This window comes from Streptomyces boetiae, from assembly GCF_031845405.1.
GTDB lineage: Bacteria > Actinomycetota > Actinomycetes > Streptomycetales > Streptomycetaceae > Streptomyces > Streptomyces boetiae.
The window spans coordinates 1-101,353 of the sequence record NZ_JAVREN010000020.1; the positions used below are offsets into that span (position 1 = coordinate 1).

General features: G+C 75.9%; 88 protein-coding genes and 3 pseudogenes. 47 read left to right on the plus strand and 44 right to left on the minus strand.

All coding sequences use genetic code 11. The annotated features are described in order from the left end of the window. The 4 genes and pseudogenes from RM780_RS15040 to RM780_RS15050 all read left to right on the plus strand — a co-directional run. Positions 1-415 (plus strand): arsenate-mycothiol transferase ArsC (locus RM780_RS15040; RefSeq protein ID WP_394812977.1); only part of this gene is annotated, 415 nt, incomplete at its 5' end. Beyond that, positions 412-831, plus strand: coding sequence for an arsenate reductase ArsC (locus tag RM780_RS15045; protein ID WP_311631219.1), 420 nt, complete (start codon positions 412-414; stop codon positions 829-831). The genes RM780_RS15040 and RM780_RS15045, both read left to right, overlap by 4 nt. Positions 832-836: 5 nt before the next feature. Further along, positions 837-944, plus strand: a complete 108-nt coding sequence (locus RM780_RS27845) for an FAD-binding protein (RefSeq protein WP_394812978.1) — start codon at positions 837-839, stop codon at positions 942-944. After that, positions 914-1,141, plus strand: a pseudogene (locus RM780_RS15050) (hypothetical protein); the annotation flags it as partial. The gene RM780_RS27845 and the pseudogene RM780_RS15050, both read left to right, overlap by 31 nt. Positions 1,142-1,213: 72 nt before the next feature. Here the strand turns inward: RM780_RS15050 and RM780_RS15055 are convergent. Beyond that, entirely contained in the window at positions 1,214-2,137 is a 924-nt protein-coding gene (locus RM780_RS15055; RefSeq protein WP_311631220.1) for an SDR family oxidoreductase, read from the minus strand. A 107-nt stretch (positions 2,138-2,244) separates the two neighbouring features. Here RM780_RS15055 and RM780_RS15060 point away from each other — a divergent pair, with 107 nt between their 5' ends. After that, positions 2,245-2,883: a TetR/AcrR family transcriptional regulator gene (locus tag RM780_RS15060; RefSeq protein WP_311631221.1), complete on the plus strand. Its 639-nt coding sequence runs from the start codon at positions 2,245-2,247 to the stop codon at positions 2,881-2,883. On the opposite strand, the gene RM780_RS15065 is transcribed toward RM780_RS15060, so the two are convergent. After that, positions 2,840-3,541 (minus strand): FadR/GntR family transcriptional regulator, encoded by a 702-nt coding sequence (locus RM780_RS15065; RefSeq protein WP_311631222.1) that lies wholly within the window; start codon positions 3,539-3,541, stop codon positions 2,840-2,842. The two genes, RM780_RS15060 and RM780_RS15065, sit on opposite strands and share 44 nt — an antisense overlap. A 173-nt stretch (positions 3,542-3,714) precedes the next feature. Here RM780_RS15065 and RM780_RS15070 point away from each other — a divergent pair, with 173 nt between their 5' ends. Beyond that, a complete protein-coding gene (locus RM780_RS15070) occupies positions 3,715-4,221 on the plus strand; it encodes a gluconokinase (RefSeq protein WP_311631223.1) in 507 nt (168 codons plus the stop codon). A 90-nt stretch (positions 4,222-4,311) separates the two neighbouring features. Continuing rightward, a complete protein-coding gene (locus RM780_RS15075; protein WP_394812979.1) occupies positions 4,312-5,742 on the plus strand; it encodes a GntP family permease in 1,431 nt (476 codons plus the stop codon). Here RM780_RS15075 and RM780_RS15080 read toward each other — a convergent pair. From RM780_RS15080 to RM780_RS15100, 5 genes are all read right to left on the minus strand, one after another. Beyond that, a complete protein-coding gene (locus RM780_RS15080; protein WP_311631224.1) occupies positions 5,739-5,960 on the minus strand; it encodes a hypothetical protein in 222 nt (73 codons plus the stop codon). The two genes, RM780_RS15075 and RM780_RS15080, sit on opposite strands and share 4 nt — an antisense overlap. Next, the gene (locus tag RM780_RS15085) at positions 5,957-6,484 is read right to left on the minus strand and encodes a hypothetical protein (RefSeq protein ID WP_311631225.1); all 528 of its coding nucleotides are present in this window, start codon (positions 6,482-6,484) and stop codon (positions 5,957-5,959) included. The genes RM780_RS15080 and RM780_RS15085 overlap by 4 nt, the downstream gene beginning before the upstream one ends. Positions 6,485-6,588: 104 nt before the next feature. Continuing rightward, positions 6,589-7,788 (minus strand): helix-turn-helix domain-containing protein, encoded by a 1,200-nt coding sequence (locus RM780_RS15090; protein ID WP_311631226.1) that lies wholly within the window; start codon positions 7,786-7,788, stop codon positions 6,589-6,591. Between the two features lie 57 nt (positions 7,789-7,845). Beyond that, positions 7,846-9,861 (minus strand): P-loop ATPase, Sll1717 family, encoded by a 2,016-nt coding sequence (locus RM780_RS15095; RefSeq protein WP_311631227.1) that lies wholly within the window; start codon positions 9,859-9,861, stop codon positions 7,846-7,848. 23 nt (positions 9,862-9,884) lie between these two features. Then, the gene (locus RM780_RS15100) at positions 9,885-10,559 is read right to left on the minus strand and encodes an HAD-IA family hydrolase (protein WP_311631228.1); all 675 of its coding nucleotides are present in this window, start codon (positions 10,557-10,559) and stop codon (positions 9,885-9,887) included. Positions 10,560-10,813: 254 nt separating this feature from the next. Between RM780_RS15100 and RM780_RS15105 the strand changes: the two genes are divergently transcribed. From RM780_RS15105 to RM780_RS15145, 9 genes are all read left to right on the plus strand, one after another. Beyond that, the gene (locus tag RM780_RS15105; protein ID WP_311631229.1) at positions 10,814-12,064 is read left to right on the plus strand and encodes a PucR family transcriptional regulator; all 1,251 of its coding nucleotides are present in this window, start codon (positions 10,814-10,816) and stop codon (positions 12,062-12,064) included. A gap of 318 nt (positions 12,065-12,382) precedes the next feature. Further along, positions 12,383-12,535, plus strand: coding sequence for a hypothetical protein (locus RM780_RS15110; RefSeq protein WP_311631230.1), 153 nt, complete (start codon positions 12,383-12,385; stop codon positions 12,533-12,535). A gap of 81 nt (positions 12,536-12,616) precedes the next feature. Then, on the plus strand, positions 12,617-13,594 hold the full coding sequence (locus RM780_RS15115) for a DUF3068 domain-containing protein (RefSeq protein ID WP_311631231.1): 978 nt from the start codon (positions 12,617-12,619) through the stop codon (positions 13,592-13,594). Next, positions 13,591-14,775, plus strand: coding sequence for a glycosyltransferase family 4 protein (locus RM780_RS15120; RefSeq protein WP_311631232.1), 1,185 nt, complete (start codon positions 13,591-13,593; stop codon positions 14,773-14,775). The genes RM780_RS15115 and RM780_RS15120 overlap by 4 nt, the downstream gene beginning before the upstream one ends. Positions 14,776-14,780: 5 nt before the next feature. After that, positions 14,781-15,563 (plus strand): class I SAM-dependent methyltransferase, encoded by a 783-nt coding sequence (locus tag RM780_RS15125; protein ID WP_394812986.1) that lies wholly within the window; start codon positions 14,781-14,783, stop codon positions 15,561-15,563. Next, the gene (locus tag RM780_RS15130) at positions 15,560-19,846 is read left to right on the plus strand and encodes an alpha-(1->3)-arabinofuranosyltransferase domain-containing protein (protein ID WP_311631233.1); all 4,287 of its coding nucleotides are present in this window, start codon (positions 15,560-15,562) and stop codon (positions 19,844-19,846) included. The genes RM780_RS15125 and RM780_RS15130 overlap by 4 nt, the downstream gene beginning before the upstream one ends. Further along, positions 19,843-21,297 carry a condensation protein gene (locus RM780_RS15135; protein WP_311631234.1) on the plus strand — a complete coding sequence of 485 codons (1,455 nt, stop codon included), beginning with the start codon at positions 19,843-19,845 and terminating at the stop codon, positions 21,295-21,297. The genes RM780_RS15130 and RM780_RS15135 overlap by 4 nt, the downstream gene beginning before the upstream one ends. An 86-nt stretch (positions 21,298-21,383) precedes the next feature. Next, positions 21,384-22,340, plus strand: a complete 957-nt coding sequence (locus tag RM780_RS15140) for a hypothetical protein (RefSeq protein WP_311631235.1) — start codon at positions 21,384-21,386, stop codon at positions 22,338-22,340. Continuing rightward, positions 22,330-22,569: a Trm112 family protein gene (locus RM780_RS15145; RefSeq protein ID WP_311631295.1), complete on the plus strand. Its 240-nt coding sequence runs from the start codon at positions 22,330-22,332 to the stop codon at positions 22,567-22,569. The genes RM780_RS15140 and RM780_RS15145 overlap by 11 nt, the downstream gene beginning before the upstream one ends. A gap of 105 nt (positions 22,570-22,674) precedes the next feature. On the opposite strand, the gene RM780_RS15150 is transcribed toward RM780_RS15145, so the two are convergent. Next, a complete protein-coding gene (locus tag RM780_RS15150; RefSeq protein WP_311631236.1) occupies positions 22,675-24,279 on the minus strand; it encodes a carboxylesterase/lipase family protein in 1,605 nt (534 codons plus the stop codon). 127 nt (positions 24,280-24,406) lie between these two features. Between RM780_RS15150 and RM780_RS15155 the strand changes: the two genes are divergently transcribed. Continuing rightward, positions 24,407-24,958 (plus strand): PadR family transcriptional regulator, encoded by a 552-nt coding sequence (locus tag RM780_RS15155; protein ID WP_311631237.1) that lies wholly within the window; start codon positions 24,407-24,409, stop codon positions 24,956-24,958. Positions 24,959-25,144: 186 nt separating this feature from the next. On the opposite strand, the gene sodN is transcribed toward RM780_RS15155, so the two are convergent. After that, positions 25,145-25,540: a superoxide dismutase, Ni gene (gene sodN, locus RM780_RS15160; protein ID WP_311631238.1), complete on the minus strand. Its 396-nt coding sequence runs from the start codon at positions 25,538-25,540 to the stop codon at positions 25,145-25,147. 135 nt (positions 25,541-25,675) lie between these two features. On the opposite strand from sodN, the gene sodX reads away from it, so the two are divergent. Further along, the gene (gene sodX / locus RM780_RS15165; protein WP_394812980.1) at positions 25,676-26,149 is read left to right on the plus strand and encodes a nickel-type superoxide dismutase maturation protease; all 474 of its coding nucleotides are present in this window, start codon (positions 25,676-25,678) and stop codon (positions 26,147-26,149) included. Here sodX and RM780_RS15170 read toward each other — a convergent pair. Beyond that, positions 26,032-26,682: a CGNR zinc finger domain-containing protein gene (locus RM780_RS15170; RefSeq protein WP_311631240.1), complete on the minus strand. Its 651-nt coding sequence runs from the start codon at positions 26,680-26,682 to the stop codon at positions 26,032-26,034. The genes sodX and RM780_RS15170 overlap by 118 nt on opposite strands. 157 nt (positions 26,683-26,839) lie before the next feature. Between RM780_RS15170 and RM780_RS15175 the strand changes: the two genes are divergently transcribed. Beyond that, positions 26,840-27,547, plus strand: coding sequence for a class I SAM-dependent methyltransferase (locus tag RM780_RS15175; RefSeq protein WP_311631296.1), 708 nt, complete (start codon positions 26,840-26,842; stop codon positions 27,545-27,547). Between the two features lie 543 nt (positions 27,548-28,090). Here the strand turns inward: RM780_RS15175 and RM780_RS15180 are convergent. Continuing rightward, positions 28,091-29,287 (minus strand): NAD(P)-dependent malic enzyme, encoded by a 1,197-nt coding sequence (locus RM780_RS15180; RefSeq protein WP_311631241.1) that lies wholly within the window; start codon positions 29,285-29,287, stop codon positions 28,091-28,093. 587 nt (positions 29,288-29,874) lie between these two features. On the opposite strand from RM780_RS15180, the gene RM780_RS15185 reads away from it, so the two are divergent. The 3 genes from RM780_RS15185 to RM780_RS15195 are packed head-to-tail and all read left to right on the plus strand — an operon-like array spanning position 29,875 to position 32,576. After that, a complete protein-coding gene (locus RM780_RS15185) occupies positions 29,875-30,828 on the plus strand; it encodes an ABC transporter substrate-binding protein (RefSeq protein ID WP_311631242.1) in 954 nt (317 codons plus the stop codon). A gap of 6 nt (positions 30,829-30,834) precedes the next feature. Further along, positions 30,835-31,812 carry an amino acid ABC transporter permease gene (locus tag RM780_RS15190; protein ID WP_394812981.1) on the plus strand — a complete coding sequence of 326 codons (978 nt, stop codon included), beginning with the start codon at positions 30,835-30,837 and terminating at the stop codon, positions 31,810-31,812. Continuing rightward, positions 31,809-32,576, plus strand: coding sequence for an amino acid ABC transporter ATP-binding protein (locus tag RM780_RS15195; protein ID WP_311631243.1), 768 nt, complete (start codon positions 31,809-31,811; stop codon positions 32,574-32,576). Before RM780_RS15190 ends, RM780_RS15195 begins: the two co-directional genes overlap by 4 nt. 28 nt (positions 32,577-32,604) lie before the next feature. Here RM780_RS15195 and RM780_RS15200 read toward each other — a convergent pair whose 3' ends face one another. Beyond that, on the minus strand, positions 32,605-33,384 hold the full coding sequence (locus tag RM780_RS15200) for an AraC family transcriptional regulator (RefSeq protein ID WP_311631298.1): 780 nt from the start codon (positions 33,382-33,384) through the stop codon (positions 32,605-32,607). A 171-nt stretch (positions 33,385-33,555) separates the two neighbouring features. Here RM780_RS15200 and RM780_RS15205 point away from each other — a divergent pair, with 171 nt between their 5' ends. Beyond that, positions 33,556-33,966 (plus strand): DUF2000 domain-containing protein, encoded by a 411-nt coding sequence (locus RM780_RS15205; protein WP_311631244.1) that lies wholly within the window; start codon positions 33,556-33,558, stop codon positions 33,964-33,966. Between the two features lie 40 nt (positions 33,967-34,006). Here RM780_RS15205 and RM780_RS15210 read toward each other — a convergent pair whose 3' ends face one another. Then, on the minus strand, positions 34,007-34,540 hold the full coding sequence (locus tag RM780_RS15210; RefSeq protein WP_311631245.1) for a GNAT family N-acetyltransferase: 534 nt from the start codon (positions 34,538-34,540) through the stop codon (positions 34,007-34,009). Positions 34,541-34,624: 84 nt separating this feature from the next. On the opposite strand from RM780_RS15210, the gene RM780_RS15215 reads away from it, so the two are divergent. Then, the gene (locus tag RM780_RS15215) at positions 34,625-35,587 is read left to right on the plus strand and encodes a zinc-binding dehydrogenase (RefSeq protein WP_311631246.1); all 963 of its coding nucleotides are present in this window, start codon (positions 34,625-34,627) and stop codon (positions 35,585-35,587) included. Positions 35,588-35,681: 94 nt separating this feature from the next. Here the strand turns inward: RM780_RS15215 and RM780_RS15220 are convergent, their stop codons facing one another. The 3 genes from RM780_RS15220 to RM780_RS15230 all read right to left on the minus strand — a co-directional run bounded on the left by RM780_RS15220 (position 35,682) and on the right by RM780_RS15230 (position 37,768). Further along, complete coding sequence (locus RM780_RS15220; protein WP_311631247.1) at positions 35,682-36,545, minus strand: PadR family transcriptional regulator; 864 nt, start codon at positions 36,543-36,545, stop codon at positions 35,682-35,684. Between the two features lies 1 nt (position 36,546). Further along, entirely contained in the window at positions 36,547-37,425 is an 879-nt protein-coding gene (locus tag RM780_RS15225) for a DUF4097 family beta strand repeat-containing protein (protein WP_311631248.1), read from the minus strand. A 148-nt stretch (positions 37,426-37,573) separates the two neighbouring features. Further along, on the minus strand, positions 37,574-37,768 hold the full coding sequence (locus RM780_RS15230; protein ID WP_311631249.1) for a DUF6104 family protein: 195 nt from the start codon (positions 37,766-37,768) through the stop codon (positions 37,574-37,576). Positions 37,769-37,889: 121 nt separating this feature from the next. On the opposite strand from RM780_RS15230, the gene RM780_RS15235 reads away from it, so the two are divergent. From RM780_RS15235 to fxsT, 8 genes are all read left to right on the plus strand, one after another. Continuing rightward, positions 37,890-38,288: a CU044_2847 family protein gene (locus tag RM780_RS15235; RefSeq protein WP_394812982.1), complete on the plus strand. Its 399-nt coding sequence runs from the start codon at positions 37,890-37,892 to the stop codon at positions 38,286-38,288. Then, complete coding sequence (locus tag RM780_RS15240) at positions 38,285-40,447, plus strand: VMAP-C domain-containing protein (protein ID WP_311631250.1); 2,163 nt, start codon at positions 38,285-38,287, stop codon at positions 40,445-40,447. Before RM780_RS15235 ends, RM780_RS15240 begins: the two co-directional genes overlap by 4 nt. An 83-nt stretch (positions 40,448-40,530) precedes the next feature. Next, complete coding sequence (locus RM780_RS15245) at positions 40,531-41,556, plus strand: AAA family ATPase (protein ID WP_394812983.1); 1,026 nt, start codon at positions 40,531-40,533, stop codon at positions 41,554-41,556. 7 nt (positions 41,557-41,563) lie between these two features. Beyond that, positions 41,564-44,836, plus strand: a complete 3,273-nt coding sequence (locus tag RM780_RS15250; RefSeq protein ID WP_311631252.1) for an SAV_2336 N-terminal domain-related protein — start codon at positions 41,564-41,566, stop codon at positions 44,834-44,836. A 179-nt stretch (positions 44,837-45,015) separates the two neighbouring features. Next, positions 45,016-45,240, plus strand: coding sequence for a hypothetical protein (locus RM780_RS15255; protein ID WP_311631253.1), 225 nt, complete (start codon positions 45,016-45,018; stop codon positions 45,238-45,240). A gap of 87 nt (positions 45,241-45,327) precedes the next feature. Continuing rightward, positions 45,328-46,491, plus strand: a complete 1,164-nt coding sequence (locus RM780_RS15260) for an FxsB family cyclophane-forming radical SAM/SPASM peptide maturase (protein WP_311631254.1) — start codon at positions 45,328-45,330, stop codon at positions 46,489-46,491. Next, entirely contained in the window at positions 46,488-47,816 is a 1,329-nt protein-coding gene (locus RM780_RS15265) for an aKG-HExxH-type peptide beta-hydroxylase (RefSeq protein ID WP_311631255.1), read from the plus strand. Before RM780_RS15260 ends, RM780_RS15265 begins: the two co-directional genes overlap by 4 nt. 125 nt (positions 47,817-47,941) lie before the next feature. Beyond that, positions 47,942-50,938 (plus strand): FxSxx-COOH system tetratricopeptide repeat protein, encoded by a 2,997-nt coding sequence (fxsT, locus tag RM780_RS15270; protein WP_311631256.1) that lies wholly within the window; start codon positions 47,942-47,944, stop codon positions 50,936-50,938. A gap of 130 nt (positions 50,939-51,068) precedes the next feature. Here fxsT and RM780_RS15275 read toward each other — a convergent pair whose 3' ends face one another. From RM780_RS15275 to RM780_RS15300, 6 genes are all read right to left on the minus strand, one after another. Then, positions 51,069-54,842, minus strand: a complete 3,774-nt coding sequence (locus tag RM780_RS15275) for a multifunctional oxoglutarate decarboxylase/oxoglutarate dehydrogenase thiamine pyrophosphate-binding subunit/dihydrolipoyllysine-residue succinyltransferase subunit (protein ID WP_311631257.1) — start codon at positions 54,840-54,842, stop codon at positions 51,069-51,071. A gap of 364 nt (positions 54,843-55,206) precedes the next feature. Next, positions 55,207-56,301, minus strand: coding sequence for a HAMP domain-containing sensor histidine kinase (locus RM780_RS15280; protein ID WP_311631258.1), 1,095 nt, complete (start codon positions 56,299-56,301; stop codon positions 55,207-55,209). Between the two features lie 5 nt (positions 56,302-56,306). Next, positions 56,307-57,158 (minus strand): response regulator transcription factor, encoded by an 852-nt coding sequence (locus tag RM780_RS15285; RefSeq protein ID WP_311631259.1) that lies wholly within the window; start codon positions 57,156-57,158, stop codon positions 56,307-56,309. Positions 57,159-57,293: 135 nt separating this feature from the next. Continuing rightward, entirely contained in the window at positions 57,294-58,025 is a 732-nt protein-coding gene (locus tag RM780_RS15290; protein WP_311631260.1) for a spermidine synthase family protein, read from the minus strand. Positions 58,026-58,110: 85 nt separating this feature from the next. Next, entirely contained in the window at positions 58,111-59,022 is a 912-nt protein-coding gene (locus RM780_RS15295; protein WP_311631261.1) for a lysozyme, read from the minus strand. 261 nt (positions 59,023-59,283) lie between these two features. Further along, a complete protein-coding gene (locus tag RM780_RS15300) occupies positions 59,284-60,081 on the minus strand; it encodes a protein phosphatase 2C domain-containing protein (RefSeq protein ID WP_311631262.1) in 798 nt (265 codons plus the stop codon). 285 nt (positions 60,082-60,366) lie between these two features. Here RM780_RS15300 and RM780_RS15305 point away from each other — a divergent pair, with 285 nt between their 5' ends. Together RM780_RS15305 and RM780_RS15310 are read left to right on the plus strand one after the other, a co-directional pair. Further along, positions 60,367-62,757 carry a sensor histidine kinase gene (locus RM780_RS15305; RefSeq protein WP_311631263.1) on the plus strand — a complete coding sequence of 797 codons (2,391 nt, stop codon included), beginning with the start codon at positions 60,367-60,369 and terminating at the stop codon, positions 62,755-62,757. Then, positions 62,754-63,260 (plus strand): roadblock/LC7 domain-containing protein, encoded by a 507-nt coding sequence (locus RM780_RS15310; protein ID WP_311631264.1) that lies wholly within the window; start codon positions 62,754-62,756, stop codon positions 63,258-63,260. Before RM780_RS15305 ends, RM780_RS15310 begins: the two co-directional genes overlap by 4 nt. Before the next feature lie 271 nt (positions 63,261-63,531). On the opposite strand, the gene RM780_RS15315 is transcribed toward RM780_RS15310, so the two are convergent. The 4 genes from RM780_RS15315 to RM780_RS15330 all read right to left on the minus strand — a co-directional run bounded on the left by RM780_RS15315 (position 63,532) and on the right by RM780_RS15330 (position 66,192). Continuing rightward, complete coding sequence (locus tag RM780_RS15315; protein ID WP_311631265.1) at positions 63,532-63,885, minus strand: hypothetical protein; 354 nt, start codon at positions 63,883-63,885, stop codon at positions 63,532-63,534. Between the two features lie 216 nt (positions 63,886-64,101). Next, positions 64,102-64,335: a hypothetical protein gene (locus tag RM780_RS15320; protein WP_311631266.1), complete on the minus strand. Its 234-nt coding sequence runs from the start codon at positions 64,333-64,335 to the stop codon at positions 64,102-64,104. A gap of 17 nt (positions 64,336-64,352) precedes the next feature. Next, the gene (locus RM780_RS15325) at positions 64,353-65,090 is read right to left on the minus strand and encodes a TetR/AcrR family transcriptional regulator (protein ID WP_311631267.1); all 738 of its coding nucleotides are present in this window, start codon (positions 65,088-65,090) and stop codon (positions 64,353-64,355) included. 124 nt (positions 65,091-65,214) lie between these two features. Continuing rightward, complete coding sequence (locus tag RM780_RS15330; protein ID WP_311631268.1) at positions 65,215-66,192, minus strand: AurF N-oxygenase family protein; 978 nt, start codon at positions 66,190-66,192, stop codon at positions 65,215-65,217. A 176-nt stretch (positions 66,193-66,368) separates the two neighbouring features. Here RM780_RS15330 and RM780_RS15335 point away from each other — a divergent pair, with 176 nt between their 5' ends. Continuing rightward, positions 66,369-68,342 (plus strand): sensor histidine kinase, encoded by a 1,974-nt coding sequence (locus RM780_RS15335; protein WP_311631269.1) that lies wholly within the window; start codon positions 66,369-66,371, stop codon positions 68,340-68,342. An 86-nt stretch (positions 68,343-68,428) separates the two neighbouring features. On the opposite strand, the gene RM780_RS15340 is transcribed toward RM780_RS15335, so the two are convergent. From RM780_RS15340 to RM780_RS15350, 3 genes are all read right to left on the minus strand, one after another. Next, positions 68,429-69,481, minus strand: a complete 1,053-nt coding sequence (locus RM780_RS15340; protein ID WP_311631270.1) for a protein-L-isoaspartate O-methyltransferase family protein — start codon at positions 69,479-69,481, stop codon at positions 68,429-68,431. A 154-nt stretch (positions 69,482-69,635) separates the two neighbouring features. Next, positions 69,636-70,001, minus strand: a complete 366-nt coding sequence (locus RM780_RS15345; protein ID WP_311631271.1) for an SH3 domain-containing protein — start codon at positions 69,999-70,001, stop codon at positions 69,636-69,638. Positions 70,002-70,138: 137 nt separating this feature from the next. Next, positions 70,139-71,344 carry a site-2 protease family protein gene (locus tag RM780_RS15350; protein WP_311631272.1) on the minus strand — a complete coding sequence of 402 codons (1,206 nt, stop codon included), beginning with the start codon at positions 71,342-71,344 and terminating at the stop codon, positions 70,139-70,141. Between the two features lie 151 nt (positions 71,345-71,495). Here RM780_RS15350 and polX point away from each other — a divergent pair, with 151 nt between their 5' ends. From polX to RM780_RS15365, 3 genes are all read left to right on the plus strand, one after another. Then, positions 71,496-73,220 carry a DNA polymerase/3'-5' exonuclease PolX gene (gene polX, locus RM780_RS15355; RefSeq protein WP_311631273.1) on the plus strand — a complete coding sequence of 575 codons (1,725 nt, stop codon included), beginning with the start codon at positions 71,496-71,498 and terminating at the stop codon, positions 73,218-73,220. Positions 73,221-73,399: 179 nt separating this feature from the next. Continuing rightward, positions 73,400-73,843, plus strand: a complete 444-nt coding sequence (locus tag RM780_RS15360) for a hypothetical protein (RefSeq protein WP_311631274.1) — start codon at positions 73,400-73,402, stop codon at positions 73,841-73,843. A 61-nt stretch (positions 73,844-73,904) separates the two neighbouring features. Further along, positions 73,905-74,489: a hypothetical protein gene (locus RM780_RS15365; RefSeq protein ID WP_311631275.1), complete on the plus strand. Its 585-nt coding sequence runs from the start codon at positions 73,905-73,907 to the stop codon at positions 74,487-74,489. An 8-nt stretch (positions 74,490-74,497) separates the two neighbouring features. On the opposite strand, the gene RM780_RS15370 is transcribed toward RM780_RS15365, so the two are convergent. From RM780_RS15370 to RM780_RS15390, 5 genes are all read right to left on the minus strand, one after another. Continuing rightward, the gene (locus tag RM780_RS15370; RefSeq protein WP_311631276.1) at positions 74,498-75,778 is read right to left on the minus strand and encodes a phosphoribosyltransferase family protein; all 1,281 of its coding nucleotides are present in this window, start codon (positions 75,776-75,778) and stop codon (positions 74,498-74,500) included. 55 nt (positions 75,779-75,833) lie between these two features. After that, positions 75,834-76,697 carry a hypothetical protein gene (locus RM780_RS15375; protein WP_311631277.1) on the minus strand — a complete coding sequence of 288 codons (864 nt, stop codon included), beginning with the start codon at positions 76,695-76,697 and terminating at the stop codon, positions 75,834-75,836. Further along, positions 76,694-77,965: a glycosyltransferase family 4 protein gene (locus RM780_RS15380; RefSeq protein ID WP_311631278.1), complete on the minus strand. Its 1,272-nt coding sequence runs from the start codon at positions 77,963-77,965 to the stop codon at positions 76,694-76,696. The genes RM780_RS15375 and RM780_RS15380 overlap by 4 nt, the downstream gene beginning before the upstream one ends. A 139-nt stretch (positions 77,966-78,104) precedes the next feature. Next, the gene (locus tag RM780_RS15385; protein WP_311631279.1) at positions 78,105-80,564 is read right to left on the minus strand and encodes a phosphoketolase family protein; all 2,460 of its coding nucleotides are present in this window, start codon (positions 80,562-80,564) and stop codon (positions 78,105-78,107) included. A 259-nt stretch (positions 80,565-80,823) separates the two neighbouring features. Next, positions 80,824-81,318: a ChaB family protein gene (locus tag RM780_RS15390; RefSeq protein WP_311631280.1), complete on the minus strand. Its 495-nt coding sequence runs from the start codon at positions 81,316-81,318 to the stop codon at positions 80,824-80,826. Between the two features lie 302 nt (positions 81,319-81,620). Between RM780_RS15390 and RM780_RS15395 the strand changes: the two genes are divergently transcribed. Beyond that, a complete protein-coding gene (locus tag RM780_RS15395) occupies positions 81,621-82,214 on the plus strand; it encodes a DedA family protein (RefSeq protein WP_311631299.1) in 594 nt (197 codons plus the stop codon). A 111-nt stretch (positions 82,215-82,325) separates the two neighbouring features. Here RM780_RS15395 and RM780_RS15400 read toward each other — a convergent pair whose 3' ends face one another. Then, positions 82,326-83,891: an alkaline phosphatase D family protein gene (locus RM780_RS15400; protein ID WP_311631281.1), complete on the minus strand. Its 1,566-nt coding sequence runs from the start codon at positions 83,889-83,891 to the stop codon at positions 82,326-82,328. A 337-nt stretch (positions 83,892-84,228) separates the two neighbouring features. Here RM780_RS15400 and RM780_RS15405 point away from each other — a divergent pair, with 337 nt between their 5' ends. Beyond that, positions 84,229-85,170 carry a dienelactone hydrolase family protein gene (locus tag RM780_RS15405; RefSeq protein WP_311631282.1) on the plus strand — a complete coding sequence of 314 codons (942 nt, stop codon included), beginning with the start codon at positions 84,229-84,231 and terminating at the stop codon, positions 85,168-85,170. A 185-nt stretch (positions 85,171-85,355) separates the two neighbouring features. On the opposite strand, the gene thpR is transcribed toward RM780_RS15405, so the two are convergent. After that, entirely contained in the window at positions 85,356-85,988 is a 633-nt protein-coding gene (gene thpR / locus RM780_RS15410) for an RNA 2',3'-cyclic phosphodiesterase (protein ID WP_311631300.1), read from the minus strand. A 580-nt stretch (positions 85,989-86,568) separates the two neighbouring features. On the opposite strand from thpR, the gene RM780_RS15415 reads away from it, so the two are divergent. The 3 genes from RM780_RS15415 (at position 86,569) to RM780_RS15425 (ending at position 89,904) form a co-directional block, all read left to right on the plus strand. Then, complete coding sequence (locus RM780_RS15415; RefSeq protein ID WP_311631301.1) at positions 86,569-87,396, plus strand: DNA-formamidopyrimidine glycosylase family protein; 828 nt, start codon at positions 86,569-86,571, stop codon at positions 87,394-87,396. Positions 87,397-87,475: 79 nt separating this feature from the next. Continuing rightward, complete coding sequence (locus tag RM780_RS15420) at positions 87,476-88,411, plus strand: AAA family ATPase (protein ID WP_311631283.1); 936 nt, start codon at positions 87,476-87,478, stop codon at positions 88,409-88,411. Further along, positions 88,408-89,904 carry a VWA domain-containing protein gene (locus tag RM780_RS15425; protein ID WP_311631284.1) on the plus strand — a complete coding sequence of 499 codons (1,497 nt, stop codon included), beginning with the start codon at positions 88,408-88,410 and terminating at the stop codon, positions 89,902-89,904. Before RM780_RS15420 ends, RM780_RS15425 begins: the two co-directional genes overlap by 4 nt. Before the next feature lie 112 nt (positions 89,905-90,016). Here RM780_RS15425 and RM780_RS15430 read toward each other — a convergent pair whose 3' ends face one another. After that, complete coding sequence (locus RM780_RS15430; RefSeq protein ID WP_311631285.1) at positions 90,017-91,207, minus strand: heparan-alpha-glucosaminide N-acetyltransferase domain-containing protein; 1,191 nt, start codon at positions 91,205-91,207, stop codon at positions 90,017-90,019. A gap of 171 nt (positions 91,208-91,378) precedes the next feature. Here RM780_RS15430 and RM780_RS15435 point away from each other — a divergent pair, with 171 nt between their 5' ends. After that, complete coding sequence (locus RM780_RS15435) at positions 91,379-91,897, plus strand: DUF4396 domain-containing protein (protein WP_311631286.1); 519 nt, start codon at positions 91,379-91,381, stop codon at positions 91,895-91,897. A gap of 63 nt (positions 91,898-91,960) precedes the next feature. On the opposite strand, the gene RM780_RS15440 is transcribed toward RM780_RS15435, so the two are convergent. The 4 genes from RM780_RS15440 to RM780_RS15455 all read right to left on the minus strand — a co-directional run bounded on the left by RM780_RS15440 (position 91,961) and on the right by RM780_RS15455 (position 94,842). Further along, complete coding sequence (locus tag RM780_RS15440; RefSeq protein ID WP_311631287.1) at positions 91,961-92,623, minus strand: DUF305 domain-containing protein; 663 nt, start codon at positions 92,621-92,623, stop codon at positions 91,961-91,963. Positions 92,624-92,684: 61 nt separating this feature from the next. Next, positions 92,685-93,173, minus strand: coding sequence for a DUF6153 family protein (locus RM780_RS15445; protein ID WP_311631288.1), 489 nt, complete (start codon positions 93,171-93,173; stop codon positions 92,685-92,687). A gap of 72 nt (positions 93,174-93,245) precedes the next feature. Next, entirely contained in the window at positions 93,246-94,226 is a 981-nt protein-coding gene (locus RM780_RS15450) for a pirin family protein (protein WP_394812984.1), read from the minus strand. A 163-nt stretch (positions 94,227-94,389) separates the two neighbouring features. Beyond that, positions 94,390-94,842, minus strand: a complete 453-nt coding sequence (locus RM780_RS15455) for an OsmC family protein (protein WP_311631289.1) — start codon at positions 94,840-94,842, stop codon at positions 94,390-94,392. A 548-nt stretch (positions 94,843-95,390) separates the two neighbouring features. Here RM780_RS15455 and RM780_RS15460 point away from each other — a divergent pair. Then, complete coding sequence (locus tag RM780_RS15460) at positions 95,391-95,645, plus strand: hypothetical protein (protein ID WP_311631290.1); 255 nt, start codon at positions 95,391-95,393, stop codon at positions 95,643-95,645. A gap of 99 nt (positions 95,646-95,744) precedes the next feature. Here RM780_RS15460 and RM780_RS15465 read toward each other — a convergent pair whose 3' ends face one another. Beyond that, positions 95,745-97,850 carry an ATP-binding SpoIIE family protein phosphatase gene (locus RM780_RS15465; RefSeq protein ID WP_311631291.1) on the minus strand — a complete coding sequence of 702 codons (2,106 nt, stop codon included), beginning with the start codon at positions 97,848-97,850 and terminating at the stop codon, positions 95,745-95,747. Between the two features lie 208 nt (positions 97,851-98,058). Here RM780_RS15465 and RM780_RS15470 point away from each other — a divergent pair. Then, positions 98,059-98,661, plus strand: a pseudogene (locus tag RM780_RS15470) (peptidoglycan recognition protein family protein); the annotation flags it as partial. Positions 98,662-98,778: 117 nt separating this feature from the next. On the opposite strand, the gene RM780_RS15475 reads toward RM780_RS15470, so the two are convergent. Together RM780_RS15475 and RM780_RS15480 are read right to left on the minus strand one after the other, a co-directional pair. Next, on the minus strand, positions 98,779-99,873 hold the full coding sequence (locus tag RM780_RS15475) for a phosphotransferase family protein (protein WP_311631292.1): 1,095 nt from the start codon (positions 99,871-99,873) through the stop codon (positions 98,779-98,781). A 255-nt stretch (positions 99,874-100,128) separates the two neighbouring features. Beyond that, a complete protein-coding gene (locus tag RM780_RS15480; RefSeq protein ID WP_394812985.1) occupies positions 100,129-100,575 on the minus strand; it encodes a TerD family protein in 447 nt (148 codons plus the stop codon). Between the two features lie 73 nt (positions 100,576-100,648). On the opposite strand from RM780_RS15480, the pseudogene RM780_RS15485 reads away from it, so the two are divergent. Next, positions 100,649-101,353, plus strand: a pseudogene (locus RM780_RS15485) (lipid II flippase MurJ); the annotation flags it as partial.

A 101,353-nucleotide genomic window follows, 5' to 3' on the forward strand; every position in this document is an offset into this window, starting at 1 on the left:
CGCCGCCGCCCTGCTGACCGTGCGGGCGGGCGGGCGGGTCGCCGTCTCCTCCGACGGCACCCACCCAGCCGCCGACGTCGAACCCGAGGTGGCGTGCCTGCTCGCCGAGGCCGGTCTCGTGCCCGGCGAGGCCTACCCCAAGCCGCTGACGGACGAGGTCCTGCACGCTGCCGACGTCGTGGTGACGATGGGCTGCGGCGACGCCTGCCCCGTCATCCCCGGCCCGCGCTATCTCGACTGGCCCGTGGCCGACCCCGAGGGCGCCTCCCCCGAGGCCGTCCGCGCCATCCGCGACGGGATCGACGCCCACATCACCGACCTGCTCGCCACCCTTCCCCCGGCCCCCGGCACACAGCCCGCCGGGTGGGCGGCGAGCGCCGCCACCGCACACCACACCGAGGACGATCTCCGATGACCTCCAGCCCTGTCGCATCCGTGCTGTTCGTCTGCGTCCACAACGCGGGCCGCTCCCAGATGGCCGCCGGCTTCCTCACCCACCTCGCCGGGGACCGCGTCGAGGTCCGCTCCGCCGGCTCCCTGCCCGCCGACCAGGTCAACCCCGCGGCCGTGGAGGCCATGCGCGAGGCCGGGATCGACATCTCCGCCGCCCAGCCCAAGGTGCTCACCACCGAGGCCGTCCAGGCGTCCGACTACGTCATCACCATGGGCTGCGGCGACGCCTGCCCCGTCTTCCCCGGCAAGACCTACCTCGACTGGGCCCTGGAGGACCCCGCCGGCCAGGGCCTGGCGGCCGTCCGCCCCATCCGCGACGAGATCAGGAAGCGCGTCGAGGCCCTGATCGCCGAGATCGACGCCAGGCAGGGGGCCTGACCCCCATGACCGGCAACGACGTGCGCGAGGTCGTCGTCATCGGCTCCGGCCCCGCCGGATACACCGCCGCCCTCTCCACCGCCGGCTCGACCTCGACGACGACGGCTGTGTGAGAGTCGACGCCCCCGCCACGCGCACCAGTCTCCCCGGCGTCTTCGCCGCCGGGGACGTCGTCGACCACACCTACCGCCAGGCCGTCACCGCCGCCGCCCTGGACGCCGAGCGGTGCCTCGCCACCGCGGCCGGACGTTCCCCCGCCGTGCCGCCCCGGGCCCGCGCCGCCGAACCGGCGGGCGTCCGGCCGCTCTGACACGGGTCGGGGGCCCCGACGGGCCCCGCTCCACGGGGGCCGGGCCCGTCGGGCAACGTCCGCGGCGGCGCGTCAGGCCAGGGAGTGTCCGCCGTCCAGGGTGAGGACGGAGCCGGTGGCGAAGGGGTTGCTCATCAGGAAGAGGGCCGCGGCGGCGGCCTCGTCCGCCGTGCCGAAGCGGCCCAGGGGGAGGGCGGCGCCGGCGCGGGCCAGGGCCGCCTCGGCCTCCTCGCCCGTCGCGGAGCGGTCGCCCAGCGCGATCTGCCGCAGCAGCGGGGTGTCCGTCGGTCCGGAGCGCAGGACGTTGACCCGGATGCGGCGCGGGGCCAGCTCCACCGCCAGCGACCGGCTCAGCACCTCGACCGCGCCCGCGCCGGCCAGGGAGGCCGCGGCGCCCGGCATGGGGCGCGTCACCAGCGTCCCGGACAGGTAGGTGATCGAGCCGCCCGGCGCGAGCCGCGCGCCCGCCACGCGCGCCGCGGCGTACGCCCCCCACAGGCGGACGGCCATCGCCTTCTCCGCCGCCTCCCGGCCGGTCGTGGCGAGCGGGGAGGGCCCGAAGAAGTCCGTGGCCGTGACCAGCACGTGGTCCACCTCACCGACCGCGTCCCACACCTCGGCCAGCCGCTCCTCGTCGGTGACGTCGGCGGCGAACGTCCGCACCGGCTCGCCCAGGCCCTCCGCCGCCGCCCGCAGGCGGCCCTCGTCCCGGGAGACGAGCACCGGGCGGGCGCCCACCCCCAGCAGGAGCCGCGCGGCGGCCAGGCCGATGCCCGAACTCCCGCCCAGGATCAGGGCCGTGCGGCCGGCGAGCCCGTCGGGCAGCGGCGAGCGGACGGGAATCGGCTCGGCGGACGGGGCGGTATCGGAGGCGGATTCGGAGGCGGTATCGGAGGCGGTATCGGAGGCGGTATCGGAGGCGTCGGCGTCCGAGGCGGCGTCGGCCTCAGTGGCAAAGGCGGAGGCGGCAAAGGCGGGGGCGGCGGGGCTGGCCATGGGCGTTCCCTCTTCGTCCGGGCGATAAATAAACCGTTTGGTTTATTGAGGGAACCCTCGCACGCCCCCGGCCGCGAAGTCAACCGCCTGGTTTAAAATCCGGCCCCATGAGTTACGACGCGGAGGCGACCCGGCGGCGGATCCTGGAGGCGGCGACCGCCGAGTTCGCCGAGTACGGCCTGGCCGGGGCCCGGGTCGACCGGATCGCCACCGCCGCGCGGGCCAATAAGCAGGCCATCTACCTCTACTACGGCGGCAAGGAGAAGCTGTTCGGCGCGGTGGTCCAGGGCACCATCGACGAGCTGTGCCACGCCGTGGACATGGACCCCTCCGACGCCCGCGTCACCGCCGAGCGGATCTTCGACGCCTACCTCACCCGCCCCCGCGCCGTCCGCCTGATGCTGTGGGAGGCGCTGGAGGTGCGCGGCGGCCGGGTCGCGGACGAGGAGGCTCGCCGCGCCCGGTACCAGGAGCTGGTCCGGGAGCTGGCCCCGGACCCGGAGGGCCGCCGGGCCGTTCAGGACTGGCTGTTCACCCTCGTCGGCCTGGTCGCGTGGAACTTCGCCGCCCCCCAGCTGGCCCGCATGATCCTGGACGAGCCGGACGACGCCGCCGCGCTGCGCCGCCGCCGCGCCCGCGTCGCGGAGGCGGCGGCCCGCATGGCCCCGGCCCCCCTCGCCGCCGGCGATCCGCAGAGCCCGGTCAGGGAGCCAGCACGTCCAGCTCCCGCAGCGCGCCCACGGTGATGTCCCGGGTCAGCCGCTCCGCCGCCGCCGCGTCCCGCTCCCGGATCGCCTCCGCGACCCGCACGTGCAGCGTCACCGCCGCCGGGTCCGGGTCCTCGAACATCACCCCGTGCCGCGTCCGCCCCGTCAGGGTCGCCGCCACCACCTCGCCCAGCGGCGCGAACATCTCGTTGCCCGAGGCCGCGAGCACCACCCGGTGGAAGGCCGTGTCGTGCACGAGGTACGCCTCGAGCTGCCGGCCGCGCGAGGTGGCCACCATCCCCAGCGCGTGCTCGGTCAGGGCCGCGCACTGCTCGGGCGTGGCGTTGAGCGCCGCGAGCCGGGCCGCCACCGGCTCGACGGCCGAGCGCAGCACCGTGAGGGAACGGAGCTGCCGCGGGCGGTCGGTCCCCGACAGGCGCCAGCGGATGACCCGCGGGTCGTAGACGTTCCAGCGGTCGGCCGGGAGCACCGTCACGCCGACCCGGCGGCGGGACTCCACCAGCCGCATCGACTCCAGCACGCGCACGGCCTCGCGGACCACCGAGCGGGAGACGCCGTGGGTTTGCGCGATCTCGTCGGCGCGCAGGACACGCCCCGGCGGGTACTCGCCCGCGGTGATCGCGGGGCCGAGGGCGTCCAGCACCCGGGCGTGCAGCCCGCCCTCCTCCGTGGTCATGCGCACAGCTTACGAGGGTCCAAAAAAGATGACCTATAGGTCACAGGCTCTTGAATAAGTCATACATAATGCGGTTCAGTGGCGGGGACGCCGGGAATCGATCGGACACAACGGACAGCAGTCGACGGACAGCGGACAACAGTCAGCGGACACGGACAACAGCGAGGTGGCTCATGCCGGATCTCCCGATCGTCGTCGTCATGGGCGTCTCCGGCACCGGGAAGACGACCATCGGCCGACGGCTCGCGGCCGAGCTCCGGGTCCCCTTCGCCGAGGGCGACGACTTCCACCCCCCGGCCAACGTCGCCAAGATGTCGGCCGGTACCCCCCTGGACGACGCGGACCGCCTCCCCTGGCTCGATGCCCTCGGCGCCTGGGCCCGCGCCCGCGCCGGGTTCGGCGGCGTGATCAGCGCCTCGGCGCTCAAGCGCGCCTACCGCGACCGGCTGCGCGCCGCCGCCCCGCGCTGCGTCTTCCTCCACCTCGACGGCGACCGCGGCCTCATCCAGCGGCGGATGGCCGAGCGCAAGGGCCACTTCATGCCGCCCGCGCTCCTCGACTCCCAGTGCGCGGCGCTGGAACCGCTGGAGCCGGACGAGAAGGGCGCCCCGATCGACATCGCCGGCAGCCCCAAGGAAACGACCGCCCTGGCCCTGGAGGCCCTGCAGCGGATCACCTGAGCCTCCGGCGAACGCCCGGACCGCGGCCGTTGCCCCGTTCCCGCAGTCCCCCGAAGCCCCCACCCGCCCCCGCACGAGAGCACCGCCGCCATGAACCGTCTCAGCGCCGAGACCCTGACCTCCCTGACCCAGCCGCCCCTGTCCCCCCTGGCCGCCGACGCCGCCGAGCCGATCACCTCGGCCGGCGACCTCCGCCTGGGCCTCGCCGTCCTGGCCGGGATCGCCGTGATCGTCCTGCTGATCACCCGCCTGCGCACCCACGCGTTCCTCGCCCTGACCATCGGCTCCCTCGCGCTCGGGGCCTTCGCCGGCGCGCCCCTGGACAAGGTCATCGCCAGCTTCACCACCGGCCTGGGCTCCACGGTCGCCGGGGTCGGCGTGCTGATCGCGCTGGGCGCGATCCTCGGCAAGCTGCTCGCCGACTCCGGCGGCGCCGACCAGATCGTGGACACGATCCTGGCCAGGGCCGGCGGGCGCGCCATGCCCTGGGCGATGGTGCTGATCGCGGGCATCATCGGGCTGCCGCTGTTCTTCGAGGTCGGCATCGTCCTGCTGATTCCCGTCGTGCTGATGGTCGCCCGGCGCGGCGGCTACTCGCTCACCCGCATCGGCATCCCGGCCCTGGCCGGCCTGTCCGTCATGCACGGCCTGGTCCCGCCGCACCCCGGCCCGCTGGCCGCCATCGACGCCCTCGACGCCAACCTCGGCGTCACCCTCGCCCTCGGCGTCCTCGTCGCCGTCCCCACCGCCGTCATCGCGGGGCCGGTCTTCGCCCGGTACGCCGCGCGCTGGGCCGACGTGCCCGTGCCCGAGGGCATGCTGCCCGCCCGCCCCTCCGAGGACCTGGCCCGCCGCCCCGGCTTCGCCGCCACCGTGGCCACGGTGCTGCTGCCGGTCGTTCTCATGCTCAGCCACGCGCTGGTGGAGATCGTCGTGGACGACCCCGCCTCCCGCGTGCAGCGCGTCACCGCCGTGATCGGCGCGCCCGTGATCGCGCTGCTCGCGGCCGTGGTCGTCGGCATGTTCACGCTCGGCCGCGCGGCCGGGTTCACCCGCGAACGCCTCTCCCGGACCGTGGACACGGGCCTGGCCCCCATCGCCGGAATCCTGCTGATCGTGGGCGCGGGCGGCGGGTTCAAGCAGACGCTGATCGACGCGGGCGTGGGCCGCATGATCCTGGACATCTCCGAGGACTGGTCCATCCCCACCCTGCTGCTGGCCTGGCTGATCGCCGTCGCCATCCGCCTGGCCACCGGCTCCGCGACCGTCGCCACGATCTCGGCCGCCGGCCTGGTCGCCCCCCTCGCCGCCGACCTCTCCACGGCCGACAGCGCCCTCCTGGTCCTGGCCATCGGCGCCGGCTCGCTCTTCTTCAGCCACGTCAACGACGCGGGCTTCTGGCTGGTCAAGGAGTACTTCGGCATGTCCGTCGGCCAGACCATCCGCACCTGGTCCCTGATGGAAACGATCGTCTCGGTGACGGCGGGCGGCCTGGTCCTGCTGCTGTCGCTGCTGCTCTAGGCCCGGCGGGGGCGGGGGTTGTGGGTGCGGAGGGCGTAGAGGACGGTGTGGGGCTGGATGACGAGCTGGACGCCGTTGCCGAGGTCCAGGCGTTTGCCGCCGCGTGGCTGGCCGAGGATGTCGATGACGGTGAACGCCTGTCCTCCGACGAGGAGTTGGTCGCCGCGCCGTACGCTCTTGGCGTCCACGGTCACGGCCACGGACACTCCGGGGCTCACCGGGCCGCCTCGGCGTGGCACCAGCAGTCGCACCCCTGGTAGATCACCGGCACGCCGGGTTCGTGCGGCGGGGCAACGCCCTTGGTGCAGGCCGCGTGACGGTTCACGTGGCACTCGCCGCTGCGGAAGCTGTCGAGGGGACGCGGCAGTTCGGACGTCACCTCCGCCAGAGTGACGTGCAACGCCCACGCGTCCCCCGGCCCCGCCGCCGGGTCCACGGCCCAGCGCAGTTTCGCGCCCTCCGGCGTGCGCCGGGGCGGAACGTCCACGGCCCGCCCCGCGCCCAGCAGTTCGACTCCCGGCACGCGCCACCAGTCGGCTGCGCCGGGCTTGACCGGCCACCACACGCGGCGCGCCGCCCTGTCCTCGACGGCCGGCCCACCCCGCTCCCCGAGCCGCGTCAGGGCGCGTTCCCCGTCCCGGATGTGCACGCGCACGACGTCGAAGTGCGCCCCGCAGGCGACGCGCAGCGGCGCGGCGCCGTCCGGCGGAAGGGAGGAGAGAAGCGTTTCGAGGGAGGCCATGTGCCGCTCCGGGTGATGAGGTCGGTACTGAGGGTCATCACCTTCGTGGCGGGCGCGGAACGGCAGTTGCACCGCGCTGTGCAACGCGCGGCGCTCGCGTGGGGCTAGGGCAGGCCGATCCACCCGGCGAGGTCCGCGAGCGGACCGCTGCGCACGCGTTCCTGCTTGCGCAGGTGGACCACGGTCTCGCGGGTGGTGGGGTGGTAGCGCATCAGCTGAGGGGCGGCACGGCGGGCGCGGGCCAGGCAGTCCAGGGCGGCGGCGGCGTCGCCCGCCCAGGCGTGGGCCTTCGCCAGGTCCATCCAGTGGTGCCCGGCCCGCGACTTGGTCCAGCCGCGCGGGATCCGCACGTCCTGCGCCCGGTCCACGGCCTGGCCGAACTCGTACAGATCGACCGCGATGGCCACGCCGTGCACGCCCACGTTGGTGGGCCCGAAGGTCATGCCCCAGTCGGGGACTTCGCCGGTCTGCCGGGCGATGCCCCCGGCCTCGGCGAGGCGGACTTCGGCCAGGTCCGGGTCCGCTGCCCGGCCCGCGATCTCGGCGGCGCGCAGATGCAGCATGCCGCGCATGGCCTGAAGTCCCACCGGGCGGCGGGAATCCACCCGATCGAGGTCACGCAGCGCCCGGTCGACGACGCGCATCCCCAGGTCGTAGCGCCCGGAGCCCATGTTGGTCTGCGAGCGGATGTAGGCGTGGAGGGCCGCGAAGGCGGGTTCGTCGGCCAGCGGAGCGGCCCAGGCCAGGCGGCCGACGGCCACCGTGGCCAGGTCGAGGTATCCGAGCGCCCACGCCAGCGTGAAGACGCAGCGGTAGGTTCCGGCGAGGCACTCGTACGCGATGCGCCGCTCCTCGCCGGTAGTGGTGTGCACGGCGTGCACGCACTCGTCCATGAGGCCGGGCAGACTCTGCGCCATCTCCAGATACTTGGCCTGGCGGCGCTGCTCAAGCGCCTGATCCACGTCCGACCGGATCAGCGCGACCGGTCGCGGCCTCGTCTCCCAGTCCAGCGGAACGTCCCAGTTCTCCATGGCGATGCGGAGGGGCTGTATCACGACTTCCAGCCCCGCCCGGTTCAGCTCGTCCGCGTACGGCTGCCCGAGGAGATCGGCGGGCGTGACGTTCAACGCCCGCGCGCAGGCGGCGATGAGCGCCTTCGAGGCGGGGCGCTGGCCGCACTCGACCTTCGACAGCAGCGACTTGGAGACGTTCGCGCGCATGGCGAGCCCCTGTTGCAGGAGCCCGCGCCGCTTCCGGTAGTAGGCGATGCGCGCCCCGACGTGGGCGCCGTCGTTGTCCGTCATGCTCGTACTCCGTCCTCGGAGGGGGCACTTACGACGGTACCGCCGCGAAGCGGCCTCTCAGCCGCCCGAGTTGCCGCCCGGGCCGCCGCCCAGTTCGCGGCGCAGGGCGCGGGCCTCCGTGCGGAGGGCGCGGGCGAAGGCGCGGGTCGCCTCGTCGGGCTCGGCGTCCGGCTCGGAGGCGGCCGGGTCAGGGCCGCCGTCGGTGAGGCGGCGCGGGCGGCCCCGGGGGCGGTGCCGTTCGCCGTCCGGCAGGGCGGCGGCGAGGGCGTCGAGGAAGTTGGCGACGGTGGCGACCTTTGCGGCGGCGCCGCGGCTCCGCCCCCCGTAGACATCGAGCAGCAGGCTGTCGGCCATGGCCATCGCCTGGCTGAGCTCATCGTCGACGTGTGCGGCCAACTCCGGTGGGAACGAGCCGCGTTCGAGCTGAGCGGTGAGGCGGCGGACGGCGGCGGCCAGGGAGCGGGCCAGGCCGACCTCGCGGCTCGGGCCGAACGAGATGTCCCCGGAGATGGTCCCGGCCTGCACCACCGTGCCGACGTTGCTGTAGCCGGCGATGAGGTTGTGGACCGTGGGGATGACCACCTCGGTCGCGACGGCCGGAGTCGTCGCGTTCAACGCGGGCCGGAAGCACGGGTGGATGTGGAACTCCTGCTCGTGCGGCTGGGCCGGGACCTGCGCGTCCGCCGCGTAGAGGACAGACGCGCCCCGGCGCACGCCCAGGAAGTGGACACCAAAGAGCAGGTCCACGATCCGCTCCGGCGTCAGGGCGTCCGTATACGCGGGGAAGCGCTCGTGCAGCGCCTCGCGGTACGTGCCGAAGCGCTCGGCCACCTCCGCGCGCGTGACGACGTAGCCGCTGCCCTGGAACATCGCCAGCACGCGGGCCAGGTATGGGAAGCTGACGGCGTATTCCCGGGCGATGTCCTGGAGCTTCCACTCGGAGAACTGCCGCGTGGCCTCCAGGATGTGCGCCGGGCCGATCCGGGCCGCGCCGCACTCGGCGGCGCGGTCGCGGCAGAGGTTGAGGAACTGGATGGCGTCGCGCGGGCGCGGCAGGCACTGGGCGAAGAGGTAGTCGGCCGTGGGGCCGACGGGGTAGTCGGCCGTGGGGCCGACGGGCAGCGCGGCCGGGAAGATCTCGCCCCACAGGCGGTCCTCGGTCAGCTCCTCGCCGAGCGAGACCGAGGCCCGCGTCAGCGCCAGCCGCCGAAGCTGCTCCGCCGACCAGGCGATGCGGATCTCGTCGCCCCGGTACTTGTCGCCGTCCGAGAACTCCAGCGCGTCGTAGATGTCCGCGCGCAGGAACAGCACGCAGCGCACCACCCCGCCGTACGCCCCCGGCAGGTGCTTGCCCGCCAGCAGCAGGCCGGTGACCATCGCCATGCTGTCGGGGTCGTCGGACCAGACCTGCTCAAGCTGGTCGACCAGGATCAGCAGCGGCCCGTGCGCCTTCGCCCAGTCCAGGTCCCGAAGCGCCGCGGCCACGCCCGCCTCCAGCACCTCCAACTGGCCCGCCGCGCGGGCGCCTTCGGAGGTCCCGGCCAGGTCGAGCCCGGCGCGGACGCCGAACGCCTCCAGCGACAGGGAGGTCTGGAGGCTGCGCGCGCCCCCGGCCAGGCGGTCGTACAGGCGGGCCTCGCCCTCCTCGCCGTTCTGCCGCAGGAACGTCCGCAGCGCCCGCACCGAGGCCGGGAGCCGCCCGAGCATGCCGCGCCGGGCGTGCGCGATGACGTGCCGGGCGGCGTGCACGGCGAAGACGTAACGCCAGATCAGCGCCTTGGCGCTCTCGCCGGTGAGGCCCTGGAGCTCGAAGCGGCGGATCTCCTCGCCGGCCGCGTCGTCCGGGGTGATCAAGGCCGTTCCGCCGGGCAGGTCCGCGTCGATCGTCAGGCGCATGCAGATGGCGCTCTTCCCGGTCCCCTTCCGGCCGATCACCAGCATCTTGCGGCCCGACATGACCGCGTCCCAGGCCGCCGTGGGCAGGAAGCCGTCGCGCAGCAGGCCCTCGGCGAGGTCGCTCTCCGCGTCGTCGCGCCCGAAGTACAGCCTCCGCACGATCTCGTCGGCGCCCACGGTCAAGTCTCCCAGACGTACAGTTACTTCGGCGGGACCACCGTACCGGCCGCAGGACAGGACGGAAGCGGGACGCCCAGGAGCGCGGCCAGGGCGGCGGGGGTCGCGGCCGGGCCGCCGTCGGCCAGAACCGTGGTGAGGCCCAGCGCGCGGGCCGGGAGCAGGTTGCGGGGGTAGTCGTCCACGAAGACGCAGGCGGAGGCCGGGAGGCCCAGCCGCTCCAGCACCCGGCGGTAGATCTCCGGGTCCGGCTTGGCGATGCCCTCGCGCTCGGAGATGACCGCCACGTCGAACAGGTCCCACACCCCGGCGTGTCCGTAGGGGTCGTACGGGTCGAGCCCGAAGCTGTTCGACAGCATCGCCACGCGGTACCCGGCGGCGCGGGCGGCGCGGGCCAGCGCGATCATGCCGGGGGCCGGCCGGACCTGTGCCCAGGCCCGGCCCATCAGGTTCTCGGGGGGAACGCCGAGCAGCTCGGCCGTTGCCGCGTTCCACTCGGCCTGGGTCATGAGCCCGGCCTCCAGGTCCCGGTACAGCGCCCGCCCGCGCGGGTGGTCCTCCAGCGTCGCGCGCCAGGCGTCCTCGGGAAGGCCCGAGGCCCGGCACCAGGCGCGCAGCGGCTCCCGCACGCCCTGCGTCAGCACCCCCACGAAGTCCAGGATCAGGCCGCGGAACGGCGGCGTGCGCCTCGTCGTCATGGTCGGATGCTGCCCCGCCGCGCGGCCGGACAGCCGCGGCGGGACGGCTGCGACGGGAGGGGCATCGGCGGAACGGCCGCGGCGGGGCCGGTGCGCGCGTCCGCGGAGGGGGCCGGCGGGCGCGCGGTGGCGGAGGCCGGGGCATTCGGCCCTTCCCGCTGGCAGCTACCGCCGGGTAACGTGCGCTGCGCCCGCCTCCGGGCCGTGGGCACCGCCGGTGAGCAGACGGCCCCGGACCTTGGAGAGACGGACGTATGACGAGTGAGCCCCGCACGCCCGCGCGCACCGGGGGGATGGCCGTTCAGCAGTGGCTGGCGTCGAGCCTGCCCCACCTCGCCGAGGAGGTGACCGCGCGCCTGATCGCCTCCATCCCGGTGTACTCCCGGCTCCCCGTGGAGCAGCTGCGCAGCGAGGTCAAGCGGACGGTCGACATCGGCATCCGCGGGTTCGCCGAGGTGCTCAGGACCGGGCAGCTCCCCTCTCCCGAGCGCCTGGAGTACCTGCGGGCCACGGCGGCCAGCCGCGCCGAGGACGGCATCCCGATCAACGCGGTGATCCACGCCCACCACATGGCCGCCCGGATGTGCGTGGACATGCTCGTGCCCCGCGCGGAGGAGCTGGACCTTCCCGACGTGCTGACCACCCAGGGGCTGCTGCTCGACTACCTGGGCCTGATCACCTCCTCGATCTCCGCCGGCTACCTCGACGAGCACACCGCCGAGCAGAACGAGAGCAGCGCCGCGCGGCACGCGCTGCTGACCGCCCTGCTGGCCGGGCACGACCCGGCCGCCGACGCCGCGCGCGCCGAGCTGGCCGTGCCGGCCGGCTACTTCGTGGTGGCCCTGACCGTCGGCCCGCACGCGGACGAGCTGTCGCCCGGCGTCGACGGCCGGATCGCGGCCAGGCGCAAGGTCCGCCGGCTGCGCACCGAGATCGACCGCCGCCTGGGCCAGACGGCGCTGCTGAGGCTGAACGGGGACGAGGGGCTGGTGCTCCTGCCGCACCGCACCGCGCCCGACGCGCTCGGCGCCGAGGACTGGGACTGGCTGGAGCACCTGATCGCCTCGCTGTCCGAGGCCTGCGGCGCCGTCATCGTGGCGGGCGTCCAGCCGGCCGCGCCCGCCGACGTGCCCGAGGCCGCGCGCCTCGCGGAGGAGCTGCGCGAGCTGGCCGTCTCCAGCGGGCGGCCGGGCGGCACCTACCGCCTGGAGGACCTGTCCCTGGAGTACCAGCTCAGCCGCCCCGGCCGGGCCCTGGACCACCTCGCCGGCCTGCTGGCGCCGGTGCGGGAGCGGCCCGACCTGCTGCTGACCCTGCGCACCTTCCTGAACACCGGCTTCAACCGCCGCCGCACCGCCTCGCTGCTGCGGGTGCACCACAACACCGTCGACTACCGGCTGGGGCGGATCGCCGCGCTGACCGGTCTGGACATCGGCAACGCAGCGGACCTCATCACCCTGTACGCCGCACTGCTCGCCGCGGGGGACGAGTCCCGGGCGGCGTGACCGCGTGACCGCGTGACCGCGTGACCGCGTGACCGCGTGACCGACTGCCCGGGCGTCGGCCCGCCCTGCCGAGCGTGCGGCGCCGTGAGCACGCCTTGGACATCTGCACAAGGGTCCGCCCCGGATTTCGGGGAACGACCAGTCCGCAATCCGGCGGAGCGGCGGCAGCATGGCACGTGCAGAGCAGGCGGGCCGCACCGGCTGTCCGGGGGTGACAAGAAACCCCCCTGTGTCTTGCCCCCGGCGCGACCGGCCGGGTCGCGCGGCCCGCCCGCTCCGCTCCCGCCAGACGACCCGTCCGAAGGGCTGGAACGCCGGATGAACCGTTTCCTCGCAGCCGCGTGCACCGTCGCCGTGGCCGCCGCCCTCGCCGTGGCGACGGCGCTGGGAGCCGTGGCGCTGCTCAACCGGACGCCCGACCAGCCCAACACGCCGCTGGTGAGCTACGACACCGCCGACGGGGAGCGCTGAGCGGCGGCCCGCCCCGGCCGTTCGCCCGTACCCCGCGCCTCCCGCCCCCCTTCCCCCCGCCCCCCTACCAGGAGCAACCGGATGCGTCGCACGGCCTCCCCCCTGTCGCTGATTCTGCTCGGCTCGGGGGTGTTCCTGCTGGTCCTGGCCCCGCTGCTCGCCTGGCACGTCGAGCCCCAGGCCCGCCGGACCCCGCTGGACCAGGACACGGAGACGGTGTTCACCGGCACCGGCAGCTACTTCGACACCGGGGCGGTGGAGACCGTCGAGGACGTGCCGCTGACCATCACCCGCCGGGTGCGCGGCGACGTCTCCGAGGGCGAGGAGAGCGGCCACGCCGTGTGGGACGTCTCCACCACGGTGGACACCGAGGAGACGCTGCCCGCCGACGACCCGCGCGACGCCCTCCAGTGGACGACGGAGCGCTGGGTCACCGACCGGGAGACCAACCTCCCGGTGCACTGCTGCGGGGAGACGCCCCGCTTCGGCGGCGAGGCGTACCTGAAGTTCCCCTTCGGCGTGGAACGGCGCGCCTACCGCTGGTGGGACAGCACGCTCGGGGACACGGTCCTCCTGGAGTACAGCGGGACCCGCGAGGTGCGGGGGCACGAGGGACTGCGGTTCACCGCGACCGTCGAGCCGACGCGGTCCGGCACCCGCCAGGTCCCCGGCGTTCTGGTCGGGCTGCCCGAGCAGAGCCAGGTGCTGGCCGAGGAGTACTACGCCAACCACGGCATCGAGCTGATCGTCGACGAGGAGACCGGCCGGATTATCGACGCGGCCACCGGCCCCCGGACGACCCTGCGCGCGCCCGGCTCGGACGAGGACGCGGTCGTGCTGCTGGACAGCGAGCGGCTGGCGTTCACGCCCGAGACCCAGCGGGAGCAGGTGGAACGCGCGGTCTCCGACAACGACCGGCTGCGGCTGGTGGGGCGGACCCTCCCCGCCGGCGGGGCGGGCGCGGGCGCGGCGCTCGCGCTGGCCGGGGGCGTTCTCGTCGTCCGCGGGCGCTCCCCGAAGCCCGGGCGTTCCCCGCAGACGGAGGAGCAGGCCCGATGACCGCGTCCCGCCCTTCCGGACCCCGGCCCTTCGCCCCGCAGCCCTCCGTCCCCCGGCTCCCGGCCGCCCCCGTCCCCGCGGCGCCCCGCCCGCGCCGCGTCGTCTTCCTCGCCCACCGCGACCTCGCCCACCCGGCCGCGGGCGGCTCCGAGGTGCTCATCGACCGGCTGGCCACGGGGCTGGTCCGCCACGGCCACACGGTGACGCTGATCTGCGGCGGCCCGGTGGCGCCGCGGCCCTACCGGGTGATTCCCGCCGGCCGCGGACTGGCCCACTTCGTCCGCGCGCAGGGCGCGTTCGCCCGCGAGGTGGGGGAGTGCGACCTGCTGGTCGAGGTGTGCAACGGCATGCCCTACCTGGCCCCCCTGTGGCACCGGGGGCCGACCCTCTGCCTGGTCAACCACGTGCACTCCGAGCTGTGGACGATGCGCTACGGAGGCCCGCTGGCCCCTGCCGGGCGGCTCGGCCGGCGGCTGGAGCACTGGGCGCTCGGCGCCGCCCAGCGCGGGAACCTGATGGTCGCCGTCTCGGAGTCCACCCGGCAGGCGCTGATCGGCGTCGGGGCGGCGCCCGACCGCATCCGGGTGGTGCACAACGGCGTGGCCGCCGCCGAGCCGGCCGCGCCGAAGTCGCCCGAGCCGCTGTTCCTGGCCGTCGGCCGGCTGGTGGAATACAAGCGCATCGACCTGCTGCTGCGGCTGTGGGAGCGGGTGCGGCCCATCACCGGCGGCCGGCTGGTCGTCGTGGGGGACGGCCCGGAGCGGGCCCGGCTCACGCAACTGGCGGGCCCCGGCGTGGAGTTCACCGGCCATGTGCCGGAGGCGGAGAAGGAGCGGCTGCTCTCCTCCGCCTGGCTGCTGCTGCACCCCTCCGCGGTGGAGGGCTGGGGGCTGGTGGTCACCGAGGCGGCAGTCCGCGGAACGCCCGCGATCGGCTTCGATGTCCCCGGGCTGCGGGACTCCATCACCGACGGGGTCACCGGCGTGCTGGCCCGGGGGGAGAGCTCCTTCGCCGCCGCCTGGTGCGCGCTGGCGCTGAGCGAGTCCCGGCGCGCGGCCATGGGCCGTGCGGCCCGCGCCCGCACCGCGGAGTACAGCTGGGACCGCACCGTCGAGGCCTTCCGCGCGGTGGCCGCCGAGGCGGCCCAGGCCGCCGCCGGGCCGGCCGGAGCCGGGCGGTGAGCGCCGTGGACCGCACCCCGCGCCGGCCGGCCGCCGGCCCCACGCCCCCGCCCGGGCGCCCCCGCTTCCGGGACCCCTCCCCGCGCCGCTCGCTCGCGCTCTTCCGCGCCTTCCTGCGCGAGCAGCAGGACCCCGAGAGCTGCTACCGGCTCCTCGCGCGGGACGCCGCCGACCAACTGGAGGCGTACGGCGGCCCGCTGGCCGGCCGGGTCGTCGTGGACATCGGCGGCGGACCCGGCTGGTTCACCCGGGAGTTCCGCGCCCGGGGCGCCGAGGCCTACCTCTTCGAGCCCGACGCGGCCGAGCTGGGGAACGCCCCCGGGCCGGGGGCCGTGCTCGCCGACGGGTACCTGCTGCCGCTGGCCGACGGCTGCGCCGACATCAGCTTCTCCTCCAACGTCCTGGAGCACGTGGCGGACCCGGCGACCTTCCTCAGCGAGCAGGTCCGGGTCACCCGGCCCGGCGGGCTGATCTACGTGTCGTTCACCAACTGGTACTCCCCCTGGGGCGGGCACGAGTGGGCCCCCTGGCACTACCTCGGGGCGGACCGCGCCCGCGCCCGCTACCAGCGGCGCACCGGCCGCCCGGCCAAGCACCGGCTCGGCGAGAACCTCTTCGCGGTGCACGTCGGCGCGACGCTGCGGCAGGTCCGCGCCCGCGACGACGTCGAGATCCTCGCCGCGCGCTCCCGCTACGCCCCCTTTCTCGCCGGAGCGATCCCCCGGATCCCGCTGCTGCGCGAGGTCATCACCTGGAACCTCCTCCTCATCCTCAGGCGGTGCGCATGACCACCAGCACAGTGCAGGCCCCACCACCGGCCCCGGCCGTACCCGCGACGGGCGCCCCGGAGCCGTCCCGGGCCCCGCGGCCGGTGCGGTGGGTCCTGGGCTTCTGGGCGGCGGCGTTCACCGCCTTCGTCGCGGCCTCGCCAGGACGCCAGACCTTCGACTCCAAGCTGGGCGTGACCACCGACCCCTGGGGGTTCCTGGCCGGCCTCGGCTCGCTGTGGCAGGACGAGGGCGGCTTCGGCGGGCTGACCAACCAGTACACCGGCTACGCCTTCCCGATGCTGCCCTTCCACGCCCTCGCGCACGCCGCGCAGCTCCCGGTGTGGCTGGCCGAACGCCTGTGGCTCTCGCTCGTGGTGACCGCCGCGTTCTGGGGGGCGCTGCGCCTGGCCGAGCGGCTGGGCGTGGGCAGCCCGGCGAGCCGGCTGCTGGGCTCGGCCGCCTACGCCCTGTGGCCCGTCCTCACCATCGTGGTGGGGTCCACCTCGGCCGCCGCGCTGCCCGGCGCGGTGCTGCCCTGGGTGCTGCTGCCGCTGGCCCGCGCCGACCTCGCCCCGCGCACCGCGGCGCTGCGCTCGGCCCTGGTGATCCCGTTCATGGGCGGCGTCAACGCCGTCTCCACGCTGGCCGCCCTGCTGCCCGTCGGCCTGTACGTCCTCTCCCGCCCGGCCGGCCCGCGGCGCCGGGGCCTGATCACCTGGTGGTTCCCCGGCGCGCTGCTGGCCACCCTGTGGTGGATCCTGCCGCTGCTGCTGCTCGGCGCCTACGGCGAGAACTTCCTGGCCTACGTCGAGTCCTCGGACACCACCACCGGGACGATGTCGGCCACCGAGGCGCTGCGCGGCGCCGGGAACTGGGTGGCCTACCTCAACTTCGGCGAGGCGTGGCTGCCCGCCGGCTGGACGGTGGCCTCCGCCTGGCTCGCCGTGCTCGGCTCGGCGCTGGCCGCCGCGCTCGGCCTCGGCGGGCTGGCGCGGCGCGACCTGCCGGAACGCCGCTGGCTGGTGCTGACCGCGCTGACCGTCGCGCTGGTCACGCTGGCGGGTTACGACGGCTCGCTGGGCGGGCCGTTCCACTCGCCCGTGCGGGAATGGCTGGACGGGCCGCTGGCGCCCTTCCGCAACGTCTACAAGTTCCAGCCGGGCCTGGCGCTGGCGCTGGCCCTCGGGCTGGCGCACCTCGTCGCCCGGGCGGCGGCCGGCCGGGCCCCGCGGACCGAAGCCGCGTTCCACGCCGGCGCCACCCCGCACCCCGGCGCCGGACGCGGCCGGGCGGCCCGGCGGTGGCTGCCCGTGGCCGCGGCCCTGCTGGTGCTGCCCGGCCTCGCGCTGCCCTACCTCAACGGCAACGTCCTCCAGCCCGGCTCGTTCTCCTCGCTGCCGCAGTACTGGCGCGCGACGGCCGACTGGCTGGAGGAGAACTCGCCGGAGTCCCGCGCGCTGGTCGTACCGGCCACCTCCCACGGCCTCTACACCTGGGGCTCGCCGATCGACCAGCCGCTGGACGTGCTCGCCGAATCGCCGTGGGCCCAGCGGGACTTCGTCCCCTTCGGCCAGCCCGGCAACCGGCGGGCCATGGACGCCGTCGAGCAGGCGCTCCAGACCGGCAGCCAGGTCCCGGGCCTGCGGGACTACCTGGCCCGCGCGGGCCTGCACTACGTCGTCGTCCGCAACGACCTGGACCCCGACCAGATCGGCCACGTGCCCGCCACCACCGTCACGCGCACCCTGGAGGAGTCCGGCTACGAGCGCGTCACCGGCTTCGGCCCGCTGCTGACGGCGGGGCGCATCGCCGACGACAACCCGCTCCAGGTCGAGGGCCTCTACCCCCGGCAGCGTTCCGTGGAGATCTACGCCCCCGAGGGCGTGCCCCAGCCGGGCCGCGCCCGGCTGCTGCCCGTGGCCGAGACCATGGCCGTCTCCGGCGGTCCCGAGGCCCTGCTGCCGCTGTCCGCGGACCCGGAGCTGGGCGACCGCCCGGCTGTGCTCACCGGCGACGCACACCCCGGCCTCGACACGCCCGCCCTCCAGGTCCTCGGCGACGGCCTGCGCCGCGCCGACACCCGCTTCGGGCTGGTCAACTCGAACACCTCGCACACCTACACGCCCGAGGAGCGCAACGCCCCCGAGGCGGCCCAGGACCCGGGCGAGGAGCCGCACCAGATCCTGCCCACGGACGGCGTCGAGCACCAGACCGTGGCCCGGCTGACCGGGGCCGACTCCGTCACCGCCTCGACCAGCGGCAACTGGCTCTTCCACCTGCCCCAGTACGACCCCGTCAACGCCTTCGACGGCGACCCGGCCACCGCCTGGGCCGAGGGCTCGGCCGCCTCGCCCGCCGGCGAGTGGCTGCGGATCGGCTTCGAGGGGAGGACGGACGTTCCCGGGACCCTCTCCGTCACGCCGCTGCCCGGCGACGCGGCCCGCCCGGCGCCGGTCCGGGTCCGCGTCGAGACGGAGAACGGCGCGGTCACCAGCCACCTGCGGCCCGACGGCAGCACCCAGCAGATCAGGGCCGAGGCCGGCCCGAGCCGCTGGCTGCGGATCACCATCCTGGAGGTGGAGGGCGCCCACGCCGGGGTCGGCGGGGCCGGCTTCGCCGAGGTCGGCATCCCGGGCGTGCGCGTCTCCCGCGTGCTGACGCTGCCGGAGGACGCTGCCGGCTCCGGGGCGGAGAGCGAGACCGTCTCGCTGCACCGCACCTCCACCGCCGGCGGCCTGGCCCCGGCCGACGCCGAGGCGGACCTGTCCCGCGCCTTCACCACCCCGAACGCCGGCCCGCGGACCGTCAGCGCCCAGGCCGTTCCGGTGCCCGGCGAGGAGCTGGACGAACTCCTCTACGCCGTCGCCCCCGACCAGCGGCGCCGCCTCGTGGCGACCGCCGACTCCACCTCGCGGACCGGCGACGTCAGCCCGCGCAACGTCACCGACGGGGACCTGACCACGGCCTGGATCGCGGGCGACCGCCCCGTCATCCACCTGAGCTGGCCCGGCGAGACGGAGATCTCCGAGATCGTGTTCGCCGCGGCCGGCGGGCTGTCGGCCCGGCCCACCGCGGTGGAGGTCAGCTCCCCGGACGGCGCCGCCGTCGCCCAGGTCGACGACAACGGCCTGGCGCGGTTCAACCCGATCACCACCGACCGGCTCGACATCACCATCACCGAGACCGAGCAGCTCACCGTGCACAACCCGCTCGCCGACGAGCGGCTCCAGCTCCCCGCGGGCGTGGCGGAGGTCTACCTCCCCGCCCTGGAGGACCTGCGCACCCCCCAGCCGGAGCCGGACCGCTTCTTCGGCCTGCCCTGCGGCCAGGGCCCCGCCCTCACCGTGGACGGCACCGCCCACCCCACCAGCGTGCGCGGCACCGTCGCCGACCTCATCGAGCGGCGGCCCGTCGAGGTGACCCTCTGCCAGGGCGGCGAGGAGAACCCGGAACTCGCGCTGGCCGCCGGCGAGCACCGCGTCGAGGCCGCCGGAGCCGGACCCCTGGCCCTCACCGACGTTCGCCTCACCCTGGGCAACCCGGACGCGGAGGCCGCCCCGGCCCCCGCCCGCACGGTCGAGGTGACGGACGGCGAGGGCGAGAGCCGCCGCCTCGACGTCGGCGCGGGCGAGGCGTCCTACCTGACCATCTTCGAGAACGCCAACGACGGCTGGCGCGCCGAGCTCGACGGCGAGCCGCTCACCGCGCTGCGGCTGGACGGCTGGCAGCAGGCGTGGCTGATTCCCGAGGGCCAGGGAGGTACGGTCTCCCTCACCTACGAACCCGGCGGCACCTACCGCGCCGGGCTCGCCGCCGGGGCGCTGGCCCTCCTGGTCCTGGCCGCGCTCGCGCTGTGGCGGCCCCGGGCGGGCTCGTCGCAGCCGGAGCAGCCGGAGCCACCGGCGCCGGGCGCGGTCCTCGGCACCCTCGCGCTCACCCTCGTCGGCGTGGCCGTGGCCGGGCCGCTCGCCCTCCTCGTCCCCGCGCTGGCCCTGGTCGCCCGCTGGCGCCCGGCGGTCCTGGCGCCCCTGGCCCTCCTGGCCATGGCCGCCGCCGGGGCGATCGCCCTCACCGGGGCCGGCGACCCGGTGGGCGCCGGCCGGGGCGCCTTCGGCCCGGCCGCCCAACTTCTCGCCTTGACCGCCCTGTTCGCCGCGCTGGTCTCCGTCGGCGGGCGCGGCGGGCCGCGTGGCCGCCGGGCCCGGGGATCGGGGCCGGGGCAGGCGCCGCCGCCCCCGGGGAGCCGGCCGGCGGACACCGCGCCGCTGCCCCGGTACGCCCCCGGCCGGGAGGCGCGATGACCACGGCGCGCCCCGCCTCGTCCCCGGCCGCCGCGCCCGCGGCGGCCGGGGGGCGGCGGCCCTTCCCGCTGGTGGACGAGATCTCCCGGCACGTCCGGGACGAGCGGGAGCCGGAGACGGTGCACATCGAGGTGCACCTGCCCGGCACGCTCGACCCGGAGCGGCTGCGCGCGGCGTTCCACGAGGCGCTGCGGCGGCACCCGGGGGTCCTGGTACGGGAGGCGCCCGGGCCCTGGTACCGGCTGCGGTACGAGTGGGAGCCGGCCGGCGGACCCGACGCCGACCCCCTGGAGTTCCCCGCCTCCCGGGACCTGGCTGAGGCCAGGGCCCGGGCCGTCGCGGAGATTCCGCCGCTGAGCGCCGCGCCGCCCGTGCGGATGGCGGTCGTGCGGCCGGGCGGCGCGGAGCCCGGCACCTCGGAGCCCGGCGCCGTCCTGTTCCTCACGGTGAACCACACCGCCCTGGACGGCCCCGCGTGCCTGCGGATCCTCCAGACCGCCGCGGACCTCTACCGCGGCGGCGACGCGGCGCCGCAGGACGTTGCTTCCTCCGCCCCGGCCGCCCCGGCCGTCCGGGAGTTCGCGCCCGAGCCCCGTCCCCGTCAGGCCGGGCAGGCGGGGAACGCCGGGCCGACCGGGAACACCGGGAATGCCGCCGCCCGTCCGCGCCCGCCCGCCGTCCCGGCCTGGCGGCGGCCGGCCCGCGTCGCCCGCGGCACCCCCGACCCCGCTCCCGGCAGGCCTCGCGGCAACGGCATCCGGATCGCCGAGGTCCCGGTGCCCGGCCGCCCCCCGGGCGCCCCCTGGACGGTCAACGACCAGCTCCTCGTCGCCGCCGCGCGCGCGATCGCGGAGTGGAACGCGGCGCGCGGCGCCCGGCCCCGGCCGTTGCGCGTCACCATGCCGATCGACGACCGCGACCCCGGCCCCGCCATGCCCATCGGCAACGGCACCCGCCTGGTGGAGGTCCCCTTCCGCCCGGAGGAGCTGACGGCCTGGGACACCCCGCGCCTGCTGCGGGCCACGGCCGCCCGCACCCGGGCGCTGAAGGCCCTGGGCCGCCCCCAGCTCGGCCCGGGGACCGCGCTGCTGACGGCCCCCTACGCCCCTGTCGCCTGGCGGGCGGCGCTCACCCGCGGGCTGCGCCGGGCCGCCGCGCCGTGGATCTCCACGGTCCTGGTCAGCAACCTCGGCCGCATTCCCCACCCGCTCGACTTCGGCCCGGCGGGCAGGCCGGGGGCGATCTGGTTCTCCGCCCCCGCCCGCATGCCCCGGGGCCTGGCCCTCACCGCCTCCTCGGTCCGCGGCCGTCTGCACCTGGTCCTGCGCTGGTCGACGGCGCTGCTCGGGGCCCGCGACGGCGCCGAGCTGCTGGACGCGGTCGTCGCGCACCTGGCCGCCCTCGACGCGGCGGCCCTGAACGCCGCCGCCCTGGGCCGGGGGAAGCCGTGAGCGCCGGCCACCGGTCCGGCGCGCCCGGCACCCCCCGCGCGCCGCGTTCCGCCCAGGGCCCGCCGCGCGCCGCGAGGACCTGAGCGGTGTGGTGGGGAGTCGCCGCCGCGCTGCTGGCCAACGCCCTCTACAGCGCCGGCTTCGTCCTGGAGAAGCGGGCGCTGGCCGCCCTGCCCCCGGTGAGCGTCCGCCGCCCGCTGCTCCTGATCCGCCACCTCCTGCGCAGCCCCCAGTGGTGCTGGGGCGCGCTCGCCCTCGGCGCGGGCTTCGCCGCCCAGCTCGTGGTCTACCGCACGCTGCCCGTCGCGGCTGCCCAGGCCGTGCTGGTCTCCGGCCTGGTGCTGCTCCTGCTGGTGTCGCCGGTGCTGCTGGGCGAGCGCGTCAGCGGCCGGGAGCTGCGCGCGACCGGCGGCATCCTGCTCGCCCTGCTGCTGGTCGTCCTCTCCCTGCGCGAGGACGGCACGGAACCCGGCACCACCGCCCCGGCGTCCCTGATCCTGCTGATCTGCGTCCCCTCCCTGGCGGCGGGGCTGTGGACGTTCGGCTCGGCCGAGCGGCGCACCCGCCGCCGCCACCGCCCGCCGACCGAGGGGGTGGGCTTCGCGGCGGGGATCGGCCTGATCTACGGGGTCAGCTCCCTGGCGATCAAGGGCATCTCCGGCCTGCTGCCCGAGCTCGCGGCCGGCCCGGCCGCCGCCCCCGCGCGGCTGCTGACCACCCCGTATCCCTATCTGCTGCTGTGCACCGGCGCGTGCGGGCTCGTCCTGTCGCAGGCCGCGCTGCAACGCTGCCGCGCCACGCTGATCGTCCCCGTCTGCACCACCGTCTCCTCCGTCTTCACGGCCCTCCTCGGCACCCTCGCCTTCCGCGAGTCGCTGCCGGCCCAACCCCTCGCCCTGACCTGCCGGCTGGGCGGCGCGGCCCTCGCCGTGCTCGTCCTGCTCTCCCTGGCCACCCAGGAGCGCCGCCCGGCGGACGCGTCCCCGACCCGACAGGAGCCGACCGCTCGTGAACCCCTCCGACGCCCCGTCCCTGAGCCCTGACGACCCGCGGCTCGGCCTGCTGGTCTGCCCCCTCGACAAGGGCCCGCTGCACCTGGTGACCGAGAACGCCCCCGGTGGCGGCCCCGCAGCCCCCCGGCAGGTCCTCTACAACCCGCGCCTGCGCCGCCGTTACCCCGTGCGCGGCGGCGTTCCCCACCTGCTGCCGTCCGCGGGCGACCAGGTCGGCGCGGGCGAACACGCCGCCCTGCTAAGCCAGTTGACCGGCTGACCGGCTGACCGGCTGACCGGCCCACGCCCGGCAGACGACCGCACCCGCCCCGCGGGACCCCCGGGGCGGGTGAACGGAACGCGGAGCGGCGTCCGGGCGCCCGCGTCAGCCGGCCGTGGCGGCGTCCCACAGGGCGCAGTGGTGGGCGGCCGGCAGGCCGGTCGTCGGCGCGTTGCCGCCCGCGGAGGCGGTGCGCAGGCGCAGGACCTCGCCCGGCCGGGCGCTCTGCTCGGGCATGGCGGGCTGCCCGGCGGCGCGCGGCGGGGAGCCGTGGACGAACGACCCCCAGTAGGCCGTCATCTGCGCGGCGAGCCGGCGCTGCTCGTCGTTGAAGTCCGCCTCCAGGCCGTACGGATTGAACAGGTAGTTCAGCTCGGCGGCGTGCGTGGCGCCGAAGTCGAAGTCGGCGTCCTGGGGGAGCGAGGCGAAGAGCGGCGAGGTGCGGTCGGCGAACTCGTAGGCGTAGACCGGTCCGCGCCCGGCCAGCAGCGGGTTGAGGCGCAGGGCCGGGCAGGCGAAGAGGCGGTCGCCGAAGGCGGCGGCGTAGGCGTAGGCCGGGCGTTCGTAGGCGCTGAGCGGGTACTCCTCCAGGGCGCGGGCGCCGGCCTCCTCGCCGAAGGCGTCGACGAGGGCCCGCGGGTAGCCCTCGGCCGTCAGCGGGCGGCCCCAGCGGTCGAAGCTGTCGTAGGCGAAGACCAGGCCCTCGTCGCTGTTCGCGCCGTTCATGACGGGCACGCGGGAGGCGCGGCCCGAGGCGAAGGCGGCGGCGGGCTGAACGGGCAGCTCCCGGCCGCCGACGGTGTAGTCCCAGCCGCGGCCCTGGGCGTTGAGGATGTCCTCGGCGGGCCTGCGGCGCAGGCAGTCGGCCGCGCGCGCCGGGTCGGTGCAGCCGAGGCGGGCGGCGAAGGCGAGGCCGTCCGCGACGGCCTCCTCGCGGGGGCGGCCCGCGCAGTCGTCGTAGGCGCCGCTCATGACGATCGCCGCGCGGAACAGGCCCCGGCTGCCCGGGGAGGCGAGCTGGTTGCAGACGGCCGAGCCGCCGGCCGACTCCCCGGCGATCGTCACCCGGTCGCGGTCGCCGCCGAAGGCGCGGATGTTCTCCTGGACCCAGCGCAACGCCTGCTGCTGGTCGAGCAGCGCGAAGTTGCCGCTGGTGCCGGGCAGGGTGAGGAACCCCATCGCGCCGAGGCGGTAGTTGAGGGTGACGACGACCGTGTCGGTGCGGCGGGCGAACGCGTCGGGAACGATGTCGCGCCCCGCGCCGCCGACGTTCGCCCCGCCGTGGATCCAGACCAGGACGGGGAGCCGGCCCTGTCCGCGCGCGGCGGCCGGCGGGGTGTAGACGTTGACGTCCAGGCAGTCCTCGGTGGTGCGCTGCTCCTCGTGGCCCGGGGCCCAGTAGGTGTTCTGCGCGCAGGAGTTGCCGTAGGCGGTGGCGTCCCGCACCCCGCGCCAGTCCTGGGCCGGGCGGGGAGCGCGCCAGCGCAGCTCGCCCTCGGCGGGGCGGGCGTAGGGAATGCCCAGGAACTGCCGCCCCTCGGCGGTAGCCTGGCCGCGCACCGGGCCGTTCTCGGTGCGGACGACGAGGGACTGCCCACCGTGGTGCGGCCCGTGGGCCTGGGCGGACAGCGGAGCGAGGAGTGAGGCGGCGAGGGCGAGGGGCAGTGCGAGGCGGCGCGCGAGGCGCCGGGGTCTCGGCAGGAGGGACATGGGGTCTCCCGAGGGGCTGGGGCGTGCCTGGAACCACGCCTGGCCGTCGGAGCATAGGTGACTTGTGTCATAGGTGCCTAGTGCTCTGCACACCCTCGTGTCCCGCGCGGCGAAGCGAGAGGCGGAGATGAGGTTCGAGCACGTGCTGCTCGGTTTCGTGGCGATGCGCCCGTGCACCGGCTACGACCTGAAGCGCTGGCTGGACAGCGAGATGGGCCGGATGATCCGGCTGCGCACGCAGCAGAGCCAGATCTACCGGACGCTGCGGCGGATGTCCGAGGACGGCTGGCTGAGCTGCGCCGTCGAGCGCAACGAGGGCCGTCCCGACGCCAAGGTCTACCGCGTCACCGAGGCCGGCGAGGCGGTCCTGATGGCCCGCCTCGCCGAGCCCTACAGCCCGCCGCCCGACTTCGGCGAGCCCGAGTTCCTGATCCGCTACACCTTCGCGATCTTTCTGCCCCGCGCGGAGCAGATCGCCCTGGTGCGGACCGAACTGGAGGCCCGCCGGGCCCAGGTGGAGCGCTTCCGCGCCCGCGACATCCGCCCGGAGCCCTGGCTGCCGCGCGTGGACCCCGCCCGGATGGGCCGGATCCTGGACCACGTGCACCAGTACAAGGAGCGCGCGCTGGCCACGCACGTCCGCTGGCTGGAGGAGGTCCTGGCCGAGCTGACGGCCTGAGCGCGTGGGCCGCGGGTGGACAGCTCTCCGACCGGCTCGCGCGGCCCGCGGTCGCGCGGCTCGCGCCCGGCGGAAACGACCGCACCCGGGCCGTCATGGACGCCGTGCTCGGCGGCCTGCGGACCGGGTGCGGACAGGACGACTCTGCGGCCAAGGAAGTCGCAGGTCAGACCTCGTGAGGGCGGGTCACGCCTTCTTGGTCTCCCAGAAGATCTTGTCGATCTGGGCGATGTAGTCGAGCGCCTTCTGGCCCGTGGCCGGGTCGGTGGACGCCTTGGCGGCGCTGAGCGCCTTCAGGGTGTCGTTGACCAGCTGGTGCAGCTCGGGGAAGCGCTCGAAGTGCGGGGGCTTGAAGTAGTCGCTCCACAGCACCGAGACGTGGTGCTTGGCGAGCTCGGCCCGCTGCTCCTTGATGGTGGTGGCGCGGGCGCGGTAGTGCGGGTCGTCGTTGGCCTGGTACTTCTCCTGGATGGCCTTGACGGATTCGGCCTCGATGCGGGCCTGGGCGGGGTCGTAGACGCCGCACGGGAGGTCGCAGTGGGCGCTGACCTTCACCTTCGGGGCGAACAGGCGGGAGAGCATGAAGCTGTCCTTCCTCGTGATCGTCTTCTCTGCGGTGACATTACTCCGTGCAGGGCGGGTTTTCTCGGCCGACCCGGGCCCTCCGGCCGGGCTTAGGCCAAAAGTCCAATGCCCCGGTGGGCCCGATGACCGACCATGACGGACGGCGCGCGGACGGTGTGCGGACGGCGCGAGGAGTGCGGAGGAGGCGCTGTGAGGCTGGGCCTGGCGGAGGTGTACAACCCCTCGATGCTGCCCACGCTGCGGCCCGGGGATCAGCTGCTGCTGAGCTACGGGGCGCGGGTGCGGCCCGGGGACGTGGTCGTGGTGCGCCACCCTTTCCAGCACGACCTGCTGATCGTCAAGCGGGCCGCCCGGCGGCGGGCCGGGGGCTGGTGGGTGATCGGGGACAACCCCGGGGTGACGAACGACAGCCGCGAGTTCGGCGTCGTCCCGGACGGCCTCGTGGTGGCGCGGGCCCTGCTGCGGCTGCGGCCGCCGCGCCGGGGGCCTCAGGCGCCGGGACGGCCCGTGGCCTCGGCGGTGGCCTCGGCGCTGGGCTGGGCCGGGTCGGCGGTCCGCCCGCTGAGGGTGCGCTCGCGGCGCTCCTGGCGCTTGCGGGCGCGGTAGGCGGCGACGTTCGCGCGGGTCGCGCAGCGGTCCGAGCAGTACCGCTTGGAGCGATTCGTCGATGTGTCGATATAGGCGTTCCGGCAGGGAGTTGCCTCGCAGACGCCGAGCCGGTCCACGCCCAGGTCGGTGAGCTGGAACGCCAGGCCCATGCAGGCGATGGCGGCGTACCCGGCGGTGGCGGAGGCCGGGTTCTCGGCCAGGTGCAGGTGCCAGCGGGGGCGTCCGCGCTCGTCCAGGTAGTCGTGGCCCGAGATCTGGGGGCTGGCGGGGTATTCGAGCAGCAGCGCGTTGAGCAGGTCCACCGCCCGCAGCTCGTCCCCCTCGGCCGCGGCCGTGAAGACCGCCCGCAGGCGCGTGCGCACGCCCCGCAGGCGCGCCACGTCGGACTCGGCCGCCCGCCGGGCCGCGTGCTGGGCCCCGCCGAACAGCGCGCGGACGGCGTCCACCGAGGTCAGGGCGTCCGTTCCGCGCAGCGGCTCCTCGGTGTTCACCAGACGAACGGCGAAGTCCGAGTAATAGGTGAGTTCCACTGGTGTTCCTTACGCGAGCGGCCTAGAGTACCCAGCGTACTGGTAAGGGGTGCTCTTTACGGGCGTCTCTTACCGCTGGCGTCGGGACGAGGGAGAGACGGCCGTGGCCGAGTGGCAGGAGTGGCAGGAGAGCTGGGACCGGCAGCAGGAGTGGTACATGCCGGACCGCGAGGACCGCTTCCGGGCGATGCTGGACGCGGTGGAGGCGCTGGTCGGGGACAAGCCGCGGGTGCTGGACCTGGCCTGCGGCACGGGCAGCATCACGGCGCGGCTGCTGCGGCGCTTCCCCGGGGCGAGCAGCACGGGCGTGGACCTGGACCCGGCGCTGCTGACGATCGCGCGCGGGACGTTCGCGGGGGACGAGCGGGTGTCCTTCGTGACGGCGGACCTGAAAGACCCGCGCTGGGCGGCGGGCCTGCCGCACCGGGACTACGACGCGGTGCTGACCTCCACGGCGCTGCACTGGCTGGACGAGGAGTCCCTGCGCATCCTCTACGGGACGCTGGCCGGCGTGGTCCGCCCCGGCGGCGTCTTCGTCAACGCCGACCACATGCCGGACGAGCACACCCCGCTGATCAGCTCGGCCGAGCGGGCCTACCAGGAGGCGCGGCGGGCCCGCGAGAAGGCCGCGGGGCGGCAGGACTGGGCGGAGTGGTGGGGCGAGGTGGCCCGCGCGCCGGAGCTGGCGCGGCAGGCGGAGGAGCGCTTCCGCATCTTCGGCGACCCCCGCGCGGCGACGGACCACGGCGACGGCCTGGCCCGCTCCCTCGACTGGCACGTGACCACGCTGCGCGCGGCGGGCTTCACGGAGGCCCGCACGGCGTGGGCCTCGCTGACGGACGCTGCGGTGCTCGCGCTGCGCTAGGCGTTTCGGGCGCGTGTGTGCTCGTCCTCGCCGGGCAGGCGCTGGCCCTCGCCGGGCCGGGCCCGGCCCGCGGCGGCCGTCGCGGGCAGCGTCAACGCGTGGGGGCGATGGCCGGGCGGCATGCCAACGGCCGGGCCGGGTGCTCGGGAGGCCGGCCGCGCCGGGGACGGGCGTTCCCCGGGGCCGAGTCCTGCGGCCCGGGGCATCACGGGCGCGTCCGGGGTCTGGCTGGTCGCGGACCAACGGCCGGGGCGGGCGCGGGCCTGCGGTGGCGGGCCGGCGCAGCTCGACGGCCGTGGCCGGGCGTTCGGGGCGACGGGCACGCCGTGGGCGGCGTTGCCCGACGGCCGGGCGGGTGCGGGCGTTCCGCGACGGCCCGCTCGGGCGGGCGTTGGCCAACGGCGGTGGCCAGGGCGGGCGTTGCCCAACGGCCCCCGCCGGTGGGGCGCCAGGCCCAGTCCGGGGCGCGCCGGAGGGCGTACCCGGAGGTTGCCCGGTCGTGGGGGTGTGCGGCCTCCACGACCGGGCGGTCCCGCGCCGGGGTCAGGCGCGGGCGACTCCCTCGCTGCGGGCCGCCTCCGCGACGGCCGCTGCCACCGTGGGGGCGACGCGCTCGTCGAAGGGGGAGGGGATGACCCGCGACGGGGTCAGCTCGTCGGCCACGACCGCGGCCAGGGCCTCGGCCGCGGCCAGCTTCATGCCCTCGGTGATCCGGGTCGCCCGGACCTGGAGGGCCCCGGCGAAGATGCCGGGGAAGGCCAGGACGTTGTTGATCTGGTTGGGGAAGTCGCTGCGGCCGGTGGCCACCACGGCCGCGTAGCGGGCCGCGACCTCGGGGTGGATCTCCGGGTCGGGGTTGGCCATGGCGAAGATGAACGCGCCGGGCGCCATCTTGGCCACCGCCGGCTCCGGCACCGTGCCGCCGCTGACGCCGACGAACACGTCCGCGCCGTCCAGCGCGCTCTCCAGCGAGCCGGTCAGGCCGCCGCGGTTGGTGATCGTCGCCACCTCGCGCTTGACGTCCGTCAGGTCCTCGCGGTCGGCGGAGACGATGCCCTTGCGGTCGCAGACCACCACGTCGCCGATGCCCGCGCCCAGCAGGATCTTGGCGATGGCCACGCCGGCCGCGCCGGCGCCGGAGATCACCGTGCGCAGGTCGCCCAGCGAACGGCCGGTCAGCCGCGCGGAGTTGCGCAGCGCGGCCAGGGTGACCACGGCCGTTCCGTGCTGGTCGTCGTGGAAGACGGGGATGTTCACGCGCTCCTGGAGCTTGCGCTCGATCTCGAAGCAGCGCGGCGCCGAGATGTCCTCCAGGTTGATCCCGCCGAAGGAGGGGGCGAGGCGCGCGATCGTCTCGACGATCTCGTCGGGGTCGCGGCAGTCCAGCGCCACCGGGACCGCGTCCACGCCGCCGAACTGCTTGAAGAGGATGGCCTTCCCCTCCATGACCGGCAGCGAGGCCTCGGGGCCGATGTCCCCGAGGCCAAGCACCGCGCTGCCGTCCGTGACCACGGCGACGACCTGGGACTTCCAGGTGTACTCGTGGACGAGTTCGGGCTGCTCGGCGATGGCCTCGCAGACGCGGGCCACGCCGGGCGTGTAGGCCAGGGACAGGTCGTCGGCGTCGCGCACGGGCACGGTGGCGCGGACGGCCATCTTGCCTCCGCGGTGCAGCGCGAACGCCGGGTCGAGCCCCGGATCGCTCAGCTCATTACTCGGATTGACGATCTCCGATGACACTTTGGTTGACCCCTTTTTTCGCAGCACTGTCGAGGGTGACCGCTTCCCGGTCGGGAAGCGGGCGGGCACCGCGTCCGCACGGGTGGGCTGCGGACGCCGGACGTGTCGCACACAACGTCCAGGTCCCCGGGTGAGGGGTGTAACGGTTCGTTCTACCTGATCGGGCGCTCCAGCACGAGCGGATTCGGTGGACGGGCGGTGAACGGGCTTCCCGCCCGGCGCCGGTCGCGCACGGGAAGTGGCCTGGAATGGGGCTACCCGACCAGCTCACGGGCTAAGGAGCCCTCCGGTGAGGCGTGACGCATCTCTCAGGCCCCCGGCGCCGGGGGAGCACCGCGCGGGGTGTCCGCTTCGACCCCCTTTCGCCGCACCGCACTTGCGGCGGTCGGCGGCCTCCCCCGGTGATCGGTACCCCGTGTCCGTTATCCGATCTTGACGTTCGGGGCGCTCGATGCTGCGGTACCGGATGGCAGGATGCCGTCCATCGAATCTCTGTCCACACCTCTGAGCCCAGTCGTGACACGGGTCAACGCGCGAAGATGCGCGGCCGGCCCGCTCGGCTTCCCGCCCCCCAGGAGGAGCACGCCATGACCGCCAGGACCACCCGCCGCTCCCGCCGCCTCGCCGCGGCCGGCGCGCTCGCCGCCGCGGCGGCGCTGCTGCTCGGCGCCTGTGGAGACCAGACCGACGAGGGCGGGGAGGGCGGTGGGGGCGGCACTGCCGAGGGCGCCCGCGGCGGCGACCCCTCAGCGCCGCTGTACGACCGGCTGCCCGAGGACATCCAGCGGGCGGGCGAGATCGCCGTCGGCTCGGACATCGCGTACGCGCCGATCGAGTTCTACAACGACCAGGACGAGGTGGACGGGATCGATCCGGCCGTCGCGGAGGCCCTGGGCGAGGTGCTGGGCGTGGAGTTCACCTTCCACAACGGCACCTTCGACCAGCTGATCGTCGGCATGAACAGCGACCGCCACGACATCGTGATGTCCGCGATGACCGACACCGCCGAGCGTCAGCAGGGGGCCAGCGAGGACGCCGGGGGCGGCGGCGCCGACTTCGTCAACTACTTCCGGGCCGGGTCCGCGATCCTCGTCGAGGCGGGAAACCCCGAGGGCATCGAGTCCCTGGACGACCTGTGCGGCCTGACCGTCGCCGCCCAGCAGGGCACCGCCAACGAGACGCTGGTCACCGAGCAGCAGGAGGCGTGCGACGAGCCGATCGAGCCGCTGATCAGCGACGTGGACACCGACTCCATCACCGCCCTCCAGACCGGCCGCGCCCAGGCCGTGATCACCGACTACCCGGTGGCGCTCTACAACGCGGAGACCGCGAGCGGCGGCGACCTGTTCGACGTGACCGGCGACCAGATCGACGCGGCGCCCTACGGGATCGCGGTGCCCAAGGACGAGCCCGAGCTGCGCGACGCGCTGCAGGCGGCCGTTCAGGAGATCATCGACAACGGCACCTACGGCGAGATCCTGGCCGAGTGGGGCGCCGAGGCGGGCGCGATCACCGAGGCCACTGTCAACGCGGGCGAGTGACGGCCGGTGGCTGACCTGGAGAAGACGCCGGGCGGTCCCGCCGGCGCCCCCGCGGCGCCGGGCGGGCCCCCGCCCGAGGCGATCCGCGCCGTCCCGGTGCGGCACTACGGCCGCTGGGTCGGCGCGGCCGTGGTCCTGGCCCTCCTCGGCCTGCTGGTGTGGGCGTTCGCGAACGCCGAGATCTCCTGGGAGGTGGTCGGGGATCACCTCACCTACGACACCATCCTGGAGGGCGCGGGCAAGACCCTGTGGATCACCCTGCTGTCCATGGTGATCGGGGTGGTGCTCGGCCTGACGCTGGCGGTGATGCGGCTCTCGCGCAACCCGGTGCTGGCGGGCACGGCCTGGGGCTACATCTGGTTCTTCCGCGGCACGCCGGTGCTGGTGCAGCTCTTCCTCTGGTACAACCTCGCCCTCGTCTTCGACACCCTCGACGTGGGCTTCTACCGGGACGAGATGAACGACGTGATGACGCCGTTCCTCGCCGCACTGCTGGGCCTGGGGCTGAACGAGGCCGCCTACATGGCGGAGATCGCGCGGGCCGGCATCCTCTCGGTGGACGAGGGCCAGACCGAGGCCGCGCACGCGCTGGGCATGAGCGGCGCGAAGACGATGCGGCGGATCGTGCTGCCGCAGGCGATGCGGGTCATCGTGCCGCCGACCGGCAACGAGTTCATCAACATGCTGAAGACCTCCTCGCTGGTCTACGTCATCAACTACACCGAGCTGTTCCGCGCGCAGGACATCATCAGCTCCCGCAACCTCGCGGTGATGGAGCTGCTGATGGTGGCGACCGCCTGGTACCTGGTCCTGACCACCGTCTTCAGCATCGGCCAGTACTACCTGGAGCGGTACTACGCGCGTGGCTCGCAGCGCGCGCTGCCCCCCACGCCCTGGCAGCGGGTGCGGGCGCAGCTCACCTCGGTCCGGGCCGGGGGGCGGGTGCCCGCCGTCGGCGAGGTGCGGAAGGAGCGTTCGCGATGAGCGAGGACGTGATGGTGCGGGCCGAGCGCGTGCACAAGTCGTTCGGCCTGGTGCCCGTCCTGAAGGGCGTCGACCTGACCGTGCGCACCGGCGAGGTCTTCTGCATCGTGGGGCCCTCGGGCTCGGGGAAGTCGACGTTCCTGCGGTGCATCAACCACCTGGAGAAGATCAACGCCGGGCGCCTGTGGGTGGACGGCCGGCTGGTGGGCTACCGGCAGAAGGGCGCCAAGCTCTACGAGATGAAGGAGCGCGAGGTCGCCGCCCAGCGCCGCGACATCGGGATGGTCTTCCAGCGCTTCAACCTCTTCCCGCACATGACCGCGGCGGAGAACGTCATGGAGGCGCCCGTCCAGGTCAAGGGCGTGCGCCGGGCCGAGGCCCGCGAGCGGGCGCAGGCGCTGCTGGCCCGCGTCGGCCTGGGCGACCGGGCGGAGGCCTATCCCTCGCAGCTCTCCGGCGGGCAGCAGCAGCGGGTGGCCATCGCCCGCGCGCTGGCCATGGAGCCCAAGCTGATGCTCTTCGACGAGCCGACCTCGGCGCTCGACCCCGAGCTGGTGGGCGACGTGCTGGACGTGATGCGGCGGCTCGCCGAGGACGGCATGACCATGATCGTCGTCACCCACGAGATGGGCTTCGCCCGGGAGGCCGGGGACTCCCTCGTCTTCATGGACGGCGGCGTGGTGGTCGAGTCCGGGAACCCGCGCGAGGTGCTGGGCAACCCGCGGCACGAGCGCACCCGGGCGTTTCTGTCCAAGGTGCTCTGAGGCGCATTCGGGGTGGGCCGGGCCCGTCCTAGAGGGCCGCCGCCGAGCGGCGGTAGGCGGCCGGGGTGATGCCGTAGCAGCGGACGAACCAGCGGTGGAGGTGGCTCTGGTCGGCGAAGCCGGCCGTGGCCGCCGCCTCCGAGGGGGGCAGGCCGCGGGCGAGCAGGCGGCGCGCGGTCCGCAGACGCAGCAGCCGCTGGTAGTCGCTGGGCGCCATGCCGTAGGTGGCGCGGAAGGCCCGGTAGAGGGCGAAGCGGCTGCACCCGGCCGCCGCGGCCAGCGCGGCGGCGCTCACCTCCCCGCCGCCCGCGTCCGCGAGCAGGTCCCGGGCCCGCCGGGCCGCGGCGCGGCCGGCCCCCGGGCCGGTGCGGGGCGGGGCGCCGGTGGCGCCGCGGCGGACCAGCGCGGTGACGGCGGCCGACAGCCGCTCGTCGCGGACCAGCGGGCCCGCGCCGTTGGCGAGCGCGTGGTGGAGCCGCAGCACCGCCTCGCGCAGCACCGGGTCGGTGCGCACCGGCACGTCGAAGAGCGGCAGCGGCGCCGCCGAGCCCGGCGCGCCGGCGGCGTCGGCCAGCGCCTCGCGCACGACCGCCGGGCCCAGGTGCACGATCCGGTACCGGAAGCCGTGCGCGGCGGCCGAGCAGCCGTCGTGGGGGTCGTCCGGGTTGAACGCCATCACCATCCCGGCGCCGCTGGTGTGCGCCGCGCCCCGGCAGGTGAACTGCTGGGCGCCGGTCTCGGTGACGGCGAAGGAGTACGCGTCGTGGCTGTGCGGGGCGAAGACGTGCCGGGTGAAGTGGGCGCGCATCGCCTCGACCGGGCGCGCGGGGTCCCGCCAGTACTCCGCCCAGTCCCTGCCGCCCCCATCCCCCGGGTTCCCCTCGCCGTGCCGCACCGTTCCAGTGTGCCCCGCCACCGGCGTTGCCCCGCCCGCACCAGCGTTCAAGACGGCGGGCGGGGACGCGGCGAGGATCACCGCATGCGTTTCGAGAACAAGATCGCCATCGCCGTCCGCGAGGACCTGGCCGCCTGGCAGAAGCTGAACGTCACGGCCTTCCTGGCCTCGGGCCTGGCCCACGCCGCGCCCGGCCTGATGGGGGAGCCCTACCGGGACGCCTCGGACAACGCCTACCTGCCGCTGCTCGGGCAGCCCGTGCTGGTGTACGCGGCCGGTGCCGAGGACCTGGCGCGGGTGCGGGCCCGCGCGCTGGACCGGGGGCTGGCGACGGCCGTGTACACGGAGGAGATGTTCGCAACCGGCCACGACGAGGCCAACCGCGCGGCCGTGCGCGCCGCGGAGGCCGGGAAGCTCGCGCTGGTGGGGCTCGGTCTGTTCGGGCCGCGCAACGCGGTGGACCGGGCGGCCAAGGGGCTGGCGTTGCACGGCTGACGCTCCCGGCGCCGGTGGCCCTCCCGGCGCCGGCGGCCTCTCAGGGCCCGGGGGAGCGCAGCCACGCCTCCAGCGGGGTGTCCTCGCCGCCGCGCGGGGCGAGCTGGCCGGCCTTGGCCCAGCCCCAGGACTGGAGGGCGGCGCGCGCCGGGGCGTTTCCCGGGGGCACCAGGGCCAGCGCGGGGACGGTCCTGACCCGGTCCAGTAGCTGCTGCTGGAGCCGGGTCGCCAGGCCCTCGCGGCGCCGCCGGGGCGCGACGACCAGGCCCGCGACGACGAAGACCTGCCGAGCGGTCTGCTCGGCCACCTCGGTCGGCACCTCGGCGAAACGCTCCCACCACGCCCCGCCCCGGTCCGCGCGGTGCCCCCAGGCGGCCCCGGCCAGGGCCGGGTCCCCGGCCACGACCATCGTGAACTCCGGCTGCTGCGCGTCGCGGTCCACCAGCGCGCGCAGGAACGCCGCGCGGTCCTGGCCCGGCTCTCCCCGGAGCGCCGCCACGTACAGATCGGCGATGTCCTCGCGTTCGGTCTCGGCCTGCCACCTGGTCAGCCGCCGCAGGAATACTGTGCCCATGCCAACCTCCCCACCTCGTGTGTCCATCGTCGCAGCGCGCGGGCGGATCTGGAACGAGCAGGCGGCCGGGACTAGCGTGGACGCATGTTTGCTGCCTATGCCACGCGCTTCGATGCCGAACAGCCGCTGAACGGGCTGGAGCTGGGCGACCGCCCCGAGCCGGTCGTGCCCCCGGACTGGACGGTCGTCGACGTCCGGGCCGCCTCGCTCAACCACCACGACCTGTGGACGCTCCGGGGCGTCGGCCTCGGGCAGGAGGCCCTGCCGATGATCCTGGGCTGCGACGCCGCGGGCGTGGACGCCGACGGCAACGAGGTCGTGGTCCACTCCGTCATCGGCGCGACCGGACACGGCGTCGGCGCGGACGAGCGGCGCACGCTGCTGACCGAGAAGTACCAGGGCACATTCGCCCAGCGGGTGGCCGTGCCGCGCTGGAACGTCCTGCCGAAGCCGAAGGAGCTGTCCTTCGAGGAGGCGGCCTGCCTGCCCACCGCCTGGCTGACGGCCTACCGGATGCTGTTCACCAACGCCGCGGTGCGGCCCGGGGACAGCGTGCTGGTGCAGGGCGCGGGCGGCGGCGTGGCCACGGCCGCCATCGTGCTCGGCGCGGCGGCCGGGCTGCGGGTCTTCGTCACCAGCCGGGACGAGGCCAAGCGCAAGCGGGCCCTGGAGCTGGGCGCGGAGGGCGCCTTCGAGGCGGGCGCGCGCCTGCCGCGGCGGATGGACGCGGTCATCGAGACCGTCGGCGCCGCCACCTGGCAGCACTCGGTGAGGTCCCTGCGGCCGGGCGGGACCCTGGTGATCTCCGGGGCCACCTCGGGCCAGGCCCCGAAGTCGGCCGAGCTGAACCGCATCTTCTTCCTGGAGCTGAGGGTCGTCGGCTCCACCATGGGCAGCAAGGAGGAGCTTGCCTCCCTCCTGAGCTTCTGCACGGCCACCGGCGTGCGCCCCCTGATCGACACGGTCCTGCCCCTGGAGCGGGCCCGCGAGGGCTTCACCCGCCTGGCCCACGGCGACATCTTCGGCAAGATCGTCTTCACCCCCTGAGCGGCCCAGGCGGAACGCCACCGCTGACGGACGCCGGGAACGTCCCGGGCGACGGGCGGCGGGCGGGGCCGTGCACCGGCGCGCTGCCGGGCGTTCAGCCGCGGGAGGTGCGCAGGAGGGAGACGAGGTGGGCCGCCGCCGCCGAGAGGTGGCGGCGGGCCTCGCGCAGGTCGTCCTGGGTGACGCCGTGGTCGCGGGCCGCGTCCCGGACGTCGTCCCGGAAGCGGTCGAGCAGGCGCTCCAGCTCGCGCGCCGGGTCCTCCACGGGCTGCTCCGGCTCGCCCGCCCAGCCCGGCCACGGGGGGGTGGGGATGAAGCGGGAGAAGCCGCCGATCTCGTGGCTGAGGCCGTCGAGGCCCTCGCGGACCGCGCCGGGCCAGTCCCCGGCGTCGGCGCGGCTCTGCACCCGGTCGTGGATGCGCCGGGCCGCCTCCTCCACCCGGTGCCGGGCCGCCTCGCCCTCCTCGCGGGCCTCGCGCGCCTCCCGGCGGGCGCGGCGGCTCTCCTCCTTGGCCCGGCGCGCCTCGGCCGCCCAGGCCGCGCGGCCGGCCGCCGTCGCCGTGGACCCGGCCCGGGCCGCGGCGGCGGCCTCCTTGACCTCCTGGCGCAGGTCGCGGGCCGAGCCGCTGACGTCCTCCCTGATGTCGGCGGCCAGCGCCGCCAGGGAGTCCCGGATCTCCCGCTCCAGCTGGGTCAGCTCCTCCCCGCGGTCGGCCAGCTCCCGCCGGCCGCGCGGGGTGAGGGCGTACACCTTCCGGCCGCCCTCCTCGGACTGGGTGACCAGGCCCTCGGCGGCCAGCTTCGCCAGCCGGGGGTAGACCGTGCCGGCGGAGGGCGCGTACAGGCCGTGGAAGCGCTCCTCCAGCAGGCGGATCACCTCGTACCCGTGGCGGGGGGACTCGGCGAGCAGCTTGAGCAGGTAGAGGCGGAGGCGGCCGTGGCCGAAGACCGGGGGCATGTCAGACGTCCTTCCGCAGAGGGGCGGCGGCCGTGTCGTGCTCGGCGGGGGGCCGGCGCAGCAGGGCGATGCCCCCGGAGACGGTGGAGCACACGACCGCGCCGGAGCCGTCGCCCAGCGTGCCGGTGAGCTGTCGGGCGCCCCAGCCGCCCGAGGCCGACAGCTCGGCGAAGGCCGAGGAGACGGCGCCGCCCGCGGTGTTCGCCTCGACGCGGGCGTCGGCCGGCTCGGGCAGCCGCACCGCGATGTCCCCGGAGACCGTGGACAGGCGCAGGTCGGCCGCGCCCGGGCCCGGGGCCAGGTCCACCACCATGTCGCCGCTGACCGTGTCGCCCTTCAGCAGGCGGCTGCCGCCGTCGATGACCGTGAGGCTGCCGGAGACCGAGCTGAAGCGGAGCTGACCGGCCAGGGACTGGGTCTCCAGGTGCCCCGAGACCGTCTCGGCCCGCACCGCGCCGCTGAGCCCGACCAGGGTGGCGTCCCCGCTCACGCCGCGGATGGCGGTGCGCCCGGCGATCCGGCTGACGACGGCGGAGGCGCCGACCACGCCGACGTTCAGCGCGCTGGCGGCGGGCACCGACACGGAGACGACGGCGGAGCGCCGCCAGCCCTTGCGGTCCAGCCACTTGAGGAAGCCGTGCCAGGGGAGGTCGTCGTAGGCCACCGTCAGCCGGCGGCCCTTGCGGCGCACCAGCAGCGGCGGGCCGGAGACCTGGGAGATCTCGACCCGCGCGTCCGGGCCGGCCGTGCCCACGACGTTGACCGCGCCGTTGACGATCCGGACGTCCAGCTCGTCGATGGGCTCCTCGTCGAACGAGAGCGTCAGCTCGTCCTCGACGGACCACTCGGCCGTACCGGCCCTGCCGGACTTCCCGATCATGGGGACCTCCCCGGATCCACGCGCACACGGAGATATATCGTGTCTCTGGGAGACACGATATATCGCGTGCCGGGGAAGTCAAGGGTGACGTCGGCGGTCGCGACAGCCCCTCGCGACCGCCCGCGGGTCCCCGGCCTCGTCCGGTCCCCTAGCCGTCCTCGTCGTCCTCGTCGTCCTCGTCGTCCAGCCGGGCCAGCCACGTCGCCAGCCGCTCCACGGGCACCTCGAAGTCCGGGTTGAGGTCCACGAACACCCGTAGCTGGTCGGCCAGCCACTCGAGCGTGACCTCCTCCTCGCCCCGCCGCTGGGCGAGTTCCTCGATGCCTCGGTCGGTGAAGTACACGACGCGCTCCCGGTACAGAAACAGAACGGCTACAGATGGGGGATCAGGAAAAGCCCAGGATAGGCAGCCGTCCGCCACGCTCGATAACCTTCCCTCACCACGCAGCGACGGGGGGGTCGGTATGAGCTCGTCCATCACCCGGGTCAGCCTGCCGGACGGCACGCCCGTCTGGGCCCGGATCACAGGCGCCGAGCAGCTCGTGCCCCCCCAGCCGCCCGCCGGCCCCGCCGCCGGGTACACCGACACCGGCTTCGCCTCCCGCGCCGCCCGCCAGGCCGCCGCCGGAGCCACCGCCGGGATGGAGAGCCTGCGCGACCTGATCACGGGCGTCGCCGCCTCCGTCGCCGAGGGGCTGCGCGCCGCGCGGCCCGACGAGGTCAGCGTCACCTTCGGCATCGAGCTGACCGCCCGCGCCGGCAAGGTCGTCGGGATGCTCGCCGACGGCGAGGCCAAGGGTGCCCTCTCGGTCACCCTGACCTGGCACGGCGGCCCGCCCGAGGAGCTGGGGCCCTCCGCATGACCGCCCCGGCCGGCGGGGGCGCGCGGCCCGCGGGCGGCGACCCCTTCGAGACCCTGGCCGTCCTCGTCGAGCCGGCGACCGTACGCATCCACGCGGCGCCGGGCGGGTATGACGGGGGCGGACCGGTTTCGCCACCCTGGGGCAGCGGCTTCCTGGTGGCGCCGGGCTGGGTGCTCACCTGCGCCCACGTGGCACTTCGAGGGGAGACGGACGCGGAAGGAAGGCGCGAGGTGGGCGTGAGCCTGAAGGGATCCGAGCGCCCGGTCCCCGGCCGGGTCGAGTGGGCCGAGCCGTCCCGGAGCCCGGCCGGCGGCATCTGGCGCGCCCCCGACCTCGCCCTCATCCGCCTCCTGGACCCCGTCCCCCACCCCTGCGTCTGGCTCACCGAGCGCACCGCCAAGGTCTTCACCCGCGGCGAGGTCGCCTACTTCGGCGTCCTCGACACCGGCGACGGCCCCGGTTACTACAGCGGCCGGTGCACCGTCCGCGGCGAGCTGGGCAGCGACGGCCAGCTGAAGCTGGGCAACGAGGACGAGATCCCCGAGGGCGTCTCCGGCGGGCCGCTGGTCGACCTGGAGCGCGGCGAGGTCATCGGCGTGGTCAAGGCCGCCCGCACCGGCCGCGACGGCGGCCTGGCGGTCTCCGTCGTCCAGCTTCGCCGCCTGGCCGCCCGGCACGGCGGCGGCTGGGACGACTCCGCCACGGCCTCCTGCGCGAGCGACGGCCCCGCCCCGGACGTCGCCCCCGACGCCTCGGGCGACCCGGCCGAGGACAAGGCCGCCGATCTCTACCAGCGCGTCCTGCGCGGCCACGACCGGCACCACGCCGAGCGCCACCGGGACGTCACCGGCCACCCCGGGCTGACCTGGACCGACGCGCAGAGCCGCCTGGGGGCCAGCGCCGGCCGCGCCCTGACGGCCGGTCAGCGGGTGCGGCTGCTGGGCCTGCTGGCCGAGCTGCCCCCGCCCGTCTCCGCCCGCCGCCTCGACGAGATCGTCACCCGCCTGCGCGGCTGGCCCTACGAGGGCTCCCTGCCCGCCCCCCGAGGCTGGCGCGACGGCCTCGGCCTGCTCTACGACGTCTGGCAGGGCCCCGGCGAGCTGGAGGCCGTGCTGCGGTACGCCTCCCACGCCGCCACCGCCGAACGCCCCTTCCCCGCCGCGCCCGGCGCCGAGGCCGCCCTGCTGGACTGGGTCGAGACCACCGCCGCGGGCGCCGAGCTGCCCCGGCACTGGCGTGCCGAGCTGCGCGCCGAGCAGGACGCCAGAATCCGCGAACGCGAGGCAGCCGCCCGGCGCGCGCTCCTCGGGCGCGCCCCCGGCCACGACCCCGCCGCGCCCGCCGGGGACCCGCAGCCGCACGTCCTGCTGGAGCTGACCCCGCACGGCTGGGAGCGCGGCCGGTACGACTGGCGGGTGTGCGTGGCGCTGCCCTCCGGCGACATCGCCTCGCTGGACGAGGACTTCCGGGCCGTCGGCCCCGGCGAGCCGCCCGAGCGGCTGCGGGCGGCGCTGACCGAGGCGTTCCGCCGCGGCGACGAGCCCGGCGTTCCCGTCACCCTGGAGGCCGCCCTGCCCTACCGGCTGCTCGGCTTCCCCGTCGAGGAGTGGCGGCTGACCCCCGGCGGCCCGCGCCTCGGCGAGCAGCGCCCGGTCGTCGTCCGCTGCACCGACCCGGTCCCCGGCGCCGAGGACAACGACGAGCTGCGCGAGCTGCGGCTGGCCCGCTGGACCCGCGTGCACGCCGGGCGGATGGAGCCCGACATCCTCGACTGCCTGGCCGGGCGCCCCCAGTCGCTGCCGCAGCCCGCCGTCCTCATCGCCCGGCACCAGGCGGCCGTTCCCGTCCTGTGCCACACCCCGGCCACCGGCGGCGAGCCGGCCGCCCTGCACCGGGTGATGGCCAGCGGCTACAACGTCTTCCTCTGGCGCCGCGAGACCGAGGAGCGCGAGGCCGCCTGCGACGGCTTCCACAGCGGCGTGACCCGCACCGTCGCGGGGGCCGGCCACGGCGGGCGGCTGCCCGCCGAGGTGTGGCGGCTGCGGACCCGGCTCGGCGCGGGCCTGCCCGGCACCGGCTGGGCGCGGGGCCTGGCCCTGTTCTACGCGGACCCCGGCCGCGCCCTGCCCGGCGCCGACGACCCGCTGGAGACGCCGTGAGGCCGGGCGGCGCGGGCGCAGACGGGCCGGCCCTTTCCGGGCAGGCCCTTTCCGGATCCGACGACGAGGAGCATGCTGTGGCCGTGTCAGAACCCACCCCGGAGCCGGCCGCGGGCGAGTGGCTCATCTACCGCGGCGCGGGCGAGCCGCACGACGGGATCCGCGCGCTGCCGGGGCCGCCGCCCTGGCGCGACTTCGACGGCGGCCCGCTGGTGGCCCCCGGCCCCGAGGCGGACAGCGCCACCACCCGCCGCCTCGGCGCCTACCGGCACCTGGCCGAGATGCACCGGCCCAGCGCCGAGGAGCTGGAGATCATCAACGCCGCGCTCTACCTGCGCCGCCCCCTGCTGGTCACCGGCAGCCCCGGCACCGGGAAGAGCACCCTCGCCCACGCCGTGGCCCACGAGCTGGGCCTGGGCCGGGTGCTCCACTGGCCCATCGTCAGCCGCACGGCCCTGGGCGACGGCCTTTACCACTACGACGCGATCGCCCGCCTCCAGGACACGCAGATCGCCGCCGGAGGCTCCGGGGCCGCGGCCCCCGGCGGCATCGGCAGCTACCTGCGCCTGGGCCCGCTGGGCACCGCGCTGCTGCCCACCGCCCGCCCCCGCGTCCTGCTCATCGACGAGCTGGACAAGAGCGACATCGACCTGCCCAACGACCTGCTGAACGTCCTGGAGGAGGGCGAGTTCACCCTTCCGGAACTGGAGCGGATCGCCGAGCGCGAGCCCGAGGTGGAGGTCCTCACCGACGACGGCGCCAAGGTCACCGTCCGGGACGGCCGCGTCCGCTGCCACGCCTTCCCCTTCGTCGTCCTCACCAGCAATGGCGAGCGGGACTTCCCCGCCCCGCTGCTGCGCCGCTGCATCCACCTGGAGATGGACAAGCCCGACGCCGAGCGCCTCGCCACCGTGGTGCGCGCCCACCTGGGCGACGAACTCGCCCGCGTCGGGGAGGACCTGATAAACCGGTTCCTTGAGCGTTCCCGCACCGAGGAGCTGGCCACCGATCAGCTCCTGAACGCCATCTACCTCACCCATCACGCCGAGCCGCCGACCCGCGACAGACTGGCCGACATGCTCATCCAGCGCCTGGACCGCCCGAGGTAGGCCGACGATGCCAGAACCGGCCGCCAGGCCCAGCCCCGACCGCCTCGCCGCGCTGATCCGTGCCCTGCGCGGCGCCGGCCTCGACCCGGACCTGGGCAACCTCGCGGACGCGCTCTGGCTCGCCCAGTACTCGCGCCCCACGGGCGCCCCCGCCGAGCCCGGGCCCCGGCCGCTGCCCGGATCCGGGCCGGACGCCGTGCCCGGCTACCAGCCCGGCCCCGGCGACCCCGCGCGGCCCGACGTGACGGAGGAGCCGCGCGGGCCGTCCCGCCCCGGCCGCGCCCCCCGGCGCCAGGACGAGGTGGTCGGACTGCACGCCGAGACGGCCGAGATGCCCCGCGAGGCGCTGCGGGTGGGCGTTCCCGAGGCGCGCTCGCTGCCCGGCCTGCTCGAACTCGAGCGCGCGCTGCGGCCGTTACAGCGCTACCGCCCGCCCGCCGCGCCCCCCGCCCGCTCCGGCCGCTCGGCGCCCGCGCCCGCGCTGGACGAGCGCGAGACGGTGGAGCTGACGGCCCGCGCCGGGGGCCTGCTCACGCCCGCCTTCCGCGAGGACACCCGCGGCCACTCCGAGGTCCAGCTACTGATGGACGCCTCCCCGGCGATGCGGGTGTGGCAGCGGATGGTCGGCGAGCTGGCCGAGGTCTTCGCCCGGCTGGGTGCGTTCCGCGACCTGAACGTCCGCTACCTGCACGCCCTGCCCGGCGGCGAGCCCGCCGTCAGCCGCCGCTTCGACCCCGCCGAGGCGCCGCTGAACCCCGCCCTCCGCCTGGCCGACCCCACCGGGCGGCGGCTGACCGTGCTGGTCAGCGACTGCACCGGCCCGCTGTGGCGCTCCGGCGAGGCGCACCGGCTGCTGCACGCCCTGGGGCGGTACGGCCCCGTGGCCGTGGTCCAGCCCCTGCCCGGGCGGCTGTGGGCGCGCACCCGGCTGCCGGTCACGCACGGGACGCTGCTGCGGGACGAGGGGCCGGCCGGCGCGGCCAGGCCCCGGTTCGCCGCCGAGGACGGGCCCGCGCCGCCTCCGCACCCGGAGGCCGTGCCCGTTCCCGTGCTGCCGCCCACGCCCGCCGCCCTGGGCGCCTGGGCCCGGCTGCTCGCCGGCCCCGGGCCCGGCTCGGTGCCCGCCGCGGTCGGCTGGGTCCGCGCCGACCAGCCCGCCGCGCCCGCCCGCCGCGCCGCCGGGCCCCCGCCGCGCCCCGAGGCGCGGGTCTCGCGCTTCCGCGCCGCGGCCTCCCCGGCCGCCGGGCAGCTCGCCGTCTACCTGGCCGCCGCGCCGCTGTTCCTGCCGGTGATGCAGCTCGTGCAGCGCACCATGCTGCCCGACTCGGGCCCGGCCGAGCTGTCGGAGGTGCTGCTCAGCGGCCTGCTGCGGCGCGGCACCGAGGGGGGCGCGGGCGACGGCCTGTGGTACGCGTTCGCGCCCGGCGTGCACGAGGAGCTGCTGCGCCGCCTGGGCCACGACGAGGCGCTGCTCGTCCTCAAGCACTGCTCGGGGTACGTCGAGCAGCGCTTCGGCCGGTCCGGTCCCAACTTCCCCGCCCTGGCCCTGGCCCAGCTCTCCGGGGAGGCCGCCCCGGGCGCGGCGGCCGAGGCGGCGCGGGCGGACACCGGCGCGCGGCGGGTGCCGCGGCCGTTCGCCGAGGTGGCCGCCAAGGTGCTGCGCCGCTTCCTGCCCGAGCCGCCCCGGCCCGTCGCCGCCGCGGCCGGGCCCGCCGCGCACCCGCCCGCGGCGGCGGTCGAGGAGGCCAGGGCGCTGGCCTCCAGGTTCGACGCCGAGGGCAAGGTCCAGCACCAGCTCGACGCCGTGCGGCTGCTGCGGCAGGCCGCCGCGGAGCAGCGGGAGGCGGGCCGGGGCACCGACCCGGAGCTGTGGAGCGAGCTGGCCGAGCAACTGCTGCGGCTGTGGCGGGCCCAGCGCGACGGCGAGCTGCTCACCGAGGCGCGGCAGGCCGCGGACGTGGCCGCCGGGCACGTCGGCGCGCTGCCCGCGCGCATCGCGCAGGCCCGGGTGCTGCACGCCCTGGCCGGGGAGCGCCGGGACGCCGGGGACGCGCGGGGCGCGCTGGAGCTGTGGCGGCGCGCGGACCGGGAGTTCGCGGCCGTCTGCGCCACGCCGGGCCTGGAGCGGGACGCCGCGCTGGAGCTGACGCTGGAGCGGATCGAGGTGCTGGAGGAGCAGTGGCGCCTGGGCGGGGACACCGCGCTGCTCCAGGAGAGCGTGGGCATGGTGGAGGCGATGGCCGACGCCTGGCCGGCCGGGGAGCGCCGCCCCAGCGGCCTGCCGCTGGCCCACGGCCGGGCCCTGCTGCGGCTGGCGGGCACCGCCCCGGACGCCGAGCGGCTGCGGGTCTACGCCGCGCAGGCCGCCGAGTCGCTGCGCCTGGGCTGCTGGGCGCTGGACGCGGAGAACGCCCCCGCCGCGGGCCGCGCCCTGGCCCTGCTCGACCTGGCCGACGCCCTGCTGCTGACGGGGAGCGAGTGGGCACGGGCCGGTCTGGACGTCGAACGCGCCCTGCTGCTGGCCGCCGACGTGCCCGAGCTGCGGGCCGCCTGCCGGGCGCGGCTGGGGCGGCTGGCCGTGCGCTCCTTCGAGGCGGGGGGCGACCCGGAACGACTGGAGGAGGCGGCCGGCCAGTTCGAGGAGGCCGGGCGGCTGCTCTCCCGCGACGACCCGGACTACGGCGGGCTGATCGAGGAGTGGGGCCGGGCGCTGCTGCGGCGGGCGGGGCTGCGGGACGGGGCGCCGTTCATCTCCCGGGCGGTGCGGGTGCTGCGGGAGGCGCGGATGGCCACGCCCGCGGGCGACCCGCGGATGCCCGGGCGGCTGCTGCTCCTGGGCCGGGCCCTGATGGTGCGGTACCGGGAGACGGAGGAGCTGGTCGATCTGCGGGAGGCCGAGCACCTGTTCACGCTGGCCGCCCGGGACGCGCCCACGCCGCTGGCCGCGGCCCGGGCCTGGTACGAGCTGGGCGAGACGCTGCGCCGGGCCTACCGGCACCGGCTGCGGCGGGAGCTGCTGGAGCGGGCGGCGGACGCGTACCGCCGCACGGCCGCGGCGGCGCGGGACGCCGAGCCGGAGGTGACCGACCCCGAGGAGCCGGTGCGGCTGGCCGCCGCCGCGCTGCACCAGCGGGGCGTGGTCTCGCAGGAGGCCCGCCGCCCGCTGGCCGCCCGCGATGCGTACGAGGCCTCCCTCGCGCTGTGGCACAGCCTCCCGGACGGCGAGGAGTTGGGGGCGGCCACGGCGGCCCGTCTGGCGGCCCTGCGCCGCGAGCGGTAGGCCCCGGCCGGGCGTCGCGGCGTGCGCCCCCGGCGCGGGGTGGTGCTCCGGGTGCGCCGTGGTTGCTTCCGGGGCGCTTTCCGGCATGGGCCGGGGGCGGCGTTTCCCCTTTGGGCCGGGCGGGAATCCTCGACTGGCGCCGAAAGGCCGAAGAGCCGCGAGGGGAGGGGGAGATGCACGTGGGCGACGGACGGGAGCCGCTGCCGGATCTGCTCGGGTTCAGCCTGACCGAGCTGCGCGATCTGGACCATCCGGTGCTCAGCGAGGTGCTGGCCGAGTTGCGCGAGAGGGTGACGGAGCCGGCCGGCGGGGGCGGAGGCGGCGCGCCGATCGGCACTCTCATGGGTTTCAACCAGTTCGACCAGTACAACGAGAGCCCGCCCGGCAACGCCCCGAGGCTGTAAGTCACTTCAGGACCCTTTTATGTCTCTTACTGGTCAAACAATGACCGCTGTCGTTTGCGGGGCGGCGGTGCCGGAAGGCTTCCCGTCGTGGAGACGGTAGGGGGCGCGCAGCCGTTCCGGCAGTTCGTCATCAAGGTCAACAGCCGCTGCAACCTGGCCTGCCGCTACTGCTACATGTACTTCGCGGCCGACGACGGCTGGCGCCGCCAGCCCCGGGCCGCCTCCCCGGCGATGCTGGAGCAAACGGCCCGCCGCATCGCCGAGCACGCCGCGGAGCACCGCCTGCCCGCCGTCTCCGTGGTCCTGCACGGCGGCGAGCCGCTGCTCAGCGACCCGGCCGAGCTGGGGGCGTTCGTCCGCCGCGTCCGCGCGCTGCTGCCCGAGGGCTGCGCGCTGTACCCCGCCCTCCAGACCAACGGCACGCTGCTGACCGAGGAACGCCTGCTCGCCCTCGCCGCGCACGGCATCCGCGTCGGCCTCAGCCTGGACGGCGGCACCGCCGCGCACAACCGGCTGCGCGTGGACCACGCCGGGCGCCCCGCCTGGCCCGGCCTGCTGCGCGCCGCCCGCCTGCTGGGCCAGGAGCGGCACCGCGCCTCCTGGGCCGGCGTGCTGTGCGTCATCGACCCGGCCACCGACCCCGCCGAGGTCTACGCCTCCCTCCTCACGCTGAGCCCCCCGTCCGTCGACTTCCTCCTTCCGCACGGCAATTGGACGGCCCCGCCGCCCGGCCTGACCCCCGGCTCCTCCGCCACGCCCTACGGCGACTGGCTGTGCGCCGTCTTCGACGCCTGGTGGCACGCCGACCGGCGCCGCACCCGGGTGCGGCTGTTCCAGGAGTGCATCGCCCTCCTCCTCGGCCTGCCCGCCGGGACCGAGGCGCTGGGGCTCCAGCCGTTCACCGCCGTGGTCATCGAGACCGACGGCAGCATCGAGCAGGTCGACTCCCTCAAGTCGGCCTACCCCGGCGCCGCCCTCACCGGCCTGGACGTCTTCCGCAACGCCCTCGACGAGGCCCTGGACCACCCCGGCGTCGCTGCCCGCCAGGCCGGGGCCGAGGCCCTGGCCGCGGACTGCCGCGCCTGCCCCGTGCTGCACGTCTGCGGCGGCGGCCACTACGCCCACCGCTACCGCCACGGCCACGGCTTCCGCAACCGGTCCGTCTACTGCCGCGACCTGCAACGCCTCATCCACCACGTCGCCGCCGCCCTGCGCCGGGCCCGCGACCCCGAGGCGGCGGCGACGCCATGAGCGGCGCGCCGGCGGCCCCCGCCGCCCCCCTCACCGACGAGGAGGTCCGCGCTCTGGGCGGCACCGAGGGCGGCGGCGACACCCTCGCCCGCCTCGCCGCCGGGCAGCACACCCGGCGCCTGCTCCTGCTGCGCGCCCTCCTGGACGCCGTGGACGCCGCCCCCGCTGCCGGGGCCGCCCGCGACCACGCCGCCCTGCTGGAGGAGACCGAGCGCGCCGCCCCCGCCGCCGCCCGCGGCGTGCTGTTCTACTCCCTCACCGGCCCCTGGGCCGAACGCTGCCTCGCCCGCCTCGCCGGACCCCCGGGCCCCGGGCCCGGAGCCGCCCGCGACCTCGCCGGCCTCGGCGCCCTGGCCGCCGCCGCCGCGGTCCGCTCCGGCACCGGCTTCACCGCCCGCGTCCCCGTCCACGGCGGTCGTGTCACCCTGCCCACCCTCGGCGCCCTGCACTGCCCCGTACCCGACGGAACGCCCGCCGAACTCGGCGGGGAGGGCGGCCGTTTCACCGTCCGCGCCGCCGGGGCCCCGGCCGCCGAGGTAGCCCCCGAGGAGGCCGGCTGGCGCTCCCGCGACCCCCGCTGGCTGCCGCTGCGCACCCTCCCCGGCGGGCCCCGGCCCGTGCTGCTGGACGACCTCGACCCCGGCCCCTTCCGCACCGCCGCCCCCGCCGCCCTCCCGCCGGGCGAACGCGCCCGCTGGGCCCGCCTGTGGGAGGAGGCCCTGCCGCTGACCGGCCTCGGCGGCGCCGCCCGCGCCGCCGAACTCGCCCTGCTGGACTGCATCGTCCCCACCCTGCGCCCCGGCGGCGGCCACACCAGCGGCACCACCTCCACCGCCTTCGGCGCCGTGATGGCCTCCACCCCGCCCAGCGCCGCCGACCTCGCCGCCGGCCTGGCCCACGAGCTCCAGCACGCCAAGCTCACCGCCCTCGCCGCCCTCGTTCCCCTGCACACCGCCGGGCCCGAGCCCCGCCACTGGGCCCCCTGGCGGCCCGGGCCCCGGCCGTTCGACGGCCTCCTGCACGGCACTTACGCCCACCTCGCCCTGGCCGGGTTCTGGCAGCGCCTGGCCCTGGCCCTGCCCGACCCCACCGCCCGGGACGCCGCCTGGGCCGCCCACGCCCGCTGCTGGACCCAGGTCGGCGCCGTCCTGCCGGCGCTGCGCGAGGCGCGCGCCCTCACCGACGCCGGGCGGCTGTTCACCGGCGCCATGGCCGAACGCCACGAGCGGCTGCGCGCCCCCGCGCCCCCCTCCGGGCACCTGATCCGCGCCGCCGCCTACGTCGAGACCGCGCGCACCCTGTGGCTGCGCCAGCACGGCAGGTAGCGCGCATACCTGTCGGACCCGAGGTGTATGTTTCCTGCCAGGGGGACATCTGACGGGCCATCGGCCCGCCGGTCGCCCGCCAGCGGAAGCGGAGAGGTACCAGGGAGCACGAGGAGACGCACGCCATGCCCGCACAGGACGTCCCGCCGGCCACCCCCCGGGTCACCATCAGCTACGCGGGCTTCAACCGCGCCTGGGCCGCGTGGATCGGCGACCGGCTGGAGCGGCAGGGCTGGCAGGTCGTCTTCCAGCTGTGGAACCCGCCCGTCGAGGTTCCCCTGGAAGTGGCCCTGCGCGACCTGCTCTTCTCCGACGGCCGCATCCTCGTCGTCCTCAGCGACTGGTACTTCAAGCTCGGCCCCCGCACCGACGCCGAGTGGAACGCCGCGCTGCGCTCCGTCGTCGCCCCCAACTCCGCGCGCTTCGCCGCCGTCTCCGTCTCGCCCGAGCCCAAGCCCGCCGCCGCGCCCGCCTTCGGCGGCACCACCGAGCTGTGGGGCATCGGCGCCCGCGAAGCCGAGCGGCGCCTGGCCGGGCTGCTGGGCACCAGCCCCGCCCTCATCAGCGACTCCAGCTCCACCCTCGGCCGCGGCACCGCCCCCCGCTACCCCCACGACCCGCCCCGCGTCTGGGGCGGCGTCCCCCGCCGCAAGGTCACCTTCACCGGCCGCGAGATCACCCTCCAGCGGCTCTACGACCTCCTCCAGCGCTCCGCTCCCGGCGCCGGCGTCGTCACGCTGCTGGGACTCTCCGGCGTCGGCAAGACCCAGGCCGCCGCCGAGTACGTCTACCGCTTCGGCTCCGAGTACGACGTCGTCTGGTGGGTCCCCGCCGACCAGCGCAGCACCCTGCGCCAGCGCCTGGCCGAGCTGGCCCCCGCCCTCGGCCTGCCCACCGGGCACGAGTACGGCGAGCGCCTGCGCGCCGTCCGCGACGCCCTGCGCCGCGGAGACCCCTGGGCCCGCTGGCTCGTCGTCCTGGACGGCGCCGACGACCCCGGCCCCATCGCGGACCTCATCCCCACCGGCACCGGGCACACCCTCATCACCTCGCGCAACCACGCCTGGGGCGAGCACAATACCGCCCTCCTCCAGGTCCCCGTCTTCGACCGCGACGAGTCCGTGGCCTTCGTCCGCCGCCGCGCCCCCCGCATCGGCGCCCAGGACGCCGCCCTGCTGGCCGACGCCCTGGGCGACCTGCCGCTGGCCCTGGACCAGACCGCCGGCTGGCTCAGCGACTCCACCATGTCCGTGGCCGAGTACATCTCCCTGCTGGAGAGCGACGCCGAGGTCGAGCTGGGCCTGCGCGTGGCACCCGACTTCCCGATGAGCTACGTCACCACCTTCTCGATACTGCTCAACCGGCTGCGCGAGACCGTTCCCGAGGCCGTCGAGCTGCTGCGGCTGTGCGCCTTCTTCGCGCCCGGCGCCATCCCCGCCCAGCTCGTCCGCGGCGTCCCGGCCCAGGACCTCCCCGAGGAGCTGGCCGACCTGATGGACGACTCCCTGCGGTGGAACGCCGCGATCAGCCGCCTCGTCCAGTACTCCGTCATCCGCTGGGACGCCCCCGACGCCGAGACCGACCCGGAGAACAGCGGCACCATCCACCTGCACCGGATGGTCCACCAGACGGTCCGCGGCAGCATGTCCAAGCAGGACCAGGAGCGGTATTCCCGCGCCGTGCGCCGCGCCCTGTCCGCCGCCAACCCCGGCCGCCCAGCGGACACCCGCCGCTGGTCGCGCTACGCCAAGCTCGTCCCGCACCTGGACGCCTCCCGCGCCCTCACCAGCCGCAACGCCGACATGCACGCCCTCATCTTCAACTGCCTCAACTACCTCTACCTCGCGGGCGAGTACCAGATCGGCATCCAGCTCGCGGAGCGCACCCGCACCGCCTGGGAGAGCGCCTTCGGCGCGGACGACCCGCTGGTGTGGGACCTCGTCTCCCAGTACGCCACACTGCTGCGCCCCACCGGCGACTACGCCCGTACCGAGCGGCTCGACCGCCAGGTCATCGAGCGCCTCGGCGCCCACCGCGGCACCGACGACCTCACCGTCCTGCGCGCCGAGGAGGGTCTGGGCGCCGACCTCAGCGGCCTCGCCCGGTACGAGGAGTCCCTGCAGGTCTCCGAGCGGGTCCTGCGCCGGTACCTGGCGCTGGTCGGAGAGCAGGACCCGCGCACGCTCAACGCCCGCCACAACCTCGCCGCCTCCCTGCGGCTGCTGGGCCGCTTCGCCGACGCCTACGAGGCCGACCGGGTCAATCTCCAGGCCCGCCGCCAGCTCCACCGCCCCCGGCACAACCTCTCCCTCTCCTCCGAGGACGCTTACGCCCTCGACCTGCGCCTGCTGGGCCGGTACGACGAGGCCCTGTCCGTCATCGAGCCCAGCGTCGAGACCCACCGCCGCGTCATGGGCCCGGACAACCCCCAGACCCTCACCGCCGAGCTGAACCTCGCCCTGTGCGTACTGCGCTCGGGAGACCGGGCCGCCGCGCACGCCCGTCTGGCCGGGCTGCTGGAGCGGGCCGAGCGGGTGCTGGGCGACGCCTCCCCGCTGACCCTGCGGATCGCCACCTGCTGCTCCTTCGTTCAACGCGCCCACGGCAGCCTGGACCAGGCCCGTGCGCTGGGCGAGCGCACCATGGAGCGCTACCGCGTCTCCCTCGGCGCCCGGCACCCCTTCAGCATCGGCACCCGGGTCAACCACGCGCTCGTCCTGCGCGCCGCCGGGGAGCGGCAGTCCTCGCGCAAGCTGCTGGAGGAGTGCCTGAGCGAGATGACGGCCGCGCTCGGCCCGGACCACCCCTGGACCCTGGGCGTCGCGATGAACGCCACCGCCGCGCGCAACCTCGACGGCGACGTGGAGGGCGCCGCGGCCCTCAGCCGGGACACCGTCCGCCGCGCCGGATCCGTGCTCGGCCCCCGGCACCCCCTGAGCCTGTCCGCGCAGGTCGCGCTCGCCACCGACCTGCGCGGCCTGCGGCTGCGCGAGGAGGCCGACCGGGTGGAGGAGGAGGCGCTGGCCGGGCTGATCGCCACCCTCGGCTCCCAGCACGTCCACACCGTCAGCGCCCGCTCCCGGGTGCGCCCGTACTGGGACTTCGAGCCCCTGCTCAGCTGAGACCCGGGCCGAGCCCGCCCCCCGCGGTCCTCCCGCGGTCCTTCTCGCGACCGCGGGAGCGCGGAACGCCGGACGGCCGGCGCCCCCCGCCCGGGGAGCGCCGGCCGTCCGGCGTTCGTGGCCGTGCTCCTCAGAGGTCGAAGACCTCGGAGACCAGCGCCTGCTGCTCGGCCTGGTGCCGCTTGGCCGAGCCCACCGCCGGCGAGGAGGACGCCGGGCGGGAGACCCGCCGCAGGCCGCGGGCGCGTTCTACCGCCTCCGGCAGGGAGAGCGCCATGAACGGCCAGGCGCCCTGGTTCGCCGGCTCCTCCTGCGCCCAGATCACCGTCTCGGCGCTGCCGAAGCGGTCCAGCTCCGCCTTGATCTCGTCGGCGGGCAGCGGGTACAGCCGCTCGACGCGGACCAGCGCGACGTCCGTGGCGCCCCGCTTCTCCCGCTCCGCGGCCAGGTCGTAGTAGACCTTGCCCGCCGAGAGGACCACCTTGCGCACCGCCTTCGGGTCGGCCGTGGCGTCCCCGATCACCGGGCGGAAGCCGCCGGAGGTGAACTCCTCCGCGGTGGAGGAGGCCGCCTTCAGCCGGAGCATCGACTTCGGCGTGAAGACGATCAGCGGCTTGTGGTGCGGGTTGTGCACCTGCCAGCGCAGGAGATGGAAGTAGTTCGACGGCAGGGTCGGCACCGCCACCGTCATGTTCTTCTGCGCGCACAGCTGGAGGAAGCGCTCGATGCGGCCCGAGGAGTGGTCCGGGCCCTGGCCCTCGTACCCGTGCGGGAGCAGCAGTGTGACGCCGGAGGTCTGACCCCACTTCTGCTCGGCCGAGGAGATGAACTCGTCGATGACGGTGGACGCGCCGTTGGCGAAGTCGCCGAACTGCGCCTCCCACATCACCAGCGCCTCGGGCCGGGCCAGCGAGTACCCGTACTCGAAGCCCATCGCCGCGTACTCGCTGAGGAAGGAGTCGTAGACGTTGAACCGCGCCTGGTCCTCGGTCAGGTAGAGCAGCGGGGTGTAGTCCTCGCCGGTCCTGCGGTCGATCAGCACCGCGTGCCGCTGCCCGAAGGTGCCGCGCCGCGTGTCCTGGCCGGCCAGCCGCACCGGGGTGCCCTCCATCAGCAGGGAGCCGATGGCCAGCAGCTCGCCCATCGCCCAGTCGATCGAGCCCTCCTCGACCATCGCCGCGCGCCGCTGGAGCTGCGGCAGCAGCCGGGGGTGCACGGTGATCCGCTCGGGGGTGTTCACCTGGGACTCGGCGATCCGCTTGACCACCTCGGTGGAGACGCCGGTCTCCACCGCCACGGGGAACTCCGGCCGCGGCGCGTTGCTCTCCGGCGGAGCGGGGGTGACCGTGGCCTCCCTGACCTCCTTGAAGACCTTCTCGAGCTGGCCCTGGAAGTCCTGGAGCGCCTGCTCGGCCTCCTCCAGCGTGATGTCGCCCCGGCCGATCAGCGACTCGGTGTAGAGCTTGCGCACCGAGCGCTTCTTGTCGATCAGGTCGTACATCAGCGGCTGGGTGAAGGACGGGTTGTCCGTCTCGTTGTGGCCGCGGCGGCGGTAGCAGACGAGGTCGATCACGACGTCCTTGTTGAACGCCTGCCGGTACTCGAACGCCAGCCGCGCGACCCGGCACACGGCCTCGGGGTCGTCGCCGTTGACGTGGAAGATGGGGGCCTCGATCATCCGGGCCACGTCGGTGCAGTACGTGGAGGAACGCGCGGCGGCGGCCGTCGCGGTGTACCCCACCTGGTTGTTGATGACCACGTGCACGGTGCCGCCGGTGCGGTACCCGCGCAGCTGCGACATGTTGAGCGTCTCGGCCACCACGCCCTGGCCCGCGAAGGCCGCGTCGCCGTGGATGAGGATCGGCAGCACCGTGAAGTCCTGGCCGCCGCGCCCGATGATGTCCTGCTTGGCGCGGGCCACGCCCTCCACGACCGGGTCCACGGCCTCCAGGTGCGAGGGGTTGGCCGTCAGCGACACCTTGATGGTGCGCCCCGACAGGCCGGTGAACGTCCCCTCGGTCCCCAGGTGGTACTTCACGTCGCCGGAGCCGTGCATCGACTTCGGGTCGAGGTTGCCCTCGAACTCGCGGAAGATCTGGGCGTAGGACTTGCCCACGACGTTGGCCAGGACGTTCAGCCGGCCACGGTGCGCCATGCCGATGACGACCTCGTCGAGCTGGTCCTCGGCGGCCTCGTCCAGCACCGAGTCCAGCAGCGGGATGACCGTTTCGCCGCCCTCCAGCGAGAACCGCTTCTGGCCGACGTACTTCGTCTGGAGGAAGGTCTCGAACGCCTCCGAGGCGTTCAGCCGGCGCAGGATCCGTAGCTGCTCCTCGCGCTCCGGCGGGGTGTGCGGGCGCTCCACGCGGTCCTGGATCCACTTGCGTTCCTTGGGATCCTGGATGTGCATGTACTCGATGCCGGTGGTGCGGCAGTACGAGTCGCGCAGCACGCCGAGGATGTCGCGGAGCTTGAGCATCGACTTGCCGGCGAAGCCGCCGACCGCGAACTCCCGCTCCAGGTCCCACAGGGTGAGGCCGTGCTCCTTGATGTCCAGGTCGGGGTGGCGGCGCTGGCGGTACTCCAGCGGGTCGGTGTCGGCCATCAGGTGGCCCCGGACCCGGTAGGAGTGGATCAGCTCGAACACCCGGGCGGCCTTGGTGACCTCGTCGTCGTGGTTGACGTCGATGTCCCGGTGCCAGCGGACCGGCTCGTAGGGGATGCGCAGGGCCTCGAAGATGTCGTCGTAGAAGCCGTCGTCGCCCAGCAGCAACTGGCTGATGACGCGCAGGAACTCGCCCGAGGTGGCGCCCTGGATGACCCGGTGGTCGTAGGTGGAGGTCAGGGTCATCACCTTGGAGATGCCCAGGCGGTTCAGCGTCTCCTGCGAGGAGCCCTGGAACTCGGCCGGGTACTCCATGGCGCCCACGCCCAGGATCACGCCCTGGCCGGGCATCAGGCGGGGCACGGAGTGCACGGTGCCGATGCCGCCGGGGTTGGTGAGCGAGGCGGTGACGCCGGAGAAGTCCTCCATCGTCAGCTTGCCGGTGCGGGCCCGGCGCACGATGTCCTCGTACGCCTGCCAGAACTCGAAGAAGCTCAGGGTCTCGGCGCGCTTGATGCCGGCCACCACCAGTTGCCGGTCGCCGTTGTCCTTCACCAGGTCGATGGCCAGGCCCAGGCTGATGTGGTCCGGCTTGACCAGCGTCGGCTTGCCCTCCCGCTCCGCGTAGGAGTGGTTCATCTCCGGCATGGCCTTCAGCGCCTGCACCATCGCGTAGCCGATGAGGTGGGTGAAGGACACCTTGCCGCCGCGGGCGCGCTTGAGGTGGTTGTTGATGACGATCCGGTTGTCGAACAGCAGCTTCACCGGGACCGCGCGGACCGAGGTGGCCGTGGGCAGGTCGCGGGAGGCGTTCATGTTCTTGGCGACGGCGGCGGCCGGGCCGCGCAGCTGCACGTACTCCGGTCCCGTCCCGTCCGCCTGAGCCGCGGGCTTCGCGGTCGGCCTGGCGGTGGGCTCCTTCGGGGTGGCCGGGGCCGCAGGGCGCGCGGGCTGCGCCGCCTGCCCGGCCGCCGCGCCCGCCTTCGCCGGGGCCGCGGGGGCCTGGGCGGCGGGCGCGGCGGGCCGCGCGGGCGGCGCGGGCCGCTGGGCCTGGGGCGCCGGGGTCTGCGTCGTCGGGGGAGTGGCCGGCGCGGCGGTGGCCGCGGCCTCGCCGCCGTCCGGCTTCTTGTAGTCGGCGAAGAAGTCCCACCAGGCCCGGTCCACGGAGTTCGGGTCCTGGAGGTACTGCTGGTAGATCTCGTCGACGAGCCATTCATTGGCACCGAAGCCCGCGGCAGGGTTCTTCTCTGCGCTGGGGCCGGTTTCGACACGCGATGTGTTCGGGGACTGTGACGACACGGCGGCAACCGCCCTCTTCCGCTTCACAAGGTCATGGGACAGCGGACATCAAGGCTACGCCTCCCGGAGCGCCCGGCGCAGTCCCGGGCCCTCAGACGTGGCCCACGCCACATTCCGCTGGGGGTTTCAGTCACAGAGCAGCCGGGAACTGCATGAGGTTTGGCCCGATGACGGCACGAACTGATAACGACCTGGCAACATCGAAAGCTTGGGGTGGCGCCAGGCGCGCCCACCCGCGCCCAGCAGCACGGACGCGCCGGGGCGGCCGGGCGGCGCTCGCGGACGCGCCGGGGCACCGGCCGGGGACGGGAGGGCGCGCCGGGCCGCCGGAGCGGCCCGCGGCCGGCCCCTTGTCAGGCCCTTGTCAGATATTTGCCTTGGCGTTACCCGGCAGGGTGAGGCGGATGCGGCAGCCCCGGCGGGACTCCTCCACCCCGATCGTCCCGCCGTGCAGGTCCACCGCCCAGCGGGCGATGGCCAGGCCGAGGCCCGTCCCGCCGTCACGCGGCGTGACGCCGTTGGTGGTGCCGCGCCCGAAGCGTTCGAAGACCAGCTGCCGCTGGGACTGCGGGATGCCGGGCCCCTCGTCGAGGACTTCGAGGACCAGCCCGCCGGGCTGCTGCCCGGGGCGGGCCACGACGGTCACCTGGCCGCCCTGGGGGCTGTGCTTGACGGCGTTGTCCACCAGGTTGGTCACCACCTGGTCGAGCCGCTCGGGGTCGGCGTGCGCGTGAAGGGTGCCCGGCGTCACGTCCAGCCGGAAGCGGACGTCGTTGCGGGCGTGGCCGCGCCGCAGCGCGACGTTCGCGTCGTTGAGCACGGCCGACAGGTACGGCTCCACGTCGAAGCGGCGCGGGTGCAGCGGCACCACGCCGTTCTCCAGCCGGGAGAGGTCGAGGAGCTGCTCGACCAGGCGGCCCAGGCGCTCGGTCTGCCGCAGCGCGGTGGCCATCGTCGCGGGGTCGGCGTCGCACACGCCGTCCACGACGTTCTCCAGCACGGCGCGCAGCCCGGCGATGGGTGTGCGCAGCTCGTGCGAGACGTTGGCGATCAGCTCCTTGCGGTGGCGGTCCACCGCCTGGAGATCGGCCGCCATCCGGTTGAACGCCAGCGCCAGGTCGCCCAGCTCATCGCGCCGGGTGACCCGCACGCGGCGCCCGTAGTCGCCGCGCGCCATGCCCCGGGCGGCGTCCGTCATCTCCAGGACGGGGGCCGCCAGGGACTGCGCCACGAACTGGGTGACCAGCAGCGAGGCGATGATCGCGATGATCGCGATCACCTGTAGCTCTATGTCGGAGCGGTAGGCCAGCAGCGTCAGCAGGGTGGTGATCCCGATGGAGACGATCACCAGCCAGCCGAGAGCGGCCTTGACCGACCGGAAGGGGTCGAGAGGTCGCAGCACGCGCCACATCATGGGCCACGCCCGCCGCCACGCGGAATGCCCGATCGTCTCCGACATGACGATCAGACCTCGCGGGCCGCCTGGCTCCGTCCGGCGGGCTCGCCGGCGAAGCCGGGGGGCGTCTCCAGGGCGTACCCCACACCGTGGACGGTGCGGATGCGCTCGGCGCCGATCTTCCTGCGCAGCGCCTTCACATGGCTGTCCACGGTCCGGGTGCCGGAGGCGTCCGCCCAGTCCCACACCTCGGCGAGCAACTGCTCGCGGGTGAGCACCGCGCGCGGGGAGCGCGCCAGGCACATCAGCAGGTCGAACTCGGTGGGCGTGAGGTGGATGTCCTTCCCGCCCGCCCGCACCCGCCGCTGGGTCCGGTCGATCTCCAGGTCCCCGAGCCGCACGCTCCCGGGCCGGGGCGTGGTGGCGGCCACCGCGGCGCGCTCGACTCGTCTGAGCAGCACGTGCGATCTGGCGACGAGCTCGCGCAGCGAGAAGGGCTTGGTCATGTAGTCGTCGGCGCCGACGCCCAGGCCCACCAGCATGTCGGTCTCGTCGTCCCGGGCGGTGAGCATCAGCACCGGCACCGGCCGCTGGGCCTGCACGCGGCGGCAGACCTCAAGCCCGTCGAAGCCGGGCAGCATCACGTCCAGGATCAGCAGGTCGGGGTGCCAGGCGGCGGCGGTCTCCACCGCGGCCGGGCCGTCCGCCGCCGTCTGGACCAGGAAGCCCTCGGCGCGCAGCCGCGTGGCGATGGCCTCCACAATCGTGGAGTCGTCCTCCACGACCAGCACACGCCGTTGGGCTCCCGGGGTGGTGACGGGGGCGGTGTGGTGGCCGGTGCGGTCCTGGGCGGCGGCCGTGGCCGGCTCGGAGGCGGGCGCGTGGGGTGGCGAAGTCTTCTCCTGATGGGTGCGTTCCATCGGTGCTGTCCTGATTTCTGTCGAAGTCATCTGTCCCGCCCCCGGGATCGTCCTGGGCACCAGTCGGCTGGTTCTGGCTGTCGAATGTGCAGATGAGCACTGCACAGCAGCGTAAGGCGCTGCGACATCTCCCGGCTACGAGTCCTGCCTGGCGAGATGATGGCTGGCGAGAAACAGCACGTCGGGAACGCCTCGGGCGACGGGTACTTCTCTGGTGCGAACGCGCGTGAACCCGGCATTCCGCAGATCCCGCTCGAAACCGGGGGACGGATGCGCCGACCAGACGGCCAGCACGCCGCCCTCCGTCAGCCGTTCCGCGCAAACGGCCAGGCCCGCGGGGGAGTAGAGGCCGCCGTTGTCCTCGGTGACCGTCCAGCCCGGGCCGTTGTCAATGTCCAGGCAGAGCGCGTCCCAGCGGGTGGGGGTGCTGCGCAGGTACTGCGTCAGATCCGTGCCCGTCAGCCGCACGCGCGGGTCGGCGAGCGCCTCGGCGGTCAACGCCCGCAGCGGGCCGTCGCGGTGCCAGTCCAGGACGGCCGCCTCCCGCTCGGCCACCTCGATGCGCCCCCAGCGCGGCTCGGCCGCGGCCTCGGCCAGGGAGAAGCCGACGCCCAGGCCGCCGATGAGGACGGCGGGGGAGGGGCGTTCGTCCAGTTCCTCCAGGGCCGCCGTGACCAGCAGCCGCTCGGAGCGGCCGTCCGAGGTGTCCATCAGGAAGCAGCCGTTGGCGATGATCTGCAGCAGGTCCCCATGGCGCCGCAGCACCACCTCGCCGTGCGGGCCGCGGCGGCGGTCCAGGACCTCGGGGGCGGAGTCCGGGGCGCGTGCGGGGACGGTGGAGGGGCCGTGTGTGGGGGTGGGGGCCATGCGCCCATTGTCGCGCATGGCCCCCTGTGGGGCTCCGGGGGTGCCGGTGCCCCGGTGTCCTCCGGTGTGCCGCCCGGCCTTTGCCCTAGCCGTTGGCGAGCGCCTGGAGCCGGTCGTAGGCGCCGTTGAAACGGTTGTGGTCGCCGACGGTGGGGCCCGTGGAGGTGTACTGCCAGAAGGTGTGGAAGCCCCAGCCGGCCGGGAGCGTTCCGGGGGAGGAGGCGTACCGGGCTATCCACAGCGGGTGGTTGGCGCCGAAGCCGCCGTAGTTGCCCGTGCAGGTCGTCCACCAGTTGGTGGTGGTGTAGATGACCGCCCAACGGCCGGTGCGCGCCTGGTAGGTGGTGAGGAAGTCGCGGATCCAGTTGACCATCGCCGCCTGGCTCAGGCCGTAGCAGGTGGAGCCGTAGGGGTTGTACTCGATGTCCAGCACCCCGGGCAGGGTCCTGCCGTCGCGGGACCAGCCGCCGCCGTTGGAGGCGAAGAAGTTGGCCTGGGTGGCGCCGCTGGAGACGTTGGGCAGCGCGAAGTGGTAGGCCCCGCGGATCATTCCGACGTTGTAGGAGCCGTTGTACTGCTGGGCGAAGTAGGGGTTGCGGTAGCTGGTGCCCTCGGTGGCCTTGACGTAGGCGAAGCGGTTGCCCGCGTTCCACAGGGTGCTCCAGGCGACGTTGCCCTGGTGGCTGGAGACGTCCACGCCCTCGACGGTGGCGTAGGGGACGGGGCCGGGCTCGCCGGAGCGGCGGCCACCGCCCTCGTGCTCGGGGACGGTCATGCCCATCCAGGCCGTGCCGGGCTGGGGGCGGGGCTCCTCGGCCGGGGCGGATGAGCGCGTCGCGGCGGCGCGGCCGTCCGCGGTGGCGGTGGCGGGGGAGGCGAGGAGCAGCGCGCCGGTGGCCAGGAGCGCGCCGAGGAGGGCGGTCAGGCGCCGCCGGGCGGGCCTCGCGCCGGTTCTTGGGGTTCTGGGGGTGGTGCCGGGCTTTCCGATTCCGCGCATGGGCAGGGGCTGCCTTTCGGGAACAGAGTGCGTGGGGGGACGAGACCTGCTCGCCGGCCGTCCACCGGAGCATTGCTGAAGTGGACATGCCATCCGCAAGGTAATGCGCGTAGACCTCCGGGCGGAAGGGGTTCCCGGGAATGCCGTTGGTCCACCCCACTGGCGCCGCCGAACGCGGGTGCGTACACGCTACCCACCGGTTCGGCTTTCACCGGTGAAACCGCGTGAGGAGCCCTCACCCACCCGGTGCCCACCGGGCGTTCACAGCGTGACGAGAATCCCCGACGCGTCGTCGTGCGCCTTGGCGCGCGGGAACGCCACCCCCGCCGGATCCGCCGCCTCCTCCGCCCGGACCCGGGCGATGACCGCCTCCGGCCCGGCCACGGCCAGCTCCCCGAACAACTCCGCCCAGCCGCCCAGGCGGAAGGTCTCCACCCAGCGGCCCAGGCCGTCCGTCACCGCCGCCAGCGAGCGCACGGCCGCGCGCGGCACCGAACCCGTCACCGCCCGTGCCGCCACCGCCGGGTCGGCCGCCGCGGTGAAGAAACCGCCCGCGGCGTTCCGCGAGCCCTCCACGAACTCCGCCCGCCGCTCCCGGGGAAGCCGCCGGGCCGCCGCCCACACCTCGTCGAGACGGGTGTCGAGCACCGGCGCGACGGCCCCGTCCGGCCCCTCGACCAGCAGCGCCGAGTCCCCGATCACCAGGTGGTCGACGGCCCTCTCGTCCCACCGGGTACAGACCACGGTGGCCTGCGGCGTGCGCGGGTGAGAAAGTTCACACGTCTCACGGTGAGCATCGGCGGTGCGGGAGATGGCACCGGCGAGACACTCCGCCAGCGGCATATGCCGCTCGGCCACGGCCCGTTCGAGGAGGGCCCCGCCCAGCCGCGCCGCGAACCACGCGACCGAGTGCCGGCACCCGTCCCCACCCGGGGGCGGGGTCACGCCGTCGAGGAGGACCAGCGCCCCGCCCCGGCCGCCGGCGGGCGCGGCGGCCACCGCGAAGTCCTCGTTGGCGCGGCCCGGGGTGCCCGGCTCGGTGGCCGTCTGGATGCGCATGGTGATCAGTCTGCCGTAGGCTTGGATTTGTCAGCGAATGCGGGAGTAACTCCCCATCGGCAGCGGGCCGGAGCGGATATTGCCAGGACATGGTGCGGAATTCCAGTCCCGGCGGCCTTCCGTGACGGTTTCGGAGCGTCATGTTCCGCCGGTGGCTTGTCCGGCCAACTCCGACTGTTGTTCACTCCTTCGGATGGAGGGTCAGGCGGAGCCCGTGCCCGCCGCGCCGACGCCGGCAAGGTCGGTGCCCACGTGACGAGAATGCGAGCGCAGGTGCGGAACTCAGTGCGGAAGAAGTCGTCGCACCAATCCGCCGACCCCTCGCCCTCCGCGCCCCAGGGCCGCGCCGCCGCGGGCCGCGCCCGCGCCGCCCGCCGCCGCCGGGCCCGGGTGCGCAGCCGCCTCCTCGCCGGCCTCCTCCTCACCGGCTTCGCGGTCGCCGCGGCCGGCACCCCCGCCGTCTACGCCGCCGTCACCGAGCTGGGCGACTCCCGTGAGTACGCCGCCGACGCCCGCCTGGCCCGCCGCGTCGCCGGCCTCTCGCACACCGTCGCCGACGAGCGCGACGCCCTCGTCGTGGCCGTCGCCCAGGGCACCCCCGAGGCCCTGTCCGGCGCCCTGGACGACGAGGAGCGCTCCCGCGCCGACCGCGCCGCCGCCGACCTGGGCGACGAGGCCGGGACGGAGGTCCGCCGCGCCCTGGACGCCCTGCCCCGCGTCCGCGAGGAGGCGCTGGCCGGCGGCTCCACGCCCGCCGCGACGTTCGAGGCGTACTCCGAGGTCATCACCGGGCTCGACCGGGCCTTCCGCGTCCTGACCCGCGGCGTCCCCGACGACCCCACCGGCGGCTCCCTGCCCGATCTCGCGCGCGCCGTCCAGTCCTCCGCCGCCACCCGCGGCCTGCTGCTCGCCGCGCTCGCCGGGGAGGGGGACCAGGGCGAGCTGATCACCCTGGCCCAGCGCGAGACGGCCCGCGAGCAGGCCGCCCTGGCCGACTTCGCGGCCACCGCGCCCGCCGACGCCGCCGCCTTCGCGGAGGAGGCCGTCGCCGGGGAGGCCGTCGAGGCCGCGGAGAACTTCCGCGCCGCCCTCACCGACGCCCCCTACCTCTCCGCCGAGGACCGCGCCCTGGACCCCGAGGGCGTGGGCGACGCCCTCGCCTCCCGCACCGGCCTCCAGCGCGGCGCCCTCTCCGCACTGGCCGCCGAGCGCGCCGAGGCCATGGACGCCGCGCGCGGGGAGAACGTCCGCGAGCTGGCAGCCGTGGCCGGCGTGGCCCTGGGCGCGCTGCTGCTGGCGTTCCTCGTCAGCGTCCGCACCGCGCACTCCCTGACCCGGCCGCTGGCCGCCGTCCGCCTGGGCACCCGCCGCGTCGCCGCCGACCCCACGGGTCAGGAGCCGGTGCGGTACACCGGCCGCAACGACGAGTTCGCCGAGGTCGTCGCCTCCGTCAACGCGCTGCGCGCCCGGGCCGTCGCCCTTCAGGAGGACGCCGCGCGCGCCTCCCGGGAGGCCGCCGAGGCCGCCCGCGACACCGGCGGCCTGCGCGCGGAACGCGACCGGCTGCTCGCCGAGCACGGGGAGCTGAACGCCCGGCTGGCCGCTCTGCACGGCGCGGTGCACGGCATGTTCGCCCACCACGCCCAGCGGCTGCTGGCCCTGGTCGGCGAGCAACTTTCCATCATCGAGGGCCTGGAGGAGCCGGAGACCGACCCCGACCGGCTGGCCGTGCTGTTCACCCTCGACCACCTCGCCGCCCGGATGCGGCGGCACGGCGAGAACCTCCTCCTCCTGGCCGGGGCCGAGCCCGTCAAGCGGCACGGCGAGCCCATGCCCCTGATCGACGTGGCCCGGGCGGCGGTCAGCGAGATAGAGCGGTACGAGCTGGTCGAGACGACCCCGCCGCCCCCGCCCGCCCGGATCACCGGCGGCGCGGCCCGCGACGTCAGCCACCTGCTCGCCGAACTCCTCGACAACGCGACGGCGTTCTCCCCGGCCGGGGCCCGGGTGCGCCTGACCGCCCGCTGGACGGACGCCGAGCTGCTGTTCACCGTCGAGGACGAGGGCGTGGGCCTGTCCGCCGGCCGCGTCGCCGAGCTGAACGCCCGCCTGGCCGACCCGGTCACGCCCCCGCCCGGCGCGGACGGCCCCGACCGCCCCGACGGCCCGCCCGCGGGCGTCGGCATCGGCATGGGCCTGTACACCGTCGCCCGCCTGGCCGCCCGGCACGGCCTGCGCTGCTGGCTCAGCCCCCGCCCCGGGGGTGGCACCCTGGCGCAGGTGATCCTGCCCGGCGCCCTGGTCGAGCCGACCGACCCCGCGGCCCTGCCCCCCGCCCCGCCCGCCGCCCCCGCGGCGGCCCCCGCTCCCGCGCCCGCGGCGCCAGCCGCCGCCCCGCACGTCCCCCGGCAGCCCGATCAGCACGCCCGGGCCGCCGACACCGCCCCCCGCCCGCACGCCGTCACCGACAGCGGCCTTCCGCTGCGCAACCCAGCCGCCCAGCCCGCCCCCGCCCCGCCGCAGGACCGCACGCGCGCCCGCGCCTCCGTGGACGCCGACGACCTGCGCCGCCGTCTCGGCGGCTTCCAGCGCGGGGCCCGGGAGGGACACCGGGACGCCGCCGGCCGGCCGGCCGGTCCGCTTCCCGGCGAGAGAGGAGAGGAGAGGCCGTCATGACCTCACACATGGCCTCGCACGCGACGTCCTACCCCCAGCACCACCTGGCGCCGCTCGCCCCGGACGGCCAGGACCTGCGCTGGCTGCTGTCCCGGCTGGTGGACGAGGTGCCCGGCGTCCTGTCGGTCGCCGTCGTCTCCGCCGACGGGCTGCCGCTGCTGTCCACCTCCCAGCCCACCTACTCCCCGGCCTCCGTCACCGGCCCCCTGGGCGCGGCGGCCGACCTGGCCACCGTCGTCTCCGGCCTGGGCAGCCTCACCGTCGGCGCGGCCTCGCTGATGGACGGCGGCCTGGTGCGCCAGACCCTGGTGGCCATGGAGGGCGGGAACCTCCTGGTGATGTCCATCAGCGACGGCTCGCTGCTGGGCGTCTACACCGAGCCGGAGGCGGACATGGGGGTCGTGACGTACCACATGGCCCTCTTCGTCGGCCGCGCCGGACACCTGCTCACTCCCGAACTCCGGGCCCACCTGCGCCAGTCCACGCCCCGGCCGGGGGTGTAGGAGCAACCGCGAGCCGCCGCCCGGGCGTTCGGGACCTTCGACGGGCACCGTGCGGGCGGGCCCCGGCGCGGGCGGTCAGCCGCCGGGCGGGGCGGAGGCCGCGCGGGCGTCCTCAAGCTCGCCGAGGGCGGCGGCCTGTCCCGCCGTCAGGCCGGCCAGCAGGCCGGCGAGTTCGTCCAGGCGGCGGTGGGCCGCGTCCCTCTCCCAGGCCCTGGGGGCCTGGGAGGTACCCCCTGGCGGCGGCGCTCCTCCGCGCGGGCGCGCTCGGCCGTCAGCTCGGCGCGGGCCTCCTCGGCCTCGCGCGCGGCCCGGCGCTCGGCGCGGGCCTGGCGGGCGATCCGGGCGACCTGGGCGCGCTCGGCCCCCGCGCGACCGCCTCCTCGTGCGGGGAGGCGCCGCCGAGCAGCAGCCGCAGCCCGGCGGGCAGGCGCGGACCCGCGCGGTACTGGGCGCGGGCCAGGGCGCCCGCCGGCTCGCGGGCGCGGTCCAGCTCGCGGCGGGCGCGGGCCAGGCGCGCGTCGCGGGACTCCGCCCGGGCGTGCAGGGCACGCAGGCGCCCGCCGGCCTCGTCGTACGCGGCCGAGGCGTCGGCCGTCTCGGCGTACCGGGTCCGAAGCTCCGTCACCAGCTCCTGGAGGCCGGGCGGTTCCGGCGCCGGGGCCGCGGCGGCCGGGGGCGCGAGCAGCGGAGGGGCAGGGACAGCAGGGCGGCGGCCGTTCGCGTCATGCGGCGATGCTCGCCGCCCGCGCCCGTCCCCGCACGCCCGGCGCGGCCATGGGGGTACCTCCCGGGGCCGCAGGGGAGGGGCCCGCGCCGCGGCGCATCCGGCCCGGACGCCCCGTCAGAGGGGCCCGGGCGGCGGCTGGTAGACGTAGCGGAAGCCGCGTGGCAGGCGCAGCCGGGGCGTGTGCCCGGCCGGTTCGAGCCGGTAGACGTGGACCGTCTCCGGCTCGCCGGGGTCGCCCGGCACCGGCACCCGGTAGACCCGCGGCGGACGGCCGGTCGGCCCGACGAGGACCGGCAGCACCATGCCGTCCAGCGGCCCGCCCACGAACGGCGTCTCCTCGCTGCGCACGCTCCCGCTCCCGGGGCTCAGGCGGAGGGCCGGGGCGAGACCAGGGGCATCATCATGCGCAGCCGCTCGATCAGAGAGTCGACGCGCCCGCCCACCGGCTCCAGCTCGGCGGCCCGCAGCAGCACCCGGGCCGTTTCCCCGTCCTGGAGGGCCGTCACCGTGATCTGAAGGAGCAACTGCTCCACCAGCCAGTCCCGCAGCTCCTCCACCGGCGGCTGCCGGTCCTCGTCCAGCCAGATCAGCGAGGCCGCCTCCACGGCGGTGATCCAGGTGCGCAGCGTCATGCCCAGCCGCCGGCCCGGCTGCTCCACCTCCAGGTGGATCAGGACCTGCTGTGCGGCGGCCCGGCGCACCCCGTCCACGATGGCCGAGGTCCGCGAGGTCTCCACGACGCTGCCGCCCTTCAGCAGCGCGGTGAAGCCCTCGGCGTGCTCGTCCACGAAGGCCAGGTAGCGGTCGACGCCGCTGGCCAGCCGCTCGCTCAGGGGCCCGGCGGGCGGGACCGCGAAGCAGTCGCGCAGGTCGTCGGCCGCGTGCTGGAGCGCGGCCTCGTAGAGCTGCTGCTTACCGCCGGGGAAGTACCGGTAGACCAGGGGGCGGGAGACGCCGGCGGCCCGCGCCACGTCGTCCAGGGAGACGTCCTCGGGGACGTTCCGCGCGAACAGCCGCTGCGCGGTGAGGATCAGCTGCTCGCGGCGCTGGGCGACGCTCAGTCTTCGGTAGGCCGGGCCGGGGGGCGCGGGGCGGCTGCTCATGCCGGAAGCGTATCCGTCCGGGCCCCCGGCGGGAGGACCCGGGAGTCGGCGAACGCACGCGGTGACCGCCGCCGCGCGCCCCCGGGTCCCGGGCCCGCCCGCCCGGGCGCCGGTGCCCCCGGCCTCAGGCGAGGAGCCCGGAGCGTCGCCACATCCGCCGGCCGGGGCCGTTGAGGACGCCGATCTCGTCGAGGAAGGTGGTCAGCCGCCGCGCGCCCTCCTGCATCACGCCGCGCCGGTGCGCGCTGGCCCGGACCTGGGCCACGGCCTCGGCGCGGTCCAGGCCGACGTTGGTGTAGACGCGGGGGTTGACGAAGGCCACCGCGAAGATGCGGGCGAAGTTCCCCGAGGTCAGGCGGGTGGCCTCGCGCTCCCAGCGGGGCGCGGTGAGCATCTGGCGGCGCAGCTCCTCGCGGGCGTAGCGCACGTGCCGGGCCTCCTCCACGACGTGGATGCGGGTGACGCCCCGGATCAGCGGCTGGACGCGCTCGTCGGGGAACGTCAGGCGCTGCATCCAGTCGAGCACCTCCTCGCCGAGCAGGGTGGCGGTGAAGGAACCGGGCGTGGTGGAGATCGCCTTGAAGACGCGGGAGAGGTTGTGGTGCAGGGCGTTGGGCCGGTACTCGGGCGTTCCGGCCTTCTTGACGGCGCGGGCGAACATCATCGAGTGGCGGCACTCGTCGGCGATCTCGGTGAGCGCGTAGCGCACGTGGGCGCTGGTCATGGGCTTGTCGTAGATGTGCCGGACGAGAAGCTGCATCAGGATCATCTCGAACCAGATGCCCAGCGAGGCGAGCGCCGCGGCCTCGTGCCGGGACAGCTCCATCCGCTGCCGCTCCGACATCTGGTACCACAGCGGGGTGTCGTAGAGGGAGAGCAGCTCCGGCGGCCAGAACCACTTGCCCTCGGCGAGCGGGGCGTCCCAGTCCAGCTCCTCGTCGGGGTCGAAGGAGTGCCGGGCCGAGGCGGCGAGCAGCCGCTCGGCCACCTCCTCGCGGTCCCTGAGCGCGCCCAGGGCGTCCCGCAGCGCCGCGAAGTCCGGGTCCCGTTCCGCTTCCGAGTCGAGGAGGGCCGTCCGTGCGGCCGGGGCAGACGGTGTCATAGCCCCCTATGAGACTACCTGTCAATAGTGCGCGTCAATCCCCGGGACACGTCCGGTTCACGCCCGCGTTTACCGGGGCGTTCCCCGCGTCGTTCCCCTGTGTTCTTCTACCTGTTCACCTTCCAGCCATGGCCTCCCGGCCCTGAGGTAACCGCGTTCCGGTCTGCTGGGTGACCATGACGCGACGACGGACGGGGCTGTTCCCGCACTGGGGCACCATCCGGGGCCGGGTGGCCATCGTGCTCGCCGTGCCCACCTGCCTTCTGCTCGCGCTGGCCGGGGCCGGCGTGGCCGACCGGGCCGCGGACTGGTCCGCGGCCCGCGAGAGCCGTGACCGGGTCCAGCTCGCGCTCGACGTCCAGGACCTGGTCCGCGAACTCCAGCGAGAACACGGCCTCACCAGCGGCCTCCTCGTCGGCGCGGGCAGCTACCGGCCCGAACTCGCGGACACCAGGCGGCGGGTGGACGCCATCCGCGGCGGCCTGGCCCGGCGGGTGGACGAGGGCGAGGCGCCCGCCTTCGAGCAGGCCCTGGCCTCCCTCTCCCGGCTCACCGAGGTGCGCGGCGCCGTGGACGAGGAGACCGTCGACGCCGCGGGCCTGGCGTTCTTCTCCGAGGCCATCGACGCGCTGAACGACGCCCAGCTCGCCGAGGGCCCCGGGCACGGCGACGCCCGCCTCGCCGACGGCATCAGCGCCCTGCAGGCACTCTCCGGCGCCACCTCGGCGATGGCCGAGGAGCGCGGCGTCCTCAACGGCGTGTTCGTCTCCGGCCGCTTCACCGGCGAGCAGTACCTGGCCTTCGCCTCCGCCCTCGCGGACCGGCAAACCGCGCTGGACATCTACCAGCAGTTCGCCACCCCGGACCAGCGCGCGGCGCTGCGCGAGGCGTTCGAGACCGAAGAGGCCCAGCGCGTCGGGGAGTTCGAGGAGCGAGCGACGGCCGGGTCCGGCGGCGACCGCCTCGGCGTGGACCCGCAGGAGTGGTGGGAGGCCGCCACCGCCCTCACCGACGCCCTGCACGACGTGCAGCAGCGCGTCGGCCCCGACATCGAGAACCGCGCCGCCGAGCTGCGCTCCGCCGCCACCCGCGAGCTGGCCGGCCTGGTCGCGCTCGGCCTGGTCATCCTCGGCGTCGCCATCGCCCTGGCCCTGCTCGCCTCGCGCTCCATCACCCGCCCGCTGGACGAGCTGACCAGCCAGGCCGAGGCCGTGGCCGGCCGCCGCCTGCCCGACACCGTCCGCGCCATCCAGGAGGCCGAGCCCGAGGAGGCCGACCGCCTGGAGCCCCCCGAGCCCGACCCGCGCCTGGGCGGCGGGGCCGAGGAGGTCAGCCGCCTGGCCGCCGCCCTCCACGATGTGGAGCGCGCGGCCGTGTCGCTGGCCGCCCAGCAGACCGTGCTGCGCCGCAACGGCACCGAGTCCCTGGCCAACCTCGGCCACCGCAACCAGGCCCTGGTCCGCCGCCAGCTCCGCCTGATCACCGCCCTGGAGAGCAAGGAGCTGGACCCGGACGCGCTGGCCGAGCTGTTCGAGCTGGACCACCTGGCCACGCGCATGCGCCGCAACGCCGACTCGCTGCTCATCCTTACCGGCCAGCAGCTCCCGCCGCGGGTGTGGACGGGCACGGCCGAGGTCGCGGAGGTCGTCCGGTCGGCCGTCTCCGAGGTGGAGGACTACCGGCGGGTGGCGCTGGTGGAGTCCGAGCCCTGCCAGATCCACGGCCGGGCCGTCTACGAGCTGTCCCACCTGCTCGCGGAGCTGATCGAGAACGCCCTCACCGCCTCGCCGCCCGGACGGCCGGTCGAGGTCTACGGCTGGTGGGACGGGCACGAGTACTGCCTGGCCGTGGTCGACCGCGGCACCGGCATGACGGAGGAGGAGCTGGCGCGCGCCAACGCCCGGATGGCGGGCGAGGAGAACTTCCTGGTCGCGCCCACCCGCTTCCTGGGCCACTACGTGGTCGGCACGATCGCCGCCCGCCTCGGCGTGCAGGTCGAGGTCCGCCACACCCAGTCCGCCCCCGCCACGCCCACCGGCCGCGGCGCGGGCGTCTCCGCCTACGTGGCCCTGCCGGCGCGGCTGCTCAGCGGCGGCTCGGCCCAGCAGCGCCCCTCCTCGGCCTCCACCTCCACGTCCGTCCCGGCCTGAGACGGCGCCCCGGCACGAGGAGGCGCGGGCCGGTGTCCCGGGCCCGCGCCCCGACTCCCGGCCCGCGGCGGGGCGTTCGCCCGCGCTCAGGCGCAGCGGCGGCCCGGCAGGGGCAGGGTCCAGCCGTCCGGCCGGTCCAGCCACAGGGTGTGGCCGCCGTCCGCGGCCACCGTCAGGCCGTAGCGCTCCGGCTCCGGCCGCCCGGCCCGGTCCCACTCCGCCAGCAGCGGCGCCCGCTCGGCCCACAGGTCGCGCGGGCCGTCGTACTGCACCAGGGCCGTGCCGTCCCCCTGCGGCGCCAGCCGCGCGCAGGAGCCGCTGTCCGGGTGCACCAGGCCGTAGACCACCCGCCCGTCCGCGTCCCGCATCACCAGCGTGGCAACGTCCGGGTGCAGCAGCGCGCCCAGGAACCGCGGCACCGCCGCGCCCAGGTCCACCGGCATCGGCACGGGCACCTGCGGGCCGAGGGGGACCAGCAGCGCGGGGATGTAGCTGTTGGCCGGGGCCGTCACCGAGGCGGGCAGCTCGCAGGCCAGCACGGGCAGGAAGCGGCCCGCGGCCGAGCCGTCCTCACCGGCCGTCAGCACCGCCACCCCGTACCCCAGGCCCGCCACCACCCGGCCGCCAGGCACCGTCTGCCGGGCCCAGGCGGGGGAGAGGCGCGCGCACCCCCAGACGTGGGCGGCAACCGCGCCGAACGGCGCCCGCTCCGGACACCCGGCCGCCGCCTTCGCCGCCACCAGGGTGGGCGCCTGCCCGGCGCGCCGCAGCCGCTCCAGCGCCTCCCGCACCGCCCTGCGATCCCCGTGCCCGTCCACGGAGACCACCCGTCCCTCGCCGAAGCGGTGGGCCAGCAGGGCCGTCGCGTACCCCGGGCCGGTGACCACCTCCAGGACCGGGCGCCCGGCCGGGGGCTCACCGACCGCCTCCAGGAGCGCGGCCGTGGCCGCCAGCCGGTCCGCCGCGCAGGCCGTCTCCAGGTGACCCGGCTCCCGCTCCTGGCGGCGGTCGAGGAAGACCTCGCAGGGCACGGAGGCGAACGCGGCCCGCCACCGGGGATCGCGCAGGACGCCCCGGGCGGCGAGCGTCTCGGCGAGCTGCCGGCGCAGCTCGGCGGGCGGGCGGGTCGCGATGGTCATGGCGCTTCCTCCTGGGCGACGGAAGGGAGAAGAGGGAGGTGCGCGATGCCCAACGAGCGTCCCCCGTTCGACGTAGCTGCCTGGGGGACTTTCCTGGCCGACTGGAAACAGCGGCCCCGGTCGGTCTCCCGCCCCTGCCGTGCCCGGACAGGCCCTAGCACCAGGGCGGGGCGGCGTCCTCCGGAAGGGCGACCTCGCGGGCCGAGGCCCAGGCGTAGTGATCGGCGGCGTGCACGAGGTACCACGCGCCCTGGGCCGCGCCCTCCGCGACGCACAGCACCGGCACCTCCTCCTCCCCGGCCACGGCGGCCAGCCGGGCCGACTCGGGATCGGGGGCCTGGCGCAGCGCCGTGCCCTCGGGGGCGACAGTGCCGGGCCAGTCCTCGGTCAGGTCGCCGGCGGCGACGGCGGGCCCGGTGGCCAGGGCGGCGACCGCCACGCCCGCGGCGGCCAGCAGGGCGATGGGGGCGAGCACGATGGGCAGCTTCGCGGGCAGCTTGATCGGCAGCTTCCTGGGCATGCGACCACTCCTCACTCTCCGTAGTCAACCCCAGGCTATGCGTAGCCGTCGACCCCCGCAAATCCTCCGCCGTCGCCCCTGCCCGCCATCAGACCGCCCCCCGGGCCCTCGGGCCCGGGTGGGGTACCTCCCAGCCGTCAGGCCGGGGGCGTACCCCCATGGTGCTGCGGCGGCGCCGGGTGGGCCGCCATCTCCCGCACGGTCCGGTTCACGTCCGAGGGCGCCACGATGCCCGCCGGGCGCCCGTCGCCGGCCAGCACCAGCACGCGGCGCTCCGAGCCGGGCTCCAGCCGGGGCACCAGGTCCGCCAGCGGCTCGTCCGGCTCCGCCGTCCTGGCCTCCGCCAGCGGCACCATCACCGCGCCCACCGTCGTCCCCGGCCGATCGCCCGGCGGCACGCGCAGCGCCCGCTCCAGCGGCAGCAGCCCGACCGCGACTCCGTCCCGCCCGGTCACCGGGAACGACGCGTGCCGGCCGGGACCCCGCGTCACCTCGGGGGCACCGCCCAGGCCCCCAGGGCCTGAAGGAGGGCCGGCCAGCACCTCCGCGACCGTCCGCTCCTCCGGCACCGTCACCGGGTCCGGCGTCATCGTCTCGCGCACCGGAACGCCCGACAGGGCCTCCCGCAGCCGCGCCTGCCGACCCTCTTGCGTCGCCGCCGCCACCAGGAACCAGCCGATCAGCGCCAGCCACAGCCCGCCCAGCGCCGCGCCGAACAGGAAGCCCCACAGGCCCAGGCCCACCAGCACCCAGCCGAACGCCCGCCCGGCCGTCGTCGCCCCGGCCGTGGCCCGCAGCCGGTCCCCGGTGCGCCACCACAGGAACGCCCGCAGCAGCCGCCCGCCGTCCAGCGGCGCGGCGGGGACGACGTTGAACAGGGCCAGCAGGACGTTGATCGCCGCCAGCCAGGCCGTGGCCTCCACCAGCAGGGGCGAGCCGCCCACCGCCTCGAAGGCCCAGGCCGCCGCCGTGAACAGCCCGCCCAGCAGCAGGCTGACCAGCGGCCCGGCCCCCGCGATCCGCAGCTCGGCGCCCGGGGAGGGCGCCTCGGCCCGCATCCGGGTCGCGCCGCCCAGCAGCCACAGCACGATGTCGTCCACGCCGACGCCGTTGCGCCGGGCCACGACCGCGTGCGCCAGCTCGTGGGCCAGCAGCGAGGCGAAGAAGACCACGGCCGTGGCCAGCCCCGCGGCGGCGTACAGGGCCGCGCCGCGGCCCGGGTGCGCCTCGGGCAGCCGCCCGGCCGCCAGGCCCAGCGCGATCAGGCCGAAGATCAGCAGAACGCTCCAGTTGACGCCGATCCGGATGCCCGCGATCCGGCCGAGCGCGATCGACGCCCGCACGTCCCTCACCCCTTCCGCTTGTCGCCGCCCTTGCGCGGCGTGACGAGGTCCCGCCCGGGTACCCGCGCCGCCCGCCGGGCATGCGCCCGCCGGTCCGCGCCCCCGCCGCGCTCCGGGTGCCGCCCCGGCGCGCCCTTCCTAGACTGGCCGCATGGCCCGGCCGAACGACGAGGTCGCGGCGCTGCTGCGCGAGTACGCCGACCTCCTGGCGATCACCGGCAAGGACGCGTTCAAGCAGCGCGCCTACGAGCGAGCCGCCCGCGCCATCGGCGGCCACCCCGCCGACGTCTCCCGCCTGGACGCGGGGGAGCTGCGCGCCATTCCCGGCGTGGGCCGGTCCATCGCGGACAAGGTCGAGGAGTACCTGCGCACCGGCCGCGTCGCCGCCGTGGAGGCCGCCCGGGGCGAGCTGCCGCCGGGCGTGCGCGAGCTGACGGCCGTGCCGGGCCTGGGACCCAAGAAGGCGCTGACCCTGTGCCGGGAGCGCGGCATCGCCTCCGTGGACGACCTGGCCGCCGCGCTGCGCGAGGGCCGCCTGGCCGGCCTGCGCGGCTTCGGGCCCAGGACGGTGGAGAACCTGCTGCGCGGCGTGGAACTGCTGCGCGCCTCCGGCGGCCGGGTGCTGCTGGACGCCGCGACGGCCCTGGCCGAGGAGGCCGTCGCCGCCCTGGAGGCCGCCCCCGGCTGCGAACGCGCCGCGCCCGCCGGGTCGTTGCGCCGGATGCGCGAGACGGTCGGGGACCTCGACCTGCTGGCCGCCGCCCGCGAGGCCGGGCCGGTGATGGACGCGTTCGCCGCGCTGCCCTTCGCCGCCGAGGTGATCGCGCGCGGGGAGACGGCGATGGCCGTGCGCACCCCCGGCGGCCTGCGGATCGACCTGCGCGTCCTGCCGCCCGACGCCTGGGGCGCCGGGCTGCTGCACTTCACCGGCTCCCGCGAACACGCCGCTCGCATCCGGGAGTTGGCTGCCAGGCGCGGCCTGCGGCTGTCCGAGTACGGCCTGTTCGACGCGGAGACCGGGCGGCGCCGCGCCGCCCGGACCGAGGCCGGGGTCTACCGCCGCCTCGGCCTGCCGTGGATCCCGCCCGTCCTGCGCGAGGACCGCGGCGAGATCGAGGCCGCCCGCCGCGGCGAACTCCCGCGCCTGGTCACGGAGGAGGACCTGCGCGGGGACCTGCACACCCACACCAGCCTGACCGACGGCCTCGCCCCGCTGTCCGAGATGGCCGCCGTGGCGACGGAGCGCGGCTACGAGTGGTTCGCCGTCACCGACCACGCGCCCGACCTGCGGATGCAGCGGATGACGAAGGAGAAGATCCTCGCCCAGCGCGAGGAACTCCGGGCGCTCCAGGGCTCGTTCGGCGGGATGCGGCTGCTGCACGGCACCGAGCTGAACATCGGGCCCGAGGGCGGCGTCGACTGGCCGGGGGACTTCCTGGCCGGGTTCGACGTGTGCGTGGCCTCCATCCACTCGCACTTCGGCCTGGACCGCGCCGCCCAGACCCGCCGCCTCATCCGCGCCTGCGAGAACCCTCACGTCCACGTCATCGGCCACCCCACCACCCGCAAGCTCGGCTCGCGCGGCCCCATCGACGCCGACCTGGACGCGGTCTTCGCGGCCTGCGCCCGCACCGGCACGGCCCTGGAGATCAACGGCCACCCCAACCGCCTCGACCTGCGCGACGAGCACGTCCTGCGCGCCCGCGCCCACGGCGTCCTCTTCGCCGTCGACAGCGACGCCCACACGCCCGGCGAACTCGCCCACACCCGCTACGGCATCGGCACGGCCCAGCGCGGCTGGCTCACCCCCGCCGAGGTCGTCACGACCTGGCCCCTGGACCGTCTGCGCCGCTTCCTCGCCGAGCGGGGGCGCTGACGGCAACGGCCGTACCCTGGAACGGGTGACGACGGACCTGTCCGTGCCCCCGGGCGCCCCGGGCTCCGCTCCCGCCCCGCGCGCCTCGCCCACCGCCTGCGCGCACCGACCCGGCCGCCTGCTGGCCGGTCTTCCTCCTGTTCGGCGCGCTCACCCTCGCCGGCCGGACGGGGTCCGGCATGGCCGCGGCCGAGTTCGACGAGCGGTGCAGCCACCGCCTCGCGGACGGCGGGGGCGACCTGCTGGAGACGCGCAGGCGGGCCTTCCCGCCCGCCGCCTTCTGCGAGTTCGAGGGCGGCCAGGTCACCGCGGGCGCCACCGGGTGGGGCGCCGTGGCCCTGTGGGCCGTCCTCGCCGGGGCGGCCCCGAGCGCCGCCACCGGCCTGCCGGCCGCCTTCCTCGGACCGCCCCCGGACACCGAGAACGCCCGGGGCATCCGGATACGCCGCGGCCTGCTCCTCCTGCTGATCTCCGGCGCCACCCTCGCAACCGCCTACGCGCCGGCCGCGGACCCGATGCCCGGCGCGCTCGTCGCCGTCCTGGCCCTTCCCGTGGTGCTCTGTGCCGTCGGTCTCGTGCTGGCGTTGTGCGCGCGGCGGCGGTCCGTGCGGCGTTCCCCTTGACCGGCGTCCCCGTGGGTGCGGACGATGTGGCCCCCGCGACGGATGAGGAAAGGGCTTCGATATGGCGGTTGTCGTGGAGCCACAGCAGCGGGTCTCGCTCGTGCACCGCGGGGAGGTGCGGGGCGTTCCGTGGGTCGCGGTCCGGCCGGAGGCGGGGGAGCCGCCGTCCCGGCAGTCCGTGCGGTGTGCGGTCTGCGACCGGACGCTGATCTTCACCGTGCACGGGGTCGCGGCCACCCGGCGGCGGCGCGTGCAGCGACTGGCCGCCGCCTGGGCGGGGTTCGCCCTCGCGCTCAGCGGCCTCATCGGGGCCTGCACCGCCGACCCCGACCGCTCCGGCGACCTCACCGGCGCGCTGGCGCTGCTGCTGTTCGGCGTGCTGCTGGGCTACGTCTCGGCCGTGGCCGCCGCCGAGGAGGCCGGCATCACCGGCCACGGCACGGGCCGGCCGTTCCCCGCCCGCCACACCGTCGCCGTGCTTCCGCCGCGCCCCGCCGACATGCCCGAACTCGTCTGCCCCCGCTGCGGGCACCACGAGGACTCGCCCTGGGGCAGCCACCTGCGCGACTCCTATGTCCGCGAGGAGTACGAGGCCGCCCGCGAACGCCTGGCCGAGCACCGCTGCGGCGAGCCCGGGCCGGAGTAGGCGGGGGCTCAGGCGGCCTCGGCGGCCGGGGCCGCGCCCGCCAGGTGGGTCAGGAACCAGTCGCGGGCCAGCTCCGCGACCTCCGAGAGCGCGCCCGGCTCCGGGAAGAGGTGCGTGGCGCCCGGGACGACGGACAGGCGGGTGCCGGGCGCGGCGCGCATCGCCTGCTGGGCCTCGCGGTTGAGCTCCAGCACCTGCGGGTCGCCGCCGCCGACGATCAGCAGCGTCGGGGCGGTGACCTCCGGCAGCCGCTGGTCGGCCAGGTCGGGGCGCCCGCCGCGGGAGACGACCGCGCCGATCCGCGCGCCCGGCTCGGCCGCCGCCCACAGCGCCGCCGCAGCGCCCGTGCTGGCGCCGAAGTAGCCCAGCGGCAGGGGTGTGTCCAGCCAGGCTGTGGCGTCGGTCAGGCGGGCGGCGAGCAGGCCGACGTCGAAGACGTTGGCCCGGTCCTCTGCCTCCTCCTCGGTGAGCAGGTCGAACAGCAGGGTGCCCAGGCCGACCGCGTTGAGGGAGTCCGCGACGAAGCGGTTGCGCGGGCTGAGCCGGCCGCTGCCCGCGCCGTGCGCGAAGAGCACCACGCCCGACGCGCCCTCGGGCAGCGTGAGTTCGCCCGGCAGCAGCGTGGAGCCGTCGCCGACGGGGACGGTCACCTCGCGCGTCGAGCCGTGCCTGAGGCGTTCCACCACCTCTGCGTCCGAGGTCTGCGGGAAGTCCCGGTAGAACTGGCCCACCGCCATGAACTCCGGCGGCGTCTCCGGGCAGACGAACGCGTCCGCGTCCGTGCCCACGCGCCCCTCCCAGCCGGGCGGGGCCACCGGCACGGCCAGAACGATCCGCCGCGCGCCGCGGGTCCGCGCGGCCCGGCAGGCGGCGCGGGCCGTGGCGCCCGTGGCGATCCCGTCGTCCACGATCACGGCCGTGCGGCCGGCGACCGCGACCGGGCTGCGCCCGCCCCGGTACTCCCGGGCGCGGCGGTCCAGTTCGGCCCGCTCGGCGGCCTCCACGGCGGCCAGCCGGTCCTCGTCCACCCCGGCGGTGCGCAGCACGTCCTCGTTGAGCACGCGGGCGCCGTCCTCCGCGATCGCGCCCATGGCCACCTCGGGCCGGTAGGGAACGCCCAGCTTGCGGACCACGGTCACGTCCAGCGGGGCGCGCAGGGCGCTCGCCACCTCGGCGGCCACCGGGACGCCTCCCCGGGGCAGGCCCAGGACGACGACGTCCCGGCCGCGCAGCTCGTGCAGTTCGGCGGCCAGCCGGCGGCCGGCCTCGACGCGGTTGGCGAAGATCATCGGAAACTGCCTCCTTCGGGCCGGGGTGCACCCGGGGTCGGGGCGCGCGAGGGCGTCAGCGCACCTCCACGGAGAGGTCGTTGTCCACCGTGTAGTAGGGGCGGGCGGTGGCCTCGCCCGCGGGCACGGCCGGGTAGACGAACAGCGGCTTCTTGTCGGCCACGTCGTCCAGCAGGCGCCCCACCCGCACCCGCGGCCCCCCGGCCGCGGGACGGACGTGGACGTCCCAGAAGCCGGGTTCGGGCGGCAGCGCGGAGAGGCCGAAGGAGAAGGCGAACGTCCCGCTCCCGCCCGGCTCCACGGCCAGCGGCGCGCGGAGCACCGGGCCGTCCTTGCCGCCGCCGCGCAGCTTCAGCAGCGCCTCGGCGCCCTCGCCCGGCTCGGCGCCGATCAGGCGGGCCTCCACCGTCATCGTTCCGCCCTCCAGCGTCAGGTCCCCGGCCTCGGCGTGGACGCGGCGGCGCCAGGCGCGCACGGCGAGGTAGCGGTCCTTGGTGGCGTAGGGCAGGCGCACGGCCAGCGGCGCCGCGGCGGTGGCCGCGTAGCCGGGGGAGAGGGCGCGCAGGTCGCGCAGCCCGGGCAGCAGCCGCAGCCGCTCCTCCCCGGCGGGCAGGGCGAAGACGTCCCAGCGGCCCTCCTCCAGCGCCGGGGTGTCGGGGGCCAGTTCGGTGCGCCAGCGCCCGGGGCGGCCCGGGGCGGGGGCCAGCGGCAGGCGGTGGGTGACCGTCTCGGGCTCGCCCTTCTTCGGGCGCAGGACGAGCAGCAGCGCCGGCTCCGCGGGCTCGCCCGGCAGCGGGACCTCCAGCGTCAGGCGGCCCTCCGGGTCGGCCGAGGCGTCGGCGTGCGGCAGCGAGGCCTTGTCGGGGGCCGCGCCGGGGGCGGCGTCGGGTCCCGGTGCCGGGGTGGTGTCCGTGGTCATCGCTGTCCCTTCCTGAACGTGCGCAGCGTGCTCGCGGCGAGGGCGAACGCCGCGTCCTTGAGCGTGTGGCCGCCCCCGGCCAGGGCGCCGCCCAGCCGCCGGGCCAGCGGCGTCCGGGCCCGCGCCAGCCGCGCGTGCCGGGCCTCCAGCAGTCCCGTGAACAGGGCCTCCGCCTGCTCCACCACCGGAACCGGGTCGTAGCGGCGGGAGTTGGCCAGGGCCGCCGCGCCCATCGTGCGCCGCAGCTCGTCGTCCCGGATCAGGTCCAGCAGCGCGGCGGCCAGCGCGTCCCGGTCGCCCACGGGCACCAGCCGGCCGTCCTCGCCGTCGCGGATGATCTCGGCCGGGCCGTAGCGGCAGTCGGTGGAGACCACGGGCAGCCCGCAGCGCATCGCCTCCACGATGGTCATCCCGAAGGGCTCGAAGCTGGAGGTGACGGCAGCGATCGAGCCCTTGACCCACTCGTTCTCGATGGGCGAGGCCGCGCCCATGAGGAAGACGTTGTTGTACAGGCCGAGTTCGTGGATCAGCGCGCGCAGCCGCTCCTCCTCCTCGCCCTTGCCGTAGATCCGCGCCTGCCAGTCCGGCCGTTCCGCGACGACCTTGGCGAACGCCCGGATCAGCAGCTCGTGCCGCTTGGAGCGCACCAGCCGCCCGGCCGCGACGACGATCCGCGCGCTGGTGTCGGCGGGCGGGATCGCGGGCTCGGGAACGCTGTTGGGCAGGGCCGTGACCCGCACGCCCGGCAGCCGCATCTTCCGCCGGTACGCCTCCGCGTCGGCGTTGGTCGTGGTGGTGAGGGCGTCCAGGCGCGGGTAGACGCGGCGCAGCTCGTTGCGCAGGGCCGGGGGGTGGTTGTCCAGGGTCAGGTGCTCCTGGCCGACGCGGACGGCCGTTTCGGGACCCTGGAGGGCGAGGTGGACGTTGAGCCCGGGGCGGGTGCCGATGATCACGTCCGCGTCCAGCTCCGCCAGGCATTCCCCGATGCGGCGGTCGGTCAGCTCGTTGTACTGCCCGTAGCGGTACTCGGAGGCGGGGAAGATCTTCGCGGGCCGCTGGAAGGCCGGGTCCCCGGTCTCGGTGCGCAGGTCCACCAGGTGGCGCATCCGCACGCGCGGGTCCAGCGCGAAGTTGGGGGCCTTGCGGTGCCGCAGGACGGAGACGATCTCCACGTCGTGCCGCTCGGCGAGGGCCCCGGCCAGGTTGAAGGTCGTCTTGATGGTCCCCCCGATCCCGTATCCGTTGTGGAGGAGGAAGGAAATCTTCATCTCGGGCTGGACCTCGGCATTTCGGGCGTGCGCGGCGACGGCGCGGAGTGCTGATGGTGAGGAAGGTAGCGCAGAGGTGAACGCCGCGCGTTCCCGCCGTGACCCCCGGGGCCCCGGGGGCGGCCCGGGGCGGCCCGCCTCACAGCATCGGACGGTCGGTGCCCCACCTCCACTCGGCCACCTCGGGCAGGTCCCTCCCGTGCTCGCGGATCCAGCCCTCGTGGCGGTAGCGGGCGTCGGCGAGCCGCTGCCGCAGCCGGGCGGCGCGCACCGCCAGGCCCGGGACGCGGTCGATGACGTCCATGGCCAGCCGGTACCGGTCCAGGTCGTTGCGCACCACCATGTCGAAGGGCGTGGTGGTGCTGCCCTCCTCCATGTAGCCGCGCACGTGCAGGTCGTCGTGGCCCGCGCGGCGGTAGGTCAGGCGGTGGATCAGCCACGGATAGCCGTGGTAGGCGAAGATCACCGGCCTGTCGCGGGTGAACAGCGCGTCGTAGTCCCGGTCGGACATGCCGTGCGGGTGGGCGTCCGAGGGCATCAGCCGGGCGATGTCCACGACGTTGACGACCCGGACGGCGACCTCGGGCAGGTGGCGGCGCAACAGGTCGGCCGCGGCCAGCACCTCCTGGGTGGGAACGTCCCCGGCGCAGGCCAGCACCACGTCCGGCTCCCGGTCCGTGGACTCCGGCTCGGTGCCGGCCCACTCCCAGATCCCGGCGCCGCGGGCGCAGTGCGCGCGGGCGTCCTCGATGCCCAGCCAGTCGAAGCAGGGCTGCTTCCCGGCGATGACCACGTTGACGTAGTCGCGGCTGCGGAGGGTGTGATCGGCCACCGCCAGCAGGGTGTTGGTGTCCGGCGGCAGGTAGACGCGCACGGCCTCGGGGCTCTTGTTGAGCACGTGGTCCACGAAGCCGGGGTCCTGGTGGGAGAAGCCGTTGTGGTCCTGCCGCCACACGTGCGAGGTCAGCAGGTAGGTCAGCGAGGCGATGGGCCGCCTCCAGGGCAGCCGGCGGGAGGTGCGCAGCCACTTGATGTGCTGGTTCGCCATCGAGTCCACGACGTGGACGAACGCCTCGTAGCTGGAGAACAGCCCGTGACGGCCCGTCAGCAGGTAGCCCTCCAGCCAGCCCTGGCAGAGGTGTTCGGAGAGCACCTCCATCACCCGGCCGCCGCGCTCCAGGTGCTCGTCCACCGGCAGCGTCCGCTCCTGCCAGGCCTTGCCGGTCGAACGGTAGACGTCCTGAAGGCGGTTGGAGGCGGTCTCGTCGGGGCCGACGAGGCGGAAGTCCCGCCGGTCGCGGGTGGCCTCCATGACGCGGGCCAGCAACCCGCCCAGGGCCTGGGTGGGTTCGTGCGTGGTGGTCCCCGGCTCCTCCACCGGCACCGCGCAGTCGGCGAGCGGCGGCAGCGGCAGGTCCCGCAGCAGCAGGCCGCCGTTGGCGTGCGGATTGGCGCCCAGGCGGCGCGGGCCCGAGGGGTTGACGGCCCGCACCAGGGCGACGGGGGCGCCGTTCTCGTCGAACAGCTCCGAGGGCCGGTACGAGCGCAGCCAGCGCTCCAGCTCCCGCAGGTGCGCGGGGTCGCTCCGCGCGCCGGAGACCGGGATCTGGTGCGCGCGCCAGGTGCCCTCCACCGGCTTGCCGTCCACCTCGCGCGGGCCGGTCCACCCCTTCGGGGTGCGCAGCGTGATGACGGGCCACCGCGGGCGGGCCGGTCCGTCGGAGCCGTCGTACCGCCCGGCGCGGGCCTCGCGCTGGAGGGCGGCGATCCGGTCCAGGGCGGTGTCCATGGCCCGCGCGAGGTCCTGGTGCACGGCGGCGGGGTCGTCGCCCGCCACGCGCAGCGGCTCGTACCCGTAGCCGCGCAGCAGGCCGTCGAGCTGGCTCTCGGGGAGCCGGGCGAGGACGGTGGGGTTGGCGATCTTCCAGCCGTTGAGGTGCAGGATCGGCAGCACCGCGCCGTCGTGCACGGGGTCCAGGAAGGTGTGCGAGAACCAGGACGCGGCCAGCGGCCCGGTCTCCGCCTCGCCGTCCCCGATCACGCAGGCGACGACCAGGTCCGGGTTGTCGAAGGCCGCCCCGTAGGCGTGGGCCAGGGAGTAGCCCAGCTCGCCGCCCTCGTGGATCGAACCCGGGGTCTCGGGCGAGGCGTGGCTGGGCACCCCGCCCGGAAAGGAGAACTGCTTGAACAGCCGGCGCAGGCCCGCCTCGTCCCGCGTCACGTCCGGGTAGGCGGCCGTGTAGCTGCCGTCCAGCCAGGAGTTGGCGAGCACGGCCGGCGCGCCGTGGCCGGGGCCCCAGACGCACAGCAGGTCCAGGTCGCGGGCCATGATCACCCGGTTCAGGTGCGTGTGCACGAGGTTGAGGCCCGGGTCGGTGCCCCAGTGGCCCAGCAGGCGCGGCTTGACGTGCTCGGGGCGCAGCGGCTCGCGCAGCAGCGGGTTGTCCAGCAGGTAGATCTGGCCGGCGGAGAGGTAGTTCGCGGCCCGCCAGTGGGCGTCGAGGGCGGCCAGCTCCTCCGCCCCCAGCGGTCCGCGCCCCGCCCCGGCAGGCGTCGGCGGTGCGGTCGGTGCGACGGTGACGGGTGCTGCCTCGGGCATGGACGGGCCTCCTGCGCGCCGCGCTGCGGCGCTCGCTCGGACGTTCACCTTGGGGGGACCGGCAGGCCCGCTCGGGCCTGGTCGGGACGCCGGGAGGTACCTCCCGGCGTCCCCCGGACTTCGTCTCGGGGAGGCCATCGCCGGGGGAGTGTCCCCGCCGGACCTGGGGCCTGGGGAGGCCCCGGGGCCCCGGGAGGTACCCCGCCCCGGGGTACCGGGGGGCGGGGAGCGGTGCGAGCCGCCCGCGAGGGGGGTGCGCTCAGCGCGAACCCGAGCGGGCCTTGCTCCTCGTCCGCGACCTCGTGCCCGAGGTCGCGGAACGCTTCGACGACGGCTTGGAAGAACGCTGCGACGAGGGGCGGGACTTCGCCGTACTGCGGCGGTTCGCCTTGCGCACGGCGGCCAGCAGCTCGGAGCGGTTCATGGACGAGCGGCCCGGGATGTCCAGCCGCCGGGCGATCCCGTACAGGTGCTCCTTGGTGGCCTGCTCGTCGACGCCCTGGCCGCTGCGCCCGCCCTGCTGGCGGGGCTTGGCCGACTGGGGGTCGGAGGGCGCCTTGCGGCCCTTCTCCTTGCGCTCCCAGTGGTCGCCCACCTTCTCGTGCGTGTGCTTCAGCGCCCCGTACGCGACCCGCTGCGCCCGCTGGCCCCGGCCGTACTCCCTGATCGCCGAGTCGTGGGCCTTGACCCAGGTGCGCTGGGCACTGGCGTCCGAGCGCTCCAGCGTGGACGGCATGTCCTTACGTCCGGGCACGGTGTTCACCTCCATAGACGGTGGGTGCGCCCCGGGTACCCCGGCGTCGGCGGGGCAAACCGGACGTCCCGGGCGGGCGCGCGGCCGTGCGCGGGGGGCGCGCGGGCGGACGGGGGCGCCCTGACCAGGCGCGTCGGGGACGCCTGGGGGAAACGTCAGGGTGTCCGGGGGGTGGCCCCCATCACCCGCGCACAGCCGGGCTTTGTAGCGTCTGCGGTGTGACCCCTATCTCCGCACCCCTTGCTCACCTGGCCGAGCCGGCCGGGGACCCCGGCGGCATCACCGGCTGGGCCACCGACCTGATGGACACCATGGGCGCCCCCGGCGCCGGCGCGGCCATCGCCCTGGAGAACCTCTTCCCCCCGCTCCCCAGCGAGGTGATCCTCCCGCTGGCCGGCTTCACGGCCAGCCAGGGCGAGATGAGCCTGTGGGCGGCCCTGGTGTGGACCACGCTCGGCTCGGTCGTCGGCGCCCTCGCGCTCTACGGGGTGGGGGCCCTCTTCGGCCGCGAGCGGCTGATCGCGGTCGCGGAGCGGCTGCCGCTGGTGAAGGTCGCGGACATCGAGAAGACGGAGGCGTGGTTCGCCAAGCACGGCACCAAGGCCGTCTTCTTCGGCCGGATGATCCCGCTCTTCCGCAGCCTGATCTCCGTGCCCGCGGGCGTGGAACGCATGTCCCTGCCGCTGTTCCTCCTGCTGACCACCGTCGGCTCCGCGATCTGGAACACCCTCTTCGTCCTGGCCGGTTACCGGCTCGGCGAGGACTGGGAGCGGGTCTCGGACTGGGTCTCGGTCTACTCCCGGGTGGTCATCGTCGCAGTCGCCCTGGCGGTGGTCGCCTTCGTGGTCTACCGGGCCCTGCGGCCGGGCCGGGGCAAGCGCCGCGCGTCGTCCTAGCCCGCGCCTCGACGCCCGCGCCCGCCCCGGCCGTTGATCCGGCTCCGCTTGCCCCGGCCGTTGCTCCGGCTCCGCCCGCCCCGGCCGTTGATCCGGCTCTCCGGCGCGGGATCAGACCAGGTGAACCCCGGGCCGCCCGTCCTCCACCCGCAGCCGTGCCTGCGTCCGGGCGGCGGCCCCGGGCGTGCGCACGGTCTCCACCACCCGCACCCGCGCGTCCACGCCCTCCGGCGTGATGTCGAAGAGGTGGTAGCCGCGGTGGGCGTCCACCAGCTTCCAGTGCGGGTTGTCCCCCATCCGCGGGTCCCACTCGGCGTGGAAGGCCGCCTGGTCCTGGTCCCCGTTGGAGCTGATCGAGCAGCCGACGAACTCCGCCCCGACCACCGCCGAGCCCGGGTCCGCGAAGTCCCGCTTCAGGTCCGAGATCATCGTCAGGTGCCGGTCCCCGGTGAGCACCACCGGGTTACGGGTGGCGGCCAACTCGCCCAGCAGGGCGTTGCGTTCCACCTGGTAGCCGTCCCAGGCGTCGTAGTACCAGCGCTTGCCGGTGCCCGGCAGCAGGTCCGTCTCGGCCATCATGATCTGCGAGCCGATGAGGTTCCACCGGGCCGGCGAGCGGCGCAGGCCCGCCACCAGCCAGTCGCGCTGCTCCGCGCCCAGCATCGTCATCAGCGGGCTCTGCGCGCCCTCCTGCGTGGTCGCCTGGTCGCTGCGGTACTGGCGGGTGTCCAGCACCGACAGGCGCGCCAGCCGCCCGAACTCCAGCCGCCGGTGCATCCGGATGTGCGGGCCGCTGGGCACGGCCGTCGCCCGCACCGGCATGTGCTCGTAGTACGCCTGGTAGGCCGCGGTCAGCCGGGCGGCGAACGTCTCGGGCGACTGCCGGTCCGGGTCCTGCGGGATCGCCCCGGCGAAGTCGTTGTCCACCTCGTGGTCGTCGAAGGTGACGATCCAGGGCGCGGAGGCGTGCATCCGCGCCAGGTCCGGGTCGGTGCGGTACTGCGCGTGCCGGTTGCGGTACTGCTCCAGCGCGACCGGCTCGCCCGCGCCCTCGTGGGGGCGCAGCGCGGTGGCCGAGGGGGCGGCCTCGTAGATGTAGTCGCCGGTGAAGAGCACGGCGTCGGGGTCCTGCGCCGCCATGTCGGCGTAGGCGGTGAAGAACCCCTGCTGCCAGTTCTGGCAGGAGGCCAGCGCCAGGCGCAGCCGCCCGCCCGCCGCCAGCGGGTGCGGCGCGGTCCGGGTGCGGCCGGTGGGGGAGAGCTGCCCGTCGGCGCGGAAGCGGTACCAGTAGTCCCGGTGCGGGGCCAGGCCGCGCACGTCCACGTGCACGCTGTGCCCGTACGCGGGAACGGCCCGCGTGCGGCCGGAGCGCACCACCGAGCGGAACCGAGCGTCGAGGGCCACCTGCCACTCGACGTCCACGGGGCGGTCGGGCATCCCGCCGCCGCCCAGCGGGTCGGGTGCGAGGCGGGTCCACAGCACCACGCCGTCGGGGAGCGGGTCGCCCGAGGCGACCCCGAGGGTGAACAGGCCGGAGGGCAGGGTCCGGGCCACGGGCCGGGCGGCGGTGCTCCGCCCGGCGGCGGGGGCGCCGGCCGCGGGAGCGCCGACCGCGGCGACGCTCACCGCGGCGGCTCCGGCGGTAAGGAAACGACGTCGGGCAGTTCCGGGAGACATGAGGGACCTCTCGTCGAACGCACGATGGTCACTGCGACCGGAAGGTGACGGTGACAGCCGCTTTGGGCGCCGCCCTGAACGCCCGGGAGCGAACACATGGCGCCCGCATGAGCCTTGGTCGCCCCCGGACCGCGCCGGTGACCCGCGCGCCCCCTCACGGCGTTGACAAGGGGCGGCCCCCGCCTGATCGTTCGCATGGCAAAAACGCGGCCCATCGCGCTCCCCGGCTTCCGCCCCGCCCGCCGCCCCCGACAGACTCGGGGCCCCACGGTGGGGGACGTCCGTCTTGGGGAAACCTCCCGGCCCGCCCGCGGCCCGGGGAGAGGAGCGCAGCCGCATGCCGCACCGCAGCACGAGCACCACCCGAGGTCACGGAAGACGGTGGCGCGTCGGCGCCGCCCTGGGGGCGGCCTCCGCGCTGCTCCTCGGCGGCGGCCTGCTGGCCGGCGTCGCGGGCCCGGCCGGAGCGTCCGGCGCGACGGCCGCCGCGGTCGCCGCGGAGGACCAGGAGTTCCGCGTCGGTCCCGACCCGACGCCGCAGAGCGTGCAGAGCACGCAGGGCCCCTTCGACACCGAGCGCATCGTCGTGCCCCGCGGCAACGGCTTCGGCGGCGGCACCATCCACTACCCGACGGACGCCGACGCCGAGCGCCTGGGCGGCATCGCCGTCACTCCCGGCTTCCTCTCCCCGCAGGGGACGATCAGCTGGTACGGCTCGATGCTCGCCTCGCACGGCTTCGTGGTCATCACCATCGACACCAACGGCCCGTTCGACTTCCCCGACAGCCGCTCGGACCAGATGATGGCCGCCCTCGACTTCCTCACCGAGCGCAGCGAGGTCCGCGAGATGGTCGACCCCGACCGCCTGGCCGTGGCCGGGTGGTCGATGGGCGGCGGCGGCTCGCTCCTCTCCGCCCAGGAGCACCCCGAGCTCCAGGCCGCCATCGGGCTCACCCCCTGGAACCTGTCGAGCGACTGGCGCGACGTGACCGTCCCGAGCCTGATCATCGGCGCCGAGAACGACATCATCGCGCCGGTGTTCATGCACGCCGAGCCGTTCTACACGAACCTCACCTCGGCCCAGGAGCGCGCCTACGTGGAGTTCGAGTCCGCGGACCACTTCCTGCCCACCCGGGCCAACCCGCTGCTCACGCAGTACGTCCTCTCCTGGGCCAAGCGGTTCGTGGACAACGACACCCGCTACGACCGCTTCCTCTGCCCCGGCCCCACCCCCGGTCCCGTCGTGTCCGAGTTCCGCGGGACCTGCCCGGTCGACTGACCGGCCCCTCTCGTCCCCGGGGCCGGAGCGAGGCCGGTCGCCCGGCCCCGGGGACCCCGAACGGCCCTTCCGCGCCCGCCCGTCCGCCCTCGCCCATCCCCGGCCCCGCCGCCTTCCGCGTCCGCACCCGGGAGGCGGCGCGCGGCCCCGAGTGTGACAGGCGGCCCCCCATGCTGTGACTCAGGTCATTCCGGCGGGGGCGGGCTTTCCCGCGCCGCCGCGCTCCGGCCGGTCAGCGGCCAGACGGCGAGCGTCTCGTACCGGGGCCGTCCGCCCGGCTCCCCGCCCCCCGGCAGCCGGCTGCGGTACAGCCCGAAGCAGGCCGCCGTCCACGGCCCGCCGTCGAAGCCGGCCAGCCCCGAGGTGAACGGCGCCAGGTCCGCGCCCACGCGCCCCCGCCCGCGCGCCAGGGTCAGATGCGGCTCGAACGCCCGCCGCGGGCGTTGCTCCTCCGCGTCCCGTTCATCGCCAGGGCCCTCGGCCGGGCCCGCCGCCACCGCCGAGGCCGCCAGCCGCCCCAGCAGCGCCGTGCCCTCCCCGGTCACCCCCGCCCACAGCACCCGCCGCCCGAACCGCCCGCCCCCCGCCAGCCGCAGCCCGTGCGGCGGCACCCCCGCGGCGGCGGCGCCCAGCCGTTCGCACAGCGCGGGCACCGCGCCGGCCGGCACGTCCCCGTAGAACGCCAGCGCCACGTGCCACCCCGCCGGGTCCGCCCAGCGCAGCCGCCCGGCCCCGGGCAGCCCGTGCAGCCCGGCGACCGCCTCGCGCAGCTCGGCCAGCGCCGCGTCCGGAGGCCGGAGGGCCGCGAACAGCCGCATCCGCTCCACCCCTCCATCCTGGCCCCGACCGCCCCGGACTGCGCGCCGCGCGCCCCGGCCCCCGGAGGGAGGGGTGAACGACCGCGGCCACCGCAGCGTGGAACACACCGCCGGCCTGCGCGTCGAGGCGTGGGTGCCCGGCCGCGAGGACTGCCTGGCCGAGGCCGTGCGCGGCGTGGTGGAGGCGTTCACCGAACGGCGCGCGGCGGCGCGCGGCGGCCGGGAGCGGCGGGCCTGGGCGGGTCGTTCGACGTCACGGCCGCGATCAACGACCGCGGTCAGGTCGCGGGCGCCTCCCGCACCCCCGCCGCCCTCGCGCACGCCGTCCGCCGGGAGGCCGACGGCACCCCCACCGACCACGGGCCACGCCTCCCTGTGGCGGGACGGGCGGATGACCGGCCTGGGCGTGCCCGCGGGGTTCACCTTCAGCCAGGCCACGGCGGTCACCGAGCGCGGCGAGGTCATCGGCACCGCCTCCCGCGAGGACGGCTCCCGGGCCGTCTTCCGCGGGACCGTGGACCGACCGCGCACCCGCCGTCGCCCCGGGAGGCACCGGCGCGCATGGCGCATCATGGGGACCATGCCCGAAGGAGACACCGTGCTGCAGGCCGCGCGGCGGCTGCACGCGGCGCTCGCCGGGAGGGTGCTGATCCGGGCCGAGCTGCGCGTGCCGCGGCTGGCCACGGCGGACCTGCGGGGGAGGGCCGTGCGGGAGGTCGTGCCGCGCGGGAAGCACCTGCTGGCCCGGATCGAGGGCGGGCTGACGCTCCACTCCCACCTGCGGATGGACGGCGCCTGGCGCGTTCACGCCGCCGGGGAACGCCCGCGCGGCGGCCCGGCGCACCAGATCCGCGCCATCCTGGGCAACGCCGAGGCCACGGCCGTCGGCTACCGCCTGCCCGTGCTCGACCTGCTGCGCACCGAGCGCGAGGCCCGGGTCGTCGGGCACCTCGGGCCCGACCTGCTCGGCCCCGACTGGGACCCCGCCGAGGCCCTGGCGCGGCTGCTGGCCGACCCGGCCAGGCCGGTGGGCACGGCCCTGCTCGACCAGCGGAATCTCGCCGGCGTCGGCAACGTCTTCATGGCCGAGCTGTGCTTCCTGGCCCGGGTCACGCCCTGGCTGCCCGTCGGCGAGGTCGCCGACCCCGCCGCCCTGATCGCCGAGGCCAAGCGGCTGCTGGAGGCCAACCGGGACCGCCTCGACCGCACCACCACCGCCCCCGGCCTCGACCGGCGCCAGCGCCTCCACGTCTACGGCCGCGCCGGCCGCCCCTGCCCGGCCTGCGGCACGCCCGTGCGGGTGGCCGGCGAGACCCACGGCGAGCGCGGCCGGGAACGCCCGGTCTACTGGTGCCCCTCCTGCCAGCGCGGCCCGGCGAGATCCGGCGGGACCACGCCAGGAAAGTGACTCGCCGGTAGGATGCCGGGGGAGGCGCGCCGCACCCGAGCGGGCGCGCCCGAGGCGCCGAGGAACGGGGGCCGGGGCGATGACCGGGGCAACGACCGACGAGGGCGCCGACGCGGGAGGACCGCCGCCGGAGGGCACGGACGCGCCGGGCACCGGGTTCTTCCACTCCGTGAACGAGGTCGCCGCCCGCCTCGGCCGCGCCGGCTACCTGGCCTCCCCGGCCGTGGCCACCACCGTCTTCCTCGCGGACCGCCTCGGCAAGCCCCTCCTCGTCGAGGGCCCCGCCGGGGTCGGCAAGACCGAGCTGGCCAAGGCCCTCGCCCGCGTCACCGGCGCCCGCCTCATCCGCCTCCAGTGCTACGAGGGCGTGGACGAGTCCCGCGCCCTGTACGAGTGGAACCACGCCAAGCAGCTGCTGCGCATCACCGCCGGACGGGACGAGACCTGGGAGCAGGCGCGCACGGACATCTTCGGCGAGGAGTTCCTGCTGACCCGCCCCCTCCTCGCGGCCATCCGCGGTACCGACCCCAAGGTGCTGCTCATCGACGAGACCGACAAGGCCGACGTCGAGGTGGAGGGCCTGCTGCTCGAAGTCCTCAGCGACTTCCAGGTCAGCGTGCCCGAGCTGGGCACGCTGACGGCCGAGCGGCGGCCGTTCGTCGTGCTCACCTCCAACGCCACGCGCGAGCTGTCCGAGGCCCTGCGCCGCCGCTGCCTGTTCCTGCACCTGGGCTTCCCCGACGAGGAGCTGGAGCGGCGCATCGTGCGTTCCCGCGTGCCCGGGCTCGACGAGGCGCTGGCCGCCTCCGTGGTCCGGGTCGTCGGCGCGCTGCGCGCGATGGACCTGCGGAAGGCGCCCTCCGTGGCCGAAACCGTCGACTGGGCGCGGACGTTGCTCGCTCTCGGCGCCGGAACGCTGGACGACGCGCTGGTCAGGGACAGCCTGGGCGTGATCCTCAAGCACCAGGAGGACATCCGCAGGGCAACGGCCGGGCTGCGGCTGGACGCGGCGTGACCGCGCCGCGCGAGCGGCCGGAGGAGCCCGGCGGCCCGGCCGGGCGGCTGACGGGGCTGGTGCGGGCCCTGCGCGAACACGGCCTGCGCATCGGCCCCGGCGAGACCGTGGACGCCGCCGCCGCGCTGCGCGCCCTCGGCCTGGACGACCGCGAGCACCTGCGCGCCGGCCTTGCCGCCGCGCTGCTGCATCAGGAGAGTCAACGCCCGGTGTTCGACGGGGTGTTCGACCTGTACTTCCCCGCGCGCACCGGCCCGCCCCTGGCCGTTGACGGCCCCGGCGGCGCGGGCGGCCAGGCCCCCGCCGACCTGAGCCGCGCCGCCCTCCGCGACCGGCTGGCCGAGGCCCTGGCCGCCGGGGACGCCGCCGCCCTCGACCGGATCGCGGCCGAGGCCGTCGACGCCCTGGGCCGCTGGGGCGCCGACCCCGCCACCTACCGCTGGTCCGCCCAGCAGACCCTGGACCGCCTGCGCCCCCAGACCCTCCTGGCCCGCGTCCGCGCGGCCACGACCGGCGAGGGGAACGGCGCGGGAAACGGCCCCGGCGGCGCCGGGGCCTTCGCGGCCGGCGCGGGCGCTCCCGGCACCACGGCGCCAGGCGCCCAGCCCGGGGCGTTCACCGACCGGCTCACCGACGACGAGATCCGGCGCCGCATCGAGGAGTTCCGGGAGCGCGTGCGCGCCGAGGCCCGCCGCCGGGTCGCGGGGCGGATCGGCGCCGGCGAGGTGGCCCGCCGCGGCCTCGCCCCGACCCCCGAGCGCATCCCCTTCCTCGCGGCCGGCCGCACCCAGCTCGCCGAGCTGCGCCGCACCGTCCACCCCCTGGCCCGCAAGCTCGCCACCCGCCTCGCCGCGCGCCGCCGCCGCGCCACCCACGGCACCATCGACCTGCGCCGCACCCTGCGCCGCTCGCTCTCCACCGGCGGCGTCCCGCTGCGCCCCGCCTACCGGCGCCGCCGCCCCTCCCGGCCCGAACTCGTCCTGCTCTGCGACGTCTCCGACTCGGTCGCCGGGTTCGCGCAGTTCACGATGCTGCTGGTGCACGCGCTGCGGGACGAGTTCGGCAAGGTGCGGGTCTTCGCCTTCGTCAACCGCACCGACGAGGTCACCGACCTCGTCACCCGCGGCGCCGCCGACCCCGGCGGCCTGGCCGCCCGCATCCTCACCGGGGCCGCCGTCGCGAGCGGGCACGGCAGCAGCGACTACGGCAGCGCGCTGGGGGAATTCGCCGGCCGCCACCTCCCGGCCGTCACCTCCCGCAGCACCGTCCTGATCCTGGGCGACGCCCGCACCAACGGCGGCGACCCGAACCTCCCCGCCCTGCGCCGCGTGGCCGAGCGCGCCCGCCGCGTCTACTGGCTCAACCCCGAGCAGCCCGCCTCCTGGCCCACCGGCGACTCCGTCGCCCTGGCCTACGCGAACCTTGTGGAGATGCACCCCTGCCGCGACGCGGAGCAGCTCTCCGCCCTGATCGGCCGCATCCTCCCGATCTGAACGCCCGCGGCGGGCACGGCCGTTGAACGTCCGCGGTGACCCGGGCCGTTGAACGCCCGCGGCGGGCACGGTCGTTGAACGCCCGCCGCGGGCGCCCCGGGCCGGACGGGCCCTACTTCAGCGGCGTGGCCCGCGTCAGCGCGTGCATCGCCTCCTCCAGCGGCCCGCGCCGCCCGACGTACCGCCGCCACAGCCACGCCAGCGCCCCGGCCACCACCATGAACGCCAGCGGCACCGACAGCGGCCGGTCCAGCTCGTCCAGCCCGAACGCCTCGATGGCCAGCAGGTGGCCGACGTACGCGCTCAGCGACATGCTCCCCACCAGGATCACCGGCGTCCCCGCGCGCGTCAGCGCCGGCCACCGGTCCAGCGCGACCAGCGCCGCCGCGATCACGAGGACCGCCACGCCCGCGTTCCCCACCACCGCGAAGCTGGTCTCCGTATGCGGGGCCGCGATCAGCAGCCAGACCGGGTCGCTCCCGGGGATGCCTATCTCCGCGTCCGACCACCAGGCGCTGGGGGCGCCCGTGGTCTCCACGACCGAGGGCACCAGCCGGAACGCCAGCCACGAGCCGCCGTACCCGAGCGCCGCGAGCGCCGGGCCGATCACCAGCAGCCGGGCGCGCACCACCGCCGAGGCCAGGTCCAGCCGCCCCAGCGCCATCCCGGCGAAGATCAGCGGCATCCAGGCCAGGACGGGGTAGTTGCCGGTGACCAGCAGGTCCAGCGCCCCGTCCGCGCCCAGGCGGGCCAGCGGGTCGTGCTCGTCCATCGTCTCGGCCCAGCCGGTGTACTCGCCGTAGGGGCCGTAGGCGGACTGCCGCAGCGCGAAGAGGTACTGCGGGCCGACCGCCGCCGTGGCCACGGCGACCGCCGCCAGCGTTCGCGCGCGTAAGCGGGCGAAGGGCAGCGCCAGCAGGAAGTACAGGGCGAAGTAGGGGAGGATCACCGCTATCGGCGTGCCCATCAGGGTCAGCAGCGTGCCCAGGACCAGCAGAACGCCCGACCTGATCGCGACCCGGACCACGGACCGCAGGCCCTCGCGGCCCGTTCCCAGCCCCTGGCGGCCGGTGAGGAAGACCAGCGTGACCCCGGCCAGCACGGCGAACAGCGCGGAGGAACGGCCGTGGCTGAGCTCGATCAGCCACGACCAGCGCACGCCGTCGCCGGGGTCGCGCGCCAGGTGTGCCGTGTACATCCCGAAGACCGCCAGGCCCCGGGCCAGGTCGAGCCCGAGCAGGCGCGCCGCCTCGCGGCCGGTGTCCGCTTCGCTGGGGGCGATCGCGGCAGAGTTCTGCGTCATGCCGCCAGCCTCCGTCACCGGGGCGCGCTTCCGGAAGGGACTCCCGAGCCTGGTATCGCGTCAGTTCCCTTGTGAAATCCGGGACTTGCCGACGGGCGTGCCATATACCCCCGAGGGGTATATACTTCCACCGATCGCAGGACCACCGGGACGGATCTCAGGGGAAGCGCCATGCAGCACGAAGCCGGAACGCGGCACCAGCACGACCACCACTCCGGGCACGCCGGGCACGAGGCGCACCACGCTGCCGGTCCTGCCGGGTGGGGCATGGCCGTGAGAGCGACCCTCCACTGCCTGACCGGCTGCGCGATCGGGGAGGTGCTGGGCCTGGTCATCGGCACCGCGCTGGGCTGGCGGGACCTCCCGACCATGGTCCTGGCCATCGCGCTGGCCTTCTTCTTCGGCTACGCGCTCACCCTCGTCGCGGTGACCCGCGCGGGCGTCGGCTTCAAGGCGGCGGTCGGCGTGGCGCTGGCCGCGGACACCCTCTCCATCACGGTGATGGAGATCGTGGACAACGGCGTGCTGCTCTTCGTCCCCGGCGCCATGGACGCGCACCTCTCGGACGGGCTGTTCTGGGGCGCGCTGGCGCTGGCGTTCGCCGTGGCCTTCCTGGTGACCACGCCCGTCAACCGGTGGCTGATCGGCCGGGGCCGGGGGCACGCGGTGGTGCACGCGTACCACTCCTGAACGCCCGACCGCGTGGGGCCGTGGGGGCGGGACGGCCGTGCCGCCCCGCCCCCACGGGCCGCGTCAGCCCTCGCCGAGGAGCCGGCTCATGCGCTGGATCTCCGCGGTCTGGGTCGTGACGACGGCCTCGGCCAGCTCCAGCGCCGGCGGGAACGCGCCCTCCGCCAGCTCCGTCTCCGCCATGGCGACTGCGCCCTCGTGGTGCTCGGTCATCATCTCCAGGAAGGCGGTGTCGAAGGCCGTGCCGGAGGCGTTCTCCAGCTCCGCCATCTCCTCCTCCGACATCATTCCTTGCATTCCCTCCATTCCGTCCATTCCGCCCATTTCTTCCGCTCCGCCCATGCCGTGGCCGGAGTGGTCCGTGCCCTCGCCGGGGACCTCCTCGCCCCAGGCGGCGAGCCAGCCGGAGAGGGTGTCGATCTCCGGCTGCTGGGCGGCGCGGATGGCCTCCGCCAGCTCGCGCACCTCCCCGGAGGCCGCGGCCGGCTCCGCGAGGGCGAGGTCGGCCATCTCCACGGCCTGCCGGTGGTGGGGGATCATCCGCTGGGCGAACGCGACATCCGCCGCGTTGTGCTCCTCCTCGGCGGAGGGCGTGGCGGAGGCGCTGGGCGCCTGGTCGCCGCGGGCGGCCGGGTCCTCCTCGCCGCCGCAGGCGGCGAGCAGCAGGACGGCGGCGAAGGCACCCGCGACGGCCGCCGCGGGGCGGTGGGAACGCTTGATGGGCATGCTGAGGCAACTCTCTGCGTGAAGGGTGTCGTTCTGGACAGGCGCGGCCGGACCGGCCCGCCTATATGCGCAGGAGTTGCAGATCGCTCAACGAGGGCGGCGCCCGCGGCCCCGGCCCCCGGGCCGGCACCCGAGCCGTCCCGGCCCGCCGCGCCGCCTCCCCGGCGACGGCCCCCGCCGCGTCCGCCACCTGCGGCCCGGCCCCGAGGCTCGCCGCCGCGCAGTCGGCGTCGGCGTGCTCGGCGTGCCCGCCGCCCTGGGGGTGCGTATGCGCCGCGTCCGGGGCGCCCATGGCCCTCGCGTGACCGGCCCCGGCCTCGTGGCCCGCCCCCGCGGGAGACGCTTCCCCGTGTGGGGGTCCCCCCGGGCCGGGCCTGGGGGAGGGAGGCACCCCCGGCTCGGCGGCGGCCCGGCCGGCGTACGGAGGGATCCCGGGCCCCGGCGCGAGGCCGTGCATGGCCAGCAGCCCGGCCAGAAGCCCGAGCACCAGGAACGCCGTCCCGCCCCGCGCCCCGAGGGACGCGGCCGAAAGCGGGTGCGAGCGCGGCATGCCCCCATCGTACGAAGCCCCACCGGCGCAACGTCCGGGGCCCCGCCGCCCGGTTTCCGCGGGCCGCGCGGCTCAGCGCTCCCGGCCGCGCGGCTTGAGGGGCGTCGCGGGGAGCGCCGGGGCGTCGAGGCGGGGGCCGCCGTAGCCGTGGACCTCTCCGAAGCGGGTGCCGGCGGCCCAGTCCTCACGGGCGCGGGTGATGTCCTCGGTGGAGCGGCCTATGAAGTTCCACCACATGACGATCTTCTCGGCGAAGGGCTCGCCGCCCAGCAGGAGGACGGAGCTGCCGCCGCCGCCCGGGCCGCCGTCCTCGCGCAGGTCCAGCTCGCGGCGCCCGGAGCCGAGGTAGAGCATCCGGCCGGGGCCGAGGCGGACGCCGGCGGCCTCGGTGGAGCCGGCCATGGTGAGGAGGGCGTACTCGAAGTCGGGCTGGAGGGGGACGCGGGCCGAGGCGCCCTCGGCCAGGGTCAGGTCGGCGCCCATCAGCGGCGTGTGGACCGTGCCGGGGGAGCGGGCGCCGTCCAGCTCGCCGAGGATCACGGTGGCCGTAAGGCCCCCGTGCGCCACCTCGGGAAGCGCGGCGTGGTGCTCGAACGCGGGGGCGGTGTGCCGGTGCGCGTCGGGGAGCGCGACCCATAGCTGCGCGCCGTGCAGGTACCGGCTGTGGGCGCGGGGCGTCTCCTCGGAGTGCGCGATGGCCCGCCCGGCCGTCATCAGGCCCAGCTCGCGGGGCCGCACCGTCTGGAGGCTGCCCAGGCTGTCCCGGTGCAGCACCTCGCCCTGGTGCAGCCAGCTGACCGTCTGGAGCCCGATGTGCGGGTGCGGCGGCACCTGCATGCCGGGCTCGTCCGCGATGTCGTCCGGGCCGTAGTGGTCCACGAAGCACCAGGCGCCGACCATCCGGCGGCCGAGGTTCGGCAGCAGGCGGCGCACCACCGTGCTGCCGCCCAGGTGCGTCTCGCGCGGCGAGAGCAGCTCCGTGACGGGCCGCCCGGGAACGTCCTCCCGCCCGCCGCACTCCCGCGCCTGCGGCCGGGTCTCCAGGTCACTCACTGCGCCTCCTTGCTCTCCCCGGGGCTCCGCCCGGGGGTGCCCCCATCTCCGCCCGCGCGGCACAGCGCGGCCTTCGCCGGCATCCGCGGCCCGGCAGCCGCGCTGGGGGTACCTCCCTCCCCCAGGCCCCGCCCGGGGGTACCCCCGGGCGGGGGAGCGTCGCTCACGAAGCCGTCTCCCGCCGCTGCGGAGGAATGCCGGCTCCGGCCGGGACGACGGGGATGCCGCCGGTCACCGCGCGCGTCACCGGGGTGCGGTCGGCTATCTCCATCAGGCGGGCGCGCTGCTCGTCCGCGAGGCCCTCGCCCAGCAGGTCGATCCGGCGGGTGATCCGGGCGCTGCCGTCCGAGCCCTTCTCGTACCCCAGGCGGACGCGGACGCCGGCGAGCGGCCAGTCCTTGCGCCCGGCGTACATCCGCAGCGTGATCGCCGTGCAGGAGCCGACCGCCGAGAGCAGCAGCCCTACGGGGGTGGGGCCGGTGTCCGCGCCCCCCTCGGACTCCGGCTCGTCCGCGGCCAGCGCGTGCCGGGCGGCCCGGATGTCCACGTGGTACTCCGGGCCCTCGCTGGTGGCGACCACCGCCGTGGACCGGGTGAACTCCGGCGCTTCGCTCATCTGCCCCACCTCCACCCGCATGATACGGCCGCGTACGGACATCCGTGCGAACGGCCGGGTCCGGCGGGGGCGCGCGGAGCTGGGAACGCGCCTGGTTGCGCACCTCCCAGACATCCCCACAACCCGTGCACGAGGTCACGCCCCAAACGCCCGCGTCCGCAGATGCCGGACTTGGGTGCGATGGGCGATGGGCCGCCTTGGCGGGTGTTTGGCGGCCGAGCGGGACCCCCTGGCGTTCGCCTCGCGTTCACATTCGGGCCCGTGGCCGGCGGCGTGCGGGGCGTGCGCGGGCCATTACGCGGAGAAGGTGCCGACGTTCGGGAAATGATGCGACGCCCTGGTGGCGACCCCGCGCCCGCCGCGAGGCCCACCGGCGTCAACACAACTGGCCCGTAGCCCCGTTGGGGTGCTTACATCCAGCGCACCGCGACAGGTTCCGGACCGCCGCAGCGCTGCGGCGGCCCGTCGCGTCATCGAACCCGTCGCGTTATCGAACAGTGTTCGCATTGTCGATGGCCTTCGACACCCCACTGATTGGAATACCCCACATGCGCAAGGACCTTGAGACCCGCGAGATCATGGACGCCGAGCTGGACGCCGTCGCGGGCGGCCTGGCCGACGGCCTGGTCGGCGTCTCCGGCGGTCTGGCTGGCGCCGTGGCGGCCGACGCCGTCGGCACCGTCACCTCGCTGCACACCGCCGGCTTCGCCCTGGGCGCCGTCGCGGACGTGACCGCCCAGGTCTCCGCCGTCACCGGCGTGCACGCCAACACCGGCGCGGTCACCGGCATCGTCGGCCTCTGAGCGACCCCCACGCCGGCGGGCCCCACTCCCGCGCCACGCCGGCCGCGGAACCCCGGAAGCACCCTTCCGGGGTTCCGCCGTTTCCGGGGCCGGGTGCTCTCAGGGCAGGGGCAGTTCGGCCCAGATCGTCTTGCCGTGGCGGACGTAGCGCGCCCCCCAGCGGGAGGTCATCGCGCCGACCAGCTGCAGGCCCCGGCCGCTCTCGTCCAGCAGCGAGGCGTGGCGCACCCGCGGCGTGGCCTCGCTGGCGTCCGAGACCTCACAGGTGAGGACGTCCGTGCGCAGCAGGCGCAGCCGCAGCGGCCCGGCGGCGTGGCGCACGACGTTGCCGATCAGCTCGCTGACCACCAGCTCCGCGCCCATCTCCAGCTCCTGAAGGCCCCACCGCGCCAGCCGCTCCCGGAGGCGGTCGCGGGCCAGCCGGGCGGCCGAGGGGTCCTCGGGCAGGTCCCAGGCGGCGACGTCCTCCTCCGGCAGGCGGTGGGTGCGCAACGCCAGCAGCGCCGCGTCGTCCTCGCGGCGCGCCCGCCCGGCCGGCAGCGCCGCCAGCACCGTCTCGCACAGCTTCTCCAGCCACGCGGCCTCCGGCTCGCGGTCGTCCCGGCAGCCCACGCGCGGGGGCGGCGAGGCGGCGGCCTCCGCGAGCGCGGCGGCCAGCAGGCCCGTGCCGGCGTCGCGCTCCGCCCGCCCGGTGCGGACCAGACCGTCCGTCCACAGCGCCACCAGCGTTCCCTCCGGCAGGGTCAGCTCGGTGGCCCGGTACGGGTGCGCGGCCACGCCCAGCGGCGGCCCCGGCGCCGGCTCGGGGAAGCGCACCGCCCCCCCGGGCTCCAGCACCGCCGGCGGCGGGTGCCCCGCGGAGGCCATGGCCAGGCGGCCCGAGGAGGGGTCGTAGACGGCGTACAGGCAGGTGGCGTACACCTCCTCGCCCAGGCCCGTGACGATGTCGTTGAGGTGGGCCAGCAGCTCGCCCGGCGGGTGGTCGAGCGCGGTCAGGGCGGTGACGGCCGTGCGCAGCCGGCCCATCGCCGTGGCCGGGCGCTGCCCGTGGCCGAGCACGTCCCCGATGACCAGCGCCACCCGCCCCGAGGACAGCGGCAGGGCGTCGTACCAGTCGCCGCCCGCCTCCGAGCGGTCCCCGGCGGGCAGGTAGCGGGCGGCGGCCGTGAACGCGGGCAGCACCGGGAGGCCGCGCGGCAGCAGGTCCTGCTGGAAACGCTGGGCGCGCTCGTGTTCGGCGTCGTACAGCCGCGCCCGCTCCAGGGCCTGCGCCACCAGGCCGCTGAGCGAGATCAGCAGACCCCGCTCCTCGTCCGAGAACGTCCGGGGCCGGTCGTAGGAGATGATGCATACGCCGACCGTGTGGCCCGAGGCGATCAGCGGGAGCATGGCCCAGGCGCCCTTGCCGCTGGCCCGGGCCATCTCCGAGAGCCGGGGGCTGAGGCGCTCCAGCTCCTTCAGGGAGCTGACGAACCGCGGCGCCCGGCCGCCCAGCAGCCGCTGCCGGTCCTCCTGGCGGCTGCGCCCCACCCGCTCGGGCCAGTCCTCCGGGTAGCCCACCAGGCCCACCAGGCGCGGCCGGCCCGTGGGGGAGAGGGTCTCCAGCACCAGGCCGCTGGCTCCGAAGGGCGGCAGCACGTGGTCGGCGACCACCTGCGCCACGTCCCGCGCGGTCAATGCCTGGGCGAGCGCGCCGGTGAGGGTGCCCACCAGCCGCGCCCGCCCCGACTCCTCGCGGGCCGCGCGCTGTTCGGCCGACAGGGGGGCGAGGTACGCGGCCAGGCAGGGCGGGACCGGGACCAGCCGCACCCGGTACCAGGTCCCGTCGGGCCCCTGCGCGTCGAAGACCTCCGGCTCCCCCCGGGCCACCGCCCGCGCGCCGCGCTCGGGGAAGCCGAGGTCGCGCAGCACCGGCAGCGCCTCCCACGCGACACGTCCGACCGGCGGGACGCCCGGGGCGCCCGGGTCGTCGGGGGGCGGGGCGTCCGGGGCGGCCGGGTCGTCGGGGGCGTACGGCGCCTCGTCCGGGGCGTGGTTCCCGGCCGCGCCCGGGGTGGTCAGGAACAGGCGTCCGGCGGCCGGGTTGGCGTAGCGCACGCGCCAGTCGCCCGCGTCCAGCAGCAGCACGGCGTCCGGCGTGACGCGCAGCATCCACAGCGCGGCCCGCTCCCCCGTGGCGCCCCCGACGGCATCCACATCCGTCACCTGCGACTCCCGCGGCCCTTGGCCCGCCGCACCCGGGGCGGCCCTGTCCGGCCACCCTAACCACGCCCGGTCGCGGTCGCTCGCCGGACGGTGACGGGCACGGGCCGGGCGCCCTCACCCGGATGCGCGAGGCGGTGAGCTTTGTCACTCTTGTGGCAGATATGTCGTTACGAGGCAGATGTGCCGAGTGTGGCGGAAGGAGACGGTCATGGCGAAGGCACTGAGTGCCGACAAGCTGGTGAAGGCTCTCAAGGAGGAGGGGGTGAAGGTGGTCGAGCACCCCTCCTGGCGGACGAACAACCGCAACCACAAGGGCCCCTTCGGCCCGGTGCACGGCGTGATGATCCACCACACCGTGACCAAGGGGACCAAGGGATCGGTGGAGATGTGCTTCAAGGGCCGCCCCGGCCTGCCCGGCCCGCTGTGCCACGGCGTCATCGACAAGGAGGGCACGGTCCACCTGGTCGGGAACGGCCGCGCCAACCACGCCGGCAAGGGCGACAGCGGCGTCCTGAAGGCGGTCAAGGCCGAGGCCCCGCTGCCGGCCGACCGCAAGACGGACGCCGACGGCAACTCCCACTTCTACGGCTTCGAGTGCGTCAACCTCGGCGACAACGAGGACCCCTGGCCCGCCGCGCAGGTGGAGGCCATCGTCCGGGCCTCGGCAGCCATCTGCCGGGCCCACGGCTGGGGCACGGACGGCGACACCTCGGTCATCGGCCACGCGGAGTGGCAGCCGGGCAAGGTCGACCCGCGCGGCCCCGGCGTCTCGATGGGCACCATCCGGCGCCGGGTGATGGACCGCCTGGGCCACTGACCGGGCGGGGACCGGGGTGCGGGTCCCCGGCTGTACGGGCTCCCGGGCCCCGGGCCGTACGGCGGGCCCCCGGGCCCGCGGCCGTTCAGGCTCCCGGGCGCACGGCTCCGCTCACCGTCCCCCCACCAGCGCCGCCAGCCCGGCCGCCACCAGCGCGGGCACCGACTCGCCCGCGCGGCACGGCCGTTCGGCCTCCCCGGCCGCCTCGGGCGAGGCGGTCCGCTCCGCGCGGACCTGCACGCCCTCCGCGATCACCGCGATCTTGAAGAACGCCAGGCCCAGGTGGAACGGCAGCCGCGTCAGCGACCGCCCGGTCAGCAGCGCGTACTGCTCGGCCAGCTCCAGCGTCCCGGGGAACTTCGGGTCCGTGCCCGCGGGTTCGTCCAGCAGCCCGTTCACCGCGGCGTCGCGGTAGGCCAGGAAGACGCCGAGGTCGGCCAGCGGGTCGCCGATCGCCGCCAGGCCCCAGCCCACCACGGCCCGCACCCGGCCCAGGTCCTCGGGGTCGAGGATCGCCCGGTCCAGGCGGAAGCCGCCGTGCACCACCGCCGCCTCCGCATCCGGCGGCACCCGCTCGGCCAGGGCCCTGTACAGCCGTGGAAGGGACGGGAGTTCGCGGGTCGCCACCCGCTCCCACATGGCGCGCCAGCCCTCCACCTGCCGCCTGAGGTACCCCTCGGGGCGGCCGAGGCCGGCCAGCCCCGCCTCCTGGTAGGAGACGGCGTGCAGCCGCGTAAGCTGGTCCAGCAGCCCGTCCGCGCAGCGCGTCAGCCGCTGCGGGGTCAGCCCCCGCACGTCCTGCCGCGACCGCAGCACCAGCCCCTCCACGCGCGAGGTGACGAGGAACGGCGCGCCCAGCACGTCGGGTTCGGCGCAGAAGGCGACGGGGCGCGGCAGGGCTACGCCCCGGTCCCACAGCGCCCGCAGCACGCGGAACTCCCGCGCCAGGTCGGAGGCCAGGGGCGCGGGCCCGATCAACGGTGGGCGGCGCACCACCCATTGGCTGTGGCCGTCGGTCACGGCGTACGCGAGGTGCGAACGCCCGCCCGGCAGCGGCTCGGCGCGCAGCGGGCCCTGACAGTGGGGGACGTTCGCCTTGAAGTACCGCTGAAGGCGAGGCAGATGGAGGCCGGCGGGGCGGCCCGCCCGCGTGCCGGGGCGGCCCGAGGGCCGCGTCGCCCGGGGGGCGGGGGAGATGGTCGTCATGCGGGATCCCTGGGGTGGTGGGCGGGACGAACGGCAGTGCGACCGGCCGCGGAACGCGCGCCGGGGGAGCGCGGGTGACGCAGGGAACGCCGTCCATGGTGGCGCGCCCGCCGCCCCCGCCGGAAGCTCCCGGGCCCCCGTCGGCCCGGGACGCGCACCCGCGCACGGGTGCGCCGCGGAAAGCTCGTCCCCGCAGGCGCTCTTCCGCCCCCGGCAGGGCCCCCGCCCCGGGCCGGGCCCCGCGCCCCGCCGGGCCTACGCCACCTCGATGCCGTGGTCCCGCAGCAGCGGGGCCAGGCCGCCGGGGTAGCCCCGGCCGCCCGCCACGAACCGCCAGTCCCCGCCGGGCCGGCGCCGGAACGACCCGAGCACCAGGGCCGTTTCCCCCGGCCTGCCGTCCGAGACCGGCAGCCGGTCCAGCTCGGAGCCCGCCGCGTCCGCCAGCCGGACGCGGGCCTCGGTGAACCCCGTCAGGTCCGCATCCGGGTGCGTCTCGGGGTCGATCGCGGCGGCCAGCACCAGCCGGTCGGCCTCCGCGGGCAGCGCGCCGAAGTCCACGCGCAGGGCGGCCCGGTCGGGGGCGGCGGGCGTCGCCGTCCGCACGCAACCGCCGGGCGCGGCCGGGTTGTTGAAGAAGACGAACCACTCGTCGCCCAGGGCCCGGCCGCCGCCGCACACCAGCGCGCACACGTCGAGTGCCACCGGCCCCTCCCAGGCCAGGCCCAGGACGTTCGCCTCACCGCCCCCGGGCGCCGGGGCCGTCGCCGCGCCGGAACGCCCGGCTCCCGCGCCCGCCCCGGGTGCGGCCCGCGCGCCGGCCAAGGCGGGCGCCGCGGTCCTCGCCGTCGTCCTGCCCGTCGGCCTGTTCGCCGTGGGGCGGCAGGCGCAGGTGGTCGTGGAGCGGGTGCTGGCCTCGGGTCTGGAGGGCGGGGCCATCGCGTGTCTCAACTACGCGCAGAAGGTCGCCCAGTTGCCGATGGTGCTGGCGTTGATGATCTGCACCGTCACGCTGCCGCTCGTGGCCCGGGCCGTCGCCGCAGGCGACCTCGAAGGAGCCGGGCGGCGCGTGGAGCGCGACCTCACGCTGGCCGCCGCCGTCGCGCTCCCGGGCGCCGCCTGCGCCGTGGCCTGCGCCCCGCAGATCGTGCACCTCCTCTTCGAGCGCGGCGCCTTCGACGCCGCCGACACCCAGGCCACGGCCGCCGTGCTGCGCGTCTACGCCCTCGGCCTGCTCGGGCACACGCTGACCGGCGCCCTTGCCCGGCCCTACTTCTCGGCGGCCAGGCCCACCTGGTTCCCGCTCGCCGCCATGGCCGCCGGCCTGCTGATCACCGTCGCCGGCGGCCTGCTCGCCGTCCGCCCCTGGGGCGCGCCAGGCATCGCCGCCGCGAACGCCGCCGGCATCAGCGCCACCGCGCTGCTGCTCCTGCGCGGCCTCCCCCGCCACACCTCCCTGCCCCTCCCCGCCCCCCCCCAGCAC

Coding starts and splice junctions, on each gene's coding strand:
- RM780_RS15045 (WP_311631219.1), top strand. CDS start 412: ATGACCTCCAGCCCTGTCGCATCCGTGCTGTTCGTCTGCGTCCACAAC.
- RM780_RS27845 (WP_394812978.1), top strand. CDS start 837: ATGACCGGCAACGACGTGCGCGAGGTCGTCGTCATCGGCTCCGGCCCC.
- RM780_RS15055 (WP_311631220.1), bottom strand. CDS start 2,137: ATGGCCAGCCCCGCCGCCCCCGCCTTTGCCGCCTCCGCCTTTGCCACT.
- RM780_RS15060 (WP_311631221.1), top strand. CDS start 2,245: ATGAGTTACGACGCGGAGGCGACCCGGCGGCGGATCCTGGAGGCGGCG.
- RM780_RS15065 (WP_311631222.1), bottom strand. CDS start 3,541: ATGACCACGGAGGAGGGCGGGCTGCACGCCCGGGTGCTGGACGCCCTC.
- RM780_RS15070 (WP_311631223.1), top strand. CDS start 3,715: ATGCCGGATCTCCCGATCGTCGTCGTCATGGGCGTCTCCGGCACCGGG.
- RM780_RS15075 (WP_394812979.1), top strand. CDS start 4,312: ATGAACCGTCTCAGCGCCGAGACCCTGACCTCCCTGACCCAGCCGCCC.
- RM780_RS15085 (WP_311631225.1), bottom strand. CDS start 6,484: ATGGCCTCCCTCGAAACGCTTCTCTCCTCCCTTCCGCCGGACGGCGCC.
- RM780_RS15090 (WP_311631226.1), bottom strand. CDS start 7,788: ATGACGGACAACGACGGCGCCCACGTCGGGGCGCGCATCGCCTACTAC.
- RM780_RS15100 (WP_311631228.1), bottom strand. CDS start 10,559: ATGACGACGAGGCGCACGCCGCCGTTCCGCGGCCTGATCCTGGACTTC.
- RM780_RS15105 (WP_311631229.1), top strand. CDS start 10,814: ATGACGAGTGAGCCCCGCACGCCCGCGCGCACCGGGGGGATGGCCGTT.
- RM780_RS15110 (WP_311631230.1), top strand. CDS start 12,383: ATGAACCGTTTCCTCGCAGCCGCGTGCACCGTCGCCGTGGCCGCCGCC.
- RM780_RS15115 (WP_311631231.1), top strand. CDS start 12,617: ATGCGTCGCACGGCCTCCCCCCTGTCGCTGATTCTGCTCGGCTCGGGG.
- RM780_RS15120 (WP_311631232.1), top strand. CDS start 13,591: ATGACCGCGTCCCGCCCTTCCGGACCCCGGCCCTTCGCCCCGCAGCCC.
- RM780_RS15130 (WP_311631233.1), top strand. CDS start 15,560: ATGACCACCAGCACAGTGCAGGCCCCACCACCGGCCCCGGCCGTACCC.
- RM780_RS15135 (WP_311631234.1), top strand. CDS start 19,843: ATGACCACGGCGCGCCCCGCCTCGTCCCCGGCCGCCGCGCCCGCGGCG.
- RM780_RS15150 (WP_311631236.1), bottom strand. CDS start 24,279: ATGTCCCTCCTGCCGAGACCCCGGCGCCTCGCGCGCCGCCTCGCACTG.
- RM780_RS15155 (WP_311631237.1), top strand. CDS start 24,407: ATGAGGTTCGAGCACGTGCTGCTCGGTTTCGTGGCGATGCGCCCGTGC.
- sodN (WP_311631238.1), bottom strand. CDS start 25,540: ATGCTCTCCCGCCTGTTCGCCCCGAAGGTGAAGGTCAGCGCCCACTGC.
- sodX (WP_394812980.1), top strand. CDS start 25,676: ATGACGGACGGCGCGCGGACGGTGTGCGGACGGCGCGAGGAGTGCGGA.
- RM780_RS15175 (WP_311631296.1), top strand. CDS start 26,840: ATGCCGGACCGCGAGGACCGCTTCCGGGCGATGCTGGACGCGGTGGAG.
- RM780_RS15185 (WP_311631242.1), top strand. CDS start 29,875: ATGACCGCCAGGACCACCCGCCGCTCCCGCCGCCTCGCCGCGGCCGGC.
- RM780_RS15195 (WP_311631243.1), top strand. CDS start 31,809: ATGAGCGAGGACGTGATGGTGCGGGCCGAGCGCGTGCACAAGTCGTTC.
- RM780_RS15200 (WP_311631298.1), bottom strand. CDS start 33,384: ATGCGCGCCCACTTCACCCGGCACGTCTTCGCCCCGCACAGCCACGAC.
- RM780_RS15205 (WP_311631244.1), top strand. CDS start 33,556: ATGCGTTTCGAGAACAAGATCGCCATCGCCGTCCGCGAGGACCTGGCC.
- RM780_RS15210 (WP_311631245.1), bottom strand. CDS start 34,540: ATGGGCACAGTATTCCTGCGGCGGCTGACCAGGTGGCAGGCCGAGACC.
- RM780_RS15215 (WP_311631246.1), top strand. CDS start 34,625: ATGTTTGCTGCCTATGCCACGCGCTTCGATGCCGAACAGCCGCTGAAC.
- RM780_RS15220 (WP_311631247.1), bottom strand. CDS start 36,545: ATGCCCCCGGTCTTCGGCCACGGCCGCCTCCGCCTCTACCTGCTCAAG.
- RM780_RS15225 (WP_311631248.1), bottom strand. CDS start 37,425: ATGATCGGGAAGTCCGGCAGGGCCGGTACGGCCGAGTGGTCCGTCGAG.
- RM780_RS15235 (WP_394812982.1), top strand. CDS start 37,890: ATGAGCTCGTCCATCACCCGGGTCAGCCTGCCGGACGGCACGCCCGTC.
- RM780_RS15240 (WP_311631250.1), top strand. CDS start 38,285: ATGACCGCCCCGGCCGGCGGGGGCGCGCGGCCCGCGGGCGGCGACCCC.
- RM780_RS15250 (WP_311631252.1), top strand. CDS start 41,564: ATGCCAGAACCGGCCGCCAGGCCCAGCCCCGACCGCCTCGCCGCGCTG.
- RM780_RS15265 (WP_311631255.1), top strand. CDS start 46,488: ATGAGCGGCGCGCCGGCGGCCCCCGCCGCCCCCCTCACCGACGAGGAG.
- fxsT (WP_311631256.1), top strand. CDS start 47,942: ATGCCCGCACAGGACGTCCCGCCGGCCACCCCCCGGGTCACCATCAGC.
- RM780_RS15280 (WP_311631258.1), bottom strand. CDS start 56,301: ATGTCGGAGACGATCGGGCATTCCGCGTGGCGGCGGGCGTGGCCCATG.
- RM780_RS15285 (WP_311631259.1), bottom strand. CDS start 57,158: ATGGAACGCACCCATCAGGAGAAGACTTCGCCACCCCACGCGCCCGCC.
- RM780_RS15290 (WP_311631260.1), bottom strand. CDS start 58,025: ATGGCCCCCACCCCCACACACGGCCCCTCCACCGTCCCCGCACGCGCC.
- RM780_RS15295 (WP_311631261.1), bottom strand. CDS start 59,022: ATGCGCGGAATCGGAAAGCCCGGCACCACCCCCAGAACCCCAAGAACC.
- RM780_RS15300 (WP_311631262.1), bottom strand. CDS start 60,081: ATGCGCATCCAGACGGCCACCGAGCCGGGCACCCCGGGCCGCGCCAAC.
- RM780_RS15310 (WP_311631264.1), top strand. CDS start 62,754: ATGACCTCACACATGGCCTCGCACGCGACGTCCTACCCCCAGCACCAC.
- RM780_RS15325 (WP_311631267.1), bottom strand. CDS start 65,090: ATGAGCAGCCGCCCCGCGCCCCCCGGCCCGGCCTACCGAAGACTGAGC.
- RM780_RS15330 (WP_311631268.1), bottom strand. CDS start 66,192: ATGACACCGTCTGCCCCGGCCGCACGGACGGCCCTCCTCGACTCGGAA.
- RM780_RS15335 (WP_311631269.1), top strand. CDS start 66,369: ATGACGCGACGACGGACGGGGCTGTTCCCGCACTGGGGCACCATCCGG.
- RM780_RS15340 (WP_311631270.1), bottom strand. CDS start 69,481: ATGACCATCGCGACCCGCCCGCCCGCCGAGCTGCGCCGGCAGCTCGCC.
- RM780_RS15345 (WP_311631271.1), bottom strand. CDS start 70,001: ATGCCCAGGAAGCTGCCGATCAAGCTGCCCGCGAAGCTGCCCATCGTG.
- polX (WP_311631273.1), top strand. CDS start 71,496: ATGGCCCGGCCGAACGACGAGGTCGCGGCGCTGCTGCGCGAGTACGCC.
- RM780_RS15360 (WP_311631274.1), top strand. CDS start 73,400: ATGGCCGCGGCCGAGTTCGACGAGCGGTGCAGCCACCGCCTCGCGGAC.
- RM780_RS15365 (WP_311631275.1), top strand. CDS start 73,905: ATGGCGGTTGTCGTGGAGCCACAGCAGCGGGTCTCGCTCGTGCACCGC.
- RM780_RS15370 (WP_311631276.1), bottom strand. CDS start 75,778: ATGATCTTCGCCAACCGCGTCGAGGCCGGCCGCCGGCTGGCCGCCGAA.
- RM780_RS15375 (WP_311631277.1), bottom strand. CDS start 76,697: ATGACCACGGACACCACCCCGGCACCGGGACCCGACGCCGCCCCCGGC.
- RM780_RS15380 (WP_311631278.1), bottom strand. CDS start 77,965: ATGAAGATTTCCTTCCTCCTCCACAACGGATACGGGATCGGGGGGACC.
- RM780_RS15385 (WP_311631279.1), bottom strand. CDS start 80,564: ATGCCCGAGGCAGCACCCGTCACCGTCGCACCGACCGCACCGCCGACG.
- RM780_RS15395 (WP_311631299.1), top strand. CDS start 81,621: ATGGACACCATGGGCGCCCCCGGCGCCGGCGCGGCCATCGCCCTGGAG.
- RM780_RS15400 (WP_311631281.1), bottom strand. CDS start 83,891: ATGTCTCCCGGAACTGCCCGACGTCGTTTCCTTACCGCCGGAGCCGCC.
- RM780_RS15405 (WP_311631282.1), top strand. CDS start 84,229: ATGCCGCACCGCAGCACGAGCACCACCCGAGGTCACGGAAGACGGTGG.
- thpR (WP_311631300.1), bottom strand. CDS start 85,988: ATGCGGCTGTTCGCGGCCCTCCGGCCTCCGGACGCGGCGCTGGCCGAG.
- RM780_RS15415 (WP_311631301.1), top strand. CDS start 86,569: ATGCCCGAAGGAGACACCGTGCTGCAGGCCGCGCGGCGGCTGCACGCG.
- RM780_RS15420 (WP_311631283.1), top strand. CDS start 87,476: ATGACCGGGGCAACGACCGACGAGGGCGCCGACGCGGGAGGACCGCCG.
- RM780_RS15430 (WP_311631285.1), bottom strand. CDS start 91,207: ATGACGCAGAACTCTGCCGCGATCGCCCCCAGCGAAGCGGACACCGGC.
- RM780_RS15435 (WP_311631286.1), top strand. CDS start 91,379: ATGCAGCACGAAGCCGGAACGCGGCACCAGCACGACCACCACTCCGGG.
- RM780_RS15440 (WP_311631287.1), bottom strand. CDS start 92,623: ATGCCCATCAAGCGTTCCCACCGCCCCGCGGCGGCCGTCGCGGGTGCC.
- RM780_RS15445 (WP_311631288.1), bottom strand. CDS start 93,173: ATGCCGCGCTCGCACCCGCTTTCGGCCGCGTCCCTCGGGGCGCGGGGC.
- RM780_RS15455 (WP_311631289.1), bottom strand. CDS start 94,842: ATGAGCGAAGCGCCGGAGTTCACCCGGTCCACGGCGGTGGTCGCCACC.
- RM780_RS15460 (WP_311631290.1), top strand. CDS start 95,391: ATGCGCAAGGACCTTGAGACCCGCGAGATCATGGACGCCGAGCTGGAC.
- RM780_RS15475 (WP_311631292.1), bottom strand. CDS start 99,873: ATGACGACCATCTCCCCCGCCCCCCGGGCGACGCGGCCCTCGGGCCGC.